The organism is Pseudotabrizicola sp., assembly GCF_030656345.1.
GTDB lineage: Bacteria > Pseudomonadota > Alphaproteobacteria > Rhodobacterales > Rhodobacteraceae > Pseudotabrizicola.
The window spans coordinates 1-109,850 of sequence record NZ_JAUSNR010000023.1; the positions used below are offsets into that span (position 1 = coordinate 1).

Annotated in this window: 117 protein-coding genes and 1 pseudogene (1 of these 118 running past the window's edge); 67 read left to right on the forward strand and 51 right to left on the reverse strand. The window is 64.1% G+C overall.

The window, feature by feature from the left end:
- On the forward strand, nt 1-1,345 hold a 1,345-nt coding region (locus Q7J44_RS12865; RefSeq protein ID WP_304880501.1), incomplete at its 5' end, for an acetate--CoA ligase.
- Nucleotides 1,346-1,444: 99 nt separating this feature from the next.
- Here Q7J44_RS12865 and Q7J44_RS12870 read toward each other — a convergent pair.
- The gene (locus tag Q7J44_RS12870; protein ID WP_304880503.1) at nt 1,445-1,750 is read right to left on the reverse strand and encodes a c-type cytochrome; all 306 of its coding nucleotides are present in this window, start codon (nt 1,748-1,750) and stop codon (nt 1,445-1,447) included.
- A 121-nt stretch (nt 1,751-1,871) separates the two neighbouring features.
- Between Q7J44_RS12870 and Q7J44_RS12875 the strand changes: the two genes are divergently transcribed.
- From Q7J44_RS12875 to Q7J44_RS12910, 8 genes are all read left to right on the forward strand, one after another.
- A complete protein-coding gene (locus tag Q7J44_RS12875; RefSeq protein WP_304880504.1) occupies nt 1,872-2,114 on the forward strand; it encodes a TIGR04438 family Trp-rich protein in 243 nt (80 codons plus the stop codon).
- Nucleotides 2,115-2,319: 205 nt separating this feature from the next.
- Entirely contained in the window at nt 2,320-4,179 is a 1,860-nt protein-coding gene (gene ilvD / locus Q7J44_RS12880; protein WP_304880505.1) for a dihydroxy-acid dehydratase, read from the forward strand.
- 79 nt (nt 4,180-4,258) lie between these two features.
- On the forward strand, nt 4,259-5,062 hold the full coding sequence (gene lgt / locus Q7J44_RS12885) for a prolipoprotein diacylglyceryl transferase (protein ID WP_304880507.1): 804 nt from the start codon (nt 4,259-4,261) through the stop codon (nt 5,060-5,062).
- A 176-nt stretch (nt 5,063-5,238) separates the two neighbouring features.
- Nucleotides 5,239-5,907, forward strand: a complete 669-nt coding sequence (locus tag Q7J44_RS12890; RefSeq protein WP_304880508.1) for a GntR family transcriptional regulator — start codon at nt 5,239-5,241, stop codon at nt 5,905-5,907.
- Nucleotides 5,904-7,232, forward strand: a complete 1,329-nt coding sequence (locus tag Q7J44_RS12895; RefSeq protein ID WP_304880510.1) for a malonyl-CoA decarboxylase domain-containing protein — start codon at nt 5,904-5,906, stop codon at nt 7,230-7,232. Before Q7J44_RS12890 ends, Q7J44_RS12895 begins: the two co-directional genes overlap by 4 nt.
- Nucleotides 7,233-7,260: 28 nt before the next feature.
- Nucleotides 7,261-8,247 (forward strand): tripartite tricarboxylate transporter substrate binding protein, encoded by a 987-nt coding sequence (locus tag Q7J44_RS12900; protein ID WP_304880511.1) that lies wholly within the window; start codon nt 7,261-7,263, stop codon nt 8,245-8,247.
- A gap of 2 nt (nt 8,248-8,249) precedes the next feature.
- Nucleotides 8,250-9,017: an enoyl-CoA hydratase/isomerase family protein gene (locus Q7J44_RS12905; RefSeq protein WP_304880513.1), complete on the forward strand. Its 768-nt coding sequence runs from the start codon at nt 8,250-8,252 to the stop codon at nt 9,015-9,017.
- 40 nt (nt 9,018-9,057) lie between these two features.
- Nucleotides 9,058-10,611 carry a malonyl-CoA synthase gene (locus tag Q7J44_RS12910; protein WP_304880514.1) on the forward strand — a complete coding sequence of 518 codons (1,554 nt, stop codon included), beginning with the start codon at nt 9,058-9,060 and terminating at the stop codon, nt 10,609-10,611.
- 127 nt (nt 10,612-10,738) lie between these two features.
- Here Q7J44_RS12910 and Q7J44_RS12915 read toward each other — a convergent pair whose 3' ends face one another.
- Complete coding sequence (locus tag Q7J44_RS12915) at nt 10,739-11,182, reverse strand: universal stress protein (RefSeq protein WP_304880516.1); 444 nt, start codon at nt 11,180-11,182, stop codon at nt 10,739-10,741.
- A gap of 265 nt (nt 11,183-11,447) precedes the next feature.
- Here Q7J44_RS12915 and Q7J44_RS12920 point away from each other — a divergent pair, with 265 nt between their 5' ends.
- From Q7J44_RS12920 to ccoS (Q7J44_RS12965), 10 genes and pseudogenes are all read left to right on the forward strand, one after another.
- The gene (locus Q7J44_RS12920; protein ID WP_304880517.1) at nt 11,448-13,706 is read left to right on the forward strand and encodes a cation-translocating P-type ATPase; all 2,259 of its coding nucleotides are present in this window, start codon (nt 11,448-11,450) and stop codon (nt 13,704-13,706) included.
- 62 nt (nt 13,707-13,768) lie between these two features.
- The gene (gene ccoS / locus Q7J44_RS12925) at nt 13,769-13,906 is read left to right on the forward strand and encodes a cbb3-type cytochrome oxidase assembly protein CcoS (RefSeq protein ID WP_304880519.1); all 138 of its coding nucleotides are present in this window, start codon (nt 13,769-13,771) and stop codon (nt 13,904-13,906) included.
- 95 nt (nt 13,907-14,001) lie between these two features.
- Nucleotides 14,002-15,414: pseudogene (ccoN, locus tag Q7J44_RS12930) on the forward strand (cytochrome-c oxidase, cbb3-type subunit I); the annotation flags it as partial.
- Between the two features lie 15 nt (nt 15,415-15,429).
- Nucleotides 15,430-16,179: a cytochrome-c oxidase, cbb3-type subunit II gene (gene ccoO, locus Q7J44_RS12935; RefSeq protein ID WP_304880521.1), complete on the forward strand. Its 750-nt coding sequence runs from the start codon at nt 15,430-15,432 to the stop codon at nt 16,177-16,179.
- Nucleotides 16,180-16,190: 11 nt separating this feature from the next.
- The gene (locus Q7J44_RS12940; protein WP_304880523.1) at nt 16,191-16,391 is read left to right on the forward strand and encodes a cbb3-type cytochrome c oxidase subunit 3; all 201 of its coding nucleotides are present in this window, start codon (nt 16,191-16,193) and stop codon (nt 16,389-16,391) included.
- Between the two features lie 4 nt (nt 16,392-16,395).
- Complete coding sequence (gene ccoP, locus Q7J44_RS12945) at nt 16,396-17,274, forward strand: cytochrome-c oxidase, cbb3-type subunit III (RefSeq protein WP_304880525.1); 879 nt, start codon at nt 16,396-16,398, stop codon at nt 17,272-17,274.
- Nucleotides 17,275-17,461: 187 nt separating this feature from the next.
- Entirely contained in the window at nt 17,462-18,895 is a 1,434-nt protein-coding gene (gene ccoG / locus Q7J44_RS12950) for a cytochrome c oxidase accessory protein CcoG (protein ID WP_304880527.1), read from the forward strand.
- A complete protein-coding gene (locus Q7J44_RS12955) occupies nt 18,896-19,354 on the forward strand; it encodes a FixH family protein (RefSeq protein WP_304880528.1) in 459 nt (152 codons plus the stop codon).
- Between the two features lie 4 nt (nt 19,355-19,358).
- On the forward strand, nt 19,359-21,575 hold the full coding sequence (locus tag Q7J44_RS12960) for a heavy metal translocating P-type ATPase (protein WP_304880529.1): 2,217 nt from the start codon (nt 19,359-19,361) through the stop codon (nt 21,573-21,575).
- Nucleotides 21,575-21,748, forward strand: coding sequence for a cbb3-type cytochrome oxidase assembly protein CcoS (gene ccoS / locus Q7J44_RS12965; RefSeq protein ID WP_304880531.1), 174 nt, complete (start codon nt 21,575-21,577; stop codon nt 21,746-21,748). Before Q7J44_RS12960 ends, ccoS (Q7J44_RS12965) begins: the two co-directional genes overlap by 1 nt.
- Before the next feature lie 157 nt (nt 21,749-21,905).
- Here the strand turns inward: ccoS (Q7J44_RS12965) and Q7J44_RS12970 are convergent, their stop codons facing one another.
- Nucleotides 21,906-23,651: a serine hydrolase gene (locus Q7J44_RS12970; protein ID WP_304880533.1), complete on the reverse strand. Its 1,746-nt coding sequence runs from the start codon at nt 23,649-23,651 to the stop codon at nt 21,906-21,908.
- Between the two features lie 163 nt (nt 23,652-23,814).
- Nucleotides 23,815-24,525 carry an HAD family hydrolase gene (locus Q7J44_RS12975; RefSeq protein ID WP_370693009.1) on the reverse strand — a complete coding sequence of 237 codons (711 nt, stop codon included), beginning with the start codon at nt 24,523-24,525 and terminating at the stop codon, nt 23,815-23,817.
- 164 nt (nt 24,526-24,689) lie between these two features.
- On the opposite strand from Q7J44_RS12975, the gene clpS reads away from it, so the two are divergent.
- The 3 genes from clpS to Q7J44_RS12990 are packed head-to-tail and all read left to right on the forward strand — an operon-like array spanning nt 24,690 to nt 26,853.
- On the forward strand, nt 24,690-25,010 hold the full coding sequence (clpS, locus tag Q7J44_RS12980; RefSeq protein WP_304880965.1) for an ATP-dependent Clp protease adapter ClpS: 321 nt from the start codon (nt 24,690-24,692) through the stop codon (nt 25,008-25,010).
- A gap of 24 nt (nt 25,011-25,034) precedes the next feature.
- Entirely contained in the window at nt 25,035-26,021 is a 987-nt protein-coding gene (locus Q7J44_RS12985) for a class I SAM-dependent methyltransferase (protein ID WP_304880536.1), read from the forward strand.
- A gap of 25 nt (nt 26,022-26,046) precedes the next feature.
- Nucleotides 26,047-26,853 carry an SDR family NAD(P)-dependent oxidoreductase gene (locus Q7J44_RS12990; RefSeq protein ID WP_304880538.1) on the forward strand — a complete coding sequence of 269 codons (807 nt, stop codon included), beginning with the start codon at nt 26,047-26,049 and terminating at the stop codon, nt 26,851-26,853.
- A 3-nt stretch (nt 26,854-26,856) separates the two neighbouring features.
- On the opposite strand, the gene Q7J44_RS12995 is transcribed toward Q7J44_RS12990, so the two are convergent.
- A complete protein-coding gene (locus tag Q7J44_RS12995) occupies nt 26,857-27,264 on the reverse strand; it encodes a hypothetical protein (protein WP_304880539.1) in 408 nt (135 codons plus the stop codon).
- A gap of 115 nt (nt 27,265-27,379) precedes the next feature.
- On the opposite strand from Q7J44_RS12995, the gene hemF reads away from it, so the two are divergent.
- Genes hemF through Q7J44_RS13010 form a run of 3 tightly spaced genes read left to right on the forward strand, consistent with a single transcriptional unit; the run spans nt 27,380 to nt 29,231 of the window.
- Complete coding sequence (hemF, locus tag Q7J44_RS13000; RefSeq protein ID WP_304880541.1) at nt 27,380-28,255, forward strand: oxygen-dependent coproporphyrinogen oxidase; 876 nt, start codon at nt 27,380-27,382, stop codon at nt 28,253-28,255.
- Nucleotides 28,246-28,854, forward strand: coding sequence for a LysE family translocator (locus tag Q7J44_RS13005; protein ID WP_304880543.1), 609 nt, complete (start codon nt 28,246-28,248; stop codon nt 28,852-28,854). Before hemF ends, Q7J44_RS13005 begins: the two co-directional genes overlap by 10 nt.
- Before the next feature lie 5 nt (nt 28,855-28,859).
- Entirely contained in the window at nt 28,860-29,231 is a 372-nt protein-coding gene (locus tag Q7J44_RS13010) for a hypothetical protein (protein WP_304880545.1), read from the forward strand.
- 141 nt (nt 29,232-29,372) lie between these two features.
- On the opposite strand, the gene hemE is transcribed toward Q7J44_RS13010, so the two are convergent.
- Complete coding sequence (hemE, locus tag Q7J44_RS13015; protein WP_304880547.1) at nt 29,373-30,404, reverse strand: uroporphyrinogen decarboxylase; 1,032 nt, start codon at nt 30,402-30,404, stop codon at nt 29,373-29,375.
- A gap of 87 nt (nt 30,405-30,491) precedes the next feature.
- On the opposite strand from hemE, the gene hemC reads away from it, so the two are divergent.
- Entirely contained in the window at nt 30,492-31,436 is a 945-nt protein-coding gene (hemC, locus tag Q7J44_RS13020) for a hydroxymethylbilane synthase (protein WP_304880968.1), read from the forward strand.
- A gap of 57 nt (nt 31,437-31,493) precedes the next feature.
- On the forward strand, nt 31,494-32,261 hold the full coding sequence (locus Q7J44_RS13025) for a lipopolysaccharide kinase InaA family protein (RefSeq protein WP_304880549.1): 768 nt from the start codon (nt 31,494-31,496) through the stop codon (nt 32,259-32,261).
- 29 nt (nt 32,262-32,290) lie between these two features.
- Here Q7J44_RS13025 and Q7J44_RS13030 read toward each other — a convergent pair whose 3' ends face one another.
- Together Q7J44_RS13030 and Q7J44_RS13035 are read right to left on the reverse strand one after the other, a co-directional pair.
- Entirely contained in the window at nt 32,291-33,718 is a 1,428-nt protein-coding gene (locus Q7J44_RS13030) for an FAD-binding oxidoreductase (protein ID WP_304880551.1), read from the reverse strand.
- A gap of 183 nt (nt 33,719-33,901) precedes the next feature.
- Entirely contained in the window at nt 33,902-34,591 is a 690-nt protein-coding gene (locus tag Q7J44_RS13035; protein ID WP_370693010.1) for an arylesterase, read from the reverse strand.
- Here Q7J44_RS13035 and Q7J44_RS13040 point away from each other — a divergent pair.
- Nucleotides 34,590-35,288, forward strand: coding sequence for an ABC transporter ATP-binding protein (locus Q7J44_RS13040; protein ID WP_304880553.1), 699 nt, complete (start codon nt 34,590-34,592; stop codon nt 35,286-35,288). The two genes, Q7J44_RS13035 and Q7J44_RS13040, sit on opposite strands and share 2 nt — an antisense overlap.
- Nucleotides 35,285-37,804: an ABC transporter permease gene (locus Q7J44_RS13045; protein ID WP_304880555.1), complete on the forward strand. Its 2,520-nt coding sequence runs from the start codon at nt 35,285-35,287 to the stop codon at nt 37,802-37,804. The genes Q7J44_RS13040 and Q7J44_RS13045 overlap by 4 nt, the downstream gene beginning before the upstream one ends.
- Nucleotides 37,805-37,933: 129 nt before the next feature.
- Here the strand turns inward: Q7J44_RS13045 and Q7J44_RS13050 are convergent, their stop codons facing one another.
- Genes Q7J44_RS13050 through Q7J44_RS13060 form a run of 3 tightly spaced genes read right to left on the reverse strand, consistent with a single transcriptional unit; the run spans nt 37,934 to nt 40,358 of the window.
- Entirely contained in the window at nt 37,934-38,599 is a 666-nt protein-coding gene (locus Q7J44_RS13050; RefSeq protein ID WP_304880556.1) for an HAD family phosphatase, read from the reverse strand.
- Complete coding sequence (gene rsmD, locus Q7J44_RS13055) at nt 38,596-39,159, reverse strand: 16S rRNA (guanine(966)-N(2))-methyltransferase RsmD (protein WP_304880557.1); 564 nt, start codon at nt 39,157-39,159, stop codon at nt 38,596-38,598. Before rsmD ends, Q7J44_RS13050 begins: the two co-directional genes overlap by 4 nt.
- The gene (locus tag Q7J44_RS13060) at nt 39,156-40,358 is read right to left on the reverse strand and encodes an NAD(P)/FAD-dependent oxidoreductase (RefSeq protein ID WP_304880558.1); all 1,203 of its coding nucleotides are present in this window, start codon (nt 40,356-40,358) and stop codon (nt 39,156-39,158) included. Before Q7J44_RS13060 ends, rsmD begins: the two co-directional genes overlap by 4 nt.
- A 79-nt stretch (nt 40,359-40,437) precedes the next feature.
- Between Q7J44_RS13060 and Q7J44_RS13065 the strand changes: the two genes are divergently transcribed.
- Nucleotides 40,438-40,926, forward strand: a complete 489-nt coding sequence (locus Q7J44_RS13065; protein ID WP_304880559.1) for a peroxiredoxin — start codon at nt 40,438-40,440, stop codon at nt 40,924-40,926.
- 76 nt (nt 40,927-41,002) lie between these two features.
- Here Q7J44_RS13065 and Q7J44_RS13070 read toward each other — a convergent pair whose 3' ends face one another.
- Genes Q7J44_RS13070 through Q7J44_RS13085 form a run of 4 tightly spaced genes read right to left on the reverse strand, consistent with a single transcriptional unit; the run spans nt 41,003 to nt 43,791 of the window.
- Nucleotides 41,003-41,296 carry a 4a-hydroxytetrahydrobiopterin dehydratase gene (locus Q7J44_RS13070; RefSeq protein ID WP_304880561.1) on the reverse strand — a complete coding sequence of 98 codons (294 nt, stop codon included), beginning with the start codon at nt 41,294-41,296 and terminating at the stop codon, nt 41,003-41,005.
- A gap of 48 nt (nt 41,297-41,344) precedes the next feature.
- Nucleotides 41,345-42,502 (reverse strand): GNAT family N-acetyltransferase, encoded by a 1,158-nt coding sequence (locus Q7J44_RS13075; protein WP_304880562.1) that lies wholly within the window; start codon nt 42,500-42,502, stop codon nt 41,345-41,347.
- A 52-nt stretch (nt 42,503-42,554) separates the two neighbouring features.
- Nucleotides 42,555-43,328 (reverse strand): glycerophosphodiester phosphodiesterase family protein, encoded by a 774-nt coding sequence (locus Q7J44_RS13080; protein WP_304880972.1) that lies wholly within the window; start codon nt 43,326-43,328, stop codon nt 42,555-42,557.
- 1 nt (nt 43,329) lies between these two features.
- Nucleotides 43,330-43,791: a RidA family protein gene (locus Q7J44_RS13085; protein ID WP_304880563.1), complete on the reverse strand. Its 462-nt coding sequence runs from the start codon at nt 43,789-43,791 to the stop codon at nt 43,330-43,332.
- 266 nt (nt 43,792-44,057) lie between these two features.
- Between Q7J44_RS13085 and Q7J44_RS13090 the strand changes: the two genes are divergently transcribed.
- Both Q7J44_RS13090 and Q7J44_RS13095 read left to right on the forward strand, forming a co-directional pair.
- Complete coding sequence (locus Q7J44_RS13090) at nt 44,058-44,837, forward strand: VacJ family lipoprotein (protein WP_370693012.1); 780 nt, start codon at nt 44,058-44,060, stop codon at nt 44,835-44,837.
- Complete coding sequence (locus tag Q7J44_RS13095) at nt 44,827-45,438, forward strand: phospholipid-binding protein MlaC (protein ID WP_304880565.1); 612 nt, start codon at nt 44,827-44,829, stop codon at nt 45,436-45,438. Before Q7J44_RS13090 ends, Q7J44_RS13095 begins: the two co-directional genes overlap by 11 nt.
- A gap of 146 nt (nt 45,439-45,584) precedes the next feature.
- Here Q7J44_RS13095 and Q7J44_RS13100 read toward each other — a convergent pair whose 3' ends face one another.
- On the reverse strand, nt 45,585-45,809 hold the full coding sequence (locus tag Q7J44_RS13100) for a hypothetical protein (protein ID WP_304880566.1): 225 nt from the start codon (nt 45,807-45,809) through the stop codon (nt 45,585-45,587).
- A gap of 408 nt (nt 45,810-46,217) precedes the next feature.
- Nucleotides 46,218-48,527 carry a transglycosylase domain-containing protein gene (locus tag Q7J44_RS13105; RefSeq protein WP_304880567.1) on the reverse strand — a complete coding sequence of 770 codons (2,310 nt, stop codon included), beginning with the start codon at nt 48,525-48,527 and terminating at the stop codon, nt 46,218-46,220.
- Nucleotides 48,528-48,788: 261 nt separating this feature from the next.
- Between Q7J44_RS13105 and Q7J44_RS13110 the strand changes: the two genes are divergently transcribed.
- Nucleotides 48,789-49,127 (forward strand): P-II family nitrogen regulator, encoded by a 339-nt coding sequence (locus tag Q7J44_RS13110; protein ID WP_304880568.1) that lies wholly within the window; start codon nt 48,789-48,791, stop codon nt 49,125-49,127.
- A gap of 39 nt (nt 49,128-49,166) precedes the next feature.
- Nucleotides 49,167-50,504, forward strand: coding sequence for an ammonium transporter (locus tag Q7J44_RS13115; RefSeq protein WP_304880569.1), 1,338 nt, complete (start codon nt 49,167-49,169; stop codon nt 50,502-50,504).
- Nucleotides 50,505-50,633: 129 nt separating this feature from the next.
- Here the strand turns inward: Q7J44_RS13115 and Q7J44_RS13120 are convergent, their stop codons facing one another.
- The 6 genes from Q7J44_RS13120 to dapA all read right to left on the reverse strand — a co-directional run bounded on the left by Q7J44_RS13120 (nt 50,634) and on the right by dapA (nt 56,492).
- On the reverse strand, nt 50,634-51,812 hold the full coding sequence (locus tag Q7J44_RS13120) for an amino acid aminotransferase (RefSeq protein ID WP_304880570.1): 1,179 nt from the start codon (nt 51,810-51,812) through the stop codon (nt 50,634-50,636).
- Nucleotides 51,813-51,816: 4 nt separating this feature from the next.
- Complete coding sequence (gene sseA, locus Q7J44_RS13125; RefSeq protein WP_304880571.1) at nt 51,817-52,689, reverse strand: 3-mercaptopyruvate sulfurtransferase; 873 nt, start codon at nt 52,687-52,689, stop codon at nt 51,817-51,819.
- A 310-nt stretch (nt 52,690-52,999) separates the two neighbouring features.
- Complete coding sequence (locus Q7J44_RS13130; protein ID WP_304880572.1) at nt 53,000-53,848, reverse strand: competence protein CoiA; 849 nt, start codon at nt 53,846-53,848, stop codon at nt 53,000-53,002.
- Between the two features lie 169 nt (nt 53,849-54,017).
- A complete protein-coding gene (gene smpB / locus Q7J44_RS13135; protein WP_304880573.1) occupies nt 54,018-54,500 on the reverse strand; it encodes an SsrA-binding protein SmpB in 483 nt (160 codons plus the stop codon).
- Nucleotides 54,501-54,560: 60 nt separating this feature from the next.
- Entirely contained in the window at nt 54,561-55,436 is an 876-nt protein-coding gene (locus Q7J44_RS13140; RefSeq protein ID WP_304880574.1) for a DMT family transporter, read from the reverse strand.
- 180 nt (nt 55,437-55,616) lie between these two features.
- The gene (dapA, locus tag Q7J44_RS13145) at nt 55,617-56,492 is read right to left on the reverse strand and encodes a 4-hydroxy-tetrahydrodipicolinate synthase (protein WP_304880575.1); all 876 of its coding nucleotides are present in this window, start codon (nt 56,490-56,492) and stop codon (nt 55,617-55,619) included.
- Between the two features lie 177 nt (nt 56,493-56,669).
- Here dapA and Q7J44_RS13150 point away from each other — a divergent pair, with 177 nt between their 5' ends.
- Nucleotides 56,670-58,616, forward strand: a complete 1,947-nt coding sequence (locus Q7J44_RS13150; protein ID WP_304880576.1) for a transglycosylase SLT domain-containing protein — start codon at nt 56,670-56,672, stop codon at nt 58,614-58,616.
- Nucleotides 58,617-58,687: 71 nt separating this feature from the next.
- Here the strand turns inward: Q7J44_RS13150 and Q7J44_RS13155 are convergent, their stop codons facing one another.
- The 3 genes from Q7J44_RS13155 to mnmD are packed head-to-tail and all read right to left on the reverse strand — an operon-like array spanning nt 58,688 to nt 61,118.
- Nucleotides 58,688-59,569: a DMT family transporter gene (locus Q7J44_RS13155; protein ID WP_304880577.1), complete on the reverse strand. Its 882-nt coding sequence runs from the start codon at nt 59,567-59,569 to the stop codon at nt 58,688-58,690.
- Nucleotides 59,566-60,432 (reverse strand): DMT family transporter, encoded by an 867-nt coding sequence (locus Q7J44_RS13160; protein ID WP_304880578.1) that lies wholly within the window; start codon nt 60,430-60,432, stop codon nt 59,566-59,568. The genes Q7J44_RS13155 and Q7J44_RS13160 overlap by 4 nt, the downstream gene beginning before the upstream one ends.
- Nucleotides 60,429-61,118, reverse strand: coding sequence for a tRNA (5-methylaminomethyl-2-thiouridine)(34)-methyltransferase MnmD (gene mnmD, locus Q7J44_RS13165; RefSeq protein ID WP_304880579.1), 690 nt, complete (start codon nt 61,116-61,118; stop codon nt 60,429-60,431). Before mnmD ends, Q7J44_RS13160 begins: the two co-directional genes overlap by 4 nt.
- A gap of 61 nt (nt 61,119-61,179) precedes the next feature.
- Here mnmD and Q7J44_RS13170 point away from each other — a divergent pair, with 61 nt between their 5' ends.
- Nucleotides 61,180-62,220, forward strand: coding sequence for an FAD-binding oxidoreductase (locus Q7J44_RS13170; protein ID WP_304880580.1), 1,041 nt, complete (start codon nt 61,180-61,182; stop codon nt 62,218-62,220).
- A 68-nt stretch (nt 62,221-62,288) separates the two neighbouring features.
- Here Q7J44_RS13170 and Q7J44_RS13175 read toward each other — a convergent pair whose 3' ends face one another.
- The 5 genes from Q7J44_RS13175 to Q7J44_RS13195 all read right to left on the reverse strand — a co-directional run bounded on the left by Q7J44_RS13175 (nt 62,289) and on the right by Q7J44_RS13195 (nt 65,787).
- Entirely contained in the window at nt 62,289-62,825 is a 537-nt protein-coding gene (locus tag Q7J44_RS13175; RefSeq protein ID WP_304880581.1) for an NADPH-dependent FMN reductase, read from the reverse strand.
- Complete coding sequence (locus tag Q7J44_RS13180; protein WP_304880582.1) at nt 62,822-63,550, reverse strand: LrgB family protein; 729 nt, start codon at nt 63,548-63,550, stop codon at nt 62,822-62,824. The genes Q7J44_RS13175 and Q7J44_RS13180 overlap by 4 nt, the downstream gene beginning before the upstream one ends.
- Complete coding sequence (locus tag Q7J44_RS13185; RefSeq protein WP_304880583.1) at nt 63,543-63,896, reverse strand: CidA/LrgA family protein; 354 nt, start codon at nt 63,894-63,896, stop codon at nt 63,543-63,545. The genes Q7J44_RS13180 and Q7J44_RS13185 overlap by 8 nt, the downstream gene beginning before the upstream one ends.
- Nucleotides 63,897-63,994: 98 nt before the next feature.
- The gene (locus Q7J44_RS13190) at nt 63,995-65,200 is read right to left on the reverse strand and encodes a hypothetical protein (protein WP_304880584.1); all 1,206 of its coding nucleotides are present in this window, start codon (nt 65,198-65,200) and stop codon (nt 63,995-63,997) included.
- 128 nt (nt 65,201-65,328) lie between these two features.
- Nucleotides 65,329-65,787 (reverse strand): N-acetyltransferase, encoded by a 459-nt coding sequence (locus Q7J44_RS13195; protein WP_304880585.1) that lies wholly within the window; start codon nt 65,785-65,787, stop codon nt 65,329-65,331.
- Nucleotides 65,788-65,969: 182 nt separating this feature from the next.
- Between Q7J44_RS13195 and smc the strand changes: the two genes are divergently transcribed.
- Both smc and Q7J44_RS13205 read left to right on the forward strand, forming a co-directional pair.
- Nucleotides 65,970-69,425, forward strand: a complete 3,456-nt coding sequence (gene smc / locus Q7J44_RS13200; RefSeq protein WP_304880586.1) for a chromosome segregation protein SMC — start codon at nt 65,970-65,972, stop codon at nt 69,423-69,425.
- Nucleotides 69,422-69,772, forward strand: coding sequence for a hypothetical protein (locus Q7J44_RS13205; RefSeq protein ID WP_304880587.1), 351 nt, complete (start codon nt 69,422-69,424; stop codon nt 69,770-69,772). The genes smc and Q7J44_RS13205 overlap by 4 nt, the downstream gene beginning before the upstream one ends.
- A gap of 169 nt (nt 69,773-69,941) precedes the next feature.
- Here Q7J44_RS13205 and Q7J44_RS13210 read toward each other — a convergent pair whose 3' ends face one another.
- On the reverse strand, nt 69,942-71,093 hold the full coding sequence (locus Q7J44_RS13210; protein ID WP_304880588.1) for a lytic murein transglycosylase: 1,152 nt from the start codon (nt 71,091-71,093) through the stop codon (nt 69,942-69,944).
- A gap of 10 nt (nt 71,094-71,103) precedes the next feature.
- Nucleotides 71,104-72,003, reverse strand: a complete 900-nt coding sequence (cbiB, locus tag Q7J44_RS13215) for an adenosylcobinamide-phosphate synthase CbiB (RefSeq protein ID WP_304880589.1) — start codon at nt 72,001-72,003, stop codon at nt 71,104-71,106.
- Nucleotides 72,004-72,268: 265 nt separating this feature from the next.
- Here cbiB and Q7J44_RS13220 point away from each other — a divergent pair, with 265 nt between their 5' ends.
- Entirely contained in the window at nt 72,269-72,619 is a 351-nt protein-coding gene (locus Q7J44_RS13220) for a hypothetical protein (RefSeq protein ID WP_304880590.1), read from the forward strand.
- A 38-nt stretch (nt 72,620-72,657) separates the two neighbouring features.
- Here the strand turns inward: Q7J44_RS13220 and Q7J44_RS13225 are convergent, their stop codons facing one another.
- A complete protein-coding gene (locus Q7J44_RS13225) occupies nt 72,658-73,830 on the reverse strand; it encodes a MalY/PatB family protein (protein WP_304880591.1) in 1,173 nt (390 codons plus the stop codon).
- Nucleotides 73,831-74,005: 175 nt separating this feature from the next.
- Here Q7J44_RS13225 and def (Q7J44_RS13230) point away from each other — a divergent pair, with 175 nt between their 5' ends.
- Genes def (Q7J44_RS13230) through Q7J44_RS13250 form a run of 5 tightly spaced genes read left to right on the forward strand, consistent with a single transcriptional unit; the run spans nt 74,006 to nt 76,706 of the window.
- Complete coding sequence (gene def, locus Q7J44_RS13230) at nt 74,006-74,521, forward strand: peptide deformylase (RefSeq protein WP_304880592.1); 516 nt, start codon at nt 74,006-74,008, stop codon at nt 74,519-74,521.
- Nucleotides 74,522-75,022 (forward strand): peptide deformylase, encoded by a 501-nt coding sequence (gene def / locus Q7J44_RS13235; protein WP_304880593.1) that lies wholly within the window; start codon nt 74,522-74,524, stop codon nt 75,020-75,022.
- Nucleotides 75,019-75,519 carry a peptide deformylase gene (gene def, locus Q7J44_RS13240; protein ID WP_304880594.1) on the forward strand — a complete coding sequence of 167 codons (501 nt, stop codon included), beginning with the start codon at nt 75,019-75,021 and terminating at the stop codon, nt 75,517-75,519. The genes def (Q7J44_RS13235) and def (Q7J44_RS13240) overlap by 4 nt, the downstream gene beginning before the upstream one ends.
- Nucleotides 75,516-76,412 carry a methionyl-tRNA formyltransferase gene (gene fmt, locus Q7J44_RS13245; protein WP_304880595.1) on the forward strand — a complete coding sequence of 299 codons (897 nt, stop codon included), beginning with the start codon at nt 75,516-75,518 and terminating at the stop codon, nt 76,410-76,412. The genes def (Q7J44_RS13240) and fmt overlap by 4 nt, the downstream gene beginning before the upstream one ends.
- Nucleotides 76,413-76,463: 51 nt before the next feature.
- Nucleotides 76,464-76,706 carry a GlsB/YeaQ/YmgE family stress response membrane protein gene (locus tag Q7J44_RS13250; RefSeq protein ID WP_304880596.1) on the forward strand — a complete coding sequence of 81 codons (243 nt, stop codon included), beginning with the start codon at nt 76,464-76,466 and terminating at the stop codon, nt 76,704-76,706.
- Between the two features lie 6 nt (nt 76,707-76,712).
- Here Q7J44_RS13250 and Q7J44_RS13255 read toward each other — a convergent pair whose 3' ends face one another.
- The 9 genes from Q7J44_RS13255 to Q7J44_RS13295 all read right to left on the reverse strand — a co-directional run bounded on the left by Q7J44_RS13255 (nt 76,713) and on the right by Q7J44_RS13295 (nt 82,941).
- Nucleotides 76,713-77,234, reverse strand: coding sequence for a transcriptional regulator (locus tag Q7J44_RS13255; protein WP_304880597.1), 522 nt, complete (start codon nt 77,232-77,234; stop codon nt 76,713-76,715).
- Between the two features lie 39 nt (nt 77,235-77,273).
- Complete coding sequence (locus tag Q7J44_RS13260) at nt 77,274-77,918, reverse strand: trimeric intracellular cation channel family protein (protein ID WP_304880598.1); 645 nt, start codon at nt 77,916-77,918, stop codon at nt 77,274-77,276.
- On the reverse strand, nt 77,915-78,376 hold the full coding sequence (gene rnhA, locus Q7J44_RS13265) for a ribonuclease HI (RefSeq protein ID WP_304880599.1): 462 nt from the start codon (nt 78,374-78,376) through the stop codon (nt 77,915-77,917). Before rnhA ends, Q7J44_RS13260 begins: the two co-directional genes overlap by 4 nt.
- Nucleotides 78,377-78,436: 60 nt before the next feature.
- Complete coding sequence (locus Q7J44_RS13270) at nt 78,437-78,889, reverse strand: DUF3429 domain-containing protein (protein WP_304880600.1); 453 nt, start codon at nt 78,887-78,889, stop codon at nt 78,437-78,439.
- A 221-nt stretch (nt 78,890-79,110) separates the two neighbouring features.
- Complete coding sequence (locus Q7J44_RS13275; RefSeq protein ID WP_304880601.1) at nt 79,111-79,755, reverse strand: VPLPA-CTERM sorting domain-containing protein; 645 nt, start codon at nt 79,753-79,755, stop codon at nt 79,111-79,113.
- 213 nt (nt 79,756-79,968) lie between these two features.
- Nucleotides 79,969-80,922, reverse strand: a complete 954-nt coding sequence (gene ispH / locus Q7J44_RS13280; protein ID WP_304880602.1) for a 4-hydroxy-3-methylbut-2-enyl diphosphate reductase — start codon at nt 80,920-80,922, stop codon at nt 79,969-79,971.
- A 74-nt stretch (nt 80,923-80,996) separates the two neighbouring features.
- Nucleotides 80,997-81,434 (reverse strand): YqaA family protein, encoded by a 438-nt coding sequence (locus Q7J44_RS13285; protein ID WP_304880603.1) that lies wholly within the window; start codon nt 81,432-81,434, stop codon nt 80,997-80,999.
- Between the two features lie 96 nt (nt 81,435-81,530).
- On the reverse strand, nt 81,531-82,289 hold the full coding sequence (locus Q7J44_RS13290; RefSeq protein ID WP_304880604.1) for a Stf0 family sulfotransferase: 759 nt from the start codon (nt 82,287-82,289) through the stop codon (nt 81,531-81,533).
- Between the two features lie 73 nt (nt 82,290-82,362).
- On the reverse strand, nt 82,363-82,941 hold the full coding sequence (locus Q7J44_RS13295; protein ID WP_304880605.1) for an NYN domain-containing protein: 579 nt from the start codon (nt 82,939-82,941) through the stop codon (nt 82,363-82,365).
- A 184-nt stretch (nt 82,942-83,125) separates the two neighbouring features.
- Here Q7J44_RS13295 and folK point away from each other — a divergent pair, with 184 nt between their 5' ends.
- The 14 genes from folK to Q7J44_RS13365 all read left to right on the forward strand — a co-directional run bounded on the left by folK (nt 83,126) and on the right by Q7J44_RS13365 (nt 94,483).
- On the forward strand, nt 83,126-83,689 hold the full coding sequence (folK, locus tag Q7J44_RS13300) for a 2-amino-4-hydroxy-6-hydroxymethyldihydropteridine diphosphokinase (RefSeq protein ID WP_304880607.1): 564 nt from the start codon (nt 83,126-83,128) through the stop codon (nt 83,687-83,689).
- A 92-nt stretch (nt 83,690-83,781) separates the two neighbouring features.
- Complete coding sequence (gene rpoZ, locus Q7J44_RS13305; protein WP_118150331.1) at nt 83,782-84,135, forward strand: DNA-directed RNA polymerase subunit omega; 354 nt, start codon at nt 83,782-83,784, stop codon at nt 84,133-84,135.
- Between the two features lie 31 nt (nt 84,136-84,166).
- Complete coding sequence (locus Q7J44_RS13310) at nt 84,167-86,284, forward strand: bifunctional (p)ppGpp synthetase/guanosine-3',5'-bis(diphosphate) 3'-pyrophosphohydrolase (protein WP_304880609.1); 2,118 nt, start codon at nt 84,167-84,169, stop codon at nt 86,282-86,284.
- 43 nt (nt 86,285-86,327) lie between these two features.
- A complete protein-coding gene (locus Q7J44_RS13315) occupies nt 86,328-87,005 on the forward strand; it encodes a DUF2062 domain-containing protein (RefSeq protein WP_304880611.1) in 678 nt (225 codons plus the stop codon).
- Between the two features lie 164 nt (nt 87,006-87,169).
- On the forward strand, nt 87,170-87,886 hold the full coding sequence (locus Q7J44_RS13320; protein WP_304880613.1) for a DUF2062 domain-containing protein: 717 nt from the start codon (nt 87,170-87,172) through the stop codon (nt 87,884-87,886).
- A gap of 28 nt (nt 87,887-87,914) precedes the next feature.
- Entirely contained in the window at nt 87,915-88,667 is a 753-nt protein-coding gene (locus tag Q7J44_RS13325) for a pyridoxine 5'-phosphate synthase (protein ID WP_304880615.1), read from the forward strand.
- Nucleotides 88,668-88,696: 29 nt separating this feature from the next.
- Nucleotides 88,697-89,182, forward strand: a complete 486-nt coding sequence (locus Q7J44_RS13330) for a hypothetical protein (protein ID WP_304880617.1) — start codon at nt 88,697-88,699, stop codon at nt 89,180-89,182.
- A gap of 4 nt (nt 89,183-89,186) precedes the next feature.
- Nucleotides 89,187-89,609 (forward strand): holo-ACP synthase, encoded by a 423-nt coding sequence (acpS, locus tag Q7J44_RS13335; RefSeq protein ID WP_304880619.1) that lies wholly within the window; start codon nt 89,187-89,189, stop codon nt 89,607-89,609.
- 62 nt (nt 89,610-89,671) lie between these two features.
- Nucleotides 89,672-90,460, forward strand: coding sequence for a signal peptidase I (gene lepB / locus Q7J44_RS13340; protein ID WP_304880621.1), 789 nt, complete (start codon nt 89,672-89,674; stop codon nt 90,458-90,460).
- Nucleotides 90,457-91,143 (forward strand): ribonuclease III, encoded by a 687-nt coding sequence (gene rnc / locus Q7J44_RS13345; RefSeq protein ID WP_304880623.1) that lies wholly within the window; start codon nt 90,457-90,459, stop codon nt 91,141-91,143. The genes lepB and rnc overlap by 4 nt, the downstream gene beginning before the upstream one ends.
- Complete coding sequence (gene era / locus Q7J44_RS13350; protein ID WP_304880625.1) at nt 91,140-92,057, forward strand: GTPase Era; 918 nt, start codon at nt 91,140-91,142, stop codon at nt 92,055-92,057. Before rnc ends, era begins: the two co-directional genes overlap by 4 nt.
- A 3-nt stretch (nt 92,058-92,060) precedes the next feature.
- On the forward strand, nt 92,061-92,399 hold the full coding sequence (locus tag Q7J44_RS13355; RefSeq protein ID WP_304880627.1) for a DUF1491 family protein: 339 nt from the start codon (nt 92,061-92,063) through the stop codon (nt 92,397-92,399).
- A 56-nt stretch (nt 92,400-92,455) separates the two neighbouring features.
- Nucleotides 92,456-93,181, forward strand: a complete 726-nt coding sequence (gene recO / locus Q7J44_RS13360) for a DNA repair protein RecO (protein WP_304880629.1) — start codon at nt 92,456-92,458, stop codon at nt 93,179-93,181.
- 30 nt (nt 93,182-93,211) lie between these two features.
- Complete coding sequence (locus Q7J44_RS13365; protein ID WP_304880631.1) at nt 93,212-94,483, forward strand: MFS transporter; 1,272 nt, start codon at nt 93,212-93,214, stop codon at nt 94,481-94,483.
- Between the two features lie 210 nt (nt 94,484-94,693).
- Here Q7J44_RS13365 and Q7J44_RS13370 read toward each other — a convergent pair whose 3' ends face one another.
- On the reverse strand, nt 94,694-96,361 hold the full coding sequence (locus Q7J44_RS13370; RefSeq protein WP_304880633.1) for an acyl-CoA dehydrogenase family protein: 1,668 nt from the start codon (nt 96,359-96,361) through the stop codon (nt 94,694-94,696).
- Nucleotides 96,362-96,562: 201 nt separating this feature from the next.
- Here Q7J44_RS13370 and Q7J44_RS13375 point away from each other — a divergent pair, with 201 nt between their 5' ends.
- Entirely contained in the window at nt 96,563-97,348 is a 786-nt protein-coding gene (locus Q7J44_RS13375) for a sulfite exporter TauE/SafE family protein (RefSeq protein WP_304880635.1), read from the forward strand.
- Between the two features lie 142 nt (nt 97,349-97,490).
- Here Q7J44_RS13375 and Q7J44_RS13380 read toward each other — a convergent pair whose 3' ends face one another.
- Nucleotides 97,491-99,089, reverse strand: coding sequence for a phosphoenolpyruvate carboxykinase (locus Q7J44_RS13380; protein WP_304880637.1), 1,599 nt, complete (start codon nt 99,087-99,089; stop codon nt 97,491-97,493).
- A 360-nt stretch (nt 99,090-99,449) separates the two neighbouring features.
- Here Q7J44_RS13380 and Q7J44_RS13385 point away from each other — a divergent pair, with 360 nt between their 5' ends.
- The 7 genes from Q7J44_RS13385 to Q7J44_RS13415 are packed head-to-tail and all read left to right on the forward strand — an operon-like array spanning nt 99,450 to nt 104,825.
- Entirely contained in the window at nt 99,450-100,151 is a 702-nt protein-coding gene (locus Q7J44_RS13385; RefSeq protein WP_304880639.1) for a response regulator transcription factor, read from the forward strand.
- Nucleotides 100,148-101,851: a sensor histidine kinase gene (locus tag Q7J44_RS13390; RefSeq protein WP_304880641.1), complete on the forward strand. Its 1,704-nt coding sequence runs from the start codon at nt 100,148-100,150 to the stop codon at nt 101,849-101,851. Before Q7J44_RS13385 ends, Q7J44_RS13390 begins: the two co-directional genes overlap by 4 nt.
- A gap of 24 nt (nt 101,852-101,875) precedes the next feature.
- Nucleotides 101,876-102,298 (forward strand): HPr kinase/phosphorylase, encoded by a 423-nt coding sequence (locus Q7J44_RS13395; RefSeq protein ID WP_304880643.1) that lies wholly within the window; start codon nt 101,876-101,878, stop codon nt 102,296-102,298.
- Between the two features lie 4 nt (nt 102,299-102,302).
- Nucleotides 102,303-103,247 (forward strand): RNase adapter RapZ, encoded by a 945-nt coding sequence (rapZ, locus tag Q7J44_RS13400; RefSeq protein WP_370693013.1) that lies wholly within the window; start codon nt 102,303-102,305, stop codon nt 103,245-103,247.
- Nucleotides 103,244-103,639 (forward strand): PTS sugar transporter subunit IIA, encoded by a 396-nt coding sequence (locus Q7J44_RS13405; protein ID WP_304880646.1) that lies wholly within the window; start codon nt 103,244-103,246, stop codon nt 103,637-103,639. Before rapZ ends, Q7J44_RS13405 begins: the two co-directional genes overlap by 4 nt.
- A gap of 2 nt (nt 103,640-103,641) precedes the next feature.
- Entirely contained in the window at nt 103,642-103,911 is a 270-nt protein-coding gene (locus Q7J44_RS13410; RefSeq protein ID WP_304880648.1) for an HPr family phosphocarrier protein, read from the forward strand.
- A gap of 32 nt (nt 103,912-103,943) precedes the next feature.
- Nucleotides 103,944-104,825, forward strand: coding sequence for a lysophospholipid acyltransferase family protein (locus Q7J44_RS13415; protein ID WP_304880650.1), 882 nt, complete (start codon nt 103,944-103,946; stop codon nt 104,823-104,825).
- A gap of 57 nt (nt 104,826-104,882) precedes the next feature.
- On the opposite strand, the gene Q7J44_RS13420 is transcribed toward Q7J44_RS13415, so the two are convergent.
- The gene (locus Q7J44_RS13420) at nt 104,883-105,758 is read right to left on the reverse strand and encodes a 3-hydroxybutyryl-CoA dehydrogenase (protein ID WP_304880652.1); all 876 of its coding nucleotides are present in this window, start codon (nt 105,756-105,758) and stop codon (nt 104,883-104,885) included.
- A gap of 160 nt (nt 105,759-105,918) precedes the next feature.
- On the opposite strand from Q7J44_RS13420, the gene Q7J44_RS13425 reads away from it, so the two are divergent.
- On the forward strand, nt 105,919-106,746 hold the full coding sequence (locus Q7J44_RS13425; RefSeq protein WP_304880654.1) for a DUF6473 family protein: 828 nt from the start codon (nt 105,919-105,921) through the stop codon (nt 106,744-106,746).
- Between the two features lie 54 nt (nt 106,747-106,800).
- Here Q7J44_RS13425 and Q7J44_RS13430 read toward each other — a convergent pair whose 3' ends face one another.
- The 5 genes from Q7J44_RS13430 to Q7J44_RS13450 form a co-directional block, all read right to left on the reverse strand.
- Complete coding sequence (locus Q7J44_RS13430; protein ID WP_304880656.1) at nt 106,801-107,724, reverse strand: electron transfer flavoprotein subunit alpha/FixB family protein; 924 nt, start codon at nt 107,722-107,724, stop codon at nt 106,801-106,803.
- Nucleotides 107,724-108,485, reverse strand: coding sequence for an electron transfer flavoprotein subunit beta/FixA family protein (locus tag Q7J44_RS13435; RefSeq protein WP_304880658.1), 762 nt, complete (start codon nt 108,483-108,485; stop codon nt 107,724-107,726). The genes Q7J44_RS13430 and Q7J44_RS13435 overlap by 1 nt, the downstream gene beginning before the upstream one ends.
- Nucleotides 108,486-108,601: 116 nt before the next feature.
- Nucleotides 108,602-109,174: a cob(I)yrinic acid a,c-diamide adenosyltransferase gene (locus Q7J44_RS13440; RefSeq protein ID WP_304880660.1), complete on the reverse strand. Its 573-nt coding sequence runs from the start codon at nt 109,172-109,174 to the stop codon at nt 108,602-108,604.
- 3 nt (nt 109,175-109,177) lie between these two features.
- Nucleotides 109,178-109,384 (reverse strand): twin transmembrane helix small protein, encoded by a 207-nt coding sequence (locus Q7J44_RS13445; protein WP_304880662.1) that lies wholly within the window; start codon nt 109,382-109,384, stop codon nt 109,178-109,180.
- 290 nt (nt 109,385-109,674) lie between these two features.
- On the reverse strand, nt 109,675-109,850 hold the 3' portion of the coding sequence (locus tag Q7J44_RS13450; RefSeq protein ID WP_304880664.1) for an SDR family NAD(P)-dependent oxidoreductase. Its footprint extends 649 nt past the window's final position; the window shows 176 of its 825 coding nt (coding positions 650-825); its start codon lies off the right edge, out of view — the gene reads right to left on this strand; the stop codon is at nt 109,675-109,677.

Below are 109,850 nucleotides of genomic sequence, written 5' to 3' on the forward strand. Positions count from 1 at the left end.
CATGGGTGGCTGCGAGTGCGTGAAAGACGTGATCGTGTTCCAGCGCACCCCCACCGCGGTGAACATGGTGGCCGGTCGCGACAGCTTCATGCACGACGTGATGGCTGCCGAATCCACAGACTGCCCGGCCGAAATGGTGAGCGCAGAGCACCCGCTGTTTGTGCTCTACACCTCCGGTTCTACCGGTACGCCCAAGGGTGTGCAGCACAGCACCGGTGGCTACCTGCTGTGGGCCAACCTGACCATGAATTGGACCTTCGACCTGAAGGACAGCGACATCTTCTGGTGCACGGCCGACATCGGCTGGATCACCGGCCACACCTACGTGGCCTACGGCCCGCTGGCTGCTGGCGCCACGCAGATCGTGTTTGAAGGTGTGCCCACCTACCCGAACGCTGGCCGCTTCTGGCAGATGATCGAGAAGCACAAGTGCACCATTTTCTACACCGCTCCCACGGCGATCCGTTCGCTGATCAAGGCGGCCGAAGGTGACGAGAAAGTGCACCCCGCGCGTTCCGATCTGTCCAGCCTTCGCATCCTGGGTTCGGTGGGCGAACCCATCAACCCCGAAGCCTGGATGTGGTACTACAAACACGTGGGTGGCGAGCGTTGCCCCATTGTGGACACCTTCTGGCAGACCGAAACCGGTGGTCACATGATCACCCCGCTGCCAGGTGCCACGCCGCTGGTGCCGGGTTCCTGCACGCTGCCGCTGCCAGGCATCACCACCGCCATCGTGGACGAAACCGGCAATGACGTGCCCAACGGCGCTGGTGGTATTTTGGTGGTCAAGCGCCCCTGGCCTTCGATGATTCGCACCATCTGGGGCGACCCGGAGCGTTTCAAGAAGAGCTACTTCCCCGAAGAGCTCAAGGGCTACTACCTGGCCGGCGACGGCGCCGTGCGCAGTGTGGACCGTGGTTATTTCCGCATCACCGGCCGCATCGACGACGTGCTGAACGTGTCGGGCCACCGCATGGGCACAATGGAGATTGAGTCGGCGCTGGTGGGTAAGACGGACCTGGTGGCCGAAGCTGCCGTGGTAGGCCGTCCAGACGACCTGACCGGCGAAGCGATTGTGGCCTTTGTGGTGCTCAAGCGTTCGCGCCCCACCGGCGACGAGGCCAAAGCCATTGCCAAGGTGCTGCGCGACTGGGTGGGCAAAGAGATTGGCCCGATCGCCAAGCCCAAGGACATCCGTTTTGGCGATAACCTGCCCAAGACCCGCTCGGGCAAGATCATGCGCCGCCTATTGCGTTCGATCGCCAAGGGCGAAGCCATCACCCAGGACACCTCCACCTTGGAGAACCCAGCCATTCTCGATCAATTGTCAGAAAACAACTGATCGTCGAAACCTACGTCTGGCTTCTTGTGAAGCCAGACCATAGAAAAAAACCCGCTGGGCAACCAGCGGGTTTTTTGTTGAGGAGAAGCGGCTGAAAAGTTACTTCAGGCTCAGCACCCAGGCCGCCAGCTTCTTGGAGTCCGCCTCGCTGACCTGCGTGTTGGCGGGCATGGGGATCGCACCCCAAACACCAGAACCGCCTTTGATGATTTTGGTGGCCAGCATGTCGGCCGCTTTCGCGTCGCCAGCGTATTTCTTGGCCACATCTTTATAAGACGGGCCCACCAGCTTCTTGTCGGTGGCATGGCAGGCCATGCAGTTCTTGCTTTTGGCCAGAGCTTCATCCGCTATAGCCGGCGCAGTGACAGCGGCCATGGCAGCCATAATTAGGAGAGCGCGTTTCATATGTTGTCCTTGTGGAAGAGGGGAATGGGGCGTACGTTGCAATTTTAGCGGTGTCCCTGGTTTTGATACGCTCTCTTACAGTTTCTTGCCGGGCTTTATCGGGCCTTTACCGGAGGGTGTGATGTTTTTCCTGATAGTGGGCATTGGCCTGATTTTCCTAAAGTACTTTGCGGTCGGTTTTGTGGCTGATCTGTCGTGGTGGTGGGTACTGTCCCCCTTTCCCATGGCCATGGCTTGGTGGGCCTGGGCGGATGCCACTGGCTACACCAAGCGCAAGGCGATGGAGAAAATGGACAAGAGAAAGCAAGATCGCCTTGATCGCCAGCGCGAAGCGCTTGGCATCAAAAGCAAGCGCAGAAAATAAGCGACATATGCTCAAAACGTGCTGGCGATTTCTCATGTGGTGCACGCTTTGCCGGTGAGTCGACTGGATTGGCGGTGGGGCGCCTGTTTTCTGTGCTTGGATATCCACGCGCTTCATAGCCCATGCGGCGTACCTCCTTTGCTCGGTGGGCGATAATCATTAACGCCTTTTACCGTCCCTGAACCCACCCAGACGAAGATCCATCATGCCTGCTTACCGATCCAAAACCTCCACCGCCGGCCGCAACATGGCGGGCGCACGTTCTCTGTGGCGTGCCACCGGCATGAAAGACGGTGACTTTGAGAAGCCGATCATTGCCATCGCCAACTCGTTTACCCAGTTTGTGCCCGGCCATGTGCACCTGAAAGACCTGGGCCAGTTGGTGGCGCGTGAAATTGAGGCTGTGGGCGGTGTTGCCAAGGAGTTCAATACCATCGCGGTGGACGACGGTATCGCCATGGGCCACGACGGCATGTTGTATTCGCTGCCCAGCCGCGACCTGATCGCCGACTCGGTTGAGTACATGGTCAACGCTCACTGCGCCGACGCGCTGGTGTGTATCTCCAACTGCGACAAGATCACGCCCGGCATGCTGATGGCTGCCATGCGCTTGAACATTCCGGTTGTTTTCGTATCGGGTGGTCCAATGGAAGCGGGCAAGGTGCGTCTGGCCAATCCGCAAACCCAGGTGATGGAGTTCAAGAAGCTCGACTTGGTGGATGCCATGGTGATGGCGGTGGACGACAAGGTGAGCGATGCCGATTTGGCTGAAGTGGAACGCTCGGCCTGCCCGACCTGCGGTTCGTGCTCGGGCATGTTCACCGCCAACTCCATGAACTGCCTGACCGAGGCGCTGGGCCTGTCGTTGCCGGGCAACGGCACCGTGTTGGCCACGCATGCCGACCGCGAGCAACTGTTCAAACGCGCTGGCCGGCTGGCGGTGGACCTGTGCCGCAGCTACTACGAGCAGGAAGATGAGTCTGTGCTGCCGCGCTCCATGGGCTTCAAGGCCTTTGAGAACGCAATCACGCTCGATATTGCCATGGGCGGTTCGACCAACACCATTCTGCACATCCTGGCCATTGCGCAAGAGGCCGGCATCGACTTCACCATGGCCGATATTGACCGCCTTTCGCGCGTGGTGCCCCAACTGTGCAAGGTGGCGCCCAACACCAACCAGTACCACATTGAAGACGTTCACCGCGCCGGCGGCATCATGGCCATCCTGGGCGAACTGGACCGCGCTGGCAAGCTGCACACCGACGTGCCTACCATTCACAGCAAGACGATGAAGGACGCACTGGACGCCTGGGACATTGCGCGCAATCCATCCGAAGAGGTCAAGACTTTTTACAGGGCTGGCCCGGCCGGCATCTCCACCCAAGTGGCGTTCAGCCAGGCCACGCGTTGGCCCAGCCTGGACGTGGACCGCGCCGACGGTTGCATTCGCTCGGGCGAACACGCTTTCTCACAAGAGGGTGGCCTGGCCGTGCTGCGCGGCAACATTGCGCTGGACGGATGCGTGGTGAAAACCGCAGGCGTGGACGAATCGATTCTGGTGTTCGAAGGTGCTGCCTTTGTGACCGAGTCGCAAGACGAAGCGGTGGCGCAGATCCTGGCCGACAACGTGAAGGCAGGCGACGTGGTGATCGTGCGCTACGAGGGGCCCAAGGGCGGCCCTGGTATGCAGGAAATGCTCTACCCGACCAGCTACATCAAGTCCAAGGGCCTGGGCAAAGCCTGCGCGCTGTTGACCGATGGCCGCTTTTCGGGTGGCACCTCGGGCTTGTCCATTGGCCACTGCTCGCCCGAAGCGGCCGCAGGCGGTGCCATTGGCCTGGTACGCAACGGCGACAAGATACGCATCGACATTCCCAACCGCAGCATCAACCTGCTGGTGAGTGACGAAGAGCTGGCCCAGCGCCGTGCCGAGCAAGACGCCAAGGGCTGGAAGCCGGTGCAGCCGCGTCCGCGCAAGGTGTCGGCCGCGCTGAAGGCTTACGCGCTGCTGGCCACCTCGGCCGATAAAGGCGCTGTGCGCGACCTTTCATTGTTGGGCGATTGAGCTCCAGGCAGCGGCACCGGTCTGTGTACGGGTGCCGCTTGGGCTGCCGGCGGGCAGCTTGCGTGCACAATCGCCAACCATGCTGATCCATCCTCAAATTGACCCCGTTGCTCTGCAACTCGGGCCCTTGGCCATTCATTGGTACGGGCTGACCTATCTCGCGGCTTTTGGTTTGTTCATGTTGCTGGCCAATGCACGGCTGCGGCACGAGCCTTTTGCCTCCGTGCGGCAACCGACCCCCTGGTCCCGGCGTGATGTAGAAGACATCTTGTTTCTGGGTGTCATGGGTGTGGTGCTGGGTGGGCGGGTAGGGTACTGCCTGTTTTACAAGCCGGCTTATTACCTGGCGAACCCGCTGGAGATTTTTGCTGTCTGGCAAGGCGGTATGAGCTTTCATGGCGGGCTGTTGGGTGTGATTCTGGCGATGGTCTGGTACGCGCGCAGCCGCCAGCGGCCGTTTCTGCAGGTGATGGACCTGGTCGCGCCTTGCGTTCCCACCGGGCTTGCCGCCGGGCGTCTGGGCAACTTTATCAACGGCGAACTGTGGGGCCGCGTGGCCGATCCATCGTTGCCTTGGGGCATGGTGTTTCGTGGCGCTGGCGATTTGCCTCGCCACCCTTCGCAGGCCTACCAGTTCCTGCTGGAGGGTTTGTTGCTGTTTGTGCTGTTGTGGCTGTACGCCCGCAAGCCGCGCGCCACGGGTCAGGTGTCAGCGGTGTTTCTTCTGGGCTACGGCGTGTTCCGGTTTATCGCCGAGTTCTTCCGCGAGCCCGATGCCCACCTGGGTCTTCTGTCGCTCGGTATGAGCATGGGACAGTGGTTGTGCGTGCCCATGGTGGTGGGTGGCGCCGGGCTGTGGTGGTGGTTTGGGCGCAAGGTCTGATGGGCTTGGGGTGTTGAGTTGCACGCGGGCTGAGACACGTTGGGAGGGGCACGCCCGGGCTGCGCAGGGGTTCCGGACTTGACGAGCAGACCTGTTGCCTACCATTTCAGGGTAACCACCACACTGGGAAAGCATTTGGCCTATTTAAAATTATCTGTAATTACAGGTGATTACGAATGCGCGTGGTGCTGAGTTCTCTGCATGACGAAGTGGCTGCCCAGTTGCGGGAACGCATCTTCGCCGGCTTGTTGGCACCTGGCAGCTTTGTGGACGAACTGGCCTTGTGCAACGAATTGGCGATTTCACGCACGCCACTGCGTGAAGCGCTCAAGGTACTCACAGCCGAGGGTTTGTTGACCCATCAGCCGCGTCGGGGCTGTTTTGTGAGCGAGATCACCGAGCGCGACCTGGATCAGATTTTTCCCGTGATGGCCTTGCTCGAAGGGCGCTGCGCGTATGAAGCCGCCAACAATGCAACCGACGCTGACTTGGATGCACTCCATCAGCTGCACGAGCGGCTCAGGCGCCATGCTCAGGCGCGCCGGATCAACGACTACTACGATGTCAATTTCGCGATCCACGAAGCCATCATCACCCTGGCCAACAACCGCTGGTTGGGGCAGGTGATCGGTGACTTGCGCAAGCTCGTCAAACTCGCGCGGCTGCAGCAATTGCACGCGCCAGGTCGTCTGGAGCAAAGTCTCTCCGAGCACATGGCGGTGTTTGCCGCACTCAAGGCCCGCGATGCCGAAGGGGCTGAAGCCGCTATGCGCACCCATCTGACGCGCCAGCGCGTTGCCCTGCGCGAACTCGCGCGCAACCATACTTCAAGGATTTCGGCATGAACACGGCCGACTGGATCGTTCAGCGGGTGGCACGACTCCAGTCGGCACCAGCCACCCATCCGCGTTCCACCCGGGAGCGGCTCAGGGCCACGTTGCGCCAGGAGCCAGAGGCACTGTCGCCCCGGGCTCTGCGCCATGTGCTGGATGACTTGCGCGCCATTGTGGACCCACTGGTGAGCGAAGTGGAGGGTGGTCGCCGTGCCCAGGCGGTGATGGACTGGTACACCAGCGCGCCAGCGCCGCAGCGGCGTGACCTGTGGTTGCTGATGAGCGAGCGCTTCATGGCCGATCCGCTGCAAGTCAAGCAGGCACAGGCCCAGCTGGATGCCGCCATCGGTACCCCTGACGAGGCGGCCGCCGAAGTGATTTTTCGGCGCGCGACTGTGTCGCCCCGGCGCAGGCTGCTGCAGCGCTTCAGCGCCCATCAGGATGGTGTGCGTTTTCTGGTCGATCTGCGCGCCGAAATGCAGCCAGCACTGAAGACCGACAAGCGTTTGCTGGCGCTGGACGTGGAGATGGAGTACATGTTCTCCACGTGGTTTGATATTGGCTTTTTAGAGCTGCGCCGCATCAGCTGGGACTCACCGGCATCACTGGTGGAAAAGCTCATCAAATACGAGGCTGTGCACGATATTCGCAGCTGGGCCGATGTGAAAAACAGGCTTGACAGCGACCGGCGTTGCTACGGCTTTTTTCACCCGCGCTTGCCCGGTGAGCCCCTTATTTTTGTCGAGGTCGCACTGGTCCGTGAGATCGCCACCAGTATCACACCGCTGCTGGACGAAGCCGCCGCGCCAACCGACTTGGAACGCGCGACCACCGCCATTTTCTATTCGATCAGCAACACCCAGCCGGGTCTGCGCGGCGTCAGCTTTGGGGATTCACTGATCAAGCAAGTGGTGGAAACCTTGCACCGGGAATTTCCACGGCTCAAGACCTTTGCCACGCTGTCACCCATCCCGGGCCTGCGCGCCTGGTTGATCAAACATGCGTCGGCCGAGTTGCTCCAGGCCTGGGAGCAAGCCATCGATTTGCCGGACAGCGCGCCCGAGCGGCGCGCTCTGTTGGGCTGGGCAGCGCGCTATCTGGGTGTCGAGTTGCAGGGCGGCAAACCGCTTGACCCGGTCGCACGCTTTCACCTGGGCAACGGTGCTTGCGTGGCGCGCCTGAACTGGGCCGCTGACCCTTCGACCAAAGGCCTGAAGCAATCCTATGGGTTGATGGTGAACTACCTTTACGACCTGAAGCGGCTTGACAAACACCGCGCCATGCTGGCGCAAGCCAAGATACCGACAGCCCGGGCGATAAAGGATCTCTATCTGTGACGCCCTTACAACAACTTAGGAGACATGCATGAACCCCGATGTGAAACGACGAGACATTTTGCGTGCGGCCATGGCTGGTGCCGCCGTCTACAGCACGGTAGGGCACGCCCAATCCACCTGGCCTAGCCGGGCGGTGAGTTTGGTGGTGCCATTTCCTGCCGGTGGCGGCACGGATGCTTTTGCGCGTCCGCTGGGTGCCCAGTTCACACGCTTGTCGGGCAAGACACTGGTGATTGACAACCGGGGCGGCGCTGGCGGAACGCTGGGAGCGGGTATTGCTGCCAAAGCCGCGCCAGATGGCTACACGCTTTTTATGGGGGCCGTCCACCACGCGATTGCACCCAGCATGTACCCCAAGCTGGATTACGACATTGAAAGAGACTTTGTTCCCCTGATTCTGGTGGCCAGCGTGCCGCAGGTGCTGGTGGTCAATAGCAAGAAATACGCGGGTGTCGATTTCAAGAGTTTCCTGGCCCAGGTCAAATCCAATCCCGGCAAGCTCAACTACGGCTCTGCGGGCAGCGGTACCTCGCACCACCTCGCGGGGGAACTGTTCAAGCAGCAGACCAGGACTTTCATTACCCACATTCCTTACCGAGGGGCAGGCCCCGCGCTCAATGATCTGATCGCTGGCAATGTGGACATGATGTTTGACGGTCTGGGCTCTTCAGCGGCACACATCAAGGGCGGACGTATCAAGGCTTTGATGGTGTCGGGCAACAAGCGCAGCGCGGCATTCCCCGACGTACCTTGCGCCGCTGAGTTGGATCTGCCTGACTACAACGTCACCACGTGGTATGGCATTTGGGCACCCGCGGGCACACCCGCCGATGTGCAAGCCCGTGCCATTGACGAAATCAGCAAGGCGGCCAGCACCGACGAAGCCAAGGTCGTTTGGGCTGGGCAAGGCGCTGAATTTGCCAACCTGCGCGGTCCTCAGTTCGATGCCTTTGTGAAGGGTGAGGTACGCAAGTGGGCGCAGGTGGTCAAGGCCTCTGGCGCCAAGCTCGACTGACGATGAGCGGTGTCGTTTTACTGCAATGCGAGGGTCCGCTGGCCCGCGTAACGTTGAGCCACCCGGATCGCTTCAACGCCATGTCGCGCACGATGTGGCGCGGGTTGAAGAGCGTTTTCGATGATCTGCAGACCCGTTCAGATGTTCGCGCTGTGCTGGTGTGTGGGCAGGGTGGGCATTTTTGTGCGGGCGGCGATATCAGCCAATACCCGACATTTCGTTTTGAGGAGGCAAGCCTGCGCGACTTTCATGAAAACGACGTGTGGGGTGGCCTGAGTGCCATGTTGGCGTGTGATCTGCCGGTGTTCGCCCAAATTGAAGGCCATTGCATGGGGGCTGGGGTCGAGATCGCCAGCTGCTGTGACATTCGCCTGGCCGGGCAGGGTGCGCGCTTTGGTGCGCCCATTGCCCGGCTGGGTTTTCCCATGGCCCCGCGCGAAGCCCAGTTGGTGGCTCGCGAAGCAGGACTTGCCACAGCGCGTGAAATGTTGATTGAGGCTGCCGTGCTGGACGCAGTCGAGATGAAGGCCCGCGGTTTCTTGCAGGCTGTCTGGCCCGATGCCGATGTGGCTCACCAGGCGTGGGCACGGGCGGTACACGCAACACAGTTGGCGCCGCAAGCGGCACGGCTCAACAAGCAAACCCTGCGGTGTCTCACAGCCCAACCCCTTGCTCCCGATCTGATGCTGGCTGCCTACCGCTACGCGGACAGCGCCGAACACCGAGAAGGTGTCAGCGCCTTCTTGGCCAAGCGCAAACCTGCTTTTTAATTTATTGACCTCATCCACACGGAGACCTGTGGCAACCCCCATGAGCAACCACAACCTGTTCGCTGCGCTGCGCGCAGCTTTCCCACAAGACCTGGACCGCGTGGCGGTGGAAACCGTGGACCCCGATGGCCCCGGCCTGTGCTACAGCTGGCGCGATCTGGACCGAGCCACCGCCATGATGGCCAACTTGCTGGCTTCGCTGGACCTGCCTGCGGGTGCCCGTGTGGCTGTGCAGGTTGAAAAATCGGTGGAAGCGCTGGTGCTGTACCTGGCCACGCTGCGTGCGGGCTATGTGTTCCTGCCGCTCAACACCGCTTACCAGAGCACTGAGATCGAATATTTTGTGGGCAACGCTGAGCCCGCCGTGGTGGTGTGCAGCCCGGAAAATTTCGGTTGGGTGTCCAAGATTGCCTTCAACGCCGGCACGCGCCACGTGTTTACCCTGGACGACGCGCGCAACGGCAGCCTGCTTGAGCGCGCTGCCCACCACAGCGATGTGCACGAGCTTGCTGTGCGTGCAGCAGACGATCTGGCTGTGATCATCTACACCAGCGGCACCACTGGGCGCAGCAAAGGCGCCATGTTGTCACACGGCAACATGCTGAGCAACGCCCAGGTGTTGCAGTCTTACTGGGCCTGGCAGTCGGACGATGTGCTGATCCACGCTTTGCCTATTTTTCATGTGCACGGGCTGTTTGTGGCCATTCACGGCGCGCTTATCAATGGCAGCCCCATGCTGTGGCTCAACAAGTTCGACGCACCCACGGTCGTTTCGCTGTTTCCGCGTGCCACTGTGTTCATGGGAGTGCCCACGCTCTATGTTCGAATGCTGGCCGAGCCGGCCTTGACACCTCAGCAAGCCGTCCACATGCGCCTGTTCATTTCAGGCTCAGCACCCTTGCTGATCGAAACATTCAATGAGTGGCGCGTCCGCACCGGGCATACCATTCTGGAGCGTTACGGCATGAGTGAGACGGTGATGCTCACGTCCAATCCCTGCGGTCCTGATGCCCGCTACATGGGTGAGCGCGAGCGGCGCGGTGGCACGGTGGGTTTCCCGCTGCCGGGTGTGGCGTTGCGGGTGGTGGACGATGCCGGCCAGCCGCTGCCAGTGGGGGAGATTGGTGGCATTCAGGTGCGCGGACCCAATGTGTTCAAGGGTTACTGGCGCATGCCGGAGAAAACGGCTGAAGAATTCACCGCAGACGGTTTCTTCAAGACGGGCGATGTAGGCTTTGTGGATGTCCGGGGTTATGTGTGCATCGTGGGGCGCAGCAAAGACCTCATCATCTCTGGCGGCTATAACGTGTATCCGGCCGAGATTGAGGGTTTCATCAACGAACTGCCTGGCGTGGCTGAAAGCGCGCTGGTGGGTGTGCCCCACCCCGACTTCGGTGAAGTGGGCGTGGCCGTGGTGATTGCCAAACCCGGTGCTACGCTGGACGCGAAGCAGATCGTTGCCGCACTCAAGTCGAGCCTGGCCAATTTCAAGATCCCCAAGCGGTGCTTTGTGGTGAACGAACTGCCCCGCAACACCATGGGCAAGGTTCAAAAGAACCTGCTGCGCGAACAGTACAAAAACGCGTGCGCCTGAAGGAAAAACGCGCCGCGAAGAATGGTTCGGGGCGCGTGAACAAGACCAGAATGCGGTGGAACCGGCTTCGCCGGGTCGCTCGCGTTGCCCGCTGCGGGGTGGCGCCGCAGGCGGCGCAGGGGGAAAGCTAGCGCAACACCAACACCGGCGTGTGCGAATGTGTGAGAACCTGTTGCGTTTCACTGCCCAGCAGCAAGCGTTTGAGTCCACGACGACCGTGTGAGGCCATCACGATCAGGTCGCACTTGTTGCGCTTGGCTGCGGCGATGATGGCCTCGGCAATCAGGTCAGACTTCACCGTGATCGGCTTGACCTTCACTTCGCGCAATTGACCTGCCGATTTCACAGCGTTGACGGCCGCCATGGCCTCCTCCTGCCATTGCTTTTCAATGCGTTCCACCTCGGCAGCGGCCAGGGCCACACCGCCTTCAAAGTAAGTTTGTGGATAACGGGGTACGACTTTCAGCGCCACCACTTCTGCACCCGTCAGGTCAGCCAGGTCGATGGCGTGCTCCACCGCTTGTTGTGAGAGTTTGGAGCCATCGGTGGCCACCAGAATACGTTTGTACATGCGGTTTCTCCTCGAAAGTTGCTAGGGAACCCATAGACTAGCAAACACCGACCCATTCAGGTTGACTTAAATCAAGCGCATGGAACCTGACTTCCTTTACCCTCAGCGCATGAACGAGGCCACTACCGTGCCCCCGGTAGGGCTTCCACCTGCCGCTCCGCGCTTGACCGGGGCAGCGCCCGCGCAGGCCAATGCCTCGGTGCCCGAGCCGCCCAGTTGGCTTGGGGAGCACCGCGGGCCCCTCGACGTCACAGACAATTTTGCCGTGCTTGACGACCCGGTGGAGCAGCGCGAATTCACGGAATTCAGTGACGTCGATGGCCGCAATACCGCCGAGTCGGTATTGATGGTGCAGGGCATGTACTGTGCCGCCTGTGCCGACACCGTTGAGACGGCATTGCAGCACCTTCCGGGCGTGGAGCGCGCCCATGTGCACGCCGCCACCCGGCGGCTCACGCTGCGCTGGGACCCAGAAAAAACCACCATGTCCAGCCTGGCGCGGGCCGTGGGTGACACCGGCTACCGCTTGCTGCCCATGCAGCAAGCGCTCTCTATCAGCGAGCGGCTGCGCGAAACCCGTCAAGCACTCTGGCGCTTGTTCGTTGCCGGTTTCTGCGCCATGCAGGTCATGATGTATGCATGGCCAGCCTACGTAACCGAACCGGGCGAAATCCCCGCCGACATCGACCAGTTGCTGCGCTGGGCCAGTTGGGTGCTGAGCCTGCCGGTGGTGTTTTTCGCCAGTGGCCCGTTTTTCAGCAGTGCGTGGCGCGACCTGAAGCATGGCCGTATCGGCATGGACACGCCGGTCTCTATCGGTATCCTGGTGACCTTTCTGGCCAGTTCGGCGGCCACCTTTGATCCCACGGGCCCCTGGGGCTACGAGGTCTGGTACGACTCGCTCACCATGTTTGTGTTCTTCCTGCTGGGCGGGCGCTACCTGGAGCTGAAAGCCCGCGACCGCACCGCCGGTGCGCTCGACAGCCTCATGAACCGCTTGCCCGAGGTGTGTGACCTGCAGAAATCCGATGGCCGTTTTGAGTCCGTGTCCATTCGCCGGCTGGCGCTGGGCGATGTGGTGCGGGTGCAGGCTGGCCAGGCGTTTCCGGGCGACGGCGCGGTGCTCAGCGAAAGCGCCACGGTGGACGAAGCACTGCTGACCGGTGAGTCACGGCCCGTCACGCGGCACCAAGGGGAGGGCGTTGTCGCCGGCAGTTTCAACCTGGGCGGCCCGGTGCTGTTGCGTGTGGACAAGCTGGGACGCGACACACGCTTTGCCCAGATCGTGTCGCTGATGGAAAAAGCGTCTACCGAAAAGCCCCGCCTGGCCATCCTGGCCGACCGCATTGCGGCGCCCTTTTTGGTGGCGGTGCTGGTGGCGGCGGCGTTTGCTGGCTGGTACTGGTGGCAGATAGACCACTCCAAGGCGCTGGCCGTGGCGGTGGCGGTGTTGATCGTTACCTGCCCATGCGCCTTGTCGCTGGCCACGCCGGCGGCCATGCTCACGTCGGCCGGTGCGTTGGCCCGGCGCGGCATTCTGGTGCGCCGCTTGCAGGCTTTTGAGTCCCTGGCCAACATCAATGCGGTGGTATTCGACAAAACCGGCACCTTGACGCATGACCGCCTGTTGTTGGCACATGTACGTACCCGCGCAGGCGTCAGCCAAGACGAGGCGCTGTTGCTGGCTGCAGCCATGGCTGCGGGTTCATTGCATCCGGTGTCGCGTGCCATCGCGTTGGCGGCTGGCGGTCTTGAAAACCTGCAGACACCTGCATTGACTGACCTGGCTGAAGTGGCCGGGCAGGGCATGCAGGCCTTGCGCCCCAACGGCACGCGTGTGCGTTTGGGTTCGTCGGCCTTTTGTGGCCTGGACGGTGCCGATGCACGGGATGTGAGCGACGCGCCTCGCGTCTGTCTCTCGGACGAGCAGGGTTGGCTCGCCACCTTTGAGTTGCAGGAAGGCTTGCGAGACGATGCCCAGGCCGCCGTGAGTGCACTGCGCGCTATGGGGGTGCGTACTTGGCTGCTGTCGGGTGACCGCGAAGCCGCCGCGCAGCAAGTGGGGCAGGCCGTGGGCGTGGACCATGTGATCGCCGGCGCCTCGCCGGAGCAAAAACTGGCTGAGGTGACGGCTCTTCAGGCGCAAGGCATCCAGCTGGCCATGGTGGGCGACGGTCTGAACGACGGCCCGGTGCTGGCGCGCGCCAACACGTCGTTCGCGCTGGGCCATGCCGCGCCCCTGGCGCAGGCGCAGTCCGATTACGTCATTCAGGGGGGGCAGGTCATGGATGTGGTGCTGACCTTGAAGCAAGCGCGTTCTACGCTGCGCATCGTGCGGGAAAACCTGATGTGGGCCGCGCTTTACAACCTGGTGTGTGTGCCGCTGGCGTTGCTGGGTTTCATGCCACCCTGGCTGGCCGGGCTGGGCATGGCCGGCAGTTCCTTGCTGGTGATCGGCAATGCCTTGCGCCTGGCCTCTAAAGTCCCATCGCGGCTCTCTGATACCGCCCCGGGTAGCCCCTGAAGGCGTACCATGCAGCGGCTAGGCAACCGGTGTTTGAAGTTTGAATTTTCTGGGTTTTGACCATGGATATTTTGTATTTGTTGATCCCCATTTCCATTCTGTTGGTGTTTGCCATCATCGGTGTGTTCTGGTGGGCGCTTCAAAAGGGGCAATTTGACAACATCGAACGGGAGGGCGATCGCATTCTCAGAGGCGATTGATATAAGTCAAGGCGGAAGAGGGGGTCCGTGAGGACACTTCACATAGTGACATTTACGAGGAGTTCTGTATGTCCGTAATAACAAAGGCCAGCCAGTCGGCGGTCTACGACGACGGTGTTGTCCGTGGTTTTGCCATCATGTCCGTGATCTACGGCGTGGTAGGCATGTTGGTGGGTGTGATCATCGCAGCCCAGTTAACCTGGCCCGAGCTCAATATGGGCATTGAGTGGTTGAGCTACGGTCGCTTGCGTCCGTTGCATACCAATGCGGTGATTTTTGCGTTTGGCGGTAGCGTGCTGTTTGCAACCAGCTACTACGTGGTGCAGCGAACCTGCCACACGAAACTGTTTCTCAACAAATTGGCCTGGTTGACGTTCTGGGGCTGGAATCTGGTGATCGTCTCGGCGGTCGTCACCTTGCCCATGGGTCTGACCCAGGGCAAGGAATACGCTGAGCTGATCTGGCCCGTTGACTTGTTGATCGCCGTGGTCTGGGTCTCTTACGCGGTCGTGTTCTTTGGTACGGTGGGCATCCGCAAGGTTCGCCATATCTACGTGGCCAACTGGTTCTTCGGTGCCTACATCATTGCGGTGGCGTTGTTGCACATCTTCAACAACATCCAGTTGCCCACCAGCGCGACGCACTCCTACTCGGTCTATGCCGGTGTTCAGGATGCCATGATGCAGTGGTGGTACGGCCACAACGCGGTGGGCTTCTTCCTGACCGCCGGTTTCCTGGGGATGATGTATTACTTCGTTCCCAAACAGGCCGAACGCCCGGTCTACAGCTATAAACTGTCGATCATCCACTTCTGGGCGCTGATCTTCCTGTATATCTGGGCCGGTCCGCACCACCTGCACTACACCGCTTTGCCAGACTGGGCCTCGACCCTTGGCATGGTGTTCTCGGTCATCCTGTGGATGCCCAGCTGGGGCGGCATGATCAACGGTCTGATGACGCTTTCGGGCGCATGGGACAAGCTGCGCACCGATCCGGTGATCCGGATGATGGTGGTCAGCATCGGCTTTTACGGCATGTCAACGTTTGAAGGCCCGATGATGAGCATCAAGGCCGTGAACTCGCTGTCGCACTACACCGACTGGACCATTGGCCATGTGCATTCCGGCGCGCTTGGCTGGAATGGCATGATCACCTTTGGGGCGCTGTACTTCCTGACCCCGCGCCTGTGGAACCGTGACGGGCTGTTCAGCCTGAAACTGGTCAGCTGGCACTTCTGGCTCGCGACCATCGGCATCGTGCTCTACGCTTCTGCGATGTGGGTTTCGGGCATCATGGAAGGCCTGATGTGGCGCGAAGTCGATGCCAACGGCTATCTGGTGAACGCGTTTGCCGACACCGTGGCCGCCAAATACCCGATGAATGTGGTGCGGATGCTGGGGGGGCTTATGTACCTCTCGGGGGCCCTCATCATGTGCTATAACCTGTGGATGACCGTACGTGCGCAACCCAGCCGGGTGACGACACATGCGGCTGTTCCTGCTGAATGATTGGGGGGCAGGACAATGGCTTTTCTTGACAAACACAAAGCAATCGAAACCCATGCCACGCTTCTGATGGTGCTCAGCCTGCTGGTTGTGTCCATCGGTGGTCTGGTCCAGATCGTTCCGCTGTTCTATCTAGAGAACACGATCGAAAAGGTCGAAGGGGTGCGCCCCTATACGCCCTTGGAACTGACCGGGCGTGACATCTACATCCGCGAAGGCTGTTACAACTGTCACAGCCAGATGATCCGTCCGATGCGGGACGAGGTGGAACGCTATGGCCACTACAGCCTTGCAGCGGAATCGATGTATGACCATCCGTTCCAGTGGGGGTCCAAACGCACCGGGCCGGATTTGGCCCGGGTGGGCGGGCGCTATTCCGATGAATGGCACCAGGATCACTTTACCGATGCCAAATCCGTGGTGCCTGAATCGCTGATGCCGCCCTATGGCTTCCTGTTCAACCGTGAGATTGACGGGAAATACATCGAAGATGTGGTCAAAACCCATGCCATGGTCGGCGTGCCCTATACATCGGACATGATCGCCAACGCCCGCGCGGACTTTCTGGCGCAAGTGAACCCTGATGGCGACCCGTCCGGCCTGCAATCGCGCTATGGCGCGGCGGCGGTGCCGAACGGGGCCGATGTGAACGTGCGCAATTTCGACGGCCAGCCAAAACTGACCGAAGCCGATGCGCTGATCGCCTATATGCAAGTCCTTGGCACGATGGTCGATTTCTCGACCTTCACGCCAGACGCCAGCCGATAGAGGGGGCCGATATGGAAACCTACAGCTTCTTGCGAGAATTTGCCGACAGCTGGGCCTTGTTGTCGCTGTTTCTGATCTTCCTTGGCGTGGTGGTCTGGGCCTTCCGCCCCGGCAGCCGCAAGGTTCACGACGACGTGGCCAATTCGATCTTTCGCAACGACAAGAAACCCGCCACGGCGGATGACCCCAAGCCCCACGTAAAGGAGGCGTGACAGCATGTGCGCCAAGAGAGTGAAGCAAAAGCCCGAAGATGTGCCGACCACCGGCCATATCTGGGACGGGATCGAAGAGCTTGACAACCCGATGCCACGCTGGTGGGTCTGGGTGTTCTATGCAACCATCGTGTGGGGCATCGGGTATACCATCGCCTACCCGGCCTGGCCGCTGATTTCGGGGGCCACACCGGGCCTGCTCGGGTCTTCCACCCGCGCCGATGTTGTGGCCGAGATCAAGCGCTTTGATGACGCGAACGCCACCATCAAGCAAGCGCTGATTGATGCCGACATGACAACTGTATCGGCCAACCCAGACCTGATGTCCTTTGCCCAGAACGCCGGTGCCGCCGTGTTCCGTACCAATTGCACCACCTGTCACGGGTCTGGTGCCAACGGGATTGAGGGCAAGGGCTATCCCAGCCTGCTGGATGATGACTGGCTCTGGGGCGGAGATGTCGAAAGCATCCAGACCACCATCACCCACGGCATCCGCAACACCACCCACCCGGACGCGCGCTGGTCGCAGATGCCGGCCTTTGGTGCGGATCAGATTCTGGAGCGTTCCCAGATCGCCGAAGTCGTGGAATACGTCTTGCAGATGTCGGGGCAGGACCACGACGCCACGCTGGCTGCGGCAGGCGAGGAGGTCTATCTGGACAACTGCGCGGCCTGTCACATGGATGACGGCTCGGGTGATATCTCTCAGGGTGCGCCCAATCTGGCCGATGCGATCTGGCTTTATGGCGGCTCGCGTGATGCCATCACCTATTCGGTCGTCAACGCCCGCTTTGGCGTGATGCCGGGCTGGAATGACAAACTGACCGAGGATGAGATCCGCGCCGTGGCGCTGTATGTCCACAGCCGCGGAGGTGGCCAGTAACCAGTGCCGCCCCGGGCAGGATCACCCTCGCCCGGGGCTTTCTGCACGCCACCCGGCCCGGGTGCCGCGCCGTTCTGCCGCACCTTAAACTTGCATCTCCGACACGTATTTTGATGCAGGTCAATGTTGCGCCTGTCACTGCGGTGCACAACGGGTCAGCATCATGCCACATATCGGAGTCCTTTCCGTGAGCAGCCCAGAAGCCACCGATCCCCCCAGCCTGTACGCCGCGCGCGAGCCGATTTTTCCACGCCGCGTTTCTGGCCGGTTCCGCAGCCTGAAATGGTGGCTGATGGGGCTGATGCTGGGCATCTACTACGTGACCCCCTGGATCAGATGGGACCGTGGCCCGAACATGCCTGATCAGGCCGTCCTGCTGGACTTGGCGCACCGGCGGTTCTTTTTCTTCATGATCGAGATCTGGCCGCATGAATTCTACTTCGTCGCGGGGCTTCTGGTCATGGCCGGGCTTGGCCTGTTCCTGTTCACCAGCGCGGCCGGGCGGGTCTGGTGCGGCTATGCCTGCCCGCAAACCGTCTGGACCGATCTGTTCATTCTGGTCGAACGCTGGGTCGAGGGCGACCGAAACGCCCGCATCCGCCTGCACCGCCAGAAATGGAATGCGGAAAAGGCCCGCAAACGCGCGGTGAAATGGGCGGCTTGGTTCCTGATCGCCATGGCCACCGGGGGGGCATGGGTGTTCTATTTCACCGACGCGCCGACGCTTCTGGTCAATCTGGTGACTGGGCAGGCCAGTGCCGTGGCCTATCTGACCATCCTGATCCTGACCGGCACCACCTTTGCCTTCGGCGGCTTTGCCCGCGAACAGATCTGCATCTACGCCTGCCCATGGCCGCGCATTCAGGCCGCGATGATGGACGAAGACACCCTGACCATCGCCTACCGCGACTGGCGCGGCGAGCCGCGCGGCAGTCTGCACAAGGGCGAGATTCCGGCAGGGCAGGGTGACTGCATCGACTGCATGGCCTGCGTCAACGTCTGCCCGATGGGCATCGACATCCGCGACGGCCAGCAACTGGCCTGCATCACCTGCGGGCTGTGCATCGACGCCTGCAACGATACGATGGACAAGATCGGCCGCCCGCGCGATCTGATCGGCTATATGGCACTCACCGATGAGACCGCCGAACGCGGGGGCGACGCACCGATCTCGGTCTGGAAACACGTGTTCCGCCCGCGCACCATCCTGTACACCGTGCTGTGGGCCGGGGTCGGTGCCGGGCTGATCGTGGCGCTGTTCCTGCGCTCGCCTATCGATGTGAACGTGACGCCGGTGCGCAATCCCACCTTTGTCACCCTGTCCGACGGCACCATCCGCAACGCCTATGACGTGCGCCTGCGCAACAAACAGGGGGCGGATGCGGTGTTCACTATTTCTGTCCCGTCCGACTCGGGCCTGCTGGCCGAACTGGAGGGGCTGGCGGGTCTGTCGGTCAGGGTGAATGCCAATGAAACCCTTTCGCAGCGGGTCTATCTGAACGCCCCGCGCGGATCTGAACCCGCAACCGAAGACCGCACGCAAATCCGGCTGTGGTTCGAAGAACTGGGCACCACGAACCGGGTCCATCATGATACCGTGTTCAACGGAAAGGACGAATAAATGACTGAATTCACCGGGCGCAAGATGGCGATTGTCATGGTCAGCTTTTTTGGCGTGATCATCGCGGTCAATTTCCTGATGGCTTACAAGGCCGTCAGCACCTTTCCGGGGCTGGAGGTAAAGAATTCCTACGTCGCCAGCCAGCAGTTCGACACCATCCGCGCCGGGCAACAGAACCTGAACTGGACGATGACGCCTGACTACGATGCAACTGACCGCAGGCTGTATCTGGCCTTTACCGATGCCGATGGCCAGCCGGCACAGCTTTCTGATCTGTCGGTGCTGATCGGCCGGTCCACGGCGGCGCGCGATGACCAGACGCCGGACTTCACCTATGCTGCCCATCTCTGGACCACGCCGATTGATCTGGAACCCGGCAAATGGCTGCTGCGGGTCGAAGCCCGCGCCGCCGATGGCACGCTGTTTTCCCAACGTGTCAGCATCATGGTAAAGGGCTGATGCGATGACTCTCGCCGCCGGTCCCCTCTCCCAGCCCGAACCGATGCGCGCCAGCCTGTCGGCCTGCCCGGCCTGCGTGGCGGCTCCATCGGCAGAACGTCTGGCGCAGATGGCGCAGCCCACCTCCGCCCGGCTGATGTTGTCGGTACCGCTGGCCCATTGCGCCGTCTGCATCTCGACGCTCGAACGGGCCATGGCCGCCGTGCCCGGCGTCACCTCGGCCCGGCTGAACCTGACGCTCAAACGCATCAGCGTCGAGGCCGCGCCATCGGTCACCGCCGACACCCTGATCGCCGCGGCCGCCAGCGCGGGCTATGAGGCGCATGAGCTTGACCCCGGCCTGCTGTCCAGCACCGAAACCGACCGTCAGGGCCGCGATCTGCTGATGCGGCTGGGCGTCGCATTCTTTTCCATGATGAACATCATGCTGCTGTCGGTCGCGGTCTGGTCAGGCGCGGAAGATGCCACGCGTGACATGTTCCACTGGATTTCCGCCGTCATCGCCCTGCCCACGGTGGTGTTCTCGGGCCAGCCGTTCTTCAAATCCGCCTGGCGGTCGTTGCGCGCCGGTCGCCTTGGCATGGATGTGCCGATCAGCCTTGCGCTGATCCTTGCCTCCTCGATTTCGCTGTTTGAAACATGGATGTCCGGCCATCACGCCTATTTCGATGCGGCCGTGATGCTGACCTTCTTCCTGCTTCTGGGCCGCTATCTCGACCACCGCACCCGCGCTGTCGCCCGCTCAGCCGCCGAGGAACTGGCAGCCCTGGAGGTGCCGCGCGCCACGGTTCTGCGCGACGGGGCGGAAACCGTGGTGAGCATTACCGAAGTCGCTGTCGGGGATCTGGTCCGCGTCCGTCCCGGTGGCCGGATGCCGGTTGATGGCGTGGTGACCGAAGGCACGTCCGAGCTCGACCGCTCGCTCCTGACAGGTGAATCGCTGCCCGTCTATGCCGGCATCGGCAGCATCGTCTCGGCTGGCGAGGTGAACCTGACCGGCCCGCTCACCCTGCGCGTCACCGCTGCGGGCAAGGACAGCAGCCTGCACCGCATGGCTGATCTGGTTGCCGTCGCCGAGTCTGCCCGCACCAAATACACCAGTCTGGCCGAACGTGCCGCAGCGCTTTATTCACCCCTTGTCCATATCCTGTCCTTCGCTGCCTTCGGCTTCTGGATGTGGAAAACCGGCGGCGATCTGCGCTACGCCGTCAACATTTCTGCCGCTGTCCTGATCATCACCTGCCCTTGCGCGCTTGGCCTTGCCGTGCCCGCCGTGGTCACATCGGCAAGCGGCAGGCTGTTCCGCAAGGGTCTGCTGATCAAACAAGGCACCGCGCTGGAGCGCTTGGCCGAGGTGGATACCGTGGTCTTCGACAAAACCGGCACCCTGACCATGGGCACGCCGGAGCTGACCAACATGGCCGCCCACCCCAGTACGGCGACAGAGGTGGCTTACGCCCTCGCGAGCGCCTCATCGCACCCGCTGGCCATGGCGCTGGCCAGCGCTGCCCGCAGCGCAGGACTGCGCCCGGAACGGGTCGAAGATATCCGCGAAGTGCCGGGATACGGGGTCGAAGGCATCTGGAAAGGCACCCGCGTGCGCCTTGGCCGCGCGGAATGGTGCGGCGGGCAGGGGCTGGACGTGACGGCCACCTACCTGTGCACCGGCAGCGGCACCCCTCGCGCCTTCACCTTCGCCGACCGCCTGCGCCCCGGTGCCGAAACCGCCATCGCCGCGCTGAAGGCCCAAGGCATGACCATCAGGCTGATCTCGGGCGACGCCCCTGGTGCGGTGCGCGATCTGGCCGACCGGCTGGGCATCACCGACTGGACTGCAGGCGCCTTGCCCGCCGAAAAAGCGCAGACCGTGGCGCAGCTTACTGCCGCCGGGCACAAGGTGCTGATGGTGGGCGACGGTCTGAACGACACCGCCGCCCTTGCCGGTGCGCATGTCTCGATCTCACCCGCCTCGGCGCTGGACGCCGCCCGGGTGGCATCGGATATCGTGCTTCTGGGGCAGGATATGGCACCCATCGCCGACGCCGTTCGCATTGCGGGGCAGGCGACCAAGCGTATACAGGAAAACTTCGGCATCTCAGCGCTGTACAATGTCGTTGCCGTTCCACTGGCGCTGGTTGGTCTCGCCACCCCATTGGCGGCGGCGCTGGCGATGTCGCTGTCGTCGATCACCGTCTCGCTCAACGCGCTCAGGCTGAAATAATGGAAATTCTCGGACTGCTCATCCCGGTCTCGCTGATCCTCGGCGGCCTCGGCCTTGCCGCGTTTTTCTGGGCGATGCGAACCAAACAATTCGACGACCCCGAAGGCGACGCCAACCGCATCCTGACCAAGGATTACGACGACAAGCCAAAACCGGACGAGCCTGACCTTTAGGACACTATACCTTCAGCCCCGCTGGCAAGGGCAGGCCCGCTGCCGCATTGCACCTTTTTCAAATACTCCCGCCGGAGGCTGCGGCATTTCCCCCGCGCCACGCCTCAGAACATCTGCTGCACGCGTGGCCGGGGCACAGACCCCAACGACGAAAGCCTTACGGCCCCATCGCAAAGCATTGCACCGCACGCGCCTGCAACCGGCGACAGGCCAGATCGGCCTGATCCTGCGTCAACCCCATGAAGTTCGCCTCATAGCCGCCGCCGCGCTGCACCACTTTGCGCAGCCCGTCGTTCAGCGTTGCGCTTTCAGCCAGCTGGGTTTTCAAGAGCAACCGCTCCGCTTCCGAGCGCGAGTTGAAGCGCCCCAAAGTTACCCCCCAGTGCCGCGCGCTGGAGGTGGACAGGCGGATCACCACCGGCTCGTCCATCTGCTGCGCCTGCGGCGCATCGGCCACGCGGTCAAAGATCGGCGCATTGCGTTGGGGTGCGGGCGGCGGGGCGGGCATGGCCATGGCCGCCACCTGCACAGGTTCAGACACCATCAGCCCGTCATCCAGCGCCGCAAACTGTTCAGCCTGTGCATCAAGCGTCGGCTCGGCGCTCAGCGCCACGGCCTGCGCCTCCAGCGTTCCGGCCTCTGGGGCGATCTGCGGCGCGACTTCCGCCGCAGTGGCCACAACCACCTGCTCTGGGGCATCCGGCGCGGCCACTTCCGCCACCAGCGACTCAGGCCGTGGCGGGGGCGGTGCAATTGTGGGCTGCCCGGTCACCGGCGAGGCATCCGCCATGGCAACCGCCTGCGCATCCAGAGTTCCGGGCGGCGGCGGTTCGGCCACGGCTTCGGCCAGCGCCGCCGCGATGCTGTCCTCAATGGCGGCCACAGCCACCTCGGTCGCGGCCACACGTCCGGCATCCGGGCGCGCTGCCGGACGCGGCGATCTCGCCACCGCCGTCTGCAGGCGGATCGTCTTGCCCGCCCCGCCGACAACCTCTGGCAGGCCATCGGCTTCGGCCATCAACGCTTCGACATCCGCCGAATAGGCCGGTGCCTGTGGCACCGTGGTCGGCGCATTCGCAGGGGCGCGCTTGAACCCAAGGTCCAGCAGCTGCGCCACCTTGGCATTGCGCGCCGCGGTCGAGGTGCCGCCGAATACCGTGGCGATAATCCGCACATTCCCCCGTTCCGCCGAGGCGGTCAGGTTGAACCCGGCGGCATTGGTAAAGCCGGTCTTGATGCCGTCGGCCCCCTTGTACGCGTCCAGGAACCGGCTGTTGGTGTTGCGCACCGTGGCGATTCCGGCATCTGTCGAGCGGCGGGAGAAGATGTTGTAATACTGCGGGAAATCGAAAAACAACCGTCGCCCCAGCGTGTTCATGTCACGCGCGGTCGACAGATGCCCGGTGGCGGTCAGCCCGTTGGCGTTCTTGAAGTTCGAATTGCGCATCCCGATCGCCTTGGCGGTCGCATCCATCCGCCGGGCAAACCCGGCCTCTGACCCGCCGATATGGTCGCCAAGCGCAGATGCCGCGTCATTGGCCGATTTGGTCGCTGCCGCCCGGATCAGGTGGCGGACCGAGATTTTCTGCCCCGCCTTCAGCCCCAGCCGCGACGGCGGCTTGGACGCGGCATTCGGCGTCACCGTCACCATCGTGTCCAGGCTCAGCCGTCCGCGCTGAATTTCCTCAAAGGTGATATACAGCGTCATCATCTTGGTCAGCGATGCCGGATGCAGCCGGGTGTCGGCATTTTCGGCATGCAGGATTTCACCCGTCCGGGCGTCCTGCACGATTGCGGCATAGGGCGCTGCACCTGACGGCTGCGATGACGAACAGGCCGCCACCACGATAAATGCCACCAGACAAACGAAATTGCGGGCATATTGCCCCATAAGCGTTGTCACGATGAAGTTCCTTGCTCTGCCACTGCCCGCCCCGATTGTTTTGTGGGGCGTGATTTGCGGCAACGCTAACACAGCAGATGATTCCGCAAAACCCCGGAAATTCAAGGACTTTGCAGTTTATCTTCAGGTAGTGGTAAATCAGGCGGAAGCCTGCGCAGCCATCCTATATCTTGTGGCCGCCCTGCAGCTTTGCCACCAGATCGGGAAGACCGCCCAGATCGGGCAAAAGATGAAAGCGGGCATGGTCCTGCGGGGCCTCGGCATGCTCCAGCACCCAGGTCAGGCCGTGCGGCACATGCACGCCCCAGCCCCCTACATCCAGCACCGGCAGCACATCCGATTTCAGCGAATTGCCCACCATCATCGCCTGATCGGGTTGCGTTGCGTGGCGGGCAAAGATCGCGGCATAGACCCCCGGCGACTTGTCCGACACAATCTCCACCCCGTCGAACAGATCGCCCAGACCCGATTGCGCCAGCTTGCGTTCCTGATCCAGCAGATCACCCTTGGTGATCAGCAGCACCCGGTGATCTGCGGCCAGCGCCTCTACCGCCGCGCGGGCGTGGGGCAACAATTCAATCGGATGCCGCAGCATCTCACGCCCCGCCGCCATCAGATCAGCGATGACGGATGCGGGCACCCGGCCATCCGTCACCTCGATCGCGGTCTCGATCATCGACAGGACAAAGCCCTTCACCCCAAAGCCGTAATGCCCCAGATTGCGCCGTTCCGCCGCCAGCAGCCGGTCTTCCAGATGGTCCTGCGCGGCATAATCGGCCAGCAGCGCGACAAAACGTGCTTGCGTCAGCCGGAAAAACGCCTCGTTCTGCCACAAAGTATCATCTGCATCAAAACCGATCGTGGTCAGGGTCATCGGCACCTCCGTCTGCCGGTCTTCATGCCTGCTTTACACCTTTGTCGCAATCGTTGTGGGGGATACCCTTTCCCCACGGCCAAAAACCGCTATATTGCGCGCAGAACCCGATCATCCGAATCCTTACGCATGAGGCACCGCCCGTGACCCAGTTTCCCCATTCCATGTCGGACAAGACCGATGGGCCGGGCAATGACGCGGGGCTGCTGACCAAAACCAAAACCCGCACCCAGCGCCCGCCAATGTATAAGGTGATGTTGCTGAACGATGATTACACACCGATGGAATTTGTGGTGCATGTGCTGGAACGCTTCTTTGGCCTCAACCACGCGCAGGCGTTTGAAATCATGCTGACCGTGCACAAAAAGGGCCTCGCCGTCGTTGGCGTCTTTTCGGCAGAGGTGGCCGAAACCAAGGTCGCGCAGGTGATGGATTTTGCCCGCCGCCACCAGCACCCCCTGCAATGCACGATGGAGAAGGAATAGGCCCCGCGCCTGTTCCGACTGAATATGCGCTCTGCACGCCTTGATTTCGCGCTTGAAAGCGGTGCCCTTGTCCTGCCGCCGGACGGGCCGGTCGTCATCTATCGCCCGCGCGAAGGCGACGATCTGTCCAGCATCTCGATCTCGCGCGTGCATGTCGCCACCGGCTTCCGGCCTGATGCCGAATGGTTCAACGCCCGTGGCTATCAGGCGGCCGAAGGCCCGCCCTATGCCGCCGCCATTGTCTGCCTGCCCCGGTCGCGCGATGCCGCCCGCGCGCTGATCTCGCGCGCGATGGTCGAGGTGGTGCCGGGCGGCCCGGTCGCGGTGGATGGCCAGAAAACCGACGGCATCGACAGCATCCTGAAAGACTGCCGCGCCATGGGCCTGTCCATGTCCGGCCCGCTGTCCAAGGCGCATGGCAAGATCTTTGTGCTGCAGGCCGGGGCCGATCTGACCGGCTGGGACGCCCGTCCGCGCCTGATCGAAGGCGGCTTTCAGACCATTCCGGGCGTGTTTTCCGCCGATGCGCCCGACCGTGGTTCGGTCCTGCTGGCGCAGGCCTTGCCGGAAAAGCTGGGCAGCCGGGTGATCGACCTTGGGGCCGGCTGGGGCTATCTGTCCCGCGCGATTCTGACCCGGTCTTCCGTGGCCGAGCTTGATCTGGTCGAGGCCGAGCAGGACGCGCTTGATTGTGCGCAGGTCAATGTCGAAGACCCGCGCACCCGCTTTCACTGGGCCGATGCGCGCAGCTTCAAACCGCTGCGCCCGGCGCATGCGGTGGTGATGAACCCGCCTTTCCATGCCGGGCGTGATGCCGATCCGGCGCTTGGCGTGGCGTTTTTGCGGGCAGCGGCATCTATGTTGGTGCCCGATGGCACGCTTTGGCTGGTCGCCAACCGGCACTTGCCCTATCATCAGCCTCTGACCACACTGTTCCGCAAAGTTGAAGATATCGGCACTGACCCTGCCTTCCGGCTGACCCGCGCCAGCCACCCGGTCCGCGCCCGCTAGCCCCCTCCCAACACCCGAGGCACGCATGTCCCTTTCAATCACCGGCAAAACCGCCATCGTTACCGGGGCGGCCAAAGGCATCGGCCTTGCCGTCGCCCGCCATTTTCAGGCCAAGGGTGCCAATGTCATGTTCGTCGACATTGACGAGGACTCGCTGGACGCGGAACTGGGGGCCGAGGCGCGCGCCGAAGGCTCGGTGCGCATGTTCACCGGCGATCTGCGGCAAAAGCTGACCATTGCCAACCTGCTGTCGGCCACCATAGATGCCTTTGACCGGGTTGATATTCTGGTGAATGCCAGCCGCCGTATGGCGGTGTCTGACCCGTTGAATGTCGAAGATGACGCGGTCGAAATGCTGTGGCAGGAAAATGTGATGACCAGCCTGCGCCTGTCGCAGATGACTGCCAAGCGTATGATCGCACAGGCCGAAAAGGCGCAGGCCGAAGGCTTGATCGGGGCGATCATCAACATATCGTCAATTGCCGGCTGCCAGACCCAACCCGGCCTATTGGGCTATTCCATCGCCTCTGCGGCGGTCGATCAGATGACCCGCTCGATGGCGGTGGCGCTTGCGCCAAAGGGCATCCGCGTCAACGCTGTCGCCATCGGATCGGTGATGAGCGCCAGCCTGCAGACCGTGCTGAAAGACACGCCTGAATGGCGTGATGCCATCGTCAACGGCACCCCGCTGGGCCGGATCGCCGCGCCGGATGAACTGGCCGAGGTGATGCAGTTTCTGGCATCCGATGCATCGGGCTTCATGACCGGGCAGGTGCTGCGGGTGGATGGCGGGCGCAGCCTGCTCGACCGCGTCGTCATTCCCGCCTACTGAGCACTATTCCGGAAACTGCGCCCGGCACTGGGCAATGCCCGGCCCCGCTGCGCGCATCAGCGCCGTGCGCTTGTCCTGCATCGACGCAAGCTTTGCCGCCTCTGCGCGCAGGTCAATCGCCTTTGGCCGGGTCGAGGTTTCGCGCACCTCATCCAGACACATCCGGGGCGGCTCCGGCGGCGGCGCAGGCTGCCCCTCGGCCACGGGCCGGGGAATCGGGCGCGGGCATTGCACCCAACGGTCGCGGTAGGTCACCACTTCTTCCAGCGCGTAACCGCGCGCCAGATTGCCCTGACTTTCGGTGATCAGCCGGTCAAGCACCCGCACATCCCGCGTCTCACGCGCGATGCACCGTTCCTGCGGCGTGCCACAGGCGGCAAGCAGAACCAGAAAGACGAAACTGCGGCGCATGGAATCCCCCAAGGTTGCCAGACCCCCACTATACGCCCCCCTGCGGCAAATGCCATGTTGGCGCGGCGGCAGGCATTTGTTAGGCAAGGATCTACACGCTTTGGGGGAGCAGCCAATGACCGATCCGTTCGACGCCCGAAAGACCCGCGCCGCTGCATGGTTCCGCACCCTGCGCGACCGGATCGTCGCATCCTTCGAGGCGCTGGAAGACAGCCACGGCACCGGCACCCCCGGCCGGTTCGAGGTCACCCCCACCACCCGCGCCGACGGCGGCGGCGGGTTGATGAGCGTGATGCGCGGCGGTCGCGTGTTCGAGAAGATCGGCGTCAACGTGTCGGAAGTGCATGGCACATTGGGGACCCGCGCGCAAAAGGCCATGGCCGCGCGCGGTGTGCCGGGCATGGACCGCGACCCACGCTTCTGGGCCTCTGGCATCAGCCTTGTGGCCCATATGGTCAACCCGCATTGCCCTGCCGTCCACATGAACACCCGCATGTTCTGGACGCCCCACGCGTGGTGGTTCGGCGGCGGCGCCGACCTGAACCCGGCGCTGGAATATACTGAGGACACCGCGCATTTTCATGCCGAAATGCAGCGCGCCTGCGATGCCCATGACCCGGCCTATTACCCGCGCTTCAAGGAATGGGCCGATGAATACTTCTTCGTCCCGCACCGGGGCCGCGCCCGTGGGGTGGGGGGCATCTTCTATGACGATTTGAACACCGGCGGCGCGCAAGCCGATTCGTGGGAGGCAGATTTTGCCTTCACGCAAGACGTCGGCTCTGCCTTTCTGCCCGCCTTCGTGCCGCTGACAGAACGCCGCGTCGCCACCCCGTGGACGGATGCCGACCGCGAAACCCAGCTGATCCACCGCGGCCTTTATGCCGAATACAACCTCGTGTACGACCGGGGCACCAAGTTCGGGCTGGAAACCGGCCATGATGCCAATGCCGTGCTGATGAGCCTGCCACCCATCGCCAAGTGGACCTGACCCAGCTTCCGGCCTTTGCCCTGACCGCGCTGCTGATAGAGCTGACGCCGGGGCCGAACATGGCATGGCTGGCGCTGCTGGCCGCAACCGAAGGCCGCCGTCTTGGCTATGCCGCCGTGGCAGGCGTCTGCCTGGGCCTTGCGCTGATCGGGCTGCTGGCGGCGCTGGGCCTGGCCGCCCTGTTGCAGGCGCAGCCGCTGGCCTATCAGGCGCTGCGCTGGGCCGGGGTCGCGTATCTGTTGTGGATCGCGTGGGACACGTGGCGCGGCTCTGAGGCGGAGGAGGGTGGCGCAGAACCGGGGGCCTCTGCCTTTGCGCAGTTCCGGCGCGGGTTGATCACCAACCTGCTGAACCCCAAGGCGGCGGTGTTCTACGTCACGGTGCTGCCCGGCTTTCTGCCCGCCACCCCCGGCTTTGCCGAGGTGTCGGCACTGTCCTTTACCTTCGTCGTCATCGCCACCCTGATCCACGCCGGCATCGTCACTGCCGCAGGCACGGCGGCAGTATGGCTTGCGCAGGGCAGCCGGGTCAGGCTAACCCGGCGCATCATGGCTGTGGCGCTGGTCGCCGTGGCGCTCTGGCTGTTCACAAGGACCTGACCCGGATGACCCTTCCCACGCCCGACATCACCCTCCATGCCGCCTATGCCTCGGTTGTCGAAGATGACGAAGAGGGCATGCTGTTCATAGGCTTTGCCCAGGGTGAGGAAGAAGACGAACCCTACGCCCTGTTCCGCCAGCCGCTTGGCGGCGGGCCGGTCTGGTTCGCGGTGAATGACGAAGACTTTGGCGCGGATGCCGCGGTGCAAAGCATCACCCGCGATGCCAAGGGCCTGATAGTGACCATCCGCCCCGAACACATCGCCAGCTTCGGCTGGGCCACCACCATCGCCATCCGCATCGGCCCGCAGACCGAAGATGCGGATCAGGCGATTGACGCGCTGCATGATATGCTGGGTGGCATTTTCCCGCGCTGAATGGCGAGCGCCGCGATGATGTGACACGCGAACAAAGGCGGGGAGGCCCCCGCCCTACCCAAGCCGCGTACGCTGCGCCCTGATACAAAGCCAGCCCGGCACAAAAGGGGCAGGGCGGGGGTCTGCCCGCCCCGTGTCAGTTCAGGCGCTGCGCACCGTCTCGATCATCAGCGCCACATTGTCCGGGTTGGCATCCGGCGTGATTCCGTGGCCCAGGTTGAAGATATGCGGCCCCTTGCGGAACGCACTTACCACCCGCCGCGTCTCGCGCACCAGATCGTCGCCCCCCGTGACCATATGCACCGGCGACAGGTTGCCCTGCACACAACCCCCCGGCTGCACATGCGCCGCCGCCCACTCGGGCGTGACCGAGTTGTCAATCGCCACGCAATCCGCGCCACTCGCCCGGCCAAAGCCGATATAGCCATCCCCCGCCTCACGCGGGAAGGCAATCACCGGCAGGCCAAGGTGGCGCTCTTTCAGCGCGGCAATGATCCTGGCGGTCGGCTTCAGGGAAAAATCAATGAAATCCTCACCCTTCAGGCTGCCTGCCCATGAATCGAACAGCTTCACCACCTCGGCCCCGGCTTTCACCTGTTCGGACAGGTAGTCAACAGTTGCATCGGTGATGATGTCGATCAGCGCCACAAACGCCGCGCGGTCCGCCGCCTTCATCGCATGGGCCGCCGCCTGATCCTTCGACCCGCGCCCGGCGATCATATAGGTGGCAACCGTCCACGGCGCGCCGGCAAAACCGATCAGCGTGGTCTCTTTCGGCAGTTCCCGCGCGAGGATTTTCACCGTTTCATAAACCGGGCCCAGCGTGTCGTGGATCAGATCCTTGGGTTTCAGCGCCCGGACCTGCTCCATCGTCGTGGTGGTTTCCATCCGCGGACCTTCGCCTTCGACAAACCACAGCTTCGGCCCCAGTGCCTGCGGCAGTAGCAGGATATCGGCAAACAGGATCGCCGCATCAAACCCGAACCGCCGGATCGGCTGCAGAGTCACCTCGGCAGCCAGATCGGGGGTGTAGCACAGCGACAAAAAGTCACCCGCCTTTGCCCGGGTCGCGCGGTATTCGGGCAGGTAGCGCCCGGCCTGCCGCATCATCCAGATCGGCGGGGTGGGAAGAATTTCGCCTTTCAGCGCGCGAAGGATGGTCTTTTCGGTCATTCTGGGCTCCTTTGTCCCATGGGTCCGATGTGCGCCCCGCCTTGTCAAGAGTTGTCAGGCGAAGCTGACAGTTGTATGCCGGAACCCATGATGCAAAACCTGCCCTCCCCCGCCCAGCCCTTGAAGATTGGAACCCGTGGTTCGCCCCTTGCGCTGTGGCAGGCGCATGAGGTGCGGCGCTGCCTGATGGCGGCGTTTGATCTGCCCGAAACGGCGTTTGAAATCTGCGTGATCAAGGTGATGGGCGACCAGATCCTGGACAAGGCGCTGAAAGACATCGGCGGCAAGGGCCTGTTCACCCGCGAGATCGAAGAGGCGTTGCTGGACGGCGGCATCGACATCGCGGTGCATTCGATGAAGGACATGCCCACGGTCCAGCCGGGGGGTCTGATCCTTGACTGCTACCTGCCGCGCGAAGATGTGCGCGATGCCTTTGTCAGCCCGCATGTGGCGCGGCTGGCCGATCTGCCCCAAGGCGCGGTCGTCGGCTCGTCATCCCTGCGCCGCCGGGCGCAGTTGCGGCTGAAGCGGCCCGATCTGCAGCTGGTCGAGTTTCGCGGCAATGTGCAGACCCGGATGAAAAAGCTGAACGATGGCGTGGCGGTTGCCACCTTCCTTGCGATGGCCGGGCTGAACCGGCTGGGCATGGCGCATATGGCGCGCTCGGCCATTGAGACCGAAGACATGCTGCCCGCCGTGGCCCAGGGGGCCATCGGGGTGGAGCGGCGTTTGGGTGACACCAACACCGCCAGCCTGCTGGCCGCGATTCACGACATCCCCACAGGCCACCGCCTTGCCGCCGAACGGGCTATGCTGGCCCGGCTCGACGGGTCATGCGAAACGCCGATCGCGGGGCTGGCGACGCTGGAGGGCGATACCCTGCATTTGCGCGGTGAAATCCTGCGGCCTGACGGGTCGGAATCCATCACCGGCCAGCGCACAGGCCCGGTCGCAGACGCTGCCGCGCTTGGCACCGCTTTGGCGGATGAGCTGCTTGGCAAGGCACCAGACGGGTTCTTCAGCTGGCGCTGAACCAGCGCCGCCACGTGCCCTCTTAAATTTCCGTCATCCGGGTGTTACATCCGCCCGATGACCGATGACGCCCCGCCCCCTTTGCCACAGCCCGTGGCCACTGCCCTGCACAACGCGCTGGCGCAGCCATCGCAGCGCATCCGGGCCTTGGCCCTGCCGGGTGGCGGCCGGGTCTGGCTGAAACGGATCGAACAGGCCAGCGGGTTGATGCGTCTGCAAAAGGGCAATGGCCAAAGCGCCTTTGTCGCCGAACGCGACGCGCTGCGCCTGCTGCATGCCCGTGGCGTGCCGGTGGCGCAGGTGATGGCGGAAGGCCCTGACTATCTGCTGTTGCCCGATCTTGGCCCCACGCTCGCCGCCCTGATGCAGACCGCAGATCACCCGAAGGCTGACCGCATCGCCGCCTTTGCCGCCGCCGGAGCGGCATTGGCGGGGCTGCACCGCGCCGGGTTTTCGCATGGCCGCCCGGCTTTGCGCGATTTTTGCTGGCAACAGGGCGCGTTGCGGCTGATCGACCTTGAACGCTTCCGCAACCGCAAGCGCAGCCGGTTGGTCCGCGCCATGGATGTGGTGATCTTCACCCACAGCTGGTTTGCGCAGGGTCACGACACCGCCCCCGGCCCGGAACTTGACGGGGCGCTGAACGCCTATCGCGCCGCTGCGCCCGCCGGGCTTTGGCGCGCGGTCGCGCGGCTGGTGCGGCTGCTGGCACCGCTTGGCACCTTGGCGCGCGGCGTGGCCCGGATCAGCAAACCGTCAAAGGATGTGCAGGCGATCCCGCCCGCGCTGACCCATCTGGCGCAGGTCACGCAAACGCCGGGCTGATCCGGCCCCGGTCGGCCCCGGTCGGCAGGTCACGACTCCGGGGGCCGTTTCGCCGGAACCACCTTGCCGGGGTTCATCAGCCCAGTCGGGTCCAGCGCCGCCTTGACCGCGCGCATCACGTCCAGCGCCACGCTGTCCTTGCGCCGCGCCATCGACGGCAGCTTGGACAGGCCCACGCCATGTTCGGCCGAAAAGCTGCCGCCCAGATCCGCCACCACATCCTCGATCATCGTGATCACGCGGTCATAGGTGGCTTTGGACCCATCCACCGGGAATGCGGTGAAATGCAGGTTGCCATCGCCCAGATGCGCCACGCACACCGGCTCATGCGCCTGATCAACGCCTTCCAGCCGGGCGTGAATCGCCGTCAGGAAATCAGCCGCCCGGTCCAGCGGCACCGCGATATCGGTGTCGACAAAGGGGCGTTTGGCAAAGGTGATCTCTGCCGCCGCTTCGCGCCGCGCCCACATCACCCGGCGCTGCGCCTCCGATTGCGCGACGATGGCATCAAGGATCAGCCCCTCTTCCATCAAGCCCGCCACGGTGGTTTCCAAAAGGTCAGTCAGCGGCACCGACCCATCTGCCTGCACCTCGCACAAGGCGGGCGCGGTCGCGCCCAGCTCGGTCAAAATCGTCACCTCTGGCACATCGGCGAAGGGCAGGCCCAGATCGGGCCGCACCTGCGCCAGACGGCGGGAATAGCTGGCAGGCATGAATTCAAACGCCTCGACCAGCCCGCCTGACGCCTCTTGCAGCCGGTTCAGCAGCACCGTCGCATCGGGCAAAGCGCGCAGCGCCAGCGTGGCGGTGGCATGGGCGCGCGGGGCAGGGACCAGCTTCATCACTGCCGCCGTGATGATCCCCAGCGTCCCCTCGGCCCCGATGAACAGATCGCGCAAGGCGTAGCCCGAATTGTCCTTGTGCAGTGCCGACATCAGGTTCAGCACCCGCCCGTCGGCCAGAACCACCTCCAGCCCCAGACACAGGGACCGGGTCGAGCCATAGCGCAGCACATTCGACCCTCCGGCATTGGTCGACAGCACGCCACCGATCATCGCCGAGCCGCGCGCGCCGAACCACAGCGGAAAGTACAGCCCCTGCTCCGCCGCCGCATCGTGCAGGGCTGACAGGATCACCCCGGCCTCAACCACCGCCGTGCGCGTGCCGTGGTTCAGATCGCGGATGCGGTTCATCCGCTCAAGGCTGATCATCAGCCCGCCCGTGGTATAGGTGCCGCCCACCAGCCCGGTATTGCCCGACACCGGCACCACCGGCACACCATGCCGTGCCGCAAGCTGCACACAGCCCGCCACCTGCGCGGTATCAAAGGGCCGCACCACCGCAACAGGCTGGCCCGGATAAGTGCCGGTCCAGTCCTGCGCATGGCGGTCCATATCGCTGCCGGTCAGCACATGGGCCGGGCCAAGCAGGTCAGAAAGGTCGGAGATCAGGGTCATGGAACGGTCCTCGCCCGCACCGTAGGGGCCGGGGGCCGCTCAGCATTGACCTGTCGCGCAGCGCGCATCAAGCCCTTGCGGCCGGTCTTCGCTGCCCCCGCACCGAATTTTTAACCCCGCGCGCAGCGCAGAGTGCGGGAGCGCTCCGCGCGGGAGTATTTCAGAAAGGTGCAACCGGCAGGGTCAGTCCAGTTGATCCACCAGTGTCAGGATCTGTGGGCCAAGGCTTTCGACGGCGCGTTTCACGCCCGCCGCATTGGGATGGATGCCATCGGCCTGCATGTACTGTGCGATCTGGCCGGGGTCGGTCGCATCGGCGTCGATCAGGCCGAAATAGCTGCCGATATGCTGCGCGCCGTATTGCGCGGCCAGTTCGGGGTAGAGCTGGTCAAACGCGGTCTTGTAGGCCGGGCCGAAATTGCCCGGTGCCTCCATCCCGATCAGCAGTACCGGCAGTTGCCGGGTCTGCGCCTCGGTCAGGATCGCCTCGATATTCGCGCGGGTGACAGAGGGTTGCAGCCCGCGCAACAGGTCATTGCCACCCAATGTCACGATCATGGCATCAACCTCGTCGGTCAGGCTCCACGCCAGCCGCGACAGGCCCCCGGCAGAGGTATCACCCGACACGCCGCCGTTCAGCACGGTCACATCCGCGCCCTGATCGGCCAGCCATTGGTTCAGCTGTGGCACCAGCCCCTCGCCCTCGGGCAATCCGTAACCTGCCGTCAGGCTGTCACCCAGCGCGAAAATGGTCACGGGTTCGGCAAATGCTGCCCCCGCGACGGAAAACGGCAGGGCCAACGTAAACGTCAGGTTGCGGACGCAGCATTTTGCGCCATATGCAACAGGGGACAGAATAAAGGAAAACATCATGGGTCAGACCGTTCTGGCATTGAAGGATGCGACGCTGACACTGGCAGGCAATGCCGGGCCGGTCGAGATTCTGAAAGGGATCACGCTGGACGTCGCACAAGGCGAAACGCTGGGGCTGATCGGTCCGTCCGGGTCTGGCAAATCGTCTCTCCTCATGCTGATGGGCGGGCTGGAGCGCGCCACATCGGGGTCGGTTCTGGCGCTGGGGTCTGATCTGACCGCCCTAGACGAAGATGCCCTTGCGCGCTTTCGCAGAGGCAATATGGGGGTGGTGTTCCAATCTTTCCACCTGATCCCGACAATGACCGCGCTGGAAAACGTGGCCGTGCCGCTGGAACTGGCCGGGGTGACCGATGCCTTTGCCCGTGCCGAAGCCGAATTGCAGTCGGTGGGCCTTGGGTCGCGGATGGACCATTACCCGACGCAACTTTCGGGCGGCGAGCAGCAGCGCGTGGCATTGGCCCGCGCCGCAGCCCCGCGTCCGGCGATCCTGCTGGCGGATGAGCCGACCGGCAATCTGGATGGCGTCAACGGTGCCGCGATCATGGACATGCTGTTTGGTCTGCGCGACCGCCATGGTGCCACGCTGGTGCTGGTCACCCATGCGCCGGAGCTTGCTGCCAGATGTGACCGGGTGGTGCGGCTGGCCGATGGCCGGGTCGTGGGTGAAGACCGGATGAAAGCAGCAGCAGAATGACCGGCTGGTCTTTGGCATGGCGACTGGCCCGGCGCGAATTGCGCGGCGGCCTGCGCGGCTTTCGCATCTTCCTCGCCTGCCTCGCGCTGGGGGTGATGGCGATTGCGTCGGTCGGCATGGTTCGCGCCGCGATCGAGGCGGGCTTGCGCGATCAGGGCGCGGTTTTGCTGGGCGGCGATGCGCAGATGGAATTCACCTACCGCTTCGCGGACGACGCCGAGCGCGCCTTTATGGCCGGCATCGCCAGCCAAGTGTCCGAAGTGGTCGATTTCAATTCCATGGCCGTGCGCGGTGAAGACACGGCGCTGACCCAGATCAAGGCGGTCGATGCCGCCTATCCCCTTCTGGGTGCCGTGGTGCTGGAGCCTGACATGACACTGGCCGAGGCGCTTGCGCCGCAGGACGGCCTGCCCGGCGCGGTGATGGACAGGGTGCTGGTCGACCGGCTGGGCCTTGCGCCGGGCGATAGCTTCCGTTTGGGCGTGCAGGACTTCCGCCTTGGCGCGGTGCTGCTGCGCGAGCCGGATTCGGCGACCCAAGGATTCACGCTTGGCCCGCGCACCATGGTGCTGACCGAGGGGCTGGCGCAGTCGGGCCTGATCGGGCCGGGATCGCTGTATGAAACCAAATATCGGATGACCCTGCCGCCGGGCAGCGATCTGGCGGCACTTCGGACACAGACCGAGGCGCTGTACCGCGATTCTGGCGTGCGCTGGCAGGACAGCCGCCGCGCCACACCGGGGGTGGAGCGTTTTGTCGAACGCATGGGGTCTTTCCTCATTCTGGTCGGCCTTGCCGGGCTGGCCGTGGGCGGCGTCGGTGTGTCCTCGGCGGTGCGGGCCTATCTGGATGGCAAGGTCTCGACCATCGCCACGCTGAAAACGCTGGGGGCCGAGGGCGGGATGATCTTCCGCGTCTACCTGTTGCAGATCGCGGTGCTGGCCGGGATCGGGGTTGCCATCGGGCTGGTGCTGGGGGTGGCGATTCCGATGCTGCTGGCCCCGGTGATTTCGGCATCCTTGCCGCTGCCGGTGATCTTCCGCCCCTATCCGATGCCACTGGCCGAAGCGGCGTTTTACGGGCTGACGACGGCATTGCTGTTCACCCTCTGGCCGCTGGCGCGGACGCAAAGCGTACGGGCGGCGGCGCTGTATCGGGGGGCCGGGCGCGGTGGCTGGGCCGGATGGCCGGCGGCCATTGCGGTGGCCACGCTGCTGGCGCTGCTGATCGGCGGCGCGGTGCTGTTCTCCGGCGTGCCGACACTGGCGCTGGGCTCTGCCGCTGGCATTGCCGGGGCGCTGGCGGTGCTGGCGGGGGCGGCGTGGCTCTTGCGCCGGGCCGCCAATGCGCTGGCGCGTTCGGTACTGGCGCGGGGCCGGGTTGCGCTGCGGCTGGCGCTGGCCGCCATCGGCGGGCCACGGGCCGAAGCCACATCGGTGGTGCTGTCGCTGGGCCTTGGCCTGTCGGTGCTGGCCGCCGTTGGCCAGATCGAGGCCAACCTGCGCCTTGCCATCGCGCAGGATCTGCCCGAACGGGCACCTTCGTACTTCTTCGTCGACATCCAGCCTGACCAGATTGAGGCGTTTCTGACCCGCGTAACCGATGACCCCGCCGTCAGCAGGGTGGAAAGCGCGCCGATGCTGCGCGGCGTCGTCACCCGGATCAACGGCCGCCCCGCCCGCGAAGTGGCGGGCGAGCATTGGGTGGTGCGCGGTGACCGGGGTGTGACTTATTCCGCAACACCGTCGGAAACCACCACCATCACCGCTGGTGAATGGTGGCCCGCCGATTACACCGGCGACCCGCAAGTCAGCTTTTCCGCCGAATCCGCCGCCGAGATCGGGCTGAAGCTGGGCGACACCGTCACCGTCAACATTCTGGGCCGCGACATCACCGCCACCATCACCAGCTTTCGCGACGTTGATTTCTCGACCGGCGGCATGGGCTTTGTGATGACGCTGAACCCGGCGGCGCTTGCCGGTGCCCCCCATACCCACATCGCCACGGTCTATGCCGAAGCGGAGGCCGAGGCTGCGATCCTGCGCGATGTCTCGCGCGCCTATCCCAACGTCACCGCTGTCCGCGTGCGCGATGCCATCGACCGGGTGACAGAGGCGCTGGGCGCCATCGCCACTGCCACCGCCTGGGCAGCGGCGGCGACGCTGCTGACCGGATTTGTGGTGCTGATCGGCGCTGCCGCCGCAGGCGAGCGCGCGCGGGTCTATGAGGCGGCTGTGCTCAAGACGCTGGGGGCCACCCGTGGCCGCATCCTTGCCAGCTTTGCCCTGCGCTCAGCCCTGATGGGGGCGGCTGCCGGGCTGGTCGCCATCGTGGCGGGAGGGCTGGCGGGCTGGGCGGTGATGGTGTTCGTGATGGACTCCAGCTACCGTTTTGAACCGATCTCGGCGCTGGCCATCGTGGCGGGCGGCGTCATCGCCACCCTTGCCGCCGGGCTTGCCTTTGCCCTGCGCCCGCTTGCCGCCCGTCCGGCGCAGGTGCTGCGGTCAGGCGATTGAAGCAGGTTTTAAGAAAATTGAGCGCGCTGACGCGCGCGTTCTTTTTATCTCGCCTCTGTGGCGTGGCCACAACCGGCTCGGGCGATGCGCGCCGCGCGGGGATATTTAAGAACAGATGAAAGGCAGACGTCAGCGCAGGCCGATCAGGCCCGGCAGGTCGGCCATGTCAAAGAACGGTTCTGCGCCCACTGCGATCAGCCGCTCTGCCGGGGTGTGGGCGGCGTAGCCCATGCAGCGCATGCCCGCGGCAACTGCAGCCCGCGCGCCGGTGGGGCTGTCCTCGATCACCACGCACTCGGCGGGGGCGGCCCCAAGCTGCTGCGCTGCATGCAGGTACAGGTCCGGCGCGGGTTTGGGTGCGCCAAGCGTCTGGCCGGAATAGAGATGGCCACCGAACCGCGCGATCAGGCCGGGATGCTGGCCCAGCGTGATCTGCATCTTGGCATCCGACCCGTTCGATCCCATGGCAAAGGGAATCCCCGCCGCATCCAAGCTGTCCAGCACCTGCAGGATACCGGGGATCAGCGGCGTGCCGCCTGCCAGATGCGCATAGAGCCGCTGGTAGAACGCATCGACCCAATCGCCCGGCAGCGCCGCACCCGCCGCCCGGGCGCGGCTTGCCACATCGGCCATGGTGCCGCCGATGAAATCGCGGGCGATCACCTCAACGCTCAGGTGCAGCCCGTGGGCGGCGAATTCCCCCACCAGCAGGTCGAAGGTCATGCCTTCACTGTCCACCACCACGCCGTCACAGTCGAAGATCACGGCTTTCGGGGGCAGGGGGGCGGGGGTCATGCGGGCATCCGGAGCAGGGTGACGATGGTGTCGCCATAGCGGCGCTGGTCGGTAAGGTCCAGCCCGGCGGGGGCCAGCGGGGCGGTGCCCTCCTCCCAGACGATCATCGCACCGGGGGCGAACCAGCGACCGGCAAGGCAGGCGGCGATGGCCTTTTCGCCATAGGCTTTGCCATAGGGCGGGTCGAGGAACACCAGATCAAACGCCGCGCCCCGGTTTTCCCCCGGCTGCGTCGCATCGCGGCGCCAGACCTCGGTTTGCGCTTCGGCGCGCATCAGGGCGATGTTGCGCCGCAGCAGGGCCAGTGCTGGCTTGCCATCCTCAATAAACGCGGCCGTTTCAGCCCCGCGCGACAGCGCCTCCAGCCCCAGCGCGCCGGTCCCGGCAAACAGATCAAGCACCCGCGCCCCCTGCACCGGATTGCCATGGCCGCCATTGATCAGCAGGTTGAAGATCGACTCGCGCACCCGGTCTGACGTGGGGCGCAGATGCGCCTGCGCATCGCCTGCCCCCACCGGGGCCAGATGCAACCCGCGCGCCCGCCCGCCGATGATTCTCATCGCAGCAGCGCTTTCAGGTCGGTCGCGGGGTCGGCCACCAGTGCGGGGTCGGGGGATTTCCCCGCCTCGATCAGCCGCTTGCCGACCATATAGGCGCGGGCGTCGTTCATCGCATCCAGCGCCAGCAGGCGGTCGCCCTGATAATACCAGAACGACACTGCCCCCCCTTCGCCGGGGCGGGTGACAATCCGGTCATAGCCGGTGTTCATCCCGGCGATCTGCAGCTTGCAGTCGTACTGATCCGACCAGAACCACGGCGTGGCGCGGTAAGGCGTGTCTGCCCCCAGGATATTACCCGCCACCACCTCGGCCTGATCAATCGCATTGCCCACCGATTCCAGCCGCAACCGCCCGCCCTGCCACGGGAAGGACGCGCAATCGCCCGCCGCCCAGACATCCGGGGCCGAGGTGCGACCATGGCTGTCGGTGGCGATGCCGTTGTCGATCAGCAGGCCTGCGGCCTCGGCCAGCGCGGTATCAGGTGTGATCCCTACGCCGACAATCACGAAATCCGCTGCAAGCGCGCGCCCGTCCGTCAGCCGCGCGCCGGTCACCCGGGTCTCTCCCAGCAGCCGCTCCAGCCCGGTGCCTTCCAGCACCTTCACGCCATGCCCGGCATGCAGCGCGCGGAAATAACCCGAGGTTTCGGGCGAGGCCACCCGTTGCAGAATGCGCGGCGCCATCTCTACCACCGTCACATCTAAGCCCAGTTGCGCCGCCACCGCCGCCGCTTCCAGCCCGATATAGCCGCCGCCCACGATCACCACCCGGCGACCGGGCTGCACCTCTGCCCGCATCAGATCGACATCGACCAACCCGCGCAGCGTATAAACCCCGGCCAGATCGCCGCCCATCGCCGGCGGCAGGCGCCGCGGCGATGACCCTGTGGTCAGCGCCAGCGCGTCATAGAACAGCACATCGCCATCCACGGTCACACTGCGCGCGCCCGTGTCAATCGCCGTCACCGGCGCGCCCAGCCGCAACTGCACGCCCTGATCGGCCCAGAACTCCGGCGCGCGCAGCCACAGCCGTTCGGGACCGATCTCGCCCTTGAGGTAGGCCTTCGACAGCGGGGGCCGCTGATAGGGCGGCGCGCTTTCGGCACCGATCATGGTGATCGGCCCGCTGTGCCCCAGCCCGCGCAGCTTGGCCGCCAGCGCCGCCCCCGCCTGTCCCGCCCCGATGATCACCACGCGCATGCCATATTCCTCTGGTCGCCCAACGGGCCGGACCCTATATCTGGCCCATAAGCAAACGCAACGCGAGAGGGACATGACCATGACGATTTCTGTGGGCGACACGCTGCCAGAGGCCACCCTGATCAAACTTGGCGCCAACGGGCCGGAACAGGTGTCGCTGCAAGATCTGGCCAAAGGCCGCAAACTGGTGTTGTTCGCCGTGCCCGGTGCCTTCACGCCGACCTGCCATTCGGCCCATGTGCCCAGCTTCATCCGCACCAAGGATCAGTTCACCGCCAAGGGCGTTGATGACATCATCTGCGTCTCGGTCAACGACCCCTTCGTGATGAAGGCCTGGGGCGAGGCGACCGGGGCCACCCCCGCCGGGGTCACCATGCTGGCCGATGCTGACAGCAGCTTTACCAAGGCGATGGGCCTCGACTTCTCCGCCGCGCCCGCCGGGCTGATCGCGCGGTCGAAACGTTATGCGCTTTACGCCGAAGATGGCGTGGTCAAGCAGCTGCATCTGGAAGAGTCCCCCGGCACCTGTGACATCTCGGGCGGCGAGGCGCTTCTGGCCGCGATCTGACCCGTCAGACCACCGCCTGCCCTCCCCCTCGGGGGGAGGGTTCAGGCGCTGCGGGCGCTGTCGCAAAGCCGCCCGCTCAATACCCCGCCGCCTTGTCCATCCGCCGCGCCAGATCCAGGTCCAGCTTTGTCAGCCCGCCCGCATCATGCGTGGTCAGCCGCACCTTGACGGTGCGGTACACGTTCGACCATTCGGGGTGATGGTTCAGCGCCTCGGCGTCATCGGCGACTTTGGTCATGAAGGCAAAGGCCTGCTTGAAATCCTTGAACAAAAACGTCTTGTCCAGCGCGTCCTTGCCCTCGGCCATCTTCCACCCGGTGCCGAACAGCGGCAGCAGGGTGGATCGGTCCAGCTCTGTCTTGTCTGTCATGTCATCTGATCCTGTCTGCAAATTGCTCAAATCCCCTGTCCCGCGCGGTCAGTCCTCGGATTGCACCCGGCGGAACGGGCCGTATTGGGTCAGCACCTCGATCTCTTCATCCACCGCGCGGCGTTCTTCGTGCAGATACCGCTCTACCGCGTCGCGAAAGCCCGCATCCGCAATCCAGTGCAGCGAATGCACCGGCGTCGGCAGATAGCCGCGCGCCAGTTTGTGTTCCCCCTGCGCGCCAGCCTCTACCCGCTGCAACCCATTGGCAATCGCCCAGTCAATCGCCTGATAATAGCACAGCTCGAAATGCAGGCAGGGGTGATCTTCGGCACAGCCCCAATAGCGGCCGAACAGCACATCGCGCCCGATGAAGTTCAGCGCCCCGGCCACCGGGCGCGTGCCGTCAAAGGCCAGCACCAGCAGAATATCGTCGCGCATCGTGTCGTGAAACCGGCTGAACGCCTTGCGGGTCAGATAGGGCGTGCCCCATTTGCGCGCGCCGGTATCCTGATAAAATTCCCAGAACGCATCCCAATGCGCAGGTTCAATCGCGTCCCCGGTCAGCGCCCGGATGGTCAGCCCCGACGCCCGGGCCGTCTCGCGCTCCTTGCGGATCATCTTGCGCTTGCGGCTCGACAGCTGGGCAAGGAAAGCGTCAAACGTCGCGTAGCTATTGTTTTCCCAATGAAACTGCTGCGTCACCCGGTGCAGCACACCCTCCACCCCGGCCAAGGCCTCGGCCTCTTCGCCGGTGCAGAACGTCACATGCAAGGATGACAGCCGGTTCTTTGCCGCGACCGAAACCGCCGCCGCCAGCAACAGTTCGCGGTGCGCGGCGTCGCCCAGAAACCGCCGCCCCGTCGCCGGGGTGAACGGCACCGCAATCTGCAACTTGGGGTAATACCGCCCGCCCGCGCGCTCAAACGCCTGCGCCCAGCCGTGGTCGAAAATATACTCGCCCTGCGAATGCCCTTTCGCATACATCGGCACCGCTGCCACGATCCGCCCGTCTTCGCGCAGCACCAGCGGATGCGCAGTCCAGCCGGTGCCCGTCCCGGTCGATCCCGAAAGCTCCAGCGCGCTCAGAAACCGATAGGTGGTGAACGGGTCCACAGGCCGCCCCAAAACCTGTTCTGGGGCCGCCACCGCATCCCATTCGGCGGCGTCAATCTCGGTCAGGCTTTGGTGCAGGGTGATTTCGGTCATCGATCCGTCATTCCGGGCGTGCCCGCTTAGACTGTGCCGCGCGCCCGCAAATTCAAGCGGGCAGCGCGCTCAGATAGCCCTCAAACGTCACATTCGCCGCAATCTGCCGCGCCATCGCCTCTTGTTCGGGCGTGCGGATGGTCCAGCACAGCACCGGCACCCCCGCCGCCCGCAACTCCAGCACCCGTGGGCGGGTCAGGTCATTGCCCTGATGGCTGATGAAGGACGCGCCCACCCGGTCAAAATCCGGGATCTCGCGCAGATGCGCGCACACCTCGGCGGGCAAAGGCGCCCAGTCGTCCGGATCATAGGCCGATGTCGTCAGCCCCCGCGCCACATCGGGTGCCAGCCGCGCCATCTGCGCCATGGCATGCGGGTTGAACGACATCACCGCCACCGCGCCGCCATACCCGGCCAAAGCGTCCGCCACCGAAGCCTCCAGCCGTCCGTCAGTCTCGGCCATCGCGCCGGTCTGATCCTTGATCTCGATCAGCAGCGGCACACGGCCCGCAACCATGCCCAGCACCGCCTGCAGGGTCGGAATGGTGTCGTTGCCCCCGGTCAGCCCGATGCCGCCCAGCTCCGCCGCCGTGCGGGCGCTCACCGGCCCGCGCGCGGCGGTCAGCCGGTCAAGATCATCATCATGAAACACCATCGCCACGCCATCGGCGGACAGCTGCACATCAACCTCAATGGCATAGCCCGCGGCCACCGCCGCGCGGATCGCGGCAGGGCTGTTCTCGATCCGCCCTTGTGCCCGGTCATGCAACGCGCGGTGCGTCACCGGCAGGCGCAGGAAACCGGCGGGCAGGGCGGGGCGTGTGATCTCAGGCAATCTCGAACACCGCTTCAATCTCCACTGCCACGCCAAACGGCAAAGACGCCGCCGACACCGCAGACCGCGCGTGCCGCCCGGCATCTCCCAAGACCGCGACCATGAAATCTGACGCGCCGTTGATCACGCGTGGCTGGTCCACGAAATCGGGGCCCGAGTTCACGAACCCCACCAGCTTGACCAGCCGCACCACGCGGTCCATCTCGCCGCCCGTCGCCGCCTTCACCTGCGCCAGCAGGGAGATCGCACAGGCCTTCGCCGCCTCGGCCCCCTGTTCGACACTCAGATCCGCGCCCAGCTTGCCCTTGATCATGCCGCCGGAATTCTGGCTGATCTGGCCCGAGATGAACACCTGTTTGCCACTGATCACCCAAGGCACATAATTCGCTGCAGGGGCCGGCGCGTCGGGCAGGGTGACGCCCATTTCGGCAAGGCGGGCTTCGATCTTCGACATCAGGGTATCCTCCATCAGGTTTGCCGCAGGCTAACGGCCCCGCCCGGCGGCGGCAAGGCCGCTTGGCCCGCAGATCCGGTTATCACAAGACATATCAACAGCGTCTGTCCGGTCACAACCCTGCCCGAAACCCGCATCCCCGCCATGGGTGCGTTGTAATTTGGCGCCCCGGCCTATATCAAAACCAAAGACAGCAGACCGACACTCCGGGCCGCCCCGCGCAACAGCGCCCGGCCTGCGGGCATAAAGGATTGGCCGTGACCCCTATGTTTTCTCTCGCCTCCCCGCTGCCCTCCCGCATTCTGGCCCCCTCCCGCATCCTCGCCTGTGCCGCGCTGGTCCTGCTGGCCGCCTGCGCGCAAAAGCCTGTCCCCGCAGGGTTCAACGACCCGATGGAGGCGGACAACCGCCAGATCCACGACTTCAACCGCAGCGTCGACCGCACCATCCTGCGCCCGCTGTCCAGCAGCTTTGGCGATGGCCCCCCCGGCCCGGTCATGCAGGGCGTGATCAATTTTGCGCAGAACCTTGATGCGCCCGGTGCCGTGGTGAACAACCTGCTGCAGGGTCGCCCGCATCGTGCTGCTGAAAACACCCTGCGCTTTGCGCTCAACACCACTGTCGGCATCGGCGGGCTGTTTGACCCCGCCACCGCCATCGGCCTGCACGGCAGACCCACCGATTTCGGCGAAACCCTGCATGTATGGGGCGCGGGAGAGGGCAATTATGTCGAACTCCCGTTCTTCGGCCCCTCGACCGAACGCGATCTGGTCGGCATGATTGTCGATATCCCGCTGAACCCGCTGCGCTATGTCCTGCCCAAGCCGGAAGACAACATCGTGCCTCTGGCCAAGCTGGCATCAAGCGTTGGTGATCGGGCGCGCTATTCCGAAACCGTCGATTCTGTCTTATATGACAGTGCAGACAGCTATGCGCAGTCCCGCCTGCTGTATCTGCAATACCGTCGCTTTCAACTGGGGCAGACCACCGGAGAAGCCGGGGATGATGCCTTTGAGGACCCGTATGAGGATATCTATGGCGAATGACAGGCTGATCATCACACGTCGCGGCTTTGGCATCGGTCTGGTCGGCGGCGCCGCCGCACTGGCCCTGCCGCTGCCCGCCGCCGCGCTGACCGTCGATCAGGCCCGTGCGCTGGTGGGCAAGGCTGTTGCCGATGTGAACACCACGATCAACTCGGGCAAATCCGCCGCCGCGATGTATGGCGATTTTGAACGGATCTTCAGCCGCTACGGCGACGTGCCCACCATTGCCCGTTCAGCCCTCGGGCCCGCCGCGCGCGGTGCCTCTTCCGCGCAGATGACCGCCTTTACCAAAGCCTACCAAAGCTACATCGCCCGCAAATACGGTGCCCGCTTCCGCGAATTCATCGGCGGCCAGATCGAGGTGACGGGCGCCCGCCCGGTCAAATCCTATTTCGAGGTGATCTCGGTCGCAAAACTGCGCGGTCAGGCCCCGTTCGATTTGCGCTGGCACGTGTCGGACAGGTCGGGCAAGGACCTGTTCTTCAACATCATCATCGAAGGCGTCAACATGCTGGCCAGCGAACGCACCGAAATCGGCGCCATGCTCGACCGGCGGCGCGGTGATATCAACGGGCTGATCGAAGACATGAAATCGGCCTGAGGGGCGCGACACAGCAACGCCGGCCCCTGCGAATGCAGCGGGCCGGCGTTTTGTTGGGGGGGACGCCTGTGAACCTTCTGATCTGTCGAAGAGACTGGAGGAGTGCCTGCCACGAGTCGAAGGAAAAAAGAATAAACGTGTGCAATCTAGCTTAGAAATCTCTGAGCAAAAGCATCGAAATATTTGAGTTTTTCCATTTTGCGCTCCATGTCTGCGATCAGGTCTGCCTTGGAAATGCGCGACGCCTTTTCCATCACCTCATCACCAATGACTCCGTCGAAGTCACTGAAACTATCAGATTCCTCCCTGTAGTGAGCAAGCAAGCGACCGCAGAGTTCAATTCTTTCTCGACGCCATGATTTTTCACTCATGATGTGCTCCATTCTTGCTGATGGCCGTTGCTATGAAGAGGAGTATCCCATCCCAAGCGCCAATGGCCTCAGGCGCGGGAAACACGGCAACACATGCGAATACGATGAACCAAAAGGTTCGCGACACCGAAACTATAAGGGGGAAGATGGACTCCGCACAGAACACGCCCTTTCCGCAGTAGGCAAACCTACCGCAACAAGGATCGTGCACTTCCTATGCATGATCGATTTACGCGCCGCTCAAGAATACTCTATCTTATCGACACAAATCTTACCGTAGCGCGGACCGCGTTAAATTGCAATAATTTCCCCACGGAGAATGCGGGCACTCCCCACCCCCATGAGGCGTGGGGGTGGGGCCGCTTCATCCGCTGTGCGCAGCGCCTCAACCCCCCGCCCCTGCAAGGCTCAGTTCCCGAACACACCCAGCACGTCCTGCAAAATCTGGTCGGCCAGATTGCCCTCTACCGGGCCCTCGTTGATCCACTCCTGTGGCACCGGCCCGTCATAGATGATCACATCCTGCGCGGGCATCTCGGCCTGACCACCGGCCCAGTTGTCCTGCGCGCCACCCCAGTTATCCTGCGCTGCGGCGGCGGGCGATTGCCCGTCGGCCATCACGTTGGGCGACGGCGCATAGCCGCCCGGCGGGGTCTTCGGTTCCGGGATCAGCATGGCCAGCGGTTGCGGCCGCTGCCCGTCATGCACCCGCACCATCACCTCGCGCCAGATTTCCGCGGGCAGGCCGCCACCTGTCACGCCGGTCAGCGGCGCGTTGTCGTCATTGCCCATCCAGACCCCGGCCACATAATCGGCAGTAAAGCCCAGGAACCACGCATCGCGCGCGGCCTGCGTCGTGCCGGTCTTGCCCGCCGCCTGCCAGCCGGGCACTTTCGCCCGGGTCCCGGTGCCGGTCTCGATCACCCGGTTCATCATATAGGTCAGGTACAGCGCCGCATCCTCGCTGATCACCCGCTGCCCGACGCCCCCTGTGGCCCCCAGCAGCACGTCGTCTTCACCCTGCAACCGCAGCTCGACCAGCCCGTAGGGCGTCACCGACGACCCGCCGTTCAGAATGCCGGCATAGGCCCCCGACATCTCCAGCAAGGACGACTCCGACGCGCCAAGCGCCAGCGCCGGGCCATCGGCCAGCGCCGAGACGATGCCGAACCCGTTCGCCACCCGCCGCACCGCATCGCGCCCCACGGCTTCCGACACCCGCACCGCAGGGATGTTTCGGCTTTCGGCCAGCGCCTGGGACAGCGTGATCATGCCCTTGAACTGGTTGTCGTAGTTCTTCGGCGTCCATGCCCCCGATCCGGGGATGTTGATCGTCAGCGGCGTGTCTTCCACATAATCCGCCGGGGTAAAGCCCAGATCCATCGCCGCCGCATAGGCAAACGGCTTGAAGCTCGACCCGGTCTGCCGCTTGGCCTGTGTGGCGCGGTTGAAGCTGCCCGCCGCCACCGCCTCGCGCCCGCCGACCATGGCGCGCACCGCCCCGTCAGCCGACATGACCACAATCGCCGCCTGTGCCTTCGACCCCGATTTCACCTTGGTCTCAAAGATGAACTTCAGCGCCTCTTCCGACGCCTTCTGCAACCGCTGGTCCAGCGTGGTGCGGATGATCACATCCTCGGTCGTGCTCGACGACAGAAAGCTGGGCGTCGATTCCATCACCCAATCGGCAAAGGCCCCGCCGGATTGCGTTTCCGCCGCCTTGGACAACCGGGCCGGGTTGGCCCGCGCATCCGCCGCCTGCGCGGCGGTCAGGTAGCCCTGTTCCTGCATCAGCCCGACGACAATATTCGCCCGTTCCTGCGACCGCAGCAGATTGTTGGTCGGCGCAAAGCGCGAGGGCGCGGTCAGCAGGCCCGCCAGCATCGCGGCCTCAGCCGGGCCAACCTCATTGGCGGATTTGCCGAAGTAGCGCTGCGCCGCCGCCTCAAACCCGCGTGCGCCGGCCCCCATATAGGTGCGGTTGAGATAGATCGTCAGGATCTGCTCTTTGGTGTACTTGACCTCCATCGCCATGGCGTAGGGGATCTCTTTGACCTTGCGCCAGACCCCGCCGCTGCGGCAGTCCTGTTCGTAGGCGGCCTCATTCTTCCAGTCTGCCGGGTTGTAGGGCACGCCGATACACAGCAGCTTGGCGACCTGCTGGGTGATGGTCGACCCGCCGTTGCCCGACAGTGGCCCGCGCCCTTCGCTCAGGTTGATGCGCACAGCGCCCGCAATGCCACGCGGGCTGATGCCGAAGTGGCTGTAGAACCGCCGGTCCTCCGTCGCGATCACCGCGTTGCGCAGGTGGGGCGAGACGTTCTCTGCCGTGATCTGGCCGCCAAAGGTTTCCCCGCGCCAGGCAAAGACCTGGCCTTCGCGGTCCAGCATGGTGACAGACCCGCGCGCCCGGCCGTCCAGCAGCTCGGTCACGGCGGGCAACTGGCTGTAGAAATAGAACACGGTCAGCGCCAGCACCATGCCAAGCACCGCGCCCACCCGCCAGGTCACGCCCCACAGCACCCGCCAGATCAGCCGCCACAGGCCAAGGATCAGCCCCACGATCAGCCCATGCTGGCGTCGTGGCTTGCGCGGCGCAGGCTTGCGGGGGGCAGGTTTGCGTGGCGGGCCGCCGCCAGAGCCGGATCCGGCACCTGTCGTCTGCGCGTAGCGCTTGTCCGCGGTCAGAGTCCCGCGCCCTTTGCCCGATGTCGCCATAAGCCTGCCCAACCGTTTTAAATGGTCTCTTTTCGCCGACTCTAGCCCGGATCGCAGGGATTGTGGAGAGCGCCACTTAACGATTCGGATATGTGATGTGCATAATATTTAATCAAACCGCACAATAAGTATAAAATTTGTGCAGAAAGCCGCGCTTTCAGGCAAACATCCGCCGCCCGTTTCTTGTTCTGCCCGTTCGAAAGGCGGCTTGTTGTCTGCAAGGGCCCACCCCCGGGCCCCACAGAAACGAAGGGGAAGGACGTGAAACTAATCATTGCAGCAATCAAGCCGTTCAAGCTGGAGGAAGTGCGCGAAGCACTGACCACCATCGGGGTACGCGGCATGATGGTCACCGAGATCAAGGGTTTCGGCAGCCAGTCTGGACATACTGAAATCTATCGCGGCGCCGAATATGCCGTGAACTTCGTGCCGAAAGTCCGGCTGGAAATCGTGGTCAGTGACAGCCTTGCAGATTCGGTTGTCGAAACGATCCGGGTGACCGCGAAAACCGACAAGATCGGCGATGGCAAGATCTTCGTGCTGGATGTCCAGCATGCCGTGCGCGTGCGCACAGGTGAAATCAATGACGATGCGCTCTGACGCGTTGGGGACAGGGGAAACGCAAAGATGAACACTTCGATGAAACTTTCTGGCATCGCGACACTGGGTGTGTCGCTGTTCGCCAGCCTGCCTGCCTGGGCGCAGGAGGTCACCGCCGAGGCGGCCGAGGTTGTGGCGGAAGCCGCTCCGGCAGTCATTGATAACGCCTTTATTTTCAACACGCTGCTGTTCCTGATCGGCGGCTTTCTGGTGTTCTGGATGGCGGCCGGTTTTGCCATGCTCGAAGCCGGGCTGGTCCGTTCGAAAAACGTCACCATGCAGCTGACCAAGAACATCGCGCTGTTTTCCATCGCGTCGATCATGTACTGGATCGTCGGCTACAACCTGATGTACCCGGGCGATGCCTGGACCATGACCGGCTATGTCGGTCAGCTGTTCTCGGCCAAGTCTCTGGCCGGTGACCCGGATGTCGCGACCGGCTATTCGGTTGCATCCGACTTCTTCTTCCAGCTGATGTTCTGCGCCACCACCGCGTCGATCGTGTCGGGCACCTTGGCCGAGCGTATCAAGCTGTGGCCGTTCCTGATCTTCACCGTCGTGCTGACCGGGTTCCTTTACCCGATTGAAGCCTCCTGGCAGTGGGGCGGCGGCTGGTTGTCAGAAGCGGGCTTCTCTGACTTTGCCGGATCGACCCTTGTTCACGCAGCAGGCGGCTTTGCAGCCCTTGCCGGTGCGCTGATCCTGGGGCCGCGTCTGGGCAAATACACCAAGGAAGGCCGCGTCAACCCGATGCCGGGCTCCAACCTCGCCCTTGCCACACTGGGCACGTTCATCCTGTGGCTGGGCTGGTTCGGTTTCAACGGCGGCTCGCAGCTGGCTCTGGGCACCGAGGCTGATGCCAATGCTGTCTCGATCATCTTTGCCAACACCAACATGGCCGCGTCTGCCGGTGCTGTCTCCGCGCTGATCCTGTCGCAGCTGATCTACAAAAAGGTCGACCTGACCATGGTGCTGAACGGCGCTCTGGCTGGCCTTGTGTCGATCACCGCCGGGCCGCTTGACCCGACGCTGTTCGGTGCGCTGTGGATTGGTGGCATCGGTGGCGTGATCGTTCTGGTCGTCGTGCCACTGCTCGACAAGCTGAAGATCGACGATGTGGTCGGTGCGATCCCGGTTCACCTTGTGGCTGGTTTCTGGGGCACCATGGCAGTTCCGTTCTACACCGACGGCACCAGCTTTGGCACGCAGCTCCTGGGCTTTGCCGCCATCGGCATCTTCATGATGGTGACCTCGGCCATCGTCTGGTTCATCCTCAAGGCAACCATGGGTCTGCGTCCAACCCAGGAAGACGAGATGATGGGTCTGGACAAGGCCGAACTGGGTCTCGAAGCGTACCCCGAGTTTACCAAGGGCTGATCACCTCCTCCCGATTGGTCCGAAGTCTGGCCCGAACCGCAAGGTTCGGGCCTTTTTTTGCCCGCAACCACCGCGCATGAAAAAGCCCGCGACCAGCGCGGGCTTTTCAACACTCAAGGGCCGGTGCAATCAGCCAGACACCTTCGCAATCGCCGCCGCCAGTATCGGCACCGTGCGGGCGTTCAGCCCGGCAATGTTGATCCGGCTGTCGCCCACCATGTAAATCCCGTGCTCATCGCGCAGCACATTGACCTGCGCCTCGGTCAGGCCAAGGCGGCTGAACATGCCGCGATGATCCGCCACAAAGTCAAAACGGTCGGAATTGGTGGCGCGGCGCAGCTCCTCCGCCAGCGTCTTGCGCAGGGTCAGCATGTTCAGCCGCACCTCCTCCAGCTCCGCCTTCCAGTCGGCGCGCAGCGCGTCATCTTCCAGAATCATCGTCACCAGCCGCGCGCCGTGATCGGGCGGAAAGCTGTAGTTCTGCCGGTTCAGGAACGCGAGGTTGCCCTGCACCACCGCCCGCCGCGCAGGCTCGGTCAGCGCGATCAGCACCCCCGTCCGCTCGCGGTAAATTCCGAAGTTCTTCGAGCATGACGCCGCAATCAGCACTTCCGGGAACCGCGCCGCGATCATCCGGGTCGCCGCGGCATCTTCCTCCAGCCCGTCACCAAAGCCCTGATAGGCCAGATCGATGAACGGCACAGCACCCCGCGCCTCCAGCACATCCGCCACCTGTGCCCATTGACCGGCGGTAAAGTTCGCGCCCGTAGGGTTGTGGCAGCAGCCGTGCAGCAGCACGATATCGCCCGCAGCCACCTTCCCCAGATCTTCCAGCACACCTGCGAAATCCACGCCGCGCGTCTCGGCGTCAAAATAGCGGTACTCGGCCATCTTCATGCCAAGGTATCTGATAATCGACGGATGGTTCGGCCAGGTCGGGTTCGACAGCCACACCGTCGCCCCCGGCGACGCCATCCTGATCAGCTCCAGCGCCTGACGAATGGCCCCGGTGCCGCCCGGTGTCGCCACCGATGCCGCGCGGTCGCCATACCCGGCACCCAAAATCATCCCCACCATCGCCGCGTTATAGGCAGGCTCGCCTGCCAGCCCGGTGTAGGATTTGGTGACCTCCACCTCCCACAGCTTCTTCTCCGCCGCCTTCACCGCCCGCATCACCGGGGTCAGCCCGGTCGCGTCCTTGTAGACACCAACGCCAAGGTCGATCTTGGTGTCGCGCGGGTCATCGCGGTACATCGCGATCAGTTGCAGGATCTTGTCCTGCGGTTGCGGGTTCAGAGCTTCCAGCATTGGCCTATCCTTTGGCGACGGCAAGATCTTCGTACATGCCCCATTCGGACCATGATCCGTCATAGAGCGCATGGCTGCGGTGCCCGATCCGTTCCAGCGCAAGGGAAAGGATCGCAGCCGTAACTCCCGACCCGCAAGAGGTGATGGCAGGGCGCGACAAATCCACCCCCGCCGCCTCAAACACGGCCTTCAGCTCGGCAGGCCCCTTCATGGTGCCATCACCATTCAGCAGCGTGCCGAACGGCACGTTCTTTGACCCCGGAATATGCCCAGACCGCAACCCGGCCCGTGGCTCCGCCACCTCACCACGAAAACGCGCAGCAGCGCGGGCATCAATGATCTCGGCCTGCGCCAGCTTGGCGGCATGGGCCACCTGCGTCACATCCTTGACCAGCTGGTTCTGGCGGCTGACGGTCATGTGCCGGTCGCGCACCACGGGGGCTACGTCTTCCACCTCGCGCCCCTCGGCCAGCCATTTGGGCAGCCCGCCATCCAGCACCGCCACATCCATCTTGCCCATCAGCCGGAAGGTCCACCAGACCCGCGCGGCCGAGAACAGGCCCGAACCATCATAGACCACCACCTGATGCCCGTCGCCCACACCCATGGCGCGCATCCGGCTCATGAACTTTTCCACCGGCGGGGCCATGTGGGGCAGGGAGGACCGCTGGTCGCTGATCTCGTCAATGTCGAAAAACCGCGCGCCGGGAATATGCGCTGCGGCATACTCCGCCCGCGCATCCCGGCCCTGATCGGGCATGAACCACGACGCATCCAGCACCCGCAGATCCGGGTCTTTCAGATGCGCCGCCAGCCAGCCGGTCGACACCAGCGTTCTGGGGTCATCAAGGGGCGAGGGTGTCACAAGGCTTGTCATGCATCAGGCTCCGCGCGGGTCAGACCTCGCATATATCGGCAGGGGCAGTCAGGGCAAGGGCGCAGGTGCCGGGGGCGTGGTTTTGGCAGGCGGGCGGGCGTGGGGTCTGAGGGTAAATGGGAGGTGGGCCCATCCGGATCACCTGGAACAACACCTTCCCCGCGCATTGCATGGAGCTTTGCTTCGCGGGGCTGGCTGTTGTTCGCTGCGGCAGTGACCAGTGTCTCTCTGAGGTGTAGAGTGGAATGGCGGCATTAGGCACTAGACGATGAACTTGATTTCCTCAGCTCCGCCTAGGTTGAGGTGACGACTATTCGGACCGCTGATCAATCGTAGGCAGCGGATAGAAGCGTGTGGCGATCTCGGTGTTACGCGCTTCGACCATGACATCGTGTAAGAACTTTTGCCTTGCCACCAGTTTTATACAAAGCAGACCCGAAGCATCGTACGTTTCGAGACGGACAAGGTGATCGTCACCAAAATCGATATAGACGGGTGCGGCGGCATCAAGCCAGACGCGTCTCGGTCTGACCCAATCATACTGGTGGTGCCCGCGATAAGCTTGGTTGACTTGATCCTCGATGTCACCAATGCCGTGAATCCATACAGACTTGACGGCTGCTTTTGAAGCCCCCGGATGCTCTTGCAGGTATTCCGACCACCGGAAAAACATGCCGCGGTTCGCGCCATGCATGTGTCGTTTGGCTTTGGACCAAACGAGGTCTTTTGCAATTTCAGACTCAGGCGCTGGCAGTAGGTGATAGATGTCGAAGTTATCCCGGAAGCCGCGCCCATCAATGACCCAAACCAGGTTGCTGTAAAAGGTTTCACGTGCCGTCCGCTCCGCGTCGGTCATCGCTGAGTGCTGGATCTCAATGTAGATCCCCGTTGGGGTCTTAATATCTGCCCTGTGGACTTCTCCATCAGGAGCGACATGGTGGATTTCTCGGCACTCGGGCGGGAACTGGTTCTTCCACTGCCGATGCCACTCGGTTTCGTTCTCCCACCACGGATCGCAATCACGACGACCAGCATGTGCCCAATGGTGGATGATCCGTGGACCGCATTTGGCGATGAGGGGAGCTCCGCACGTGGGACATTGGCCACGTCCGGCCGGAAAGGCTTCTGTTCTAACACCATTGACGAGCGCGAATTGCATCGGGTGACTATAGCATTTTGAGTGGTGAGTTAGAAGGCGGGAACGCCCTTCATGCCCTACGCACACACGTCATGACGTTTGCCATACGCAAACCATACGCAGAGCATACGCCCGCCATACCCGCAAACAACCGCGTCCAGCCCACCCCAAGGCCGCCCGGGCAGCGGCCTCAATCCCGGTGGTTCTGCTTCATGATGCGGGCCTTCTGCCGGTCCCAGTCGCGCTTGGCGCTGGTCTCGCGCTTGTCGGCCTGCTTTTTGCCCTTGGCGACGCCCAGCTTGATCTTCACGATGCCGCGCTCGTTGAAATACATCTTGATCGGCACGATGGTCATGCCTTCGCGCGCGGTCGAATTCCACAGCCGCGCCAGTTCTCGCTTTGAAACCAATAGCTTACGGCGGCGGCGTTCGTCATGGCTGTCCCAGTGGTTCGACTGGGTATAGGGCGCGATATAGCCGTTGATCAGCCACAATTCGCCGCCCTCAACGCTCGCATAGCTGTCGCCGATGTTCGACCCGCCCTTGCGCAAGGACTTCACCTCGGACCCTTGCAGCATGATCCCGGCTTCCAGATCGGATTCGATATGGTAATCAAACCGCGCGCGGCGATTCTCGGCAATCAACTTGGAATTGGGATCGGACAACTTAACCATCCGTTCCACATAAGCGCGCCGCAAGCCCAAGTCCAGATGGCGGAGCGCGCTGACGGCAACTCAGGCCACAGGCCTTTGCCGGTTCCCCCGGATAAGCGTGTAAATTCCAGAGCTTACAATCAGAACCGACCCGGCCAGCGTCGCCAGATCGGGCCGCTCACCAAACACCATCATCGCCAGACCCATGGCAAACACCAGCCGCACATAGCGGAACGGGGTGACAAAACCGATCTCGCCGGTCCGCATCGCCGAGGTCAGCGCATGATACCCCAGCACCGCAAACAGCGCGGTGCCAGCCAGCAAACCCCACCCCCGCGCATCCGGCCAGACCGCCCCTCCGGTCCAGCCAAGAATGATCACGCCCGCCAAGGCGAGCATGGCAAACCCCGCCACCCCTAACTGTCTGTTCGACATCACTTTTGGCGCGGCCCGCGTCGCCAGATCGCGGCCGGCAAAGCCCAGCATCCCCGCCACCGCCAGCAAGGACAGCGCCGAAAACCCGTCCATCCCCGGTCTTAAGATGATGATAACGCCCACAAATCCGACCGCCACCGCCGACCAGCGCCGCCAGCCCACCCGCTCGCCAAAAAACAGCGCAGCACCCCCGACCACCACCAAGGGCGAAGCCTGCAGAATGGCCGATGTGGTCGAAAGCGGCGTCAGCGCAATGGCCAGAGCGTAGAACAAGCGTCCAGACACCTCAAACCCCGACCGGATCGCCAGCCCGCGCGTGCGCAGGGCCGGGTGAAACGCAGGCTCCCCCCGCTGCCGCGCCATCAGCGCAAAGACCGTCAGGCCCACCAACCCCACGATCAGCACCGCCTGACCCATCGGCATCACCCGGGCGCTGGCTTTCAGCAGCATATCCTCTACGGCGAACCCCGCCATCGACAGGGTCATGAACGCCGCACCGCGCAGATTGTCGTTCTGAAACATCGTCGTGCCGCCCCCATGTGGTCCCGCCTGTGTGGGCCTGTGGCAAAGGGCCGTCAAGATGCGGCAGGCGCGCCCCTGTAGCGCCAGACCTGCTTAAATATTCTCGGGGGTGAATTGGCGCTTGCACCAAGAGGGGGGCAGACAGCCCCCCTATGTCCGGTCAGCCCGGAGCGCGGCTGGTCAGTTCAACAGCCCGGCATGGCGCATAGCCACCTTGATCTTGTCTTTGGTGCCATCCGTCAGCGCCACCAGCGGCAAACGCACCTCTTCCGTGCAGCGGCCCAGCAGCGACAGGCCGTATTTGGCCCCGGCCAGCCCCGGTTCGATAAAGATCGCCTCATGCAGCGGCATCAGCCGGTCCTGGATCTGCAGGGCGGTGCGGTAGTCGCCAGCCAGCGTGGCGTTCTGGAATTCGGCGCACAGGCGCGGGGCGACGTTGGCCGTCACCGAAATACACCCGGTGCCGCCATGGGCGTTGAACCCCAACGCGGTGGCATCCTCGCCCGACAACTGGATGAAATCCTTACCACAAGTCTCGCGCTGCATAGATACGCGCTCGATCTTGCCGGTGGCATCCTTGACCCCGATCAGGCGCGGCAGTTTTGCCAGCGTGCCCATGGTTTCGGGCGACATGTCCACCACCGACCGGCCCGGAATGTTGTAGATGATGATCGGCAGGGTGCAGCAATCATGCAGCGCGGTGTAATGTGCGATCAGCCCGGCCTGCGTCGGTTTGTTGTAATAGGGCGTCACCACCAGTGCTGCATCGGCACCCACCCGTTCGGCATGGCGGATCAGGCGGATGCCTTCGACCGTGTTGTTCGACCCGGCACCCGCAATCACCGGCACGCGGCCGGCGGCAAATTTCACCACCGCCTCGATCACCGCCTCGTGCTCTTCATGGCTCAGCGTCGGGCTTTCGCCGGTGGTGCCCACTGGCACCAGCCCGTGTGAGCCTTCGGCAATCTGCCAGTCAACCAGCTTTTTCAGCGTATCCAGATCGAGTTCGCCGTTCTTGAACGGCGTAACCAAGGCGGGGATGGACCCTTTGATCATGGCACGCAGACTCCTGTTGACGCGACCTTTGGTATCCGAGTCGCTTGGCTGAAAATCCTGACTTGATTATCCGGGGCACAGCGGAATGCCAAGCGTGGCATTTTGCGGCCCGGTCAGGGTGTTCTCTGACAGGATCGTGGGTTGTCGGCCCCGGCCCGATCAGGCAGAATCCGCCGCATGAGCAGAAGAGCAAAAAACACGATCACTGGCCTGCTGGCCCCTCTCGCGCTTGCACTGGTGCTGAGCGCACCTGTCAGGGCAGATGAAACGCAGGCGATGCAGCAGGTTCTGGCCCGCATCGCGGCGAAAGACTGGGCCGGTGCCACCGCCATCGCCCCGCACGCGGTGGCGCGCGATCTGGTGGTCTGGAGCCAGCTGCGCGCGGGCGACGGTCTGCTGGGCGATTACGAATCCTTCCTGCAACGCCGCCCCGACTGGCCGGGCCTGCCCTTCCTGCACCAAAAGGGCGAAACCGCCGTCGCGCGGTCCACCTCGCCCGAACGGGTTGTCGCCTATTTTGCCGGAACCACGCCGAAAACCGGCGAGGGAGCGGTGGCGCTGATCCGCGCGCTTCAGGCACTTGGCCGGACCGATCAGGCCGAAGACCGGGCAATGCAGGCCTGGTCCGATCTGGTGCTGTCTCCCCAGGACGAGGCGGCCTTGCTTGACATTGCGCCGAAATCCGTCGCGTTGGTGCATGAACTGCGGATGGACCGCCTGCTCTGGCAGGAACGCCGCGTTGAGGCGCAGCGCCTGCTGCCGCGCCTGCCCGCCGACTGGCAGGCCTTGGCCAGGGCGCGGATGGCGTTGCAGACTGGGGCCGATGGCGTGAACGCGCTGATCAACGCGGTCCCGGCCAGCCGCGCCGGTGATCCGGGTCTGGCGTTCGACCGCTTCATCTGGCGCATGAAGCGCGACATGTATGACGAAGCGCTGCCGCTGATCCTTGACCGCAGCGCCTCTGCCGCCGCCTTGGGTGATCCGCAGGCCTGGGCCGCGCGCAGGGCGGTGCTGACCCGCTGGCTGTTGCGCCAGAACCGCCCGGCCGAAGCCTATCGCGTGGCCTCTGCCCACCATCTGACATCCGGCGCAGGCTATGCGGATCTGGAGTTTCTGTCCGGCTTCATCGCCCTGCGCCGCCTGAACGACCCCACCCGCGCGCTGGAGCATTTCCGCCATCTGGAGGCGGGGGTGGCCACCCCGATTTCACTGTCGCGCGCGCTGTACTGGCAGGGCCGCGCGCAAGAGGCGGCGGGTGCCCGCGATGCGGCGCAACGCGCCTACAGCGCCGCTGCCCGGCATCAGACCGCGTATTACGGCCTTCTGGCCGCCGAAAAACTGGGCCAGCAGCTGGACCCGGCGCTGATCAGCACCAAACGCCCGCCAGACTGGCGGCAGGCGGCATGGACGGGATCATCGGTGCATCAGGCCGCCCTGCTGGCCTTTCGCGCGGGCGACCGTAATCTGGCCAAGCGGTTCTGGCTGCATCTGGCCGAAGGCCTCGACTCCACTGGTCTGGACCAGTTGGGCGATATGGCCTTGGCCCTGAACCAGCCGCATATCGCCGTTCTGGTCGGCAAACACGCGGCAGAGCGCAGCGTGATCCTGCCGCGCGCCTATTACCCGGTGACAGATCTGGTGCCCGACGGCCTTGCCGTCAGCCGCGCCTTTGCCTTGTCGATTGCCCGGCGTGAAAGTGAATTTGAACCCACTGCCCGGTCTACCGCCGATGCCCGCGGGCTGATGCAGCTGCTGCCCGGCACGGCGAAGATGATGGCAAGCAAACTGTCTTTGCCGTTTGAAGAAGGCCGCCTGACCCGCGACCCCGGCTACAACGCGACCCTCGGCAGCGCCTATCTCAGACAGTTGATTGACGAATTCGGCCCCTCTATCGCGCTGGTCGCCTCTGGCTACAACGCCGGACCGGGGCGCCCGCGCCGCTGGATCACCGAATATGGCGATCCCCGTAGCCCCGATGTCGATGTCATCGATTGGGTGGAATCCATCCCCTTCACCGAGACCCGCACCTATGTGATGCGGGTGGTCGAAGGCGTCATCCTCTACCGTGCCAAATTGCGCGGCACCCCCGGCCCGGTCCGCGTCACCGCCGAACTCAAGGGCTGACCTTACTGGCCATTGCACCTTTCTGAAATACTCCCGCCGGAGGCGCCCGCCGCCTCCGCCAATCATACGTGTCAGACCCGGTGCCGCGACGTCACATACTGCCGCCACAGGGTGAACAGCCCCGCCGCCACCACGATCCCGGCCCCGGCCACAACATTGCTGCGCAGGTTCTCGCCAAAGACAAATAGCCCGATCAGCGAGGCAAACGGCAGCTGCAGATAGGCCAGCGGCTGGATGGCCGAGGCTTCGGCCACCTCATAGGCCTTGATCAGGCACCAGTGCGACGACGCCGCGCACAGGCACAGCAGCGCCATCCAGCCCATGTCCACGGGTGTCATTGGTTCCCAATGCCAGATGCCGATGGCGGTCATCACCACCGCGCCCGTGGTTCCGGTCCAGAAGAACGACACCAGCGCCGTATCCTCACGCGCGACATAGCGGGTCAGCAGCCCGTACAGCGCAAACATGGTGGCGGCGGCCAGCGGGATCAGCGCCTCTGCCCTGAAAACGCCATAGCCCGGCTGCAGGATCACCACCACGCCGACAAAGCCCACACCAATTGCCAACCAACGCCGCCAGCCCACCGTTTCGCCCAGTATCGGGCCGGACAGCGCGGCCACCAGCAGCGGATAGGTTGCGAACACAGCATGGCTTTCCACCAGCCCCAGTGCCACAAACCCCAGCACCATCACGCAGATCTCCAGCGCCAGCAGCAGACCGCGCAGCACCTGGACCTTGGGCATGCGTGACCGGACCGCCGCCCGGATGCCCCCCGGCGCACGCGACACCAGTGCCATGACAAAAGCCGCAAAGAACCAGTAGCGCAGCATCACCACCATCCAGACGTTGTATGTCCCGCCCAGATGGCGCGACAGCCCGTCCTGCACGGCAAAGATCATCGTCGTCACGATCATCAGCCAGATGCCCAGCTTTGTGTTCTGCGTCACGCTCATGTCTTTGCCGTCCGTTCCAGCGACAGGGCATAAAGCCCCGCCGCGATGATGATGCCAGCTCCCAAAGCCACCAGCGGGCTTAGGGACTCGGCGTAAACCGTCAGGCCGATCAGCGTGACAAAGACAATCTGCAGATAGGCATAGGGCTGCACCCGCGCCGCCTCGATCTGCTCATAACATTTCAGCAGCAGCCAATGCGAAAAGATCGACAATGCGGTGTAGATCGCCAGCAGCGGTATATCGGCACCCGCCACAGGTTGCCAGTTCGGCAGCCCTGCCACGGTCATCACCACAGCCCCGATCACGCCGGGCCAGAAGAAGGACGCAAAGGTCGGCTCGTCCCGCGTGGTCAGCCGGGTCAGGATCGAATAGAGCGCGAACATCACCGCCGCCGCCAGCGGCAACAGCGCCGCCGGGGAAAACACCACCATGCCGGGCCGCAGGATCACCACCACGCCCAGCATCCCGGCCCCGATGGCCAGCCAGCGTTGCCAGACAATCCGCTCGCCCAAAAGCAACCCGGAAAACGCGGCAATCAGCAGCGGGCAGATCGCAAACACTGCATGGCTTTCGATCAGCCCGATCAGCGTATAGCCCCAGACGATCACACAGATCTCGCCCACCAGCAGCAGGGCGCGCGTGACATGCACCGGCATGTGGCGCGAGGCGATGGCGGCGCGGAAGCCGCCGGGCCGGCGCAGGGCCAGCAGGATGACAAACGCCGCAAACACCCAGTAGCGCACCATCACCACCATCAGCGTGTTGTATTCAGTGGCCAGATAGCGAGAGAACGCGTCCTGCGCGGCAAAGGTGGCGACGGCGGCAATCATCAGCCAGATGCCCAGCCTTGGGTTGCGGCTCATCGCACACCGCTTGTCATATGCCGCTTGCGCCCATGGCCGGGCTGGCGCGTCACACTGAACCCGGCATCGGAAAGCGCGCGGCGCACGTGGCCTGCGGCGGTGTAGGTGGCGAAGGTGCCGCCGGCTGCGGTGTGCCGCCCCACCTCTGCCATGATGCCCGGTGACCACAGTTCGGGGTTCTTGGCGGGCGAAAACCCATCCAGAAACCACGCATCCGCCAGCCCCGGCCACAGCGGCAGCGTGTCGCGCGCATCGCCGATGATCACCTCAACCTCTACCCCTGGCATGGAAAACCGTCGCGCCCCGTCGGCCCACTGGGCCAGAAACGGCCCCGCCACCGCCTGCGCCTCCGGGAAATGCGCCAGAGCGCGGGCGATATCTTCGGCCTCCATCGGGTACGCCTCGAAACTGGTATAGCGCAGCGTGCCCGCCCGCCCGGTGCCCGCCCAGGCCAGCAGCACCGCCAGCAGGTTCAGCCCGGTGCCGAAGCCCAACTCGGCAATGTGGAACCCGTCGCGCAGCCGGTCGGGCAGGCCGTTGCCCGCCAGAAACACATGCCGCGTTTCGGCCAGCCCGTCAGTCAGCGAGAAATACGGGTCATCAAAGCGGCGCGACACCGGGATCGCCCCGTCGCGCCAGTCCAGTCCATCTATACCGGGGCCTGCACCCTGTTCGCGTTCCGACATTTGCCCTATGCCTCACAACGGGGTCCAAACCGGGGCCATCCATGGCCAGAAGGCGCAGGAAATGACAAGACCTGATCTGACAATCCGGGGCGGCGGCATCTTTGGCCTGTCGATCGCGTGGGAGGCGGCCCGGCGCGGCGCGCGGGTGCGGCTGATCGAGGCGGCGCGCATCGGTGCGGGTTCATCGGGTGGCGTGGTCGGTGCTCTGGCCCCGCATGTGCCGGAAAACTGGAATGAAAAGAAGGCGTTCCAGCTGGACAGCCTGCTGATGGCCGAAGGCTTCTGGTCCGGCGTCACCGGTGCATCGGGCCTGCCCACCGGCTATGCCCGCCTTGGCCGGTTGCAACCGCTGGACAGCGCCGAAGCGCTTGCCCGCGCGACAGAGCGCGGGGCCGAGGCGCAAAGCCTGTGGCAGGCGCAGGCGCAGTGGCAGGTTGTGCCCGCCACGGGTGCGGCATGGGAACCGCACAGCCCGACGGGTATGCTGATCCACGACACCCTGTCGGCCCGCCTGCACCCGCGCATGGCCGCTACCGCGCTGGTCGGTGCGATCCGCGCCAAGGGGGGTGAGGTGGTGATTGGTGAGGCAGAGGCGACCGGCCCGGTGATCTGGGCCACCGGCCATGTGGGCCTGCTGGCGTTGAACGAGGATCTGGGGCGCAAGGTGGGGGCAGGGGTCAAGGGGCAGGCGCTGTTGCTGGCCTATGACGCAAGTACCCTGCCGCAGATGCAGGTCGACGGGCTGCACATCGTGCCGCATGCGGATGGCACGGTGGCCATCGGGTCTACGTCGGAAAATCAGTGGGACGATCCGCTGTCGGTCGATGCGCAATGCGACGCCCTGCTGATCCGCGCCGTCGCCGCGGTACCCGCCCTGCGCGGTTCGCGGGTCTTGGAACGTTGGGCCGGTATCCGCCCCCGCGCCCGCAGCCGCGCGCCGATGCTGGGCCCATGGCCGGGGCGGACGGGGGAGTTTATGGCCAACGGCGGCTTCAAGATCGGCTTTGGCATGGCCCCGAAAGTGGCGCAGGTGATGGTTGATCTGGTGCTGGACGGGGTGGACCATGTGCCGGAGGGGTTCCGGGTGGAGGCTTCGCTGTAAGCGATGGACTGTCGATAGCGCCGGGGGCTCTGCCCCCGGGCCCCCGGAGTATTTTTGTCAAGATGAAGTCAGCGGGCAGTTTCGGCGCGCAGGAGCTGCATGAGTTCCGTCAGACTCTTTTGCGCGCGGTCGTCCTTGAGCCGGCCCTGATCATCGAAGGCTGCGCCGGAGTTCGCGATGAACACTTCTGGCCCGGGCAGCAGGCGCGGGCGGAACGGCACAAGGCAATGGCGCAGCGAGAACTGCGACCGCTCGCCCCCCGCACGCCCTGCGGCGGCGGACAGGATCGCCACCGGCTTGTCCCGCCAGGGCGCGCCCTTGGTGCGGCTGACCCAGTCGAGCGCGTTTTTCAGCACGCCCGACAGGTTCTTGTTATACTCTGGCGTGCTGATCACCACTGCATCGGCGGCGGTGATCTGGTCGGCAAGTGTCTGCACCTCGGGCGGCATTCCCGCTGCCTCCAGATCGCCATCGTAAAGCGGCAGGCGCAGGTTGCCGTCGACAAAGGTGCAAGCGCCGAAGGCGCGCACCGAGTCAAGCATCAGCATGCGGTTGGTAGAGGCGGCGCGCAGCGAACCGCAAAGGCCAAGCAGGGTCGGGGTCATGGCAATCCTTGGGTAAAGAGGGAGAGGGCAAGGGGCGCGACCAGCGCCGTCGCAATGGCATTCAGCGCCATGCCAAGCGCGGCAAAGGCCCCGGCGGTCGGATGCACCTGTAGCGCACGGGCGGTGCCGATGCCATGGCTGGTCAGCCCCACCGCAAAACCGCGCGCCCGCCAGTCGCGCAAGGCAAGCAGGTTTAACAGCGGCGTCGCCACCACCGCCCCGGTGATACCGGTCAGGATCACCAGCACCGCCGTCAGCGTCGGCGACCCGCCGATGCGTTCGGCAATGCCGATGGCCACCGGGGCAGTCGCCGACTTGGGCGCAAGCGAGGCCAGCACCGTGGCATCCACCCCCAGCGCCGCCCCGATGGCCAGTGCCGACAGCGCGGCGGTCACAGACCCTGCAACCAGCGCCGCGAGCACCGGCCACAGCGCCCGGCGCAGTCGGGGCAGGCTGTCGTAGAGCGGCAGGGCCAGCGCCACCGTCGCCGGACCCAGCAGGAAATGGACAAACTGCGCGCCCTCAAAATACGTGGCATAGGGCGTGGCGGTCAGGTGCAGCAGCACCGCCAGCAGTGCCACGGCGATCAGCACCGGGTTGACCACAGGCGTCCGCCCCGCCAGCCGGAAACAGGCATCCCCCAGCGCATAAGCCGCCAGCGTCGCGGTCAGCCACAACAACGGGCCTTGCGACAGATAGCTCCAGATATCGGCGAAATCAGTCATCGTGCGACCCTGTCAGCCGGGCGACTCCGGCAAAGGTCAGCGCCCCCACGGCAATGGCAAGGATGGTGGAGACCACCACCGCCAGTGCGATGGCAGCAGTCTGGTCGCCCAGCGTGGCGAAGTGCCCCACCACCCCCACCCCGGCAGGCACGAACAGCAGCGACAGATGCGCGAGGATGCCCTGCGCCGTGGGCCGCACAAGGGCCGCAAAGCGCGGGGATGCCACCAGCGCCGCCAGCATCAGCACCATCCCAAGCACCGGGCCGGGCAGCGGCAGAGGCAGGGCACGGGCGAGGGTTTCGCCGACCAGCTGAAAGGTCAGTATCGCGATCAGGGCGTGAAGCATCGGCGCGGCCTCTGGTTGTTTCGGGCAAGCCTAAGGCCCCGCGCGCAAAAGGAAAGGGCGGCTGGTCTCACAGCCGCCCTTTTGTCGAAATACGCCGGTTACTCGGCCGGAACCGCCTGCGACTGCGGCAGGCCGAAATGGCGGCGGTTCAGCGCCAGCAGCAGGACCAGCATGGCGATCTGCACCGCCACCAGCACTGCAGTCAGCCCCCAGTAGACAGTACCGAACTTGGCAACCAGACCCGCACCCACCAGCGCCTTGTTGATCCAGAACTGCATCAGCACTGCCAGCCCGACCCCGGGGCAGACCAGACCATAAGCCCCCGCCGACGGCGTGGCAGAGCGCATGAACCGGCCCACATAGCCATGCTGCCGCATCATCGACAATCCAAGGCCGAGGAAGCCGATCTGCACCGCCAGCAACGCGGTCAGCAGCCAAAGGTCATCACCCGGTGCCGCATGCACGCCGAAATGCACATGCAGCCCGTGGTTTTGCCGCAGCATCAGGATGCCCAACACCGCCATCAGCGGCACGATGTTCATCAGCGTCGGGATCTGGTCCTCTACCACCCCATGCTGCAACAGCGCGACCACGCCCAGCACCACTCCCACCGCCGCCCAGACCACGGCGATCACCAGCAGCACCGTGGACAACACCAGCGCAATCCCTGCGACAGTGGACGAGGCGGACAGCGCCGCCGGGGCCGACATGCCGACACCGATCATCCCCAGCGCAAAAGCGGGCTGCACCTGCAGGAACGACCCGGCGCGGGACATGTCAAACCGCCCCGCCACCGACAGCCGCGCCAGATGCGCGCCCATCATCCGCAGGGTCATCACCGCAAGGCCGCCAAAGGCCAGCAGCGCCAGCGGGAACAGATATTCCACCACGCTCCACAGCCCCGGCACAAAGGCCAGACCGGCGGAGAAGCTGACATTCACAGTCATGCCCAGCATCAGGGGCAGGCCGAACAGCCCGGCCCCGGCATTGGACGCTTGCACCGTGGCGAACGCAGGCGAGCGCTTGAACGCGCCGTAGCGGCGCAGGTTCCAGACCATCAGCCGCACATGTTGCACGGCGAAAAACCCAAGGCCCAGATAGGCCAGAATGATCATCGCCTGTTGCAGCGGGTTGCCCGCGGCAAAGGCGCGCGCCACATCTTCAAACACCGGCACCGGCTGGCCGGGATGCGGCACCCACATGTAAAGCCAGAGGAAGAACGTAACCGCAATCCCGCCTGCCCCCAGTGCAGACAGGAAATAGGGCGGCGACCATTGGTCGGCAGGACGGGTCAGGGATGGCATGATGGGCCTCTTACAAATTCACAATCATGAATATGAATATGGAAGCCCCCTGCGTCAATGCAACAGGCGGGCGGCGGACAAGGTGTCGCGGGGCCGCCGTCCGGCCGTCCGGTTGGCTTTTTGCGATGTCAGACCGCGCGCTGGAATGTCAGCGTTGTCACCCGGTCATAGCCGGGATGGCTGCTGCGCCCCGCCACTGTGAACCCCATGGCGCGAAAGGCGGCGTGGTTCTCGACCAGCTCGATCCGGGTCTGCAGTTCCAGCACTCGCAGACCCATGGCGCGGGCGCGTGTGGCAGCGGTCTCGACCAGCGCCCGGGCCAGACCCTTGCCCTGCTGCGCCTCCGCCACCGCCAGCTTGCCAAGATACAGCGCCTGCGGCTTTGCCGTCAGGATCATGCACGCCACCGGCGGCGTGCCGGTCACCCAGACCTCGCCGGTCCGGGCCTGCACCGCAATCGCCTCTGCGGTCAGGGTCAGCATTGATGAGGGCGGATCGATCCGCCCCTCCATAAACGCGAATTCCTGCCGGATCAGCTGCAGGATGGCGGTCCAGTCATAGGGGTCGGTGGCGCGGATGGGGGTCATCTGATCGGGTCTTTGGGAATGGCACTGCCGGTCCGGCCACAAGATGCCAAACCAATCCGCCCGGCAAGGGGCCAACATCTTGGGGATAACCGGCACCATACCGCCAGATACGGGGGTTGCCCTGTTGACTCTGCCCCCGCCAATGCCCGACCATTCCCATCTTGCGACTCAAAGAGGCACAGGTGCGTTTTTCCCGGATACGGCTCAACGGCTTCAAAAGCTTTGTCGACCCCACGGATCTGGTGATCCATGAGGGGTTGACCGGCGTGGTCGGGCCGAACGGCTGTGGCAAGTCGAACCTGCTGGAGGCGTTGCGCTGGGTCATGGGCGAAAACCGCCCCACCGCGATGCGCGGCGGCGGGATGGAAGATGTGATCTTTGCCGGAGCCGCCACGCGCGGCGCGCGGCACTTTGCCGAAGTCTCGATCGTGATCGACAATCAGGACCGGCTGGCACCATCGGGCTTCAACGATGCTGACACCATTGAAATCGTGCGCCGGATCACCCGCGATGCAGGCTCCGCCTATAAGGCCAATGCCAAGGATGTGCGCGCCCGCGATGTGCAGATGCTGTTTGCCGATGCCTCCACCGGGTCGCATTCCCCGGCCTTGGTGCGGCAGGGCCAGATCTCGGAACTGATCAACGCCAAACCCAAATCGCGCCGCCGCATACTGGAAGAGGCCGCTGGCATCTCCGGCCTTTATGCCCGCCGGCATGAGGCAGAGCTGAAACTGTCTGGCGCGGAACAGAATCTGCTGCGCGTTGATGATGTGCTGGAAGGGCTGGCGCAACAGGTCGCCACCCTGACCCGTCAGGCAAGGCAAGCCGCCCGCTACCGCGAGATTGGCGAAGAGCTGCGCCGGTCGGAAGGGATGCTGTTGTTCCGCCGCTGGCGCGAGGCCGATCTGGCCCGGGCCGAGGCCGAAGCGCAGCTGCGTGACCGTCTGATCGCCGCAGGAAAGGCCGACGCAGCCGCCCGCGCCAGCACCAAGGCCCGCGAGGCGCGCGAAGACGCCCTGCCGCCCAAGCGCGAGGAAGAGGCGGTGGCGGCGGCCATCCTGCAACGCCTTGTCCTGCAACGCGATGCGCTTGGCGATCAGGAAGCCCGCGCCATGCAGCTGATCGAAACCCTGCGCGGCCGCATCACCCAGCTTGACCGCGATATGGAGCGTGAGTCCGGCCTGAACCGCGACGCAGGCGAAACCATCAGCCGTCTGGACTGGGAAATCGAGCAACTGCTGCGCGCCAATGAAGGCCACGATGACCGGCTGGCCGAGGCCGCCGAGGCCGCGCGTGACGCGGGGGCAATCCTGTCCGATCGCGAAACCCTGCTGTCGCAGGCCACCGAAGACTCGGCCCGCCTCGCCGCCCGTCACCAGTCGGTGCAGCGCCTGCTGTCCGACACCCGCGCCACGGTTGACCGGGCCGAGGCCGAAGCCGACCGCGCGCGGGCCATGGTGGACACCGCCGCCGAAGCCGTTGAGGCTGCCGCTGAAGCCTATGCCAGTGCCACCGAAGCGCAGGAAGACGCCGCAGCGCTGGCCGAAGCCGCCGAAGAAGCGCTGGACCAGACCGAAGCCGCCCGCGCCGAGGCGCAGGGTCGTGAGGCCGACGCCCGCGCCGCCCGTGGTGAGGCCGAAGGCGAGGCCAACGCCCTGCGTGCCGAAGTCGCGGCTTTGGCGCGCCTCGTGGACCGTGAATCGCAGGCGGGCCACCAGTTGCTTGACCGCCTGACGGTGGAACCCGGCTTTGAAAAGGCGCTCGGTGCCGCCCTGTCCGATGACCTGCGTGCGCCGGAAGTGGGTGCCGATGCGCGCTCCGGCTGGGCTATGCTGCCCGGCTATGACGACACCGCGCCCTTGCCCGCAGGCGCGCAGCCGCTGGCCCGCCATGTCGGCGCGCCCGATGTGCTGGACCGCAGGCTCAGCCAGATCGGGCTGGTCGGCCGCGCGCAGGGGGCTGCCCTGCAAGCCGCCCTGCGCCCCGGCCAACGCCTTGTCAGCGTTGAGGGCGATCTGTGGCGCTGGGACGGGTTCCGCGCCTCTGCCGAAGATGCCCCCTCTGCCGCCGCCGCCCGCTTGCAACAGCTCAACCGTCTGGTGCAGCTGAAACGCGATCTGGAAGAGGTAGCGGCCCGCGCCGAAGGGGCCAAGCGCGCGCATGAGGCGTTGCAGGCCCGCCTCGCCGATCTGGCCCGCGCCGACCAGATGGCCCGCGACGCCCGCCGCGCCGCCGATGCCCGCGTCACCGAAGCCAACCGCACCGCTGCCCGCGCCGAAGCCGAAGCCTCCATCACCGGGGGCAAACTGGACTCCGCCCACCTCGCCGTCGCGCGGTATGAGGATGAGGCGATGGCCGCCCGCAGCCGCCTGCGCGAGGCCGAAGGCAATGCGACCGACCTGCCCGACCTCGATGCCGCGCGCGACCGGGTCGAAGCGGCCAAGGTCGCGGTTGAGGCCGCCCGTCTGGCCATGCTCACCCGCCGCTCTGCCCATGACGAGTTGCGTCGCGAAGGCGAAGCCCGCGTGCGGCGCCGTCAGGAAGCGACCAAGGAACTGTCCGGCTGGCGTCACCGTCTGGACACGGCGGAAAAGCGCAGCGCCGAACTTGCCGAACGCCGCGCCGAAACCCAGGAAGAGCTGGAAGAGGCCAGCGCCGCCCCCGAAGAACTCGCCGCCAAGCGCGAAGAACTGTCGGATGCCATCGACACGGCTGAGGCCCGCCGCCGCAAAGCCGCCGATGTATTGACCGAAGCCGAAACCGCGCTGCGAGAGGCGCAGCTGACCGAACGAGACGCCGAACGCCTGAACGGCGAGGCGCGCGAGGCGCGCGCCCGGGCCGAGGCGCGCAACGACGCCGCCCGCGAAACCGTGGCCTATGCCGCCGAGCGCATCGCTGAGGACGCGGACTGCACCCCGGCAGACCTGCTCGCCTCGCTCAAGGTCGACCCTGACAAGATGCCGGACGCCGACAGCCTCGACACCGACGTGCAGCGCCTGAAGCGCCAGCGCGAAGCCTTGGGCGCGGTCAACCTGCGCGCCGAAGACGACATGGCCACGGTCGCAGGCGAACACGCCACGCTGCTGAAAGAAAAGACCGACCTTGAAGAGGCGATCAAGAAGCTGCGCGCCGGGATTTCCGGCCTGAACAAAGAGGGCCGCGAACGTCTGCTGACCGCCTTTGAACAGGTCAACCAGAACTTCGCCACCCTGTTCACCCATCTGTTCGGCGGGGGAGAGGCGCGGCTGGTGCTGGTCGAATCCGATGATCCGCTGGAGGCGGGGCTGGAAATCATGTGCCAACCCCCCGGCAAGAAACTCGCCACCCTGTCGCTGCTATCGGGCGGCGAACAGACACTCACCGCACTGGCCCTGATCTTCGGCGTCTTCCTCGCCAACCCCGCCCCGATCTGCGTGCTCGATGAGGTTGATGCGCCATTGGATGACGCCAACGTCACCCGGTTCTGCGACCTGCTGGACGAGATGGCCCGCCGCACCGAAACCCGCTTCCTGATCATCACCCACCACGCCGTCACCATGGCGCGGATGGACCGGCTGTTCGGCGTCACCATGGCCGAACAGGGCGTCAGCCAGCTGGTCAGCGTCGATCTGAAAAAGGCCGAGGCGCTGGTGGCATGATCACCGCGCTGCGGGAGGCGGGCTTTCTGGCGGTCGAGGCCGAAGGCGACAGATGCCACGCCCGGCTCTGGGCCAGCTCGGTCGATTTCACCGCCACGCCGGATGGCGATCACTGGCAGCTTGCCCTGCACTGGCCGGTCCGCGCCTCCGCCGCACAGCGCGCGGAGTGGTCCGCCACCCACCCGACCGCCCCGATGGACATCCACAACGGCGAAACCCGCCTGACGATGCGGGTGGCGAAAGATGACCCGCAAAGCCTGCCGCTCTGGGCTGCCCTGGCCGAAGAGGCCGTCGCGCAACTGATCCGCTGGCGTCGGGCCCAACGCCAACCGGGGGAAGGCTACTGAACCGGGCCATCGGCGCGCTGGACCCGCCCGTGCCGCACAGGCCCTGCATTGCAGCTTTCAAAAATACTCCGGGGGAGTCCGCAGGACGGGGGCAGCGCCCCCCAACGCCGAGGCAAAGGCCTCTTTGCCTTTGCCGAGACATCGTGTGCGGCGCAGCCGCTCCGTCAAATCACAGCGCGTCCAAAAGCGCGCGCGTTGGCCAGGCATCGGCGGGCAGCTCCAGCCGGACCTGCTCTTTCTGAACCGCCGCGCGGGTGCCCGATCCGAGAATGCCGTCGATCTTGCCCACATCGTGGCCGCGCGCTGCCAGCTTTTCCTGCAGCCGCATCATCTGGGCATCGTCCAGCCCCGGATCGGGATTGCCCGCAGCAAACACCGGCGCGCCTTCCAGCCTTGTGGCGAAATAGGCGGCGGTCAGCACATAGGTAAAGCTCTGGTTCCAGTCGAACAGCGTGTGAAAATTCGGATATGCCAGAAAGGCCGGCCCGCCACGCCCCTGCGGCAGGATCAGCGAGGCCATCCCCTGCGGCAGTGCCTCGCGTCCCGAAACGCCCATCGCCTGCCACTCCGCCACCGGCAGTTGCACCTCCAGCCCAGACAGGCCCCAATCCATCTGTGCGGGCACCGTCACCTCGGCCAGCCACGGCTGCCCCGCCTGCCAGCCATGGTGCTGTAACAGGCGCGCCCCCGACAGCAACGCATCGGGCACCGACGTTTTCAGCGTCACATGCCCGTCGCCGTCGCCATCTACCCCGCGCGCCAGAATATCGGCGGGCAGCATCTGCACCATGCCGATCTCTCCGGCCCATGCGCCTGTGGTGTCGGTCGAAAGGTCACCCTTGGCATGCAGCGCAATCGCCGCCAGAATCTGCGGCTGAAACAGCTCCGGCCGCCGGCAGTCATGGCCCAAAGTCACCAGCGCATCGCGGGTGTTGAAATCGCCCTGCACCGCGCCGTAATCGGTCTCAAACGCCCAGAACGCCAACAGGATGCCCTTTGGCACCCCGTACTCCGCCGCGGCCCGGTCAAAGATTGCGGCATGTTGCGCCCCAAGCGCGCGGCCCCGGTCCAGCCGTGCGGCGGAAATCAGCCGCCGGGCAAAATCGGTGAAGCTCATCCGGAATACGCCCTGCGACCGGTCGGCGCGCAAAACGCCGTCATCAATGCGTGAGCCCGCCAGATAACTGCGGGCCGCGTCTTCCGGCAGGCCCGACGCCACTGCCTCGGCAGTCATTGCGGCGGTGAAATCCGACAGCGCCCCTCCACAAGGGGCAGCAAGGGCGGGGCCGCTCATCAAAGCGAAGGCGAGGGCGATACGCATGGCGCGAAGCCTAGATCAGCGCCACACAGCCGACAAGCACCAGCATCAGGCCCCATGCCCGCCACAATGCGCGGCAGGCGGCATCCACATCCTCAGGCCCCGCATCTCGCCGCCCCTCGGGCCAGACCCATGGGAATTCCGACATCACCCCATGGTAGGCGCGCGGTCCCGACAGCGCCACGTCCAGCACCACCGCCATCGCCGCCTCGGGCCAGCCCGCATTCGGACTGCGGTGCAAGGGCGCATCGCGCAGAATGGGCCGCGCCTGCCACCAGCCATGCGACACCGCGATCAGCAACGCCGTCAGCCGCGCCGGGATCAGGTTCAGCAGGTCGTCAAACCGCGCCGCGGCCCAGCCGAATTCCTCATGCCGTTCGGTGCGATGGCCGATCATGCTGTCAGCGGTATTGGTCATCTTGTAGATCAGCATCAACGGCAAGCCACCGACCAGAAACCAGAACGCGGGCGCAATCACCCCGTCCGACAGGTTTTCGGCTGCGCTCTCAATCGCCGCCCGCGCCACCGCCGGTTCGTCCAGCGCCGCCGTGTCGCGCCCGACGATCATCGCCACCGCCCGCCGACCGCCGGGCAGCGACTGGCGCAAGCCATCCGCTACCGCGCGCACATGATCGACCAGCGATTTCTGCGCCAGCAGGATCGCGGCCGCAATCCCCTCCAGCAGCCCGAAATCCGGCACCCAGGCAATCAACTGCCCCAGCCCGTAAGCCCCCAGCACCATCAGCCCCAGTGCCGCGATCCCCTTGGCCCGGCGTTGCCTGCCGGCATTCAGCCGCTGGTCCAGAACGCTGACCACACGCCCCATCAGCACCGCCGGATGCGGGACCCTGTCCCAGATCGCGCGCGGTTCGCCAAAGGCGGCATCGAGCAGCATGGCAAGAAACAGGATCATCTGGCATCCCCCTCGGCGCAGGCACACCCCCGCCTGACGCAGGCTTTACACCACCGATTCGCGCGGCAACAGGGGGTGGCAGGACCGGGCTGGCGTTGCGGCTGTTGCACCGCGCGCCGGAATGACCCGCATCACCGCGATTTGATGCGTTGCCGGGAACTGTCACCTGATTGACTTGCTTTTAACAGATTGTGGGCCAGACTGTAAAAGGGTGCTCAGACCATGACATGTCGGTCTGTGATCAGATCGACGAAAGGGGGGTAAGGTGCTGGAATTTCTGCCGCAAGACATTCGTGACGGGCTGGACGCCGCCCGCAAGCGCGAGGCCAAGCGCAAATCCCGCCTGCGGGTTCAGGTGGGCGAAGCGGTGTTCCCGGTGTTGCGCTTCTGGCACGATGGATTTGTGCTCGATGGCGACCTGACCCCGCATCTGCGCGGGCTGGTCGATGTTTACGATGGATCGAACCACATCTTCCAATGCCTGATCGTCGCGTCGAGTCTGGAAAACGGCGATCTGGTCTGCGAATTCAAACGCTCTACCGCTGTGATGGACAAGGCCCCGCTGGATTTCTGGCGCGATGAAAACGCGCCGGTGGGCTTTCTGCCGCGTGCATGACCGCAGGGCAGGGGCCTGAACGGCCCCCGCCGCGCGGTTTACTGCAGATCACCAAAGGCCGTCTTCAGCCGGGCCACCGCCTCTTCCACCCGCGCACGCGGCGTGGCGATGTTGAACCGCAGATAGCTTTCGCCTCCGGTCCCAAAGGTCTCGCCATGGTTGGCACAGATCTGCGCGGCCTTTTCCACCCGCGCCTTGAACTCGGTGGGGGCCATGCCCGTTCCGGTGAAATCCACCCAGGACAGATAGGTCGCCTCCAGCGGCATCGAGCGCAGGCCCGGAATCGCATTCACCCCGTCATCAAACAGCCGCCGGTTGCCATCCAGATAGGCCACCAGCGCATCAACCCAGACCGCGCCTTCGGGCGAATAGGCGGCTTCGGCCATATGCATGCCAAAGGAATTTGGCGAAATGCCCAAAGCCATGATCCGCGCCGCAAACTTCGCCCGCAGGGCAGGGTCGGCGATGATCACATTTCCGATATGCGCGCCGGCAATGTTGAAGGTCTTGGTCGAGGCGGTCAGCATCACCAGCCGGTCGGCGCAATCAGGTGCCACCAGCGGCATCGCATGATGTTTGTGCCCCGGCATCACCAGATCATGGTGGATCTCGTCCGAAATCAGGATCAGATCATGCCGCTTGCAGAAATCGGCCACGCCGCGCAGCTCATCCAAAGTCCAGACCCGCCCGCCCGGATTGTGCGGCGAACACAGGATCAGCATCCGCTCCCCCCCGGTCATCTGCGCATCCCATGCGGCGAAATCCATCTCGTGCCGCCCGTTCACCACGGCCAGCGGGCATTCCACCACCACACGCCCCGCCGCTTTGATGGTGCGGGCAAAGGCGTGGTACACCGGGGTCATCAGCACCACCCCGTCACCGGGCTGCGTAAAGGCATCCACCACCAGCCCGGTCGCGTTGACCAGACCATGCGTGGTAAAGATGTGGTCGGGGTCCAGCGCCCAGCCGTGCCGGGTCTGCATCCACCAGCGGATCGCCTCACGGTACCCCGCATCATCGCCGTAATATCCGTAAACCCCGTGGGCGGCCATTTTCTCTACCGCAGCCTGCACACAGTGCGGCGGGCGGAAATCCATGTCCGCCACCCACATCGACAACCCCTTGTCGGCAGGCACGCCATACAGGCGCTCCATCATGTCCCATTTCACCGAATGGGTGCCGAAGCGGTTGATCTGATCGTCGAAATCCATGAAGTCGCCTTTTCCTTCGGGTCGCTTGTTCCGGTTATATGGGTTCAGCCGGAAAGTCATCCCGAGCTACCCCTGCTGATCGGGGAATTGATCTCGCGAAGGCGCAAAAGGCGGAACACATTTCCTGCCCCGTCAGACTCTTGCGCGAATACCCCTCGCACCGTAAATCATCCCCATGATCCGCCCCATCCTGATCCATCCTGATCCCCGCCTCAAGAAGCCCTGTGATACAGTGGCGGTCTTCGATGGCGATTTGCGCAAACTTGCCGCAGATATGTTCGACACGATGTATGATGCGCCCGGCATCGGCCTTGCCGCGCCACAGGTCGGAGTCATGCAGCGCCTGCTGGTGATGGATTGCATAAAGGACGGCCCGCCGCGCCCGATGGCGCTGATCAACCCGCGCGTGGTCTGGTCGTCAGAGGATCTGTCCAGCTATGAGGAAGGCTGCCTGTCGATCCCCGACCAATACGCAGAGGTGCGCCGCCCGGCCGAGGTTCGGGTGGTATGGCAGGCGCTGGACGGGTCCGAGCAGGAAGAACAGTTCGACGGGTTGTGGTCCACCTGCGTGCAGCATGAAATCGACCATCTGAACGGCAAGCTGTTCATTGACTATCTGGGCCCGCTCAAACGCCAGATGATCACCCGCAAGATGGAAAAGCTGAAGCGCGAACGCGCGCGGCAGTCCTGAATGGCCGTCCTTCCCATCCTCACATGGCCTGATCCGCGCCTTGCCACCCCCTGCCTGCCGGTGGGGGATGAGGATGTGATGCAGCTTGCCATCGACATGCTGGACACCATGTACAACGCCCCCGGTCGCGGGCTGGCGGCACCGCAGGTCGGGGTGCTCAAGCGCCTGTTCGTGATGGATGTGACGTGGAAAGAGGGCGCGCCTGCCCCTTGCATCGTGATCAATCCGCAGATCCGGTGGCGGTCAGATGACACCGCCACCGGACCCGAAGGCTGCCTGTCGATCCCCGGCATCAGCACCGACATCACCCGCGCCACCCAGATCCGCATGGCATGGACCGATCAGCATGGCCGCGCGCATGACGAAACCCTGACGGGTTTCGCCGCGATCTGCGCCCAGCACGAATATGACCATCTTGACGGCATCGTTACCTTTGACCGCTTGGCCCCCGACCTGCGCGCCGCCGCACAGACGGCTTATCTGGACCAGTCCCCCACATGACCCGCCCCTGTATTCCATGGCCGCACCCGGTGCTGCGCACCCCCGCCGCCGATGTGGCGGGCATCACTGATGACATCCGCGCGATCTGGGATGAGATGGTGCAGGTCATGGACGCGATGCCCGGCTACGGCCTCGCCGCCGTGCAGATCGGGGTGCCGTTGCGTCTGGCGGTTGTCGATTGCTCCGACGCGCGCGGTCAGGCGATCCGCATGGCCAACCCCGAGGTTCTGCACGCCAGCGGCCAGCTGCGCGAGCATGAAGAGGCCAGCCCGAACCTGCCGGGTGTTTCGGCGGTCATCAAACGCCCCCGCGCGGTGACGGTGCGTTACCTCAACGATCAGGGCGTGATCGAGGACCGTGATTTCATCAACCTGTGGGCCACGTCCGTACAGCACCAGATCGACCATCTGGCGGGCAAGATGTATTTCGACCGCCTGTCGCCGGTGAAACGCAAGATGCTGATCGCCAAAGCCGAAAAGGCGCGCAAACGGGTATGAAAATCATCTTCATGGGCACGCCCGGGTTTTCCGTCCCGGTGCTGGAGGCGCTTGCCGCACGGCATGAAATCGTCGCCGTTTATACCCAGCCCCCGCGCCCCGCCGGACGCGGCAAGGCCGATCGCCCCAGTCCGGTGCATCAAAAGGCACTGGCCCTTGGCCTGCCTGTCCGCCACCCCGCTCGGCTGAAAGACCCCGCCGATCAGGCGGAGTTTGCCGCGCTGAATGCCGATATCGCCGTCGTCGTCGCCTATGGTCTGATCCTGCCGCAAGCGGTGCTTGATGCGCCCCGGCTGGGCTGCCTGAACATCCACGCCAGTCTGTTGCCCCGCTGGCGTGGGGCGGCCCCGATTCACCGCGCGATCATGGCGGGCGATGCCACGACCGGCGTCTGCATCATGCAGATGGAGGCGGGGCTGGATACCGGGCCCGTGCTGATGCGGCAGGAAACGGCAATCGGCGCAGAGGAAACCACCGCCGATCTGCACGACCGCCTGTCTGCCATGGGTGCCGCGCTGATCGTGCGGGGTCTGGACCAACTGCCCGACCTGACGCCGGACCCGCAGCCGGAAACCGGCGTCACCTACGCCACCAAGATCGACAAGCTGGAAGCCCGGATCGATTTCACCCAAGCCGCCACAATCGTCGACCGCCAGATCCGCGGCCTGTCGCCCTTTCCCGGCGCATGGGTGCAGATCGGGGGGGAGCGGGTGAAGCTCCTCCGTTCCCGCCTTGCCATGGGCACCGGCGGGCCCGGTCAGGTGCTGCACGGCTTCACCATCGCCTGCGGCACCGGCGCGGTAGAGGTCACAGAGGCGCAGCGCGAAGGCAAACGCCCGATGCCCGCCGTCGAGGTGCTCAAAGGTTTGCGCCTGCCCGACCGGCTGGACTAGCCTTTCCGCCCCCGGGGCCCCATATGGGGAGAGACAACCGGAAGGCCAGCTATGCCCATCATTGCCCTGATCATCATCGGTGCCGCCGCAGGGTTCATTGCAACCCGGATGATGAAACTTGAAACTGATGTGCTGACGACGGTGGCCATCGGCGTGTTCGGCGCGCTGATTGGCGGCTTTGCGCTGCGGTTTCTGATCACCATCACCGGCTGGCTGGCCGGCTTTGTCGGTGCCGTTCTGGGCGCGCTGGTGCTGATCTGGCTGTGGAAAACCTACGTCTCGCGACCCAAGTAAGCCCTTCTAGGTCAGCCGCTTCACCGCATCCTTCAGCTTGAACCCCCGGTCCCCGGCAGCCTGCCACAGCAACTGCCCCTGCCATGCCGCGAACAGCAGCGCCGCCGCCTCGCGCCCCTTGGCCCCGCCACCCAGCCGCACGGCAAGCGCCTGCTCCACCCGCACCCGCCACGCCATCGCGCGCAGCCGCAAGGTGGGGTCGTCCAGATGCCGGACCAGCAGGGGCAGGTCCGCCGCATCGCCCGATGCCTCCCCCAAGGCCTTGACCAGCATCTGCGCGCCCTTGACCGACAGGTCCGACAGGCCCTCGGCCGTATCCGTCGCCCGGTCCAGCGCATCCCAGCCATCCAGCAGGGCGGCGCGCACCATCCCCTCCTGACTGCCATAACGCTGCACCAACGTGGGGGCTGCAAGGCCAGTGGCGCGCGACACCGCGCCAAAGCTGGCCGCCCGTTCGCCGGACAGGGCCATCAGGGCGCGGATACTGGCAAACACCACCGGGTCGGGGATAAGTTTTGAACGGGACATCCCGTAAATGTAAACGCCCGTTCAGCCTGCACGCAAGACCTATCGCTTGGGTGGCAGCGTCCGGGCCGGGCGGGGGCGGTAAACCGGCAGCCGCCAGCCAAACACCAGACTGCCCGCCCGCAAGGTCAGCGTTACCAGCGCACAGGCGAGCAGTTCCAGCCCGCCCGCAGCCCCAAGCCGTTCTGCCACCAATGCAGCCACCCCCCCGGCAAAGGCGCAGGATACGTACAGCTCGCCCTGTTTCAGCACCAAGGGCACCTCGTTGCACACCACATCGCGCATCAGCCCGCCCATGCAGCCCGTCACCATTCCCATGATCAGCACCACCGGCCAGCCCATGCCCGCCCCCATCGCCGCCGCGACCCCGGCAGGCACCGCCACCGCCAAGGCACAGGCGTCCAGCCACAGGATAGCGCGGTAGCGGCTTTCCAGCAGGTGGGCGGCAAAGAACACCACCACCGCCGCCAGCGTTGCCACCCCCAGCATCATCGGGTCCACAATCCAGAACACATCACGGTCAAGGATCACATCGCGCAGCGTGCCGCCGCCGGTTGCCGTAAGACTGGCGATGAAGATGAAGCCCACGATATCCAGCTGCGCCCGGCTGGCGACCAAGGCCCCGGTCAGCGCAAACACCGCGACCGAGGCATAATCGAGAAATGGCAACAACCACAGCAGGGTCATGGCTTGCCCGGCTTGAACGGGGCCATCCCGGCGCGGGCCAGCGCATCGGCGCGTTCATTCTCTACATGCCCCGCATGGCCCTTGATCCAGCGCCATTCCACCGTGTGGCGTTCCTGCGCCGCTTCCAGCCGCTGCCACAGCTCGATGTTCTTGACCGGCTTGTTGTCGGCGGTCTTCCAGCCCCGGCGCTTCCAGCTGTGAATCCAGGTGGTGACCCCGTTCTTCACATAGGCGCTGTCGGTCACGATGATCAGGTCCGACGGGCGCGACAACGCCTCCAGCGCGGAAATCGCCGCCATCAGTTCCATCCGGTTGTTGGTGGTATCGGCCTCACCGCCCTGCAGCTCGCGGGTTTTCAGAACCGCCTCGCCGTCGCGCGCGATCATCAGCACCCCCCAGCCGCCGGGGCCGGGATTGCCGGAGCACGCTCCATCAGTATAGGCATAAAGCTGGGGCATGTCGGATCCTTGTGGCTGGTGCATGCGATAGGCCGGGCCGCAGGCTGGGTCAACCACCGGTCACAACGCGATGGGCACCGCAAGGCAGGCCAGCACCACCAATGTCAGCCCGATCCGCAGCCGCAGCCACCAATCCGGCGCGGTGCCCATTTTCCAGAAATGCCAGTCCAGCAGCAGCAACCCGACAAAGCCGGCAAACAGGTTCACCGCCGCATCTCCCGGGCTGCCGTTCACCATGAAAAACGCCCAGAGCGCCGGGGCGACCGACAGGATATAGCCCACGGCCGCCTCTGGCCCCGCCGCGCGCGTGGCAAAGCCCCACAGCACGCCGGACATGAATGACAGGATCACCGTGCCATAGGTCAGGCTGACATAGGTGCCAATGAACAGCGGCCGCATGAACTGCCCGGCCCAGCCCGCCAGCCCCGGCGACAGCGCCGTCGCCGCGCCCCAGACAAAGGGGATCAGCCCGGCCACCCCAAGGATCAGGGCCGTTCTCGGAATAGGCTCCACTACAATACCCGCTCAAATGACATGGACCGCAAGTGATAGTCGGCCTGCCCGCAGGGTCCAGCCATCCGTGCCAAAATGGCGGCGCTGTTGCCGGACTGCCATGGATTGGCAAAAATGAAGGACGGGCAAATGCCCGTCCTTCCATCTACTCGTTACGCAACCCGTCATCTGCTGACCCTGCGGTCCGGAAACCCCGGACTCGTGTCCTGCAAGTGGTGGTGTCAGGCCTGACGCTTGCGACGGCGCAGCGCCGCCAGACCGCCCAGAGCGCCGATCAGCAGGAAGCCACCAGCCGGCAGCGGTACCACAGACGGAGCAGGCGTGCCGTAGACTGCAAGGCTTGCCGATGTCAGTTTGAAATTGTCTGCACCAAGCGTCTCTTCGGAAAACCAGAAAGTAAGCGTGCCTGTCAGCAGTGACGTCGCGAATGCGTTGATCCAGCCGGTATCGGTTGCTGCGGAAAGGGTGAAGGTCTGCGGGGAATTTGGATCACGCAGAACCGCAAAGTAGTCGTCAAACGACGCGCCGCTGTTCGACCCCTGAACGCGCACACGCCATGTCTCGGCAAGGCCGAACAGACCATTCGGTCCGGCACCACTGAACGCAAGCGTCAGCGCCAGGCTTTCAACCGTGGCACCGATCTGCAGGGCGGAAAAGTTGAAGCTGTCGAAAAAACGCCCCGAGCTCTGGTCGGAGACGGTCACATAGTTGCCCGACAAAGCGTCAGTGCCGCCAGGGTTCACATTGCCGGGGTTCGATCCGTAATTGTGGGTAAAGCTGCCCAGCTGGACAGTAGCGGCAGACGCAGGCGACAGCAGGGCTGCACATAGTGCAACGGCAACGCCGAAGGATGACAGAACGCGCATAGGTATTCCTTTATTTGGTCGGTAGCAGAGCGGGGCAACACGGAACTGTGTTCACCCCTTTGTTACCCGCCAAATCCGCGGTCACAAAATTTTACCGATTATTGTCCCGTGTCAGGCGCCACTAAGGGCTGACAGCGCGTGTCGTCGTGCCCCGGTGGACAAAGCCAGCTGTCCGACCGTTTCAAAGGGCGGCATTCCGAGCGCGAGGCGGCTTCAGACTGATTCGCGTAAAATGCGCGGCACTTTGAATTCCACGTTTTCCTGCGCGGTTTCCACCAGCTCTACCGTGGTGGCAAAGCGGGCGCGGAAGGCGTCGATCACCTCGTTCACCAGCACCTCGGGCGCGCTTGCCCCGGCGGTGATGCCGACCGAAGCGATGCCTTCCAGCGCCCGCCAGTCGATATCGGTCGCCCGCTGGATCAGCTGCGAATAGGCGCAGCCCGCAGCCGACCCCACTTCAACCAGCCGCCGGGAGTTCGATGAATTCGGCGCCCCGATCACCAGCAGTGCATCAATGCGCGGCGCAATCGCCTTGACTGCCATCTGGCGGTTGGTGGTGGCGTAGCAGATATCTTCATGCGCGGGCGCATGGATCGCGGGAAACCGCGCCTTCAGCGCCGCCGCGATATCTGCCGTGTCATCGACCGACAGCGTGGTCTGGGTGATAAAGGCCAGCTTTGCCGGATCGCGCACGCACAACCCCGCCACATCGGCGACGGTTTCCACCAGCAGCACCTCGCCTTCCGGCAGTTGCCCCATGGTGCCCACGGTTTCGGGGTGCCCGGCATGGCCGATCATGATCATCTGCAACCCGGCCTCATGATGCCGCGCGGCCTCGTTGTGTACTTTGGTCACCAGCGGGCAGGTGGCATCCACCGCGATCATCTCGCGCCGCGCAGCCTCTGCCGGGACGGCTTTGGGCACCCCATGGGCCGAAAACACCACCGGGCGATCGGGCGGGCAGTCGTCGAGTTCCTCGACAAACACAGCACCTTGGGCACGCAAGGCATCGACCACGAATTTGTTGTGCACGATCTCGTGCCGCACATAGACCGGCGCGCCCCATTTGATCAGCGCCAGTTCGACAATCTTGATCGCCCGGTCCACCCCGGCGCAAAACCCGCGCGGAGCGGCAAGATAAAGATGCAGGGGCGGCAGATCGGTCATGGCGGGCCTTTTGGCGTCAGGGTCCCCCAGAGGTAAGGCGAACCGGCCCACAGGTCCAGCCCTCGCCGTGGGCTTTACCCCCAGATCCCCAGCCCGATCAGCGCCACCACGGCGTAACGCGCGGTCTTGGCAATCGCCACCAGCGCCAGAAAGCGGGGCAGGGGCACCCGCAACGCCCCCGACAACGCCACGATGAAATCACCCCCCGGTGCCCAGCTGAGCAACAGCGCCCAGACGCCCCAGCGCCCGAACCAGCGCTCGGCCCGCGCCTGCCGCTCTGGCGTCAGCCCCAGCCAGCGCGCCCCCCGCGCCCCGCCCAGACCCCGGCCCAAGGCATAGGTGATGCAAGACCCAAGGATATTGCCGACCGAGGCCACCCCCACCAGCGCCACAACCGGCAGCGTGCCCTGCGCCATCAGCGCCAGAAACACCACTTCGGACTGGAAGGGGATAGGAGTCGCCGCCAGCAAAGCCGCCACGAACAGCCCAAGCAGGGAGGTGCCGGTCAGCACCGCTTGTCACCCGGTCGCATGATATGAAACACCCCCGTCATCCCGCCCCACCTAGGGCGGTCACGCGCCAAGGTCCAGCGGGTCACACCGTCGCAATCAGGCCCCGGTCTCTGCCCGGAACCGTGCGGCCCAGGTCCGGCTGACCGCATCCGCCAGTTTCGCGGTCGGCAGCGCAATTCCATCGGAAAGCGACCGCTCCAGCCCCAAAGCCTCCAGCACCCCGGCCAGCACCACAAGCGGTGCGCGCGACAGATCATCATAGCTGATCCGGTGCGGCACCACGCCTTCGCGTGCAAACCATGCAGCCCATGCGGCATCATCGGCGAACATCTCGGCAACATGGCGGGCGATGGCACCGGCATCATAAACCTGCTCCTGTGGGGGAGACAGGCGTTCGAGTTCTGTGCCATCCGGTGCCCGGTGCCACAGGCCGGACTGCTCGGCCTTCAGACGGGAGACCGCCTGATCAATCTTGTCGGGTCGTGTCAGGTGAACATACAGGATCTTGCCGAAAGCGGTCTCCAGCCGGGCGGTGTCAGTCGGCAACCCCGGATGCAGTTCGGCCAGCTTTTGCAGGAAGAAATCCACGCTGTGCCGCTGCAGGCGCAGGCCGAACAGCCCGGTATCGCCGGTGCCACTGGCCCGTGCGGCGTCGAATGCTGCCACCAGCTGGGCATATTCAGTCGGAAAAAGGGTCGCGGACAGGCCGTGATCTTCCAGCCAGGCCGCGACCGAGGGTTCGTGAAAATGCGAATCCGGCAGGCCAGCCTTGCCTGTCGCCTGCAGCAACCGGCACAGAAATGTGCTGCCGCTTCTGGGGCTGGTGCAGATGATCAACGCCTGATACCGCGACATACACCTTTGCCCATATTGTTGTGCCCAAGGGCGGCAGTCTACGGCAAAACGGGGCGCTTTCGCGCCCCATCTTTTATTTCACCATTTCGCCCGCATCCTCACGCTCGCCCATCGGGCGTGGTTCGCGCGGCGGGCGGCCGATCACATCGCGCAGCTCTTCCAGTTCGATGAAATTGTCGCACTGACGGCGCAGCTCGTCAGCGATCATCGGCGGCTGGCTGCGGATGGTCGACACAACCGACACGCGCACGCCCTGACGTTGCAGACTCTCGATCAGTGGCCGGAAATCCCCATCACCGGAAAACAGAACGATATGATCCACACGCGGCGCAAGTTCCATGGCATCGACGGCCAGTTCGATATCCATGTTCCCCTTGACCTTCCGCCGGCCCTGGCTGTCAGTATATTCCTTGGCCGGTTTGGTCACCATGGTAAAGCCGTTGTAATGCAGCCAGTCCACCAGCGGGCGGATCGGCGAATACTCGTCATTTTCAAGCAATGCGGTGTAGTAAAACGCCCGCAACAATTTGCCCCGGCGCATGAATTCCTGCCGCAGAAGCTTGTAGTCGATATCAAACCCCAACGCTTTGGCCGCTGCGTAAAGGTTTGATCCGTCAATGAACAGCGCAAGCCGTTCGTCCTTGTAAAACATTGAGTTGTCCCCTCGAAAATCTTGTCCCCGTCGCGCCAATATGTGAGTGGTCGGTCGGTAAGTGTGTGAGTGATAATCTGGTGATCGAAATCAGCGCTGTATAAGGACAGGTTCTGATATCAGGCCGGAACACCCTGCCGCAAGCTGGTCTATACGAAAGTGTAACACTATCATGCAGAACAGAATGCAAGCTCTGGTTGCGCTCGGCGCCAATCTGCCTTTTGACGCGGCCTCGCCTGACCAGATCATCACGGATGCATTAAATTGCCTTGGCAATTCTTGGTATAAAGTTAGGCGCAAAAGCCGCCTGTTCAAGACGCCTGCCTATCCAAAAGGCTCCGGTCCCGACTATGTGAACGCAGCCGCCGTGCTGGATATTGCGTCCGATTCCGACCCGCAGGCGGTTTTGCGCCACCTGCATGACATTGAGGCGCGGTTTGGCCGCCGACGCGACACCCGCTGGGGCACGCGCACGCTGGATATCGACCTGCTGGCAGTCGGTGGTCTTGTCGCGCCCGATCCCGCCACGCAGACCCGGTGGCGCAACCTGCCGCCTGCCGATCAGGCGCGCCTGACGCCGGATCAGCTGATCCTGCCGCATCCGCGCCTGCAGGACCGCGCCTTTGTGCTGGTGCCGCTGGCCGAAGTTGCCCCCGATTGGGTTCACCCTCTGTTGCAGCGCAGTGTCCTGCAGATGCTGGATGCGCTTTCCTCCGCAGATCGCGCCGAAGTCCGGGCAATCGTCTGATTCCGGGCCCCGTCTGATTCCGGGGTTGTCAAGGCCCGGCATCACGCGTAAGTACACCCTTTCCATGCCCCCAAGACCTACTGGAGTCGTCCATGGCCCGCGTGACGGTTGAAGACTGCGTTGACAAGGTTCCGAACCGGTTCGAACTGGTGATGCTCGCCGCCCATCGGGCGCGCGAAATCCAGTCCGGCTCGCCTCTGACCATTGATCGCGACAATGACAAGAACCCGGTCGTCGCCCTGCGCGAGATCGCCGATGAAACCCAGTCGGCAGAATCGCTGCGCGAACGGATGATCGAAAGCCATCAGACCCAGATTGAGGTTGATGAGCCGGAAGATGATCAGATGGCACTGCTGATGTCGGGCGAGATTGACCGCCCGATGCAGGACGACATGTCCGAAGAAAAGCTGCTGCGCGCCCTGATGGAAGCTCAAGGCGAACTCTAGAACCGGGGGGAACCCCGTTTCAGGGGCGATGATGATCGACGTAGAAGACCTCATCGCCCTTGTCCGGAACTACAATCCGCGCACCAATGCCGATCTGATCCGCCGCGCCTATGCCTACGGCATGGCCATGCACGAAGGTCAGATGCGAAAATCGGGTGAACCCTATTTCACCCATCCCGTCGCCGTTGCGGCCATCCTGACTGAACAGCGGCTGGATGATGCGACTATCGTGACGGCGCTGCTGCACGACACCATCGAAGACACCAAATCCACCTATACCGAGGTTGAACGTCAGTTCGGCCAGGAAGTGGCCGAACTGGTCGATGGCGTCACCAAGCTGACCAACCTGCAACTGTCCTCCACCGAAACCCAGCAGGCGGAGAACTTCCGCAAGCTGTTCATGGCGATGTCCAAGGATCTGCGGGTCATTCTGGTCAAATTGGCCGACCGTCTGCACAACATGCGCACGATCAAAAGCATGAACGTGGAAAAGCAGGCGCAGAAGGCCCGCGAGACCATGGAAATCTATGCGCCGCTGGCCGGGCGCATGGGCATGCAATGGATGCGTGAAGAGCTGGAGGATCTGTCCTTCAAGGTTCTGAATCCCGATGCCCGCAACTCCATCATCCGCCGCTTTCTGACCCTGCAACGTGAAGCGGGCGATGTGGTCCACAAGATCACCGCAGATATCCGGTTCGAGCTGGAAAAGGTGGAACTGGAGGCGACGGTTTATGGTCGCGCCAAGAAGCCCTATTCGATCTGGCGCAAGATGCAGGAAAAGGATCTGGCGTTTTCGCGCCTGTCCGACATCTACGGTTTCCGTATCATCTGCGCGTCCGTGGCCGACTGCTACCGCATCCTTGGGGTGATCCATCAACGCTGGCGGTCGGTGCCGGGCCGGTTCAAGGATTACATCAGCCAGCCCAAATCCAACGGCTACCGTTCGATCCACACCACCGTTTCCGGCCGCGACGGCAAGCGGGTCGAGGTGCAGATCCGCACCCGCGAAATGCACGAGGTGGCAGAGGCCGGGGTCGCCGCGCACTGGGCCTACCGCGAAGGCGTGCGCGCCCAGAACCCGTTTGCCATTGATCCCGGCAAATGGATCGCGTCGATGACCGAACGCTTTGATGAAGGCGATCACGACGAGTTTCTGGAACACGTCAAGATGGAGATGTATTCCGATCAGGTGTTCTGCTTCACGCCCAAGGGTGATGTGGTGCAACTGCCGCGCGGGGCCACGCCGCTGGATTACGCCTATTCCATCCACACCCGCATCGGCAATTCCTGCGTCTCGGCCAAGGTTGACGGCATCCGCGTGCCGCTGTGGACCCGGCTGAAAAACGGCCAGTCGGTCGAGATTATCACCGCCGAAGGCCAGCGCCCGCAATCCAGCTGGATCGACATCGTGACCACCGGCCGCGCCAAGGCCGCGATCCGCAAATCGCTGCGCGAAGAGGACAAGGGCCGCTTTATCAAACTGGGGCAGGAACTTGCCCGCGCGGCCTTTGATCATGTTGGCAAGAAGGCATCGGAAAAGGCGCTGCGTACCGCCGCCAAAATGCTGGGCCTGTCGGATCAGGAAGATCTGCTGGCCCGGCTCGGCTCTGCCGAACTGACCGCGCGCCGCGTGGTCGAAACGCTGTACCCGGAACTGGCCCGCGCCGATCTGGAGGTGGTGGATGCCACCCGCCCGGTGCTGGGCCTGTCCGATGATCAGGCCTTCCGCCGCGCGCCCTGCTGCCAGCCGGTGCCGGGCGAACGCATCGTCGGCATCACCTATCGCGGCAAGGGCGTGGTCGCGCACGCCATCGATTGCCCCGCGCTGGAAGAGTTCGAGGAACAGACCGACCGCTGGGTCGATCTGGCCTGGCACTCCGGACGCCATGCTGCAGTGCATACTGTGACAATGGAAATGACCATTGCAAACGATGCCGGCGTTTTGGGTCGCATTTGCACCTTGATCGGCGAGCAGCGCGCCAATATCTCTGACCTGAGGTTTACAGACCGCAAGCCGGACTTTTATCGTCTGATTGTCGATGTAGACCTTCGCGATGTCGAACATCTGCATATGGTGATGACGGCGCTTGAGGCGGAAACCGATGTCGCCCAGGTGTCGCGCAATCGCGATAAAACCCGCAAGCCATAGCGCATCCGCGCAGGCAGGGCACGACAGGGAAGGGGACTGAACGGTGGTGTTTCGTCGCCGCAACAAACGGTCATGGCCGGAACGGCTCAAGGCGCTGGTCTATCCGCAAGGCGGATGGCTGCGTGCGGGCTACTATGTCTGGCACCGTCTGACCCGGCTGCCCGATCCACCGCACCGGATTGCGCGCGGCATCTTTGCCGGCGTGTTCATCTCGTTCACCCCGCTGTTTGGGCTGCATTTCTTTGCTTCGGCTCTGCTGGCGTTTCTGATGCGTGGCAATATCATCGCGTCGATCTTCGCCACCTTCTTCGGCAACCCGATCACCTTTCCGATCATCGCCGTGACCTCGGTGCAGCTGGGGCACTGGATACTGGATACCGGGGTGGATGCCGTGCCCGCCCGCCTGATTCTGACCGCCTTTACCAGTGCGGGGGGCGAGATCTGGTCGAACATCCTTGCCACCTTTACCGGCGACCCGGCGCAATGGGGCAAGTTGCGCCATTTCTACTACGGTCTGTTCAAACCTTACCTTGTCGGCGGCATCCTGCCCGGACTGCTTGCGGCGACGGTGTGTTATTACATCAGCCTGCCGGTCATTCTGGGCTATCAGAAGCTGCGGCAGAAAAAGCGGCGTGAGCGGGCGGAAAACCTGCGCGAACGCGCCGCCGCCCGGCTGCGCGCCCGGCAGTCGGCCGATGACGGCGCATCGGGTGGCACCTGACCCCGCCATGACCCACCGCACAGCACCCGGCTACGGTCACGAAACCCTGTCAATGGCTGGACATTTCTGACGTGCCAGTCACATCGAGTTCATGTATTGCGGCTTTTGTCAGGCCAGATGCTGCACCGCCCCGCGGCGCGGCAGTGGTTTAAGCGAGGAAGAACGTGGTTTTCAAAAGGCGCGACCGGCGCGGCTGGCTGGCTTGGGTGCGGGAGATGTTCTACCCGACCGGGGGTTTCCGCCGTGCGACCCAATACGTCATCCACCGCATGCGCCGCCTGCCTGACCGCCCGCACCGCATCGCGCGCGGCGTGTTCGCGGGCAGCCTGATCGGGTTTCTGCCGCTGCCGGGTCTGCAGTTCCTGGGGGCCTGGGGGCTGGCCTGGGCCATGCGGGGCAATGTGCTGGCCGCCTTGCTGGCCACCTTCAACTCTAACCCGATCACCACACCGTTCTTCGCGGTAGGCGCGATTTCACTGGGCCACTGGATGCTGGGCATCGACACGCCGCTGACCGCTGAAGCCATCGGCGATGGCTTTGGACGCGCGGGCACCGAGATCTGGCACAATTTTCTGGCCATCTTTGGCCCCGAGCACATGCATTGGGACGGGCTGGCGCAGTTCTGGTCCGATATCTACCTGCCCTATTTCATCGGGGCGCTGGGGCCGGGCATCCTGCTCAGCCTGATCTGCTATTACATCACCATCCCGCTGGTCGAGGCGTATCAAAAGGCCCGCGTCGCCAAGTTCAAGGAACGCAGCGACAAGCGGCTGGCTTTGCGCGAACGGCTGGCAGCCCTCGCCCTGCGCGGCGCGGATGCGGCAAAAGACCCTGTACCGGGCACAAAACAAGGGGATGACGACACCCCGCCCGCAGCCTAACCTCTGACCAAATGACAGGAGGCGCCCCATGACACAGACCGGCAAACTCAGGCTCGGGATCAACATCGACCACGTGGCCACCCTGCGCAACGCCCGCGGCGCGGCATGGCCAGACCCGCTGCGCGCGGCCCTGCTGGCGCAGGCCGCGGGGGCCGATGGCATCACCGCCCACCTGCGCGAAGACCGCCGCCACATCCGCGACGCCGATATGGCCGCGCTGAAAGCGGGCATCAGCATTCCGCTGAACTTTGAATGCGGGGCCACCGATGAGATGCAGGCGATCTGCCTTGCGACCAGGCCCCACGCCATCTGCCTGGTGCCCGAACGGCGCGAAGAGCGCACGACCGAAGGCGGGCTGGACGTCGCGGGGGACGAATCCCGCCTTGCCACCTTTATCACCCCGCTGCGCGGCGCAGGCGCAAGGGTCAGCATGTTCATCGGCCATGATCTGCGCCAGATCGAAGCTTCGGCCCGCATCGGGGCTGCAGTGGTGGAACTGCACACCGGGCTGTATTCCGATCTGCACGCCGAAGGTCGCGATGATGAGGCCGAAGCCGAACTGAATGCGCTGCGGCAAGGGGCGGCGCTGGCCCATTCCCTTGGACTTGAGGTGCATGCCGGCCATGGCCTGACCTTCGCCAATGTCACCCCCGTCGCCGCCATCCCGCAGGTGGTGGAGCTGAACATCGGCCATTTCCTGATCGGCGAGGCGGTGTTCACCGGCCTTGGCCCGGCCATCGCGGAAATGCGTCGGTTGATGGATGCGGCGCGGGGGCTGTAGGCGTGGTGCCGGTGGCAGAGGGTGACAAGATGAGTATTTGGGAAAGGTGCAATTGGCAGGGGCGCGGCCTGCCGGCAAGTGCGGCGGCAGTGGCCCTGTCGCTGGCGCTTGGCCTGCCCGCCACGGCGCAGGATGTGGCAGACTGTGACTGGCGCGGTGCGGCGCAGGCCATTGCCGAACCGTGGGAGGACAACACCGCCACTTTCGCCAACGGCGCGGTCCGGCTGGCGGTGATGGATGTGATGGAACCGGCCGCCGCGGCCTATCATCTGCTGATCCTGTCGCCGCCCCACGCCGAACTGGGCGAGCGTCAGTGCCGCGTGATGTCGGCGCAAGGCAGTTTCGGTTTTGCCGGTCTGTCGGTGCTGGGGGCGACGGCCACCTACGATCCCGCCACCGGGCTGACCGTGACCCTGCCGGCAAAGCGCTGGTCTGACGGCGATGTGTTCACCGATACCGCGTTGCATGTCACCATCAATCAGGCCACCGGGGCCATCACCGGGCGGCTGGATTAGCGCGATGATACTGGGCATCGGCAGTGATCTCGCCAATATCGAGCGGATTGAGGCAACGCTGGCCCGCTTTGGCGACCGGTTCCGCGACCGGGTTTTCACCGAGCGTGAACAGCGCAAGGCCGCCAGCCGCCCGCATGGTGTGGCCGCCACCTATGCCAAACGCTGGGCCGCGAAAGAGGCGTGCTCCAAGGCGCTTGGCACCGGGCTGCGCATGGGCATTGCGTGGAAAGACATGGCGGTGACCAATCTGTCGACCGGCCAGCCGGTGATGCACCTGACCGGCTGGGCTGCAGACCGCTTGCTGCGCATGACCCCGCCGGGGCATGAGGCGGTGATCCACGTCACCCTGACCGATGATCACCCTTGGGCGCAGGCCTTTGTGGTGATAGAAGCCCGGCCCCTGGCCGGGCCGCCCGCCGCGCCCTGAACTTGACTCGGGCCGGATGCGGGCGCATGTAGCGGCCCGAAGAACAGCAAGGTGGATAAAGAATGGCCAGCAAGGCAAAAGAAGATGGCGGCATCGTCGAGACGATCAAGACGGTGGTCTATGCCCTGTTGATTGCAGGCATCTTCCGGACCTTGTTCTTTCAGCCGTTCTGGATTCCGTCGGGCAGCATGAAGGACACGCTGCTGATCGGCGACTTTCTGTTCGTCAACAAGATGGCCTATGGCTACAGCCGCTATTCCTGCCCCTTTGCCGCCTGCCCGTTTTCCGGTCGCCTGTTCTTCAGCGAGCCGGAACGCGGCGATGTGGTGGTGTTCCGTCATCCGGTCAACGGGTCTGACTTCATCAAGCGTCTGATCGGCATGCCCGGCGATACCGTGCAGATGCGCGGCGGCATGGTTTATCTGAACGGCACCGAAGTGCCGCAGGAAGACGCGGGCCAGTTTGCCGAGCTCTATGAACAGCAAGGCCCGATGGGCCATCTGCCGCGCTGCGAAAACGGCCCCGTCGGGCAGGGCGACACCTGCATCAAGTCGCGCGCGCGCGAAACCCTGCCGGGCGGGCGCACGCATGATGTGCTCAACATCGACAGCAATGGCGCGGGCGATAACACCGATGTGTTCACCGTGCCGGCCGGGCATTACTTCTTCATGGGCGACAACCGCGACAATTCGCAGGACAGCCGCTTTGTGCAGGCCGTCGGCGGTGTGGGCTTTGTGCCCGCCGATCACCTGATCGGCCGCGCCGACCGGATCATGTTCTCGTCCGCCGGGCGGTCGATGCTGTATTTCTGGACCTGGCGCTCCGATCGCTTCTTCAAGGCGGTGGAATGAGGCTGGCTGCGGACCTAAAGGCCTTTGAAGGCCGGATCGGGCACAGCTTCCACACGCCCGAACTGCTGGTCCGCGCTGTGACCCATGCGTCCTTGTCGTCCCAGACCCGGCCCGACAACCAGCGGTTGGAATTTTTAGGCGACCGGGTGCTGGGCCTTGTGATGGCCGAAGCCTTGCTAGGCGCCGATGTCGCGGCGAGCGAGGGGCAGCTTGCCCCGCGCTTCAACGCCATGGTGCGCAAGGAAACCTGCGCCGATGTCGCCCGCGCGATTGGTCTGGGCGAGGTGATGAAGCTGGGCCGCTCTGAAATGCTCTCCGGCGGGCGCCGCAAAGAGGCGCTGCTTGGCGACGCGATGGAAGCGCTGATTGCCGCCGTCTATCTGGACGGCGGGTTTGACGCCGCCCGCGCCATGGTGCTGCGGCTCTGGTCTGACCGCATCGGCGCCGTGGACCATGACGCCCGCGACCCCAAGACCGCCCTGCAGGAATGGGCGCAGGCCCGTGGCATGGCCCCGCCTGCCTATACACAGACCGGGCGCACCGGCCCGGACCATCAACCGATATTCACCGTCGAAGTGACGCTGGACAACGGCGCGCGCGAAGCCGCCCGCGCAGGCTCCAAACGCATCGCCGAACAACAGGCCGCCCGCGCTTTGCTGGCAAGGCTGGAGCAAGAGACATGACAGACACACCCACCCGCGCCGGCTTTGTCGCCCTGATCGGCGAGCCCAATGCCGGCAAATCCACGTTGCTGAACCGCATGGTGGGGGCCAAGGTCTCTATCGTGACGCATAAGGTGCAGACCACCCGCACCCGGATCAGGGGGGTGGCGATGGAGGGGCAGGCGCAGATCGTCTTTGTCGATACGCCCGGCCTGTTCCGCCCGCGCCGCCGTCTGGACCGCGCCATGGTCAAGGCCGCATGGGGTGGGGCGTCGGACGCTGATGTGATCGTGTTGATGATCGAGGCGCACCGGGGCATGACCGAAGGTGTCTCTGCCATCATCGACCGTATGCGGGACGTGATGCCGCAGGGCCAGCCGGTGGCGCTTGCCATCAACAAGATCGACCGGGTGAAATCCGAGGTGCTGCTGGCACTGGCCGAAAAGCTGAACGAGGCGTTTCCCTTCGCGAAAACCTTCATGATCAGCGCCGAGAAGGGCTACGGCGTCAAGGATCTGCGCGAATGGCTGGCCGAGCAGATCCCGACCGGCCCGTGGTTCTATCCCGAAGACCAGATCGCCGATCTGCCGATGCGGATGATCGCGGCGGAAATGACCCGCGAAAAACTGACCCTGCGCCTGCACGAGGAACTGCCCTACCAGCTGACGGTCGAGACCGAAAAGTGGGAGGATAAATCCGACGGATCGACCCGCATCGACCAGATCGTCTATGTCATGCGTGATGGCCACAAGGGCATCGTGCTGGGCAACAAGGGCGAAACCATCAAGGCCATCGGCTCTGCCGCCCGCGCCGATATCTCGGAATTTCTGGGCCGCACCGTGCACCTGTTCCTGCAGGTCAAGGTCCGTCCGAACTGGCTGGATGAGCCTGAGCGCTATTCCGAAATGGGGCTGGACTTCAAGGACGGCGACTGACGCATGGCGGAGGATATCCGGCTCAAGACCGATCTGTGGGTCTCGGCCTATCTCAACCGCCTGCGCCTTGCCGACATTCCGGCCTATGTCACCCGCAAGGGCGACCCGACGGCGGGCACTGTGCTGGTCAAGGTCGCGCTGCTCGACGGCACCGCCCGCGCCTTTGAACGCGGCTATGACCTGACCACCGGCACCCGGCTCTGGCGGCTGATGGCCGAGGGGCCGGAGCGTGAGGTTGATGAAATGCTCACCCGCGCAGGCGCGCGCGACCCCGACCTGTGGGTGATCGAGCTGGAACATCGCGCGGGCCGCACCCTGCTGGACGAAGACGGCCTGAGCTGACCGACGCGGCCCGTGATCCGCTTGCAAGCCGCGACAGCACCCTGCAAAGATCAGCCATGGAATGGCGTGAAGACGGGGTGCTCTTGTCCATGCGCCCGCATGGCGAAGGCTCTGCAATCATAGAGGTGTTTACCAGCGGCCATGGCCGCCACTTCGGCGTGGTCCGGGGCGGGGCATCGCGCAAACGCGCGCCGCTGCTGCAACCCGGCGCGCAACTGGACCTCACGTGGCGGGCGCGGCTGGATGACCAGATCGGCAGCTTTCTGGCCGAACCTGTGCACTCGCGCGCCGCCGTGCTGGAAAGCCCGCTGGCGCTTGCCGGCCTCACCGCCGCCTGCGCGCTCTTGCACCTCAGTCTGGCCGAGCGGGACCCGCACCCGCAGCTCTACCGCCGCACGCTGTCACTCATGGATGCGATGGCGGGCGGGGCCGACTGGATCGGCGATTACATGCGGTGGGAATTGCTGCTGCTTGATGAAATCGGCTTCGGCCTTGATCTCACGCGCTGCGCCGTCACCGGCCAGCGCGACGATCTGGCATACGTCAGCCCGCGCACCGGCCGCGCTGTCAGCCGGGGTGCCGCCGGGGACTGGGCCCCGAAACTGCTGCCGCTGCCGCAGGCCTTGATGGGGCAGGGGCCGGTGACGGGGGCCGAGGCGGCACAGGCCCTCGCCATCACCGGCCATTTTCTGGCCCGCGAACTCGCCTCTGAAACCCGCGCATCGGCTTTGCCCGACTCGCGCAGCCGCTTGCTGGCCCGGCTCGGTCGCATCAGCCCCTAAATCACCCCGGCGACTCACAAACGACCTGAAATGTCGCAGCCGTCGCAGACCCGCTGCCATATCCTTGGGCAGATGGGGGCCGAGACAGATATGGCCAGCAAATTCATCCCCCTCCACCTGAAACACGCGCCGACCCCAAGGGTTGAGAACTTTGCGTTGCTTTCAGGGATGGAAGCCGCCGTGCGCGGCATGCTGGTGTCGGCGATGCCGCTTGCAGTCTACGACGCCCTGGGCAGCGCCGAGGCGACCTCATCGGCCTATTTCGTCGCCGGGATCGTGTCGATGATCTGGGGGCTGATGGTGCCCTGGGCCACCCGCCACATTCCGCGCCGCTGGATGTATACGCTGGGTTGCGGGCTGTATCTGATCGGCATGGGCCTTGCGGTCATTGGCACCGGCTGGGCGCTGCCGCTGGCGGTAATGTGTCTGGCGATGGCCACGGCGACCACATTCGTCTGCCTGAACGCCTATATCCTCGATTACATCGACCGTCAGAACCTAGGCCGCAGCCAGTCGATGCAGATGGTGTTTTCCGCCGGGCCATGGGCCGTGGGGCCCTTGCTTGGGGTCTGGCTGCGCAGCGTCTGGGCACCCTTGCCGTTTCTGGTGGCGGGCGCTTGCGCGATCGCGCTGCTGGTCGCGTTCTGGGTGCTGCGCTTAGGCAATGGCAAGCAGATCAGCCGCGCCAAAGGCCCCGCCGCCAACCCCCTCGCGTATCTGGGCCGGTTCTTCGCGCAACCTCGCCTGATTGCCGGATGGCTGTTCGCCGTGATGCGGTCATGCGGCTGGTGGGTCTATGTGGTCTACCTGCCGATTTTCTGCATCGAGGCGGGTCTGGGCGACAAGGTCGGCGGCGTCGCGCTGTCGCTGTCGAACGCGCTGTTGTTCGCCTCGCCCCTCATGCTGCGCCACGCCCGCGCCGCTTCGGTCCGCCGCACCGTGCGCTTTGCCTTCGGGGCCTGCGGGCTGCTGTTCGTCGCCGCCGCTTTGGTGGCCCCCCTGCCATGGGCCACGGTCGCGGCCTGCATGGCGGCAGCGGTGTTTCTTGTGCTGCTCGACATCGTCGGCGGCCTGCCCTTCCTGATGGCGGTCAAACCATCGGAGCGGACAGAGATGTCAGCCGTCTATTCCAGCTTCCGCGACGTGTCCGGCATCCTGACCCCCGGGGCAGCATGGCTGGTGCTGCTGGTCGCCCCCTTGCCGGGCATCTTTGCCGCCGCAGGGGCAGGCCTGCTGACCGCATGGGTGATCTCGGGCCGACTTCACCCCCGTCTGGGTGCCGCGCGCGGGCAGGCCACCTGACCTGAGAGCGTGGCGAGACGGCGGACGTCGCAAGATGAGTATTTTCATCAAGATGAAATCGAAAGCGCAGCACTTTCCCATTCATCTTGACAAAAATACTCAAATTCCACCCTTTATGCGGGGAAAAACAATAGAAAACTGTAAGCCTCGTAAAGCCAAGCCATTGATATCAAGCGATACCATTGGCCTCCCCTTGTGTTGCACGCCCCCTCAGTCCAGCAGGCGCCGCGCAATCACCTGCGCCTGAATCTCAGCCGCCCCTTCAAAGATGTTGAGAATCCGCGCGTCGCACAGAATGCGGCTGATCTGATATTCCAGCGCAAAACCGTTGCCGCCATGGATCTGCAAGGCATTGTCCGCCGCCGCCCAGGCCACCCGCGCGCCCAAGAGCTTGGCCATCCCCGCCTCGAGATCGCAGCGCTTGTCATGGTCCTTCTGCCAGGCGCTGAAATAGGTCAGCTGGCGGGCCACCATGATCTCGACCGCCATCATCGCCAGCTTGCCCGCCACGCGCGGGAAGTCGATCAGCGGCTTGCCGAACTGCTTGCGATCCTCGGCATAGCCCATCCCCACATCCAGCGCGTTTTGTGCCACGCCGATGGCACGGGCGGCGGTCTGGATACGGGCGGATTCGAAGGTCTGCATCAGCTGCTTGAAGCCCTGCCCCTCCACCCCGCCCAGCAGGTTTTCACCCTTCACTTTGAAGTCGTCAAAATTGACGGTGTATTCCTTCATCCCACGATAGCCGAGCACTTCAATCTCGCCGCCCGACAGGCCGGGATCGACAAACGGGGCCTCATCGGTGCCGGGGGTCTTTTCGGCCAGAAACATCGACAGCCCGCGATAATCGCTGGTCGCATCCACACTGCGCGCCAGCACCGTCATCACATGGGTGCGGGCGGCATGGGTGATCCAGGTCTTGTTGCCGGTGAGGGTCCAATCCTCGCCATCCCGCCGCGCCCGGGTGCGCAAGGCCCCAAGGTCGGACCCGGTGTTCGGCTCGGTGAACACTGCCGTGGGCAGGATTTCCCCGCTGGCCAGCTTTGGCAGCCACTGCGCTTTTTGCGCGTCGGTGCCGCCGCACAGGATCAGCTCGGCCGCGATCTCGGACCGGGTGCCCAAAGAGCCCACGCCTATATAGCCGCGCGACAGCTCTTCCGACACCACCACCATGCTGGCCTTGGACAGGCCAAACCCGCCGAATTCTTCCGGAATGGTTAGGCCAAACACCCCCATTTCCGCCAGCTGGTCGATCACCGACATCGGGATCAGCTCATCTTTAAGGTGCCATTCATGCGCGAAAGGCGTCACCTGTTCGGCGGCAAAGCGGCGGAACTGGTCGCGGATCATCTCCAGCTCTTCGTCCAGCCCTGTCGCGCCAAAGGTGGCGTTGGCGCGGGACTCGCGCATCAGCGCCACCAGACGGCTGCGGGCCGCAGTGGTGTTGCCCTGCGCCATCAGGGTCAGTGCTGCGTCGCCCCATGCGACAGGCTCAAGCCCCAGATCCTGCAGCCGCGCAATCTCTCCCTGACTCATCGGGATGCCGCCGTGGATCTGGTTCAGGTATTCGCCATAAGCGATCTGCAGGATCAGCCCCTCCATCTCGGCAAACCGGCCGTCCTCCTGCAACCGGGCGGCCCAGGCCTGCATCTGGCGCAGCGCTTCGGTATAGGTGGCCAGCCAGGACAGTGCATGGGCGGCGTACTGATGCTGCTCCATCGCGGCGGATGAGACTTTGCCCGCGACACTTACCATGGCACGCAGGTTTTCGCGGCCATGCGCGAACACCGCCTCGACCTCGGGCAGGGCCTGTGCGGTCAGCGCCAGCAGATCCGCCAGCAGCGGGGAGGTCGGTTGGGTCTGTCCGTCATGGGCCATGGCGTGAGTCCTGTTCTTGAGTCTGTGGGTTCATCTGAGCTAATCATTTTGCAGTCGCAGCGCAACTTAATTTCAACGTAAACCGGGTCAACTGATGGAAAGTGTCGCGGTCAATCTGCCGCAGATGTGCATCCGCAACTAGTTTTTGCTGCATATGCCAAAGGGGTTTTCATTTCCCCACGCGCGGGCGATGCAGGGAGCATGACCGAGTCTCTCATCCTTCATATCTCTGCCGGGCAGGGCCTCTGGCCTCTGCTTGCCGCACTGGCCGTGACCCTGTTTGCCGGCTTTGTCAAAGGCGCGGTCGGCTTTGCGATGCCGCTGATCATGATCTCGGCGTTTTCCGCCTTTCTGCCGCCCGAGGTGGCGCTGGCCGGGCTTATCCTGCCGACTCTGATCACAAATTTCAGTCAGGCCTTCCGGCAGGGGGTCGGCCCGGCAAAGGCGACGGCCTGGGCGTACCGGCGCTTTCTGATCGGCACCGTGGTCTTTATCGCCATTGCGGCGCAGTTCTTCGATCTGATCCCGCGCGACGCTTATCTGCTGCTGCTGGGCGTGCCGGTCACCGCCTTTGCGGCGTTGCAGCTGGCCGGGGTGCCGCTGGCGCTGCGGCTGCATCACCGGACCCGCGCCGAATGGGTGCTGGGGGTGATCGGGGGCCTCTATGGCGGGGTGTCGGGCATCTGGGGGCCGCCGCTGCTGGTGTATCTGTTGTCGATCAACGCCCCGAAGCTGGAGGCGATCCGGGCGCAGGGCGTGGTGTTCCTGATCGGTGCGGTGGCGTTGCTGGTGGCGCATCTGGGCACCGGGCTGGCCAATGCGCAGACACTGGCCTTTTCTGCGGCGCTGGTGGTGCCGGCGCAGATCGGGATGGTGCTGGGCTACCGGCTGCAGGACCGGCTGCCACAGGCGCGGTTCCGGCGCTGGACGCAAGCGCTGCTGGTGGTGACGGGGATGAACCTGATCCTGCAGGCGCTGGTGGCTTAGGGCGGAAGCGCTCCGCGCGGGAGTATTTAGGAAAGGTGCAAATGCAAAGCGCCCGCGTGGGGGGCACGCGGGCGCTGAGTATGGTCAGGGTATGATCAACGTATGCTTTACGTATGGCAAACGTAGGGCTGTCTGTGCGGGGTCAGCAGATGGCGGCGGCTTTGATATCATCGTCGATATAGGGCACGTACTGGCCGAAGTTCTTCGAGAACATCTCGACCAGTTTGCGCGCCTGCGCGTCATAGGCACCCTCATCAGCCCAGGTCGCGCGCGGGTTCAGCAGCGTGGCGTCAACGCCCGCCACCGCAACCGGCACGTCGAAGCCGAAATTCGGGTCGCGCCGGAAGTCAACCCCCGCCAGCGAGCCATCGAGTGCCGCCGTCAGCAGGGCGCGGGTGGCCTTGATCGGCATCCGCTTACCGGTGCCATAGGCGCCGCCGGTCCAGCCGGTGTTGACCAGCCAGCAGGTGGCGCCCTGTTTCAGGATCTTTTCCTGCAGCAGCTTGCCATAGACCTCGGGCCGGCGCGGCATGAAGGGTGCACCGAAACAGGTCGAGAAGGTCGGCGTAGGTTCGGTGATGCCGCGTTCGGTCCCCGCCACCTTGGAGGTGAAGCCCGACAGGAAGTGATACATCGCCTGCGCCGGTGACAGCCGCGCGATCGGCGGCAGCACGCCAAAGGCGTCGCAGGTCAGCATCACCACATGTTTCGGGTGCCCGCCCAGGCCTGTGTCGGAGGCGTTGGAAATCGCATCGAGCGGATAGGCGCAGCGGGTGTTGTCGGTCAGCGAATTGTCGGCAAAGTCCAGTTCCAGCGTTTCGGGATCGTACACCATGTTTTCAACCACAGTGCCAAAGCGCGAGGTGGTGGCGTAAATCTCCGGCTCTGCCTTGGGGTCCAGGTTGATGGTCTTGGCGTAGCAGCCGCCCTCGAAGTTGAAGATGCCGCGATCCGACCAGCCGTGTTCGTCATCGCCGATCAGGGTGCGGTCGGGGGCTGCCGACAGAGTGGTCTTGCCGGTGCCGGACAGGCCGAAGAACACCGCCGCATCGACCGGATTGCCAAGCGCATGGTTGGCACTGCAATGCATCGCCATCACACCCTTGCCGGGCAGGATGTAGTTCAGGATGGTGAAGACCGATTTCTTGTTCTCGCCCGCATAGGCCGTGTTGGCGATCAGCACGGTCTTTTCGTCAAAGTTCAGCGCGATCACGGTTTCCGACCGGCAGCCATGCCGCGCCGGATCGGCCTTGAAGCTGGGCACGTTGATGATGGTCCATTCCGGGGTGAAGCCGTCCAGTTCGGCCTGCGCCGGGCGGCGCAGAAGGTGGCGGATGAACAGCCCGTGCCAGGCCAGTTCCGCGACCACCCGCACATCCAGCCGGTGCAGCGGATCGGCCCCGGCATAGAGATCCTGCACGAACAGGTCGCGCCCCTTGAGATGGGCCAGCATGTCGGTTTTCAGCACGGCATAGGCCTCTGGCGTCATCGGGGCGTTGTTGTCCCACCAGATCGTGTCTTCGACCAAAGGCGTGCGGACCACGAACTTATCTTTGGGCGACCGGCCGGTAAATTGCCCGGTCGAGCACAAAAACGCGCCACCCTTGCCGAGACGCCCTTCGCCGCGCGCGACCGCCGCTTCGACAAGCGCCGGTTCGATCTGGTTGTAATAGACGTTGCCCAGACCTGTGATGCCGTGTGCGTCGAGGGTGTGATGAGGGTTCACGCGTCCGTGGTTCATTCTGCAAGCTCCCGTTGCCCGCGCCGCAGCGCGGACTGATTTCGGTCCGAATTCGGTATCCGGGCCAATAGGATACCGGCGGCAGTCCAGGGCCATTGGCCACCACAGCCCGCGTATAACACAGCGATGACATATCGGAACAGGCAGCATGGCCGCAGTTAGCGCAACCATCGGCAGTTTAGCGCAACCATTTCCGGTCCTTCTGTGGAAGTGAGGCAAATTAGCCATTCCTTGGCAATTATCTTGCCTGATGGGAACCGAAAGCCGGGTGATTCGCAGTTCCCTGTTGATTCCGTTAACGGTTCCAAGGATCATGGTAAAAAAATAAACCTATCGGGCAGTCACAAGGAAACTCACACCATGGCAAGGATCGCCCTTGTTGACGACGACAGGAATATCCTGACGTCGGTCGCAATGACACTGGAAGCCGAAGGGTTCGAGGTTGAAACCTATAACGACGGGCAGTCGGCCTATGATGCGTTCACGCGCAGAATGCCCGACATGGCGGTGCTTGACATCAAGATGCCGCGCATGGACGGGATGGATCTGCTGCAACGCATCCGTCAGAAGACCAGCATGCCGGTCATCTTCCTGACATCCAAGGATGACGAGATTGACGAAGTGCTCGGCCTGCGGATGGGAGCCGACGACTATGTGAAAAAGCCGTTCAGCCAGCGTCTGCTGGTCGAACGCATCCGTGCCCTGCTGCGCCGGCAGGATGCCATCGCCACCGGCGAGGTGGCGGTCACTGAAGAAACCAAGATCATGGACCGTGGCCATTTGCGGATGGACCCGCTGCGCCATTCCGTCAGCTGGAAGGGGCTTGATGTCTCGCTGACCGTGACCGAATTCATGCTGTTGCAGGCCCTTGCCCAGCGTCCCGGCTTTGTCAAATCGCGCGATCAGCTGATGGACGTGGCCTATGACGATCAGGTCTATGTCGATGACCGCACCATCGACAGCCATATCAAGCGTCTGCGCAAGAAGATGCGCTCGGTGGACGATGAGTTTTCGGCCATCGAAACGCTGTATGGCATTGGCTATCGTTACAACGAAGCATGACCGCGATGCCCCAGGCCGGCCTCAGGGACGCGCAGACCCCCAAGGGCGGTGACGTCCTTTTGAGTGAGGATTGGGTCTCGCCTGAGGCTGCCGATCCGACCCTGCGCAAAAGCCGGGGCTGGCTGGGGCTGGTATCGCTGAACCGTTCGCCGCTGGCGCGCAAGATCATCATCTTCAACCTGATGGCGCTGCTGGTGCTGGTTGCGGGGGTGTTGTTCCTCAACCCGTTCCGCGACAGTCTGGTGGTGCAGCGCGAACAGGCCTTCGTGACCGAAGCACAGCTGGTGGCCGATGTGTTCGAAGCCCGCCTGCCTGCCGAAGGCGTGGTCGATATGGGCGCCGACAGCCGGTTTGCCCGGTCGATCGGCGATATCAGCCTCAGCTCCGGCACCTCGATCTTTGTGATCGACAAGGATGGCCGGGTGGTCGGCTCTGCCACCGGGGCGATCAAGGTTCCGGTCAACGGGCAAAAGCAATCGACCCTGATCACCGACTTTCTGAATGGCGTCTGGGAAAACGCGTCCAATCTGGTGTCCTCGGGTGGCGGGCGCGGGGCCGCGATCAACCCCGAAAGTCTGGCGCGCGCCCTGTTTGAACGGGCGATGGCCGGGCAGACGGCGGTGAACCTTGGCACCGGGGCGCAGGGTGGGGCGCTGTTTTCGGTGGTCAGCCCGGTGGAGCGCGCGGGTGAGGTGCTGGCCGTCGTCGCCCTGATCAGCGCCGAGGGCGAGATTGACGCGCTGGTGCGCAACGAACGCGAACAGATATTGCAGATGTTTCTGGTGGCGCTGCTGGTGTCCATCGGCCTTAGCCTGGTGCTGGCCTCTACCATCGCCAACCCGCTGTCGGATCTGGCGGCAGCGGCAGAGCTGGGCCATGACCGTGATGCGCGCAAGATGCAGCCGGGGCGCATCCGTATCCCCGATCTTGCCGGTCGCCCCGATGAAATCGGGCGGCTGTCGGTCGCCCTGCGCGGCATGGTGGCGGCGCTTTACGACCGCATCGACGCCAATGAACAATTCGCCGCCGATGTGGCGCATGAAATCAAGAACCCGCTGGCCAGCCTGCGGTCTGCCGTGGCCTCGCTGCATATGGCCAAGCGCGATGATCACCGCACCCGCCTGCTGGAGGTGATCGACCATGACGTGCGCCGGCTTGATCGTCTGGTCAGCGACATTTCCAACGCCTCGCGGCTCGACAGCGAATTGGTCAAGGAAGAGGAAGAGACTTTCAACCTGACCAAGACCCTGACCAATCTGTGCGAATATCTGGGCCAGCAGGCCGGTGAAAAGGGTGTCGAGCTGATCACCGATTTCCCCGCCGACCCGATCCTGATTTCCGGGCTGGAGGCGCGTCTGGCGCAGGTGTTTGTCAACCTGATCACCAATGCGGTGTCCTTCTGCGACGAAGGCGATGCCGTGCGGGTCTGGACCCGCAAGCGCGACAACCGCGTGCTGGTCGTGGTCGAAGACACCGGCCCCGGCATCCCCGAACAGGCGCTGACCAAGGTGTTCAAGCGGTTCTATTCCGAACGCCCGCAAGGCCAGTTCGGCAACAACTCCGGGCTTGGCCTGTCGATCTCGAAACAGATCGTCGAGGCACATGGCGGCGTGATCTGGGCCGAAAACATCCGCCCCACCAATGCCGATGCCACATCCGACCCGCTGGGCGCACGCTTCATCGTCGGCCTGCCGGTCTGAGGCCGGGGGCAGGTCGGGGCGCGCATGACCGAAGCACTGACCCTCCACGCCACCACCGTCGCCTTTGAGGATCGCGCCATCCTGCTGACCGGCGCGTCGGGCAGCGGGAAATCTTCACTGGCGCTGCAGCTTATGGCGATTGGTGCCACTTTGGTCGCCGATGACCAGACCGTGCTGACCCTGCACGGCAGCCGGATCATCGCCACCTGCCCCGCCGCCATTGCCGGGATGATTGAGGCGCGCGGCGTCGGCCTTTTGAATGCCCCGCATCTGGCGCAGGCCAGCGTGGCAATGGTGGTCGATCTGGACCGCGCCCAGACCGACCGTCTGCCGGTGCATAAGGATATCACCATATTGCGACAGCGGCTTTCCCTTGTACTTGGCAGCAAATCGGCCCATTTTCCTTCTTCACTCAAGCACTATGTTCTGTTTGGGCGACGGGATTAGCAGGCTGGAAAACGTGGCAGACACCGCTCATCTTCACGCACCGGACCATCAGGTGGTTCTGGTGACGGGCCCGTCCGGGGCCGGCAGATCCACCGCCGTCAACGCGCTGGAGGATCTGGGGTATGAGGTGATCGACAACCTGCCGCTGTCGCTTGTTCCCCGGCTGATCGACGGGCCGCCGACCGCGCAGCCGCTGGCGCTTGGCCTTGATGTCCGCAACCGCGATTTTGCCGCCTCCAGCCTGATCGAGCTGATCGACCGGCTGACCCGCGATCCGCGGGTGCAACTGACCGTGCTCTACCTCGATTGCCAGCCTGCCGTGCTGGTGCAGCGCTACAGCGAAACCCGCCGCCGCCACCCGCTTGCCCCCAGCGACAGCCCCGAAGCCGGGATCGAGCGTGAGATTGACCTGCTTGCCCCGATCCGCGCCCGCGCCGACCACCTGATCGACACCACCGAACTGACCGTGCACGGCCTCAAGGCCGAAGTCGCGCGCTGGTTTGCGCAAGGGCAGGGGCCCAGCCTGTCGGTCTCGGTGCAAAGTTTCAGCTACAAACGCGGCGTGCCGCGCGGTGTCGATCTGGTTTTTGACTGCCGTTTTCTGCGCAATCCGCATTGGGAACCGGCCCTGCGCAGCCTCGATGGCCGCGATTCGCCAGTGGTGGACCACATCAGCGCCGACCCCCGCTTCCCGGAATTCACCCACAAGGTGAGCGATCTGATCAGCTTTCTCCTTCCGGCCCATCTGGAGGAAGGACGATCACATGTCAGCATTGCGTTCGGGTGTACCGGGGGGCAACACAGGTCCGTTGCCGTAGCGGAAATGATGGCTGACACCCTTGCACAGTCTGGCTGGGCAGTGTCAAAACGACATCGGGAACTGGAACGGCGCAACGGCGTTGATCCACTTGCCACTGGCCCGCAGGCAACAAAGGTGGACGGCGTGTGATCGGAATCGTGATCGTGGCACATGGCGGCCTTGCGCGCGAATACCTCGCCGCGGTCGAGCATGTCGTGGGCCCGCAATCCGGCATGCGCGCCATCTCTATCGAGGATGATCACGACCGCGCCGGCAAACAGGCCGAGATCTGCGGCGCGGCCGATGCGGTCGATCTGGGGGCAGGGGTGGTGGTGGTCACCGATATGTTCGGCGGCTCGCCCTCCAACCTGTCGCTGATGGCCTGCTGCGGCCCCGACCGCCGGATCATCTACGGCGCAAACCTGCCGATGCTGATCAAGCTGGCCAAAACCCGCGATGTCCCGGTCGCCGAGGCGGTGGCCGCCGCTCTGGATGCCGGCCGCAAATACATCAACAGCCTTGATTTGGGCGGAGGGGCCTGAAATTGGCGGATAAAACCCTGCATATCGTCAATGAAAAGGGTCTGCACGCCCGCGCCAGCGCCCGCTTTGTCGAGGTGGTCGAAGCGCATGACGCACAGGCACAGGTGTCCAAGGACGGGATGACCGTGTCGGGCGATTCGATCATGGGGCTTTTGATGTTGGCAGCCTCTCGCGGAACCTCTATTGAAGTACGAACCACAGGGGCCGACGCGGACCCATTGGCAGAGGCACTTTGCGCGCTGGTGGCCAACCGTTTCGGAGAAGATTACTGAGCCACAAGGTGGTGCAGAAAGGCCGACGGATCGTGACCGAACATCCGCAGATCGACACCCATATCCGCAACGGGGCCCGCAGCGGGCCGCCTGACCGGCCCTATGACATGCGCCGACTGTCCTATGCCGGCAGCTTTTCCAACCCGGTCAAGGCCGGGTCCATCCGGGCCATCGAATGGCTGACCGCCAAGATCACCCTGCTGCGCCTGATCCGCGAATTTGAACGCGCCGGAGCCCCCTTCGGCTCGCCGTTCTGGCCCAAGGCCCTGCGCCATATGGGCATCCGCATCGACACCCCGCCGGAAGAGGTGGCGCATATTCCGCCCACCGGCCCGGTTGTGGTGGTGTCAAACCACCCGCATGGTCTGGTCGATGGCATGATCCTGGCCGAAATCGTCAACCGGGTGCGGTCTGACTTCAAGATCTTGACCCGCTCCCTGCTGACCGGCATACCGGAAGTTGAGCAGTTCATGATCCCGGTCCCTTTCCCGCATGAAGAAAACGCGCGCGAGGCGGGGCTGGTCATGCGCAATGAAACGATGGACCATCTGCGGCGCGGCGGTGTGATCATCCTGTTCCCCGCCGGCAAGGTCGCGATGTCCGAAGGGTTCTTCGGCCCGGCGGTTGAATCGGAATGGAATGTGTTTACCCACAAGATGATCCAGCGGTCGGGGGCCACCATCGTGCCGGTGCATTTCACCGGCCAGAACAGCCGGTTGTTCCTGATCGCCAACAAACTGTCTGACACCCTGCGTCAGGGCCTGTTGCTTTATGAAATCAAGCGCGCACTGTTCAAACCACAGCGCCCCTTCATCGGGGCCGCGATTCCGGCGTCAGAGCTGGAAAAATGGGAAGGCAACCCGCGTGGTTTTCTGGCATGGCTGCGCCAGCACACGCTCGATCTGGGGCGATAGCGGGCGCGCAGAAAATGCGCCGGATTTTTCGCAGAAAAATCGCGGCGTAAATCCCTGTCAGCGCGTCGGCACCGGCACCTCGCCGCGATAGTCGTAAAAGCCGCGCTGGGTCTTGCGGCCCAGCCAGCCGGCCTCGACATATTTGGTAAGCAGCGGGCAAGGCCGGTATTTGGTATCGGCCAACCCGTCATGCAGCACGTTCATGATGGCAAGGCAGGTGTCCAGCCCGATGAAATCCGCCAGCTCCAGTGGCCCCATCGGATGATTGGCCCCCAGCTTGAGCGACTCGTCGATCGATTTGACCGAACCCACCCCTTCATACAGCGTATAGACCGCTTCGTTGATCATCGGCATCAGAATGCGGTTGACGATGAAGGCCGGGAAATCCTCGGCGCTGGCCGCCGTCTTGCCCAGCTTGCGCACCACCGCATGCATTGCATCCCATGTCTCCTGATCGGTGGCGATGCCCCGGATCAGTTCCACCAGCTGCATCACCGGCACCGGGTTCATGAAGTGGAAACCCATGAACTTTTCCGGCCGGTCGGTGCGGCTGGCCAGCCGGGTGATCGAGATCGACGACGTGTTCGAGGTCAGAATCGTATGCGGTTTCAGATGCGGCAGCAGGTCTTCAAAGATTGCCTGCTTCACCGTCTCGCGCTCGGTCGCGGCTTCGATGATCAGATCACAGGGGCCGACCTCGGCCAGCACCAGTGTGGTCTTGATCCGCGCCATGGCAGCGGCCTTGTCCTCGGCGCTGACCTTGCCGCGCGCGACCTGCCGTTCGATATTGCGGTCGATGATCGAAATGGCATTGCTCAACGCCGCTTCGTTCACATCGGTCAGGATCACATCATAACCGGCCAGCGCAAAGACATGCGCAATGCCATTGCCCATCTGCCCGGCCCCGACCACGCCCACGCTTGCTATGTCCATGCCCGTTGTCCTTCTTTGCTCTTGGCGCAACCTTATGCGCGGGGCTCCGACGGGGCAAGGGCGCTGCATTGCGGCGCAATTGCCTCAAAAGCCGGATTTAGCGCTTTGGTAACGGGAATCGGCAAGGCTGGCCACGGGTGACTAAACTGTGGTGGGTGTGATGACATTTGAATATCCGGGCGACGGGTCGCTCGACTATTACCCATGCCGATATGGCATGTCGCGTGTTGCGTTCCGCGGGCCGCGCCGCGATCTGGACCGTCCCTTTGTCGTCATGCTGGGCGGCACCGAAACCTATGGCAAATTCGTGCCGGAACCCTATCCGGCACTGGTCGAGGCGGCCACCGGGTTGCGGGTGGTCAATCTGGGTGTCGTCAACGCCGGGCTTGACCTTTATCTCAAAGACCCGTCGGTGCTCGACATCGCGGCGCGTGCCCGGCTGGCCGTGGTGCAGGTCGTCGGGGCGCAGAACCTCAGCAACCGCTTCTACACCGTGCATGCCCGCCGCAATGACCGCTTTCTCTCCGCCTCGCCGGTGCTGCGCAACATGTACCGCGAGGTGGATTTTACCGAATTCAGTTTCACCCGTCACATGCTGCACGCGCTGCAGGCCCTGTCCGCCGACCGGTTCGAGGTGGTGGCCGAAGAGCTGCGCACCGCCTGGGTGGCACGGATGAAAACGCTGCTGTCCTCGCTGCCCTGTCCGACGGTCCTGCTGTGGATCGCCAGTGCCCCGCCACCGATGCCGGGGCGGCGGTCTGATCTGTCCAGCGATCCGTTGCTGGTCGATGCCGAAATGGTGGCCGCCCTGCGCGCCCGTGTCACCTGTTACGCCGAGATTGTGGCTTCGCCCGACGCCCGGGCCTATGGCACCACTGGCATGGCGTTCTCGGCGCTGGATCATCCGGCGGCGCTGTCGCTGCCCGGGCCGGCGGTCCACCGCCAGATCGCCGATCAACTGGGGCCAGAGCTTGTGCGCCTGCTGTAAATGCAAACGGGCACCCGCATGGGATGCCCGCCGCAAAGACGCGCTGTCAAAGCCTTACAGCTTTTCCGTCAGCTCCGGCAGAATCGTGAACAAGTCCCCAACCAGCCCGTAATCGGCGACCTGGAAAATCGGGGCCTCTTCATCCTTGTTGATGGCAACAATCACCTTGCTGTCCTTCATGCCCGCAAGGTGCTGAATTGCCCCGGAAATCCCGACGGCCACATAGAGCTTGGGGGCCACGACCTTGCCGGTCTGCCCGACCTGCCAGTCGTTTGGCGCATAGCCCGAGTCGACCGCCGCCCGGCTTGCGCCAACCGCAGCGCCCAGCTTGTCGGCCAAGCCCTCGATCAGGCGGAAGTTCTCCTCCGACCCCAGACCACGCCCGCCTGATACGACAATTCCCGCGCTGGTCAGCTCGGGCCGGTCGGATGAGGCCACCTTGTCCTCCACCCAGGACGACAGCGCCTCGACCGGGCCGCTCACCGGCTCCACCGGGGCCGATCCGCCCATGCCCACGCCGGTAAAGCCCGCCGTCCGGATGGTCATCACCTTGGTCGCATCCGACGATTTCACCGTTTGGATCGCGTTCCCGGCATAGATCGGGCGCTCGAACGTGTCGGCATCCACCACGGCGGTCACATCCGACAGCACCATCACATCCAGCAGCGCCGCAACGCGTGGCATCACGTTCTTGCAAAACGCGGTCGAGGCACCGGCAATATGGGAATAGTCTCCCGCCAAAGACACGATCAGCGCCGCGGTCGATTCCGCGAGGCCGTGGCAATAGGCGTGGTCGCCGGCGAACAGCACCTTCGCCACGCCCTCCAGCTTGGCTGCCTCGGCGGCAGCGGCGTCGCCGCCCTGGCCCGCCACCAGCACATGCACATCGCCCAGCGATGTCACGGCCGCAACCGTCTTGGCAACCGCATCGGTGGCAAGTTGCCCGTCATTCACATCGGCCAGAAGCAGAACAGCCATCAGATCACCCCCGCTTCGTCTTTGAGTTTCGCAATCAGCTGGTCGACCGAGCCCACCTTGATCCCGGCTTTGCGGCCCGCAGGCTCAACCGTTTTCACCACCGACAGGCGCGGCGTGACATCCACGCCGTAGTCGGCAGGGGTCTTGGCGGCCAGAGGCTTGGCCTTGGCCTTCATGATATTGGGCAGCGATGCATAGCGCGGCTCGTTCAGGCGCAGGTCGGCAGTGACAATCGTCGGCAGCTTCACCGAAATCGTCTGCAACCCGCCGTCCACTTCGCGCGTCACTTTTGCCGTGTCGCCCTCGATCACCAGCTCGCTGGCGAAGGTCGCCTGCGACCAGCCCAGCAGGGCCGACAGCATCTGCCCGGTGGCATTCATGTCATTGTCGATGGCCTGCTTGCCACAGATCACCAGCCCCGGCGCCTCTTCGCGCACCACGGCCGCCAGCAGCTTGGCCACGGCCAGCGGCTCGATGTCGGTCTGCACAGTGTCGGTCGCCTCGATCAGGATGGCGCGGTCGGCCCCCATTGCAAGCGCGGTGCGCAGCGTTTCCTGAGATTGCTTGACCCCGATCGACACCACGACAACCTCGGTCGCGACGCCCTTTTCCTTCAGCCGGATCGCCTCTTCAACGGCAATCTCGTCGAACGGATTCATCGACATCTTCACATTGGCCAGATCGACACCGCTACCGTCCGCTTTCACGCGCACTTTCACGTTGTAGTCGATCACACGTTTGACAGGCACCAGCACCTTCATCGACGCAAATCTCCTATAGGTTCAAGCTCTCTGCATGGGTAACTAGCGGGTCTTCACCGCCCATAACAGTGCAAAATCGACGCGAGGCACGCCCGGAACGCCACGTTGCCCCGTGATCAGCGGGTCAACCCCGGCACCCACAGCACATCGGCGCGGCCATCGTCATTGGCAATCCGCCCGGCCACAAAGAACCAGTCCGACAGCCGGTTCAGATATTTCACCGCTTCGGCGTTCACCTCTTCCAGCGTGCCCAGTTCCACCACCAGCCGCTCGGCCCGGCGGCAGACGGTGCGGCACAGGTGCAGCTGTGCCGCGAGCGCCGACCCGCCGGGCAGGATAAAGCTGCGCAGCGGCGTCAGCCGGGCATTCCAGGCGTCAATCTCATGCTCCAGCCGGGTGACCTGCGACTCGATCATGCGCAGCGGGGTGTAGGACAGATCCTTGTCGTTGTGCATGTCCGGCGTGCACAGATCCGCGCCCAGATCGAACAGATCGTTGGAAATCCGCGCCAGTGCGGCATCCATCTCGCCATCCGCGTACTGGCGGGCCAGCCCCACGGTGGCATTGGTCTCATCCACCGTGCCATAGGCCGACACGCGCAGCGAATGCTTGGCCACCCGCGCGCCATTGCCCAGTGCGGTTTCCCCGGCATCCCCGGTCCTGGTGTAGATTTTCGACAGAACGACCATGCCTCAGCCTCCTTTGCTGCGCAGATAGGCAAAGCCCACGATCAACACCACCGCCAGCGCCTGCGCGGCAATGCGGTAGCGCATCAGCCGGTTGGCATGTTTGCGGTTGAAATCACCGCCTTTGGCAAAGCCCCCGATTCCGATCATCAGAATGACCAGAACCCCAAGGCTGGCCACGGCAGCCAGAATGAACAGCGGATCATCAAGCATGGGCATCCCCTTTTCCTGTCCGCATGACTTAGGCGTCAATCGCGCAAAAGCGAAGGCGAAATGTGACGGGGCACCGATCTCAAAGCCGCTCCGCGGGGAGTATTTATAAAAGGTGCAACGTCAAAGGCCTGTCTCCAGCCCTTGCAGCTTTCAAAAATACTCCCCGCGGAGCGTCCGACGCCACAGCCAACGCCACGCATAGGTCCTGCCGATACAGTCCCGCATCCCGTGGCAACGCCGCCGAGCGGGGGCTCGATGCCCCCCGAGGCGGCTCCTTTGCCGCAGGCACTTCACCCCTTGGCAATCAGCCAGTCCAGCGCGCGGGTCGGCAGAATACGGCGCAGAAACCCCATCAGATGGGTCGGCGTTGTGACATAATACCGCGCCCGCGGCCGGGGGCTTTCCAGCGCATGGATCAGTTTTCTGGTCACCGCACTGGCCGGCAGCTCAAACCTGTCAGGCCCGC

What these genes read in the sequence shown, in the direction of transcription:
- Q7J44_RS12870 (WP_304880503.1), bottom strand. Translation starts at nt 1,750, where the DNA reads ATGAAACGCGCTCTCCTAATTATGGCTGCCATGGCCGCTGTCACTGCG.
- Q7J44_RS13050 (WP_304880556.1), bottom strand. Translation starts at nt 38,599, where the DNA reads ATGACCCCCGCCCCCCTGCCCCCGAAAGCCGTGATCTTCGACTGTGAC.
- lepB (WP_304880621.1), top strand. Translation starts at nt 89,672, where the DNA reads ATGGCCAGCAAGGCAAAAGAAGATGGCGGCATCGTCGAGACGATCAAG.
- sseA (WP_304880571.1), bottom strand. Translation starts at nt 52,689, where the DNA reads ATGACAAGCCTTGTGACACCCTCGCCCCTTGATGACCCCAGAACGCTG.
- Q7J44_RS13425 (WP_304880654.1), top strand. Translation starts at nt 105,919, where the DNA reads ATGACATTTGAATATCCGGGCGACGGGTCGCTCGACTATTACCCATGC.
- def (WP_304880592.1), top strand. Translation starts at nt 74,006, where the DNA reads ATGATCCGCCCCATCCTGATCCATCCTGATCCCCGCCTCAAGAAGCCC.
- smpB (WP_304880573.1), bottom strand. Translation starts at nt 54,500, where the DNA reads ATGGTTAAGTTGTCCGATCCCAATTCCAAGTTGATTGCCGAGAATCGC.
- Q7J44_RS13420 (WP_304880652.1), bottom strand. Translation starts at nt 105,758, where the DNA reads ATGGACATAGCAAGCGTGGGCGTGGTCGGGGCCGGGCAGATGGGCAAT.
- hemF (WP_304880541.1), top strand. Translation starts at nt 27,380, where the DNA reads ATGACCGATCCGTTCGACGCCCGAAAGACCCGCGCCGCTGCATGGTTC.
- Q7J44_RS13150 (WP_304880576.1), top strand. Translation starts at nt 56,670, where the DNA reads ATGAGCAGAAGAGCAAAAAACACGATCACTGGCCTGCTGGCCCCTCTC.
- ccoS (WP_304880519.1), top strand. Translation starts at nt 13,769, where the DNA reads ATGGATATTTTGTATTTGTTGATCCCCATTTCCATTCTGTTGGTGTTT.
- Q7J44_RS13380 (WP_304880637.1), bottom strand. Translation starts at nt 99,089, where the DNA reads ATGAACCACGGACGCGTGAACCCTCATCACACCCTCGACGCACACGGC.
- Q7J44_RS13175 (WP_304880581.1), bottom strand. Translation starts at nt 62,825, where the DNA reads ATGACCCCGACCCTGCTTGGCCTTTGCGGTTCGCTGCGCGCCGCCTCT.
- ispH (WP_304880602.1), bottom strand. Translation starts at nt 80,922, where the DNA reads ATGACCGATCTGCCGCCCCTGCATCTTTATCTTGCCGCTCCGCGCGGG.
- Q7J44_RS13275 (WP_304880601.1), bottom strand. Translation starts at nt 79,755, where the DNA reads ATGCGCGTTCTGTCATCCTTCGGCGTTGCCGTTGCACTATGTGCAGCC.
- Q7J44_RS12875 (WP_304880504.1), top strand. Translation starts at nt 1,872, where the DNA reads ATGTTTTTCCTGATAGTGGGCATTGGCCTGATTTTCCTAAAGTACTTT.
- Q7J44_RS12910 (WP_304880514.1), top strand. Translation starts at nt 9,058, where the DNA reads ATGAGCAACCACAACCTGTTCGCTGCGCTGCGCGCAGCTTTCCCACAA.
- recO (WP_304880629.1), top strand. Translation starts at nt 92,456, where the DNA reads ATGGAATGGCGTGAAGACGGGGTGCTCTTGTCCATGCGCCCGCATGGC.
- Q7J44_RS13310 (WP_304880609.1), top strand. Translation starts at nt 84,167, where the DNA reads ATGATCGACGTAGAAGACCTCATCGCCCTTGTCCGGAACTACAATCCG.
- Q7J44_RS13375 (WP_304880635.1), top strand. Translation starts at nt 96,563, where the DNA reads ATGACCGAGTCTCTCATCCTTCATATCTCTGCCGGGCAGGGCCTCTGG.
- Q7J44_RS13185 (WP_304880583.1), bottom strand. Translation starts at nt 63,896, where the DNA reads ATGCTTCACGCCCTGATCGCGATACTGACCTTTCAGCTGGTCGGCGAA.
- lgt (WP_304880507.1), top strand. Translation starts at nt 4,259, where the DNA reads ATGCTGATCCATCCTCAAATTGACCCCGTTGCTCTGCAACTCGGGCCC.
- Q7J44_RS13085 (WP_304880563.1), bottom strand. Translation starts at nt 43,791, where the DNA reads ATGTCGAAGATCGAAGCCCGCCTTGCCGAAATGGGCGTCACCCTGCCC.
- Q7J44_RS13195 (WP_304880585.1), bottom strand. Translation starts at nt 65,787, where the DNA reads ATGACCCCCATCCGCGCCACCGACCCCTATGACTGGACCGCCATCCTG.
- Q7J44_RS13390 (WP_304880641.1), top strand. Translation starts at nt 100,148, where the DNA reads ATGACCGCGATGCCCCAGGCCGGCCTCAGGGACGCGCAGACCCCCAAG.
- Q7J44_RS13440 (WP_304880660.1), bottom strand. Translation starts at nt 109,174, where the DNA reads ATGGTCGTTCTGTCGAAAATCTACACCAGGACCGGGGATGCCGGGGAA.
- Q7J44_RS12955 (WP_304880528.1), top strand. Translation starts at nt 18,896, where the DNA reads ATGACTGAATTCACCGGGCGCAAGATGGCGATTGTCATGGTCAGCTTT.
- def (WP_304880594.1), top strand. Translation starts at nt 75,019, where the DNA reads ATGACCCGCCCCTGTATTCCATGGCCGCACCCGGTGCTGCGCACCCCC.
- Q7J44_RS13370 (WP_304880633.1), bottom strand. Translation starts at nt 96,361, where the DNA reads ATGGCCCATGACGGACAGACCCAACCGACCTCCCCGCTGCTGGCGGAT.
- Q7J44_RS13430 (WP_304880656.1), bottom strand. Translation starts at nt 107,724, where the DNA reads ATGGCTGTTCTGCTTCTGGCCGATGTGAATGACGGGCAACTTGCCACC.
- cbiB (WP_304880589.1), bottom strand. Translation starts at nt 72,003, where the DNA reads ATGATCCTGTTTCTTGCCATGCTGCTCGATGCCGCCTTTGGCGAACCG.
- Q7J44_RS13030 (WP_304880551.1), bottom strand. Translation starts at nt 33,718, where the DNA reads ATGACCCTGATCTCCGACCTTTCTGACCTGCTTGGCCCGGCCCATGTG.
- Q7J44_RS13045 (WP_304880555.1), top strand. Translation starts at nt 35,285, where the DNA reads ATGACCGGCTGGTCTTTGGCATGGCGACTGGCCCGGCGCGAATTGCGC.
- Q7J44_RS13130 (WP_304880572.1), bottom strand. Translation starts at nt 53,848, where the DNA reads ATGCAATTCGCGCTCGTCAATGGTGTTAGAACAGAAGCCTTTCCGGCC.
- def (WP_304880593.1), top strand. Translation starts at nt 74,522, where the DNA reads ATGGCCGTCCTTCCCATCCTCACATGGCCTGATCCGCGCCTTGCCACC.
- Q7J44_RS13065 (WP_304880559.1), top strand. Translation starts at nt 40,438, where the DNA reads ATGACGATTTCTGTGGGCGACACGCTGCCAGAGGCCACCCTGATCAAA.
- Q7J44_RS12905 (WP_304880513.1), top strand. Translation starts at nt 8,250, where the DNA reads ATGAGCGGTGTCGTTTTACTGCAATGCGAGGGTCCGCTGGCCCGCGTA.
- Q7J44_RS13180 (WP_304880582.1), bottom strand. Translation starts at nt 63,550, where the DNA reads ATGACTGATTTCGCCGATATCTGGAGCTATCTGTCGCAAGGCCCGTTG.
- Q7J44_RS13190 (WP_304880584.1), bottom strand. Translation starts at nt 65,200, where the DNA reads ATGCCATCCCTGACCCGTCCTGCCGACCAATGGTCGCCGCCCTATTTC.
- Q7J44_RS13140 (WP_304880574.1), bottom strand. Translation starts at nt 55,436, where the DNA reads ATGTTTCAGAACGACAATCTGCGCGGTGCGGCGTTCATGACCCTGTCG.
- Q7J44_RS12900 (WP_304880511.1), top strand. Translation starts at nt 7,261, where the DNA reads ATGAACCCCGATGTGAAACGACGAGACATTTTGCGTGCGGCCATGGCT.
- Q7J44_RS13325 (WP_304880615.1), top strand. Translation starts at nt 87,915, where the DNA reads ATGACACAGACCGGCAAACTCAGGCTCGGGATCAACATCGACCACGTG.
- hemC (WP_304880968.1), top strand. Translation starts at nt 30,492, where the DNA reads ATGATGCAAAACCTGCCCTCCCCCGCCCAGCCCTTGAAGATTGGAACC.
- Q7J44_RS13160 (WP_304880578.1), bottom strand. Translation starts at nt 60,432, where the DNA reads ATGAGCCGCAACCCAAGGCTGGGCATCTGGCTGATGATTGCCGCCGTC.
- Q7J44_RS13105 (WP_304880567.1), bottom strand. Translation starts at nt 48,527, where the DNA reads ATGGCGACATCGGGCAAAGGGCGCGGGACTCTGACCGCGGACAAGCGC.
- dapA (WP_304880575.1), bottom strand. Translation starts at nt 56,492, where the DNA reads ATGATCAAAGGGTCCATCCCCGCCTTGGTTACGCCGTTCAAGAACGGC.
- Q7J44_RS13250 (WP_304880596.1), top strand. Translation starts at nt 76,464, where the DNA reads ATGCCCATCATTGCCCTGATCATCATCGGTGCCGCCGCAGGGTTCATT.
- Q7J44_RS13445 (WP_304880662.1), bottom strand. Translation starts at nt 109,384, where the DNA reads ATGCTTGATGATCCGCTGTTCATTCTGGCTGCCGTGGCCAGCCTTGGG.
- ccoP (WP_304880525.1), top strand. Translation starts at nt 16,396, where the DNA reads ATGTGCGCCAAGAGAGTGAAGCAAAAGCCCGAAGATGTGCCGACCACC.
- Q7J44_RS13100 (WP_304880566.1), bottom strand. Translation starts at nt 45,809, where the DNA reads ATGAGTGAAAAATCATGGCGTCGAGAAAGAATTGAACTCTGCGGTCGC.
- clpS (WP_304880965.1), top strand. Translation starts at nt 24,690, where the DNA reads ATGTCGGACAAGACCGATGGGCCGGGCAATGACGCGGGGCTGCTGACC.
- rnc (WP_304880623.1), top strand. Translation starts at nt 90,457, where the DNA reads ATGAGGCTGGCTGCGGACCTAAAGGCCTTTGAAGGCCGGATCGGGCAC.
- Q7J44_RS13255 (WP_304880597.1), bottom strand. Translation starts at nt 77,234, where the DNA reads ATGTCCCGTTCAAAACTTATCCCCGACCCGGTGGTGTTTGCCAGTATC.
- Q7J44_RS13385 (WP_304880639.1), top strand. Translation starts at nt 99,450, where the DNA reads ATGGCAAGGATCGCCCTTGTTGACGACGACAGGAATATCCTGACGTCG.
- Q7J44_RS13170 (WP_304880580.1), top strand. Translation starts at nt 61,180, where the DNA reads ATGACAAGACCTGATCTGACAATCCGGGGCGGCGGCATCTTTGGCCTG.
- hemE (WP_304880547.1), bottom strand. Translation starts at nt 30,404, where the DNA reads ATGACCGAAAAGACCATCCTTCGCGCGCTGAAAGGCGAAATTCTTCCC.
- Q7J44_RS13075 (WP_304880562.1), bottom strand. Translation starts at nt 42,502, where the DNA reads ATGACCGAAATCACCCTGCACCAAAGCCTGACCGAGATTGACGCCGCC.
- Q7J44_RS13435 (WP_304880658.1), bottom strand. Translation starts at nt 108,485, where the DNA reads ATGAAGGTGCTGGTGCCTGTCAAACGTGTGATCGACTACAACGTGAAA.
- Q7J44_RS13395 (WP_304880643.1), top strand. Translation starts at nt 101,876, where the DNA reads ATGACCGAAGCACTGACCCTCCACGCCACCACCGTCGCCTTTGAGGAT.
- Q7J44_RS12915 (WP_304880516.1), bottom strand. Translation starts at nt 11,182, where the DNA reads ATGTACAAACGTATTCTGGTGGCCACCGATGGCTCCAAACTCTCACAA.
- rpoZ (WP_118150331.1), top strand. Translation starts at nt 83,782, where the DNA reads ATGGCCCGCGTGACGGTTGAAGACTGCGTTGACAAGGTTCCGAACCGG.
- folK (WP_304880607.1), top strand. Translation starts at nt 83,126, where the DNA reads ATGCAAGCTCTGGTTGCGCTCGGCGCCAATCTGCCTTTTGACGCGGCC.
- ccoS (WP_304880531.1), top strand. Translation starts at nt 21,575, where the DNA reads ATGGAAATTCTCGGACTGCTCATCCCGGTCTCGCTGATCCTCGGCGGC.
- era (WP_304880625.1), top strand. Translation starts at nt 91,140, where the DNA reads ATGACAGACACACCCACCCGCGCCGGCTTTGTCGCCCTGATCGGCGAG.
- Q7J44_RS13025 (WP_304880549.1), top strand. Translation starts at nt 31,494, where the DNA reads ATGACCGATGACGCCCCGCCCCCTTTGCCACAGCCCGTGGCCACTGCC.
- Q7J44_RS13260 (WP_304880598.1), bottom strand. Translation starts at nt 77,918, where the DNA reads ATGACCCTGCTGTGGTTGTTGCCATTTCTCGATTATGCCTCGGTCGCG.
- Q7J44_RS13330 (WP_304880617.1), top strand. Translation starts at nt 88,697, where the DNA reads ATGAGTATTTGGGAAAGGTGCAATTGGCAGGGGCGCGGCCTGCCGGCA.
- Q7J44_RS13035 (WP_370693010.1), bottom strand. Translation starts at nt 34,591, where the DNA reads ATGATGTTTTCCTTTATTCTGTCCCCTGTTGCATATGGCGCAAAATGC.
- Q7J44_RS13040 (WP_304880553.1), top strand. Translation starts at nt 34,590, where the DNA reads ATGGGTCAGACCGTTCTGGCATTGAAGGATGCGACGCTGACACTGGCA.
- Q7J44_RS12975 (WP_370693009.1), bottom strand. Translation starts at nt 24,525, where the DNA reads ATGACCCTGACCACGATCGGTTTTGATGCAGATGATACTTTGTGGCAG.
- Q7J44_RS13115 (WP_304880569.1), top strand. Translation starts at nt 49,167, where the DNA reads ATGAAACTTTCTGGCATCGCGACACTGGGTGTGTCGCTGTTCGCCAGC.
- Q7J44_RS13070 (WP_304880561.1), bottom strand. Translation starts at nt 41,296, where the DNA reads ATGACAGACAAGACAGAGCTGGACCGATCCACCCTGCTGCCGCTGTTC.
- Q7J44_RS13365 (WP_304880631.1), top strand. Translation starts at nt 93,212, where the DNA reads ATGTCGCAGCCGTCGCAGACCCGCTGCCATATCCTTGGGCAGATGGGG.
- Q7J44_RS13090 (WP_370693012.1), top strand. Translation starts at nt 44,058, where the DNA reads ATGTTTTCTCTCGCCTCCCCGCTGCCCTCCCGCATTCTGGCCCCCTCC.
- Q7J44_RS13095 (WP_304880565.1), top strand. Translation starts at nt 44,827, where the DNA reads ATGGCGAATGACAGGCTGATCATCACACGTCGCGGCTTTGGCATCGGT.
- Q7J44_RS12895 (WP_304880510.1), top strand. Translation starts at nt 5,904, where the DNA reads ATGAACACGGCCGACTGGATCGTTCAGCGGGTGGCACGACTCCAGTCG.
- Q7J44_RS13155 (WP_304880577.1), bottom strand. Translation starts at nt 59,569, where the DNA reads ATGAGCGTGACGCAGAACACAAAGCTGGGCATCTGGCTGATGATCGTG.
- mnmD (WP_304880579.1), bottom strand. Translation starts at nt 61,118, where the DNA reads ATGTCGGAACGCGAACAGGGTGCAGGCCCCGGTATAGATGGACTGGAC.
- Q7J44_RS13205 (WP_304880587.1), top strand. Translation starts at nt 69,422, where the DNA reads ATGATCACCGCGCTGCGGGAGGCGGGCTTTCTGGCGGTCGAGGCCGAA.
- Q7J44_RS13060 (WP_304880558.1), bottom strand. Translation starts at nt 40,358, where the DNA reads ATGCGCGTGGTGATCATCGGGGCGGGACAGGCGGGGGCGGCGCTGGCG.
- rsmD (WP_304880557.1), bottom strand. Translation starts at nt 39,159, where the DNA reads ATGAGAATCATCGGCGGGCGGGCGCGCGGGTTGCATCTGGCCCCGGTG.
- acpS (WP_304880619.1), top strand. Translation starts at nt 89,187, where the DNA reads ATGATACTGGGCATCGGCAGTGATCTCGCCAATATCGAGCGGATTGAG.
- Q7J44_RS12995 (WP_304880539.1), bottom strand. Translation starts at nt 27,264, where the DNA reads ATGCGCCGCAGTTTCGTCTTTCTGGTTCTGCTTGCCGCCTGTGGCACG.
- Q7J44_RS13120 (WP_304880570.1), bottom strand. Translation starts at nt 51,812, where the DNA reads ATGCTGGAAGCTCTGAACCCGCAACCGCAGGACAAGATCCTGCAACTG.
- ccoO (WP_304880521.1), top strand. Translation starts at nt 15,430, where the DNA reads ATGGCTTTTCTTGACAAACACAAAGCAATCGAAACCCATGCCACGCTT.
- Q7J44_RS13225 (WP_304880591.1), bottom strand. Translation starts at nt 73,830, where the DNA reads ATGGATTTCGACGATCAGATCAACCGCTTCGGCACCCATTCGGTGAAA.
- Q7J44_RS12985 (WP_304880536.1), top strand. Translation starts at nt 25,035, where the DNA reads ATGCGCTCTGCACGCCTTGATTTCGCGCTTGAAAGCGGTGCCCTTGTC.
- Q7J44_RS12960 (WP_304880529.1), top strand. Translation starts at nt 19,359, where the DNA reads ATGACTCTCGCCGCCGGTCCCCTCTCCCAGCCCGAACCGATGCGCGCC.
- Q7J44_RS13290 (WP_304880604.1), bottom strand. Translation starts at nt 82,289, where the DNA reads ATGTCGCGGTATCAGGCGTTGATCATCTGCACCAGCCCCAGAAGCGGC.
- fmt (WP_304880595.1), top strand. Translation starts at nt 75,516, where the DNA reads ATGAAAATCATCTTCATGGGCACGCCCGGGTTTTCCGTCCCGGTGCTG.
- Q7J44_RS12890 (WP_304880508.1), top strand. Translation starts at nt 5,239, where the DNA reads ATGCGCGTGGTGCTGAGTTCTCTGCATGACGAAGTGGCTGCCCAGTTG.
- Q7J44_RS13295 (WP_304880605.1), bottom strand. Translation starts at nt 82,941, where the DNA reads ATGTTTTACAAGGACGAACGGCTTGCGCTGTTCATTGACGGATCAAAC.
- Q7J44_RS13355 (WP_304880627.1), top strand. Translation starts at nt 92,061, where the DNA reads ATGGCGGAGGATATCCGGCTCAAGACCGATCTGTGGGTCTCGGCCTAT.
- Q7J44_RS13010 (WP_304880545.1), top strand. Translation starts at nt 28,860, where the DNA reads ATGACCCTTCCCACGCCCGACATCACCCTCCATGCCGCCTATGCCTCG.
- Q7J44_RS12990 (WP_304880538.1), top strand. Translation starts at nt 26,047, where the DNA reads ATGTCCCTTTCAATCACCGGCAAAACCGCCATCGTTACCGGGGCGGCC.
- rnhA (WP_304880599.1), bottom strand. Translation starts at nt 78,376, where the DNA reads ATGCCCCAGCTTTATGCCTATACTGATGGAGCGTGCTCCGGCAATCCC.
- Q7J44_RS13210 (WP_304880588.1), bottom strand. Translation starts at nt 71,093, where the DNA reads ATGCGTATCGCCCTCGCCTTCGCTTTGATGAGCGGCCCCGCCCTTGCT.
- ilvD (WP_304880505.1), top strand. Translation starts at nt 2,320, where the DNA reads ATGCCTGCTTACCGATCCAAAACCTCCACCGCCGGCCGCAACATGGCG.
- Q7J44_RS12940 (WP_304880523.1), top strand. Translation starts at nt 16,191, where the DNA reads ATGGAAACCTACAGCTTCTTGCGAGAATTTGCCGACAGCTGGGCCTTG.